Here is a 115,343-nt window from a genome sequence, read left to right as displayed (position 1 = left end):
GTCACATTGTTGGTTATCTAGAAAAATAATCATATTCCATTATGCATTAGGCCAAGCGCCTGCAACTGCTGACTAAGTTTTCCTTCCCAGTCGGTTAACGATCGGTACATAAATTCATGCACCACGAATTCAGGCTGAACATAATTGATGATATTCTTGACCGCAGGCGTAGTAAAAGGACGGTGTTCATCAATTTTTAATACATGATGCATAACTTCTTCCATATTATACGTTGCCTTGAGCTTGCCGGTATTGCTTTGACTATAGCGAATATATTTTCCTGCCAAGGATTTATGTAAATGTATACCTCTGATATAACGGGCATAACTTCCCAGGTTATCCAGCGTAGTCAGGACATACTCCACCCCTTCAGCCTCGGTTCTTAAATCTGGGTTGGTGTTCATAAGATGACCGGTATCAAGCATTATGCCGACATTACGGTGGGTGACACTATCCAGCAGCATGGCTGTCAGTTCTTTATCCCTAAGCGTTAATCCCGGCCACCATAAATTTTCAAATAACAGGGCGGTATCTGCCGGAATATCCGGTGCCAACGCATTGACCACTTCAATCGTGGCTTCTATTACTTCACGGCAGGCAGCATGAAACTGCCAGCTAAACAACTCGGCAACTCTGGCATTGCTGACATGAAACACCAGGTACTTGACCCCTGCCGCCGTAGCAGTCCGGATATTATCGCGATAGATATCCAGCCATGCTTCGCGGGTTGTCCCCCCATAGCAGGCGGCAATTTCCTCCTGGCTGGCAAACTCCCGGCACAGCGCCTGTTGATCGCCGCGCCAAAAATCCAGCCACCAGGGCCAGAAGCGCAAATGGCAGCCTTGCAGCCATTTGCGCTGGTGGAGTTCGGTATCCCAGGGAGCGCAGAACATCATTTCCAAACCGTCCAGCTTATACTGTGTCAAAAAAGCCTGCAGATACTCAGGGCTGTTGCCAATGAGCGCATTGTCGGTATGATAGTTCGATAAATTCACAAGTTGCAGCATGCCAAGCTCCTCACTTAAGTTTTCCCGATCAAAATTCAATACCCTTTTGCGCTTTTATTCCCTGTTTAAGGGGGTGTTTAATTTCTCTCATTTCTGTTACTAAATCAGCTTTATCAATAATTTCCTGCCGGGCACCACGTCCGGTAAGGACAAGGTGTAAAGAGCCCGTTTTTTTTGCTAATACATCCAGCACTTCGTCTGCCGAAATCAGCCCATAGCCGATGGCATAATTAATTTCATCCAGAATAATCATGTCCCACTTTCCTGACATGATTTCCTGTCTGGCATCTTCCAATGCCGCTTGGGCCGCTTTCTTATGGTCCTCCTTTTCATCGCCACTGCTATTTCCCACAAAGCCCTCGCCCAACTGGCGGATAACAAAATCTGCCCCCATTCTTTCAGCAGCTGTTAATTCGCCATACTTCCAATTCCCTTTGATGAATTGCAGCACAAGCACCCGCAGACCCTGTCCCCAGGCCCGCATGCCCAGCCCCAGGGCTGCCGTTGTTTTGCCTTTGCCATTTCCGGTATTCACAATAATTAATCCTTGGGATTCTGCCAAGCCAACAACACTCCTCTCTCCTTACAATCTGTCTTTAATGATCTGTTCGGTAAACTGGCTGGAACTCAAAACCGTCACCTGCGGCAGACTGAGTAACTTACGATAAAGTTCGCTTGCTTTGCCGCCGGTAAAATCACGGTCTTCGATGACGGTATCTTCAATGACAATAAGTTTCTTAGCGTCAAACGCCACCTCAAGATTAGCCAGATTTTGCTGGCTGTAGTACAGGTTGCATAATACCGTAATGTCTGCTGTCAGGATTTTCTCCCGATTTTCCCTTGCCTGTTCTTCGCTAACCGGACAAAAGGGTTGGCCGATGACAGCCTTAATGCCAAATGCCGCAGCAACCTCTGCATCGGTGTCACCTTGTTGAAAAACACCGCCACTCATAGTATATGCCCGTTCATGCAATAGGCGCATGATATGTCCGGCCGAACCCCCGCCACCGACAATATGAACTGCCGGACGGCCGCCCAAAGTACCGGCAGCCTCATAGGTATGAATATCCAGGTTACCTGTTACTTTATTGATAAAAACAGCCGAATGCAAGCCATATGCCTGTTCCAAATTCGCTGCAGTAATAACATCTTCGGGCGCTCCATCGGCAATGACTGAACCCCGGGCAAGCAAAACCAGCCGGGAACAAAATTTGGCAGCTAATTTGATATCATGAGCAATAATCAGCACGGTTTTTCCTGCTTGGCACACACTCTGGCAGTAGCGAAAAATTTCTTCCTGATACAAAAGATCCAGGCTGGCTGTCGGCTCATCGAGAAAAATCAGCGGTGTCTCCTGCGCCAGTACTTTTGCCAGCAATACGCGCTGACGTTCCCCGCCGGACATCTGCTGCACCGATTTTTCCGCTAACGCCTCAACCCCGGTAAATTCCATATACTTCCTGGCAATTTCGTAATCCTCAGCCTGTTCGTTCTGCCACCATTTCAGATGAGGATAGCGTCCGGCCATTACCACCTCCAGTGCGGTAAAGCCGAAGCCAAGATTTACTTCCTGCTGCATATAAGCAATCATGCGCGCCAACTGTTTGTCGCCCATCGTGCGTACAGGCTGGCCAAAAACCCGGACAGCTCCGGAAGTAATGGCTCCCATGCCGCGCAAGCCCCTGAGTAGCGTGCTTTTGCCTGCGCCATTAGGACCAATAATGCCGACAAATTCGCCTGGTTTAATGGTTAGAGAAATATCCTGTAAAATGACTTTATCACCGATAGTTACACCCACATTAACGGCAGCTAATGCTATCTGAGTGGCCGCATTCATGACAACCCTCCTCCTTTCTGCGCTTTACGCAGCAGATACAAAAAGTAGGGCGCCCCCAGCAGCGCCGTCATAATACCAACCCGAACCTCAGACGGTGGAATCAACAGCCGCCCCGCCGTATCACAGGCCACCAGAAACAAGCCCCCGGCCACTGCACAGGCAGGCAGCAAGGTGCGATGTTCCGGCCCCAGTAACAGGCGCATAATATGCGGCACGATTAAACCCACAAAGCCGATTGTGCCGCTGACACATACCGCAGTGGCAGTTGTCACAGCCGATACAGTGAGCAGCACCATCCGGAGAAACGCAACCGGAACACCTACCGAACGCGCTTCCTGTTCGCCTAAAGTCAGAATGTTAAGATGTCTGGCCAATAAAAACAAAATGAGAATACCGGCAATAACCGGACCGGCGGCAAGATACACATGCTCCCAACGACGGTAATCCAGCCCTCCCACAATCCAGAATAAAAATTCCCGCAACCGGTATTCATTGATAAAAGTCAATATTCCGGAAGTCATAGCTCCCAGCAGCATACTCACGGCAACACCGGCTAACAGCAGCACCATCACCGGGATTTTGCCGTTCCGCATAGCTAATGCAACTGTCAACCCCACTGCCAGCAGCGCACCGGTCAAAGCAAAAAACGGCATATAAAAGATTCCGTTAGCCGTCACCCCCAAAGCAATGGCAATAACAGCCCCTAACGCCGCCCCGCTTGATACCCCGATAATTCCCGGGTCGGCCAGTGAATTGCCAAATACGCCTTGCATAACAGCGCCTGACACCGCCAGTGCCGCTCCTACCAGCAGCCCGACCAAAGTACGCGGCATCCGGATATGCCAGATAACAGAGGTATGCTCCTGTGTAACCTCAATCCCCTCTGTGCCGGGCAGGTGCAATTGCTGGCCAATAACCGACAGTGTGGCATCAAGCGGCACCGCTACCTGCCCCCAGGCTAGCGAAACCATAATTACCACCACCAGCAGCACACCCATCCCGCTGAAAAAAATGGCTTTATTTTTAACCCTACCAGTCATAGTATCCAGTCCTTCTTGTCTTCTGTTACTTGTCCTTGCTGTAATTTCACAAGTCTATTCCTGTATTCCGCGGGGATTAAGATTCCACCTGCAGCCTGTCAGCTAAAATCTTCACTACCAGAGAAGACCATGCATAAATAGCAGGTGTCACTTCGGCTGAATGCATGACCGGCGGCGAAACATGATATTTGCCTGCCGTCAATGCCAGGAGTTCATTTCCTGCCTGGATTAGTTCATCACCGCTTACTAGTTCCCACTGAAATTGATCCAGCAAGTGGATATACAATGACGCACCGGTTACCAGAGGCGATTCTTTGTCCAGTTGCCGCAGTGACGTTAAAAACCGCTCTTTGTCAATCAAGCCAATATCCTGTACATATTGTTGATACAATGTTTCCTCGATAACACCGTAGCGATTCATGCGCCGCAGCACACTGTGCTGTTTTTGCGGCGATAAACCTGTCTGCTTTAGCAGCGCTTCCTTGACCGTTTGTTTGACGGTACGGCCGATCAATTCGCCTAGTTTGGAATGCTTGCCCGCATCTTCCAGATAGAGTGAAGAACTTGGATTGGCAATGATCATCGTCTGATCTGTCCCTGAACCGGTTGCCAGCCCGCTGGAAAACTTGCTGCCGGCCATCAGCTCCTGCAAAGCAGCAGTTTTGGCTTCGGTGCAGGTCACCAATGCCCTGGCCATTATCGCCGGCGGAATATCGGCATCAATCACCAGTATAATGTTAATGGTCCCCGGCTTATACAAAGCTCTCTTTTTCCCAGTCAGAAAATAATCTGCCTGATCACCGGCCCGTCCGCCATTTCCCTCCACACCGCCGGTGGCAATAGCAGTCACCGTAAGCGTCTGGTAGCTTGCCGAATTTATGGCGGTATTTTCCATGGATGCCGCTGTTCCCATACCGGTTACCCGTTTGGGATTAAGCTGCAAGTTTTTCGCCACATGCTTCAAATAATCCAGGTAATTATCAGCCGTTACGCCAACAGCCTGTTTCATATCATGGTTAAATACTGCAGAGAGATTATCCTGGTAGCCGCCATTGAACTTGGATGTACTTAGCACCGCCTTAGGGCTGTTAAAGGCAACTATCACACTGGTATCCTGCCGGTAAACAGTATCACCGGTAGATAGTATGTACAAATCGCTCCGCTCATTCGCCATACACTGAGCTGTACTGTAGTAGAAAATAACAGACAGTAGCAACACTAGGCGCAAAGACAGTTTTTTCATGGTTTCAGATTTCGCCTGCCAATACAATGTATTTCCACCTCTCCTCTATAAAGCTGCGCCTGGTGCCGCACCACCAAGCAAACGTTAGGTTTGCTCAATGACTTTGATACTTTTCCATTTCCCATTTACAAACCGGGTGGCCATCAACAACAGCATTGTAGCGCTATAGACAACCAAAAGCAGCCATAACCAGCTCAAAGGCAAGGGATACCAGACACAAAACACATAGGGCATAATCACATAAAAGAATAAAGGGACCACCGTATAAACCAGCATCATAAAACGCGTATCCCCTGTAGATTTTAATACGCTGCCTACCATTAAATGAATGGTATCAAACACCAGCCACAACGAGGTAAGCTGTAACAAGGGAGTAGCTATAGAAACCAAGTGATGCTGATCCGCATCGGTATCCGAATGAAAAATAGAAATCAACTGCTCCGGAAAGAAATTGCATGAAATTAGGATTAGAACATTAAAACTAAGCCCCAAGACCAACCCTTTTTTTAAAATCTCCGGGATATTGCCTAGCCTGCCAGCCCCTTTCTCCTGACCTGCAAGAATGCCCACCGCCGTTGTCATACCAATTACCGGTAAAATAAAAACGGCTTCCATGGCAAAAGCGGCATTCACCGCAGCCAGATTCATTGCACCCATTGAGCCAATTATCAGGAGAAAGATACTAAAGTATCCCATTTCCGCAAAAGACTGAATCCCGGCAAATAAGCCAAAGCGCAGCAGGCTGCAGAGCAAAGACTTGTTTGGCCGATAATGCTGCCAAGGCTGATATTGGCGCATTACAGCTTTATGTAAAAACAGCACATAACAAAACAGCCCTACCAGGCAACTGATAATAGCTGCCAACCCTGACCCCATCATTCCCAATTCCGGCAGACCGAACTTACCAAACACGAGCCCCCCGGCCAAAATGACATTGATTATATTCATAAGCACGGCTACCTGCATAGTCGTTTTCGTATCACCAATGCCGCAATAAAAACCAAAAAATGCGATAGAGAACATTTGGATGCACTCAGCTATGATAATAAGATAAAAATATTCTACTTCATATGCTAACAAACTTCCGGTATGTCCCATCAATTGAAAAACAGAGGCAACTATAGGCGAAATACCCAACAGAAGCAAAGCAAAAAGAATGCTCAAATAGATTCCCTGCCACATGGCCGCAGCACATTGAGGGTAGCGCCCTGCACCATAGTATTGTGCAGACAAAGTGGAAACATAGCCGACAATTCCCGTAAAAATGCTGGCAAGACCAATAGCCGTAAAACTAGCTGGCAGCATAGCGGCAAATTGGGTGAGATCATACCAGGATACATACAGCCGATCAACAAACACCAAAGCATTAAAGGAAAGCATGGAAAGGACAACAGGATATGTAATTTTTATAATCTGCCGAAAAGAAGTGTTACTTTCCTCTGAATATACCTTGTCCATGCTACCTTCTCCTCATCACTGGCAAGAAAATCAGATCGAAAGCATTGTAAATTTAGGTGACTGCACTTGCTCTTGTAGCATTATATTTTAGAAAGAATATTTGACTCCCATTACGAAATGGCGGGAGGTCATAGGGTAATTGCCCCGGTTGCTGCTGCCGCTGGAAGTAAGTTCATAGGCTTTATCACCCAAATTATAGACATTGAAGTAAACACTGGCATCAGGCGTCATCTTATAATTGGCAGCCAGGTTCCACACCCAGTAGTTGCTGTCAACAAAGTAATCCCGGTCAAGGCCACTCGCACTTTGCCCATTGACGTTCACATCCCACTTGGCATCTGTATAACCTACTTTTACCCGATAGCCGTTAGGCTGACTGTTTTTGGGGTCGACAAGGTAGCCGGCATTGTCTCTATTTTCTTTAATATTCACATAGGAATAGCCCAGTTCCGTATAGTAGCGGTCCGATAACTTGTGCTTAAGATCAAGTTCAAAGCCGCGTTTTTTTTGTTTGGCAATGTTGCATACCTGTGAATTCATAAAATCGTCATAATCCCAATCAATAGCATTGGTCAGCTCGCTGGTAAAGTAGTTAGCTGTCACCGATGTCTTTTCATTAAGTTTCTTATTCACCCCGGCACTGATTACATGGCCCTTTTCGGGTTTGAGATTAGGATCTCCTTTTGCAGTTGAACCATAAAACGGATAGTAAAGATCATAATACAGATCATCCAATGTTGGTGCCTTGAACACCCTGTTGTACGAGAAGTAAATATCGGTGGTGCTGTCGGCGCTGTAATTCACATTCACTTTGGGGGTCGTTTGGCCGCCAAACTTACTGTGATGATCATAGCGTATGCCTGGAGTCATTGTCCATTTGTCGTTTAACGCAAAGATATCCTGCAAATAAATTGCCGTGTTTGTAACCGATTTATTGCTATAGTTTCCAGCCTCTTGATATTCGTCCTGAAATCTATTTTCCAGGACTTCGCCCCTTTCCCAGTCAACGCCGGCAACCAATTTTTGTTTGTCATCAAGTTGCCAGCCTGTCTGGTAGGCAAACCCTTGCACCCTGCTCTTATAAGTACCGTAAAAACCCTGATTGGCATAGTTGGCATATATCCGGGCAAACCCCGGCACAGCTTTTTGTTTATTGAAATCATAGGTCAGTGCCCAATTGTTTGATAGACTTGTTAATTGATCGAAAGGTCCATCAGGCTTTAAAACCGAAATCGGCCGTCCGCCCTCATCATTCCAATGTTCAAAATTAAAAGTAAGAGAACGGTTGTCGTCAATGGTTTTATCCAGCCGCATAGTAAACCCTTCTCCCTCGTACCGGGAATTAGGCCAACGCCGGTTGTCCCCTTTGCTGCTGCCTGCTGTTAACGCAGGATTGAGCACATTGTATTCCGCATAATCCTGTTCTTTTTTATTGGCAGTAATATACCAGCTAAACCCATTTTCACTGCCCTGAGTACTCAACCCGTAATTGCGTATACCCCAGGAACCGGCGGAAAAGTCCACCGTGGTCTTGGCCTCGGTGCCTTTGCGGGTAATAATATTAATCACCCCGCCGACAGCGTCGGAACCGTATAACGCAGACGCGCCGCCTTTAACAATCTCAATGCGTTCAATATTATCCAGCGAAACAATCGAGTTGAGCTCAATGCTGGCCCGGCCACCACTTGCTGTGCCCTGCGGTCGGCTGAGCCTGCGCCCGTCAATCATCACCAGCACCCGGTCATCGCCGTTTAGATAAACAGTCTGACCGGCACCGGCAAAGCCTTTGGTCGTAACAGCAACGCCGTTAATATCTCTTAACACATCCCCCAAATTGGCATAAGGCCCATTTTCAATCTGCTCCTGAGAAACAACCGTGACATTGGCTGCCGTCTTTGCCGCCTCTGTCGGTACCCGGTTAGCGGTTATCACCATTGCATCAAGTGAAAATGTTTCCTGGTTGTCTGTCTCTTCTGCCAGCACAGCAGCCGGCATTTGCAATAACAACGCACTGGTTACCATCGCACACAGCCAGCTCTTGCTTGTACCGGTGCCACTTTTTCTTGTCATCCTTCTTCTCTCCTTCGTATTACGCTTTCAATTTAAATACATGGTAATTTGGCCGTAATTAACTGCCAGCCTCCTACCTGCCACCCAAATTATTACTTCTCCTTCCTTTCAGTAGCAATAGCCACCCGGTGCGCCCCGGCCAGCTTTAATTCATCAAGAACGGCTACCACCTTGCCATATTCGGCTGTTTTATCCGAACGCAGGATAAAAACCAGGTCGCCCTGCTTAGCCATCTCCAGCTTTACCCGCTTTTGCAGCAGTTCCAGCGGTATCTCTTCCTGCTCGAACATAATCCGGCCTTCTTTGGTAACGGCAATAGCCACACTGTGCGGCTTGTCACTCTGGGCCGAAGCGGCTTGCGGCAAGTTAACAGGTATTGTCTGCTGGTCAACCATATAGAGAGTGCTCATGATAAAAAATACCAGTAAAAAGAAAATGATATCAATCATGGGAATAATCATCAGCTTAGGCTGACGCTCTGAACGCAAATTACGCAATTTCATGACGCTTCTCCTGTTTGATATGCCCCATCACCAGCAGGCAGGTCTGCTCAATAGTCGTAAGCAGGTGATCTAACCGGTGATTAAAATAACTGTATACAATCATGGCCAGGGTGGCCACACACAAGCCGGAAGCCGTGGCAATGAGCGCTTCCCCGACACCGCCGGTAATGGCCTGAGGCTGACCGGCTTTGATATTCATGACACTAAAGGAGTCAATCATACCGATAACTGTGCCTAAGAGACCAAGCAGCGGCGCAATGGTTACAATAGTGTCCAAATGGTTTAAATATGCCCGGAGGCCGGCAACAGCTAAAGAAGCTTCTCCCTCCAGCACGCTTTCGATATTCGCGCAGCCCCGCTGCACATGGGCAATACCCTTGGCGGCAACCATAGCGGCAATCCCCTGGGTCTGCCGGCATAATTCATGAGCTGCCGCCCAGTCATCCCGCTCCAGTAAAGCGGTAAGCCGTCCGGTAAACTCGTGCATATCGGTGTCCATTTTTCTATAATACATGAACCGTTCCACCCCAATGGCGGCCACCAGTACGGAACAGGCCAGAATCAGATACATGACCGGGCCGCCCTGATGAAATATCTGAAAGCACTTGGCAATAAAACTCATTCTTCTCCCCCCGTTTGTATCTATCAATAACCTTAAAAAAGCTGAGGATAGGCGGCCCGGGCTACAGCCTGCACGCCGTAAACAATGTACTGTGAGGTGGAAGTCAGGTGTCTGTCAGGCACAACAATCATTTTTTTGTTTTGAATGGCTTTCACGATCTGCAAAGCCGGATCATTTTGCACATCCTCAGCAAACTTCTGAATGTCTGTTTTGCCGGTATAATCCCAGACCGGCAGCAGAATGATATCCGGATTAATACGGACAAGCTGTTCTTTGGACAATAGGTCATCATTGTTTAAACCGGCGGCTGCCACACCTTCAATTGCCCCCGCCTGGCGGCAAATATCTTCAAAAGTACTCCCTTTACCGCCACTATCGCCCATCAGGGAAAACCGGATAACTACCGGGCGCTTGTCGGCTGGAATCGTGCTGGTTTTTTCGTTAATTTGCGCCAACTGCGTTTCCATCTCAGCCACCAGCCGTTCACCGGCCTGTTCTTCACCGACAACCCGGGCAAGCGCGATAATAGATTGCTTAACCTCGTCAACGTTGGCGGCGGTTTTATAAACATAGACAGGAATACCTGTCTCCCTGAGTGTTTGGCTCAGCACCGGCGGCAGCCAATCCGGCATAAGCACAAGATCCGGCTGAAGCGCAATAATACTTTCGGCATGAATACGTATTCTCTTGGGAACAACTTTGGCCTCTTCCACAACATTGGAAACTCCGGCATCATCCACAAGATGCGTCAGGGCCGCAATACGCTCCGGGGTTACCAGTGCCAAAAGAATTTCGTCGGTACTGACGGAAAGCGGCACAATCTTTTGCGGTTTTTGCGGAAGCTGTAGTACATAGCCGGTACTATCCACTATTTCATAGCCGCCGGAACCGGCTATATTTCCATTGCCGCCTTGCGGCGAACCTGTATTATTTTTTCCCGTACAACCACCTGTAAAGAAGAGCAGCACTACTAAAACCACGAGCATACTCAGGCGACATGACGGTTTAGCCAGGGTTGCCAACATCATCGTTTCATCTCCTGTAGGTTGTCTCTTAAGTAAACATTATGCAGCAGCATTGCGGCCAAACAGAGCAAAAACAGCTGCAAACAGAAAAACTCCCGACCGTATAAAAAGTCGGGAGTAACAAACAGTAGGTTACTAGTTAGAATAAAAAACTTCTGGCGATAAAACCAGAAGTGAATTCAGCTACGCCGCAAAACGCCTACTGTAATCCCCTCCCCAAACCCTCGTGGGTAACAAACGGTGATTGTCAGACAGGCAGTTCTCCTGACTCCGGATCATAGCTCGCTTAAACCTTCCCAGAAACTCATCCCAGTGGCATATCTTAAGCTTACTCCCCGTTACAGTGGCGGGACCGCGCCGGCTTTTCACCGGTCTTCCCTATTAAGCCCAGTTGGGCACCTACCTCAAATATTCTGTTTATTGTTTCCAGTATATACTTCAGTCCAAATAGTGTCAAGTTGTTCTTATTTTGTATATCTCTGCTCAAGATGGCATATACATGCCATATCTGACTTCCATCTTCACGCGAGAGGAGCAGGTCACTTGGTAAGAATGGCACTGTCCTATTGGTTGTCGAAAGCTGCTCCCAAAGCCTGGATATTAACCCTGCTTCTCATCCTTTGCACCGGTTTGCTGGTACTGCTCCATATGCAGCTTAATAATTGGCAGGTAGGCTTCTACAATCACCTGCAGCAGCATAACCTCGCCGGTTTTTATCATTCCTTAGTTCAATTTGCTCTGATTTGTTCCATTCTCGTCGCAGCCTCAGGCTGGCAGACACATGTCAAAATGCTGCTGCAGCTGCGGTGGCGCCAGTGGTTAACGAATAAATATATCACACTGTGGCTGCACAAACAGAACTATTTTCATATGAAATTTCTTGTCAAGGCTATCGATAATCCGGACCAGCGTATCGGCGAGGACATTCAGCTGTTTGTTACCCATTCACTGGACTTGGCCGTGGGGCTGCTGCGTCATTTGATAACGCTTATCGTATTTTCAGTTGTCCTTTGGCGGTTATCAGGGGAAATCCGGGTCTCCTTATTGACAACCGAAGTTATAATTCCCGGCTACCTGGTCTGGTCCGCCCTCCTGTATTCCGCTTTCGGCACCTGGGTAACCATAAAGATAGGGCGTCCTCTTATGCTGCAAAATAACCTTCAGCAAAGCAATGAAGCCAACTTCCGCTACAGCTTAATCAGGCTGAAGGAATATGCCGAAGGTGTTGTATTATGCAAAGGAGATACCTGGGAAAAGCACAACTTATTAAAATGGTTTTCAAATATTGTAATTACCCAGCTTGCAATAATTAAAACCACCAGGGACATTACCTGGATATCCTCAGCCTATACACAGTTGTCTACCGTATTTGCCTTTTTGATCGCGTCTCCCAAATATTTCAATGACGAGCTGCAGCTTGGACAATTATTCGAAATATCGGGGGCTTATTGGTATGTTCATTCCGCGCTCGCCTATATTATTGAAAGCTTTGGGAAAATCGCTCAATGGCAGGCTGTAACTAACCGTCTGCGGGAGTTTTGCACCCAGCTCCGGCTTATCCAGTCACAGCACCTGGCATCAAACACTTTCTTTTACAATCCGGATACACTCATAACCAAAGAACTTTCCGTATTTTCTCCTGCCGGCCATATCCTGGTGAACAAGCTTACCTTAGCGCTCCCTAGCGGTGAAAGCCTGCTGATTACCGGTCCTTCGGGCTGTGGCAAAACCACATTATTACAAACATTAGCCGGAGTCTGGCCCTATTTCTCCGGGCAAATGTCCTGCCCGCCGGATAGCAGTGTCCTGTTTCTGCCGCAAAAACCTTATATCCCGATTGGCTCACTGCGCGCGGCGGTACTATACCCGTACAAACACGTCAGCGTAACGGACAATAAGGTGGAAGAGGCACTGCATATATGCAAATTAGCCGCGCTGCTCCCACGCCTGGATATCGAAACAGACTGGTCAAAAAACCTTTCACCGGGTGAACTCCAACGACTTTCCCTGGCCCGGGCCATCTTGCACCGGCCAAAGTGGATCTTCCTCGATGAGACAACCGCTTGTATTGACGCTGCCATGGAAGCAGAAATATACCAGATACTTAAAGAGAAGCTACCTGATGCCGCAGTAATCAGTATTGGCCACCGGGATACGCTAACGTCATACCACCGCAAGATATTAAAATTAAACGGCACCGGCGGCTGGAGCTATTCTGAACAACCGCAGCAGTAGAAAGTCAGCAGCCCGGCAGCCAGTTAAAATTCAATACCCTTTTGCGCCCTGATTCCCTGTTTATATGGGTGCTTAATTTCTCCCATTTCGGTTACCAAATCGGCTTTATCAATGATTTCCTTACACGCGCTGCGGCCGGTAAGCACCAGGTGCAGATAATCCGGCTTTGCAGCTATCAATTCCAGTACTTCATCCACCGGAAGCAGCCCATAGCCAAGAGCGTAGTTAATCTCATCCAGGATAATCATCCCCCACGCTCCGGACATGATTTCCTGTCTGGCATCCTCCAGGGCTTCTTTGGATGCCTGCATATGATCGGCTCTTTCATCATCGGCACTATTTCTTACAAATCCTTCACCCATTTGGCGGATAACAAAATCCGCGCCCATTCGTTCGGCAGCCTGCAATTCGCCATAGGTCCAATTGCCTTTAATAAATTGTAATACGAGCACCCGGAGCCCCTGGCCCCAGGCCCGCATACCCAGCCCCAAAGCCGCTGTTGTTTTTCCTTTGCCGTTTCCGGTATTTACAATAACTAAGCCTTTAGTGTCTGCCATACTGACAATACTCCTTTTTCTATGCATAAACATTCATTCTCCGTTGCCAAAAATCAATCATCTGCCTGGCTTTAAAACACCCGCTTGCGTATCTTGCCGCATCCGGTTGCTTGAAAACAACAAAATAAAGAACTGCTTTATCCTCGACTGCCCTATCCTCCTGCTCAGAGGGATGTGCATGATCATACGGCCAATTTTCAGGAATATATTGTAACATATTTTTTCCCCTCCTTGTACAGTTTATTTTTACTTACGCCGTTGACAAAAAGTAATATACTGATTCCAAAGCCGTTCCAGCATATAGCAGGCTCCCTGCAACCCCATAAATGGCCGGTCGCTTAAAATGACTTCATCATATACCGGCAGCGCAATATTCTGGCAAACCACATTAGGCACCAGCTTTTGCTGCAATATGGCCTTTTCATTGCTGCCGGCCAGCAATAATCCACCCTCCAGCTCTGCCAGCAGCTGCTCCGTGACCTGACTGTCGCCGCCGGCCTCTATAAGGGTATCAATGCAATCCGGCACAGTATAAGCCGGAATTTGACCATAGGCCATGACAGTCAGCCGGCCTGTATCCAGCCACTCGGTACGGACAGCCTCGGCCATGGCTACAGCCGCAGAACCCGGTGCGGCAAGGAGCGTTTTTTCAAACCACATATCGCCCCAGACCCGCTGCATTTCCAGAGTACTTGCCTGAATTTTCCGCTCCAGGCCGCTGATTTCCTGCCAAACCTTGCGCAAATCACCGGCACCGCCTGTCGCATAGTGCCGCAAGCTTTGCAGCCAGGCCAGCGACCCCTGCAAACCATAAGGCGGCGGCAAAGATACATAAGGCATACCATACTGCTCATTAAGCTGTTTGGCCAGGTCAAGACCCAATTCCTCATGGACAACAATGTTGAGCGACGCGCCGGTCATGCCGCTTATAACCTGGGTGCTGCTGCCTGCTCCCGGACAAGCCAGCACTTCATAGCCTGCCAGTTTAAGCATACGTTTCAATTCCTGAACATCATTATCGGCATTGTAGTAGCCAACCGTGCAGCCCAGCAGATTGACAGTACCGGGCCGTATCGCCCCCGGACGGCTTAGCGGCAGCTGCTCCAGATACGCTCCCGCAGCAGCGCGGTAGCCTGCGGCAAAGCCGCCGGCCAGTCCGCCGCTGTCCACACAGACCACCGGGCAAGATAAATCCGCCTGTCTGGCAATGCCCGCGATATCATCGCCAATCAAGCTGACAGAGCAGCTATTTTCTATCAATACAACCGACGGCCGGGCCTGCTGGCGAATGATAGCCAAGGTTTCCAGCAAACATTCCTCAGTACCATAGACAACCGCATGATTATCAGCCTGGGTGCAGTAAAATTGTGAACTGACCGCCGGACACTGCCTTTCCAGATAGCGCAGCGCATAAAAATAACACCACATGGGGCCATTGGCCACCAATACAGCATCAGGAATACCGGCAAAGAAAGCGGCTACGCCGGTGAGCGCGCAGGCTTCCACCAAAGTCCGCGCATCTGACCACTGACTATTACACATACATAATTCCTCCCCGTCGGTCATGACGCTGCGCCAGGCGCACCAGCTTAGTCATCAGGGCAGTAACGCCCCCTACCCCGGCCAGCGGCAGCAAGGGCAGAAAGAGCTGCTTTTTCCTGGCTGCTACAGTCAACTCATGCGTGGTCACAACAATATCTGCTGTTTCAACTATGCCTTTTCCCTCTGCCTGAGAAAAACAGGGTATGCCGGTTTGCTGCTTCAGTTCCTGATATAAATCAAGCTGCTGGTCCTTGCTCAACACATCATCCAGCACCACAATGCCTGCCAAATTCAGCTTATACAAAGAAAATAACTCCAGTACCCAGGCCGGATCAAAATACAGCAGCGGCCGTCCGAGATACAATACAATCCGCTTATCCTGCAACTGGCTGCTATACTCAGCGATATGCCGGTTTAACCGCTCCGCCTCCTGCTTAATGGCAGCTTCAGCCTGCTGCTGCCGGTTGAGAAACCGGCCTAAGTTCGTCAGCCATAAAACCGTCGCCTGCCAGCCTGCCGGATAATCCCCGTCAAAAGCAGGCACTCCCAGCATCTCCTCCAGTTCCTGCCCCAGCTTGCACATCCAGGGATTGGACTGTCTTGTTCCGCTAAGCGGTACTGTCAGTGCGGTAAACGGCACCCGTCTTATATCCTCCAGCGAAGCATATGCCGGAAAATGACAATACACTTTTAGGCTAAAATAGCCCAGCAAACGTTTAATTTCCTGCACATCCATGCCATTGGGGCCGCCGCGGTCACCCAAGAGAGTTACCGTATTAACCACCTTTGGCTGGGCAATCATAAAGCGCTCTGCCAGTGTTTTTCCGGCATGATAAAACCCGGCATAATAGTCGCCGTCCAGGTAACCATAACAGGGAACAGACATCACCGGTATGCCCAGAGCCGCCTCTGCCTCGCCTGCCACCGCAGCCGTATCATCACCAATTACGCCGGCCACACAGGAATTGGCAATCAAAATATAGGCCGGCTTGTACCTTTCGGCTGCATATTCAATACATTCCCTGAGTAAGCCGGCCCCACCGAAAATCGAATGCTCTTCCGTCAGCCCGCTGATGATCAGTGGTGCCGAGTACTGCTCCGGCATAAATTGCCGCTTTGCCAGTGAACGGAAATGCATTCCCAAATCCATTTCCCGGCCGATATGCCCGCAGGCTTTGGGACTATGGTAAATAACAAGCGCGCCTTCATTGTGGGAAACGGCGCGCCACACGCCCGGCATCGCACAGCTGTAACCCCGTTTGCGGGCTGTTTTCGCCCGTTTATTCATCACCATAGTCAAGCACCAGCTCCTCTAATTCTGCAAAGGACATGGGGGTCGGCACACTCAGCGCCGTATTCTCACAAATAAAACCGGCTAACTGACGGTAAATCGCCGCCTGTGGCGAGTCTGCCGCAAATTCGATGACTGTTTTACGATGAATTTCCGCTTTATTAACGGTACGATCCCTGGGAATATAGGCAACTAAAGAAGTATGCAGCCGTTTGGCAAATTCCTCAAGCAATGCCTGCTCATTAGCAATGCCGCGGCTATTGCCGATAATGCCGCCAAGCCGCACCGCCCCCCGGGCAGCATAGCGGGCCACCCCTTTGGCAATATTATTGGCCGCATAGAGTGACATGAGTTCACCGGAAGATACAATGTAAATATCGCTGGCATAGCCTTCCCGTATGGGTACGGCAAAGCCGCCGCACACCACATCTCCCAGTACATCGTACAGAATAATGGCATCTTCGGGCAAAGCCTGCAAGGCTTTTAGCTTTTCCAATGCCACAATTATGCCGCGTCCGGCGCAGCCTACTCCTGGCTCGGGCCCTCCGGCCTCGATACACTGTACGCCGCCAAAGCCGCTATGTACCAAGTCCTCGGTCCTGACTTCCTCCCCATATTGCTTAACCATATCCAATACCGTCTGTGAACAAACCTTCCCTAATAAAAGGCGGGTGGAATCATTTTTGGGATCACAGCCAATTTGGCAAACTCTGTGTCCCATTTCCGCCAGTGCGGCCGATACATTGGCGGCTGTCGTCGACTTGCCGATGCCGCCCTTGCCGTAAAAGGCAATCTTTTTTTGCATATGCCTTATCCGCTCCTTGTTTTATCAATTCATAAAGAAAACACGGTTTACACCAAGCTTTTGGCGGCGCGGAAGCCGCTGTTGCCTTTATCCTGCTTTTAAAAAAGTTATATACTTTCTGTTAGGAAAAAAAAGCGCGGGTCATAATAGACCCGCAAAAGCATGAAGGAGTTAGAAGAAATGGCAACTAAATAAGAAACTCCCGGTCGCCATGGCAGCCGGGAGAATTCTACAGCATAAATCCAAATAAAAACTCCTGGTCTATGACCAGGAGCAAATTCAGCAAGGCAACACAACTCACTTGGAATACATTCCAAATAAGCTAGTGCAACTGTAATCTCCTCCCCATCACTCGTGGGTAAAACGGCGATCTTTAGACAGGCAGTTCTCCTGGCTCTGGCTCATAGCTTGCCCAAACCTTCCCGAGACCTTCGTCCCAGTGGCATACCTTGGGTTCACTCCCCATTACAGTGGCGGGACCGCGCCGGCATTACACCGGTCTTCCCTATTAAGCCCTTGCGGGCACCTGGCTCATCAATATACAATTTTCAATAAACACAAATACATTATGCTACTACTATAGTATATTGCCTGGCAGGTTTTGTCAAGCGAATTCTACCGTGGGACAAAGACCTGGGACAAGGGGACAGGTCCCTTGTCCCAGGTCGCAGACTGCCCGGTGGTTCAAACAAACAATTCACCCGCTCCGGGTCAACCTTTTCCCAGACCTACTCACTATACCGGCTGTACAGCCACACACTCCAGGTAAAAAAGCAACCAGTCAGTACTATCAGCGTGCCTGCCGCCCATACGGCCCCGCTATTCCAGCCAGGTGCCCGCAACAGGGCATTAAGCGTACCAATGGGCGATAACTGGGCAACTGCAGCCAGCCAGGGCGGCAGATTGTGCAACGGAAAAAACGAACCGCCAAAAAATATCATCGGCGTAATAAAAAAATTATTAATCAGCGAAACATCGTCAGGATGCTTAACAAGCATGCCTACAACCACCCCCATGGCGGCAAAGCAGCAAGAACCCAGAATAAGGCCGGCAACAGCCAGGACATTTAACCCGCCTACCCCAAAAGCACCCCAGGCAATGACAAAAACCAGGCTGCCAAAAAATATTCCCCGCACCGAACCTGCTGCTATGATTCCCAAAACCACTTCCCAGGCAGCTACCGGACTTAAAACCACACTTTGAAAATTTCGGAAATACAGCCGTCCTGTACTCACAGAGGATGCGGTCTGTTGAAAAGAGTTTAACAACACAGTGACACCCATAATACCTTTGGCCAGAAACGGTAAATAGCCGCCATCCACATTCACTCTGCCGCCTAACCCCAGTCCAAAAGAAAACAGATAAATAAAGGGAAAAACAATAGTGGAAAATACGTAGCCCATTCTGCCGATTTTCTTCCACAGTATAATCATTTCCCGCCAATATACGGCATACCAGCCCATCAGCCATCGCCTTCCTTAGCCAGTTTGATAAACATGGTCTCAAGCGCTCCGCTTGCCTGGCCCTTGCCTGTCCGATGTTTAATGCCTGCCGGTGTATCCAGCAAAGCAAGACGGCCGGAACGCAGCATAGCCACCTGCTCACAGAGCTGCTCGGCTTCCTCCATATAGTGTGTTGTCAATATTATGCTTTTGCCTTCACTGGTTAAAAGGCGTACAATACTCCACAATTCCTGGCGGATGTCAGGATCAAGTCCCACTGTTGGCTCGTCCAGCAGCAGCAGCTCGGGCTCAGGCAGCAGAGCCCTGGCAATCAGTGTCCGTCGTGCGGTCCCCCCTGACAGCACCCCCACCTTTATATGCCGGCTTTGCTCTAAATTAAACTTTGTCAAAACCTCTTCCAGCCGGTGTTTAAGCCGCTCCACCCCAAAAAGCCTGCCGTAAACCAGCAAAACCTCTTCCACTGTCAAATCCCGTTCCAAGTTATTCTCCTGCGGCACCAAGCCGACTAGTTTTTTAGTAGCGAGCGGTTCCATCAGCCTATCAATCCCAAAAATCCGCACCGATCCGCTCGTAGCGCGCGTCAAACCGGCAATCATCTTCATTACCGTCGATTTACCCGCGCCATTAGGACCAAGCAGGCCGAATATCTTCCCTTGCGGTATTGTCAGCGACAAATTATCAACAATTTTTCGTCCGTCATATATCTTAGTCAGTCCTGTTAACTCCACAGCATAATCAAAACCTGATAACTTCTCCGACATTTTCATCAACTACTTTCCTTACTCTCGAATCTTCTCCAGGCAAATTTTTGAAACATGTATGCCAAGCAGAAAAAAAGCGCGGGTCATAATAGACCCGCTACGCGGGACAAGGGGACAGGTCCCTTGTCCCAGCAAAAAGAAAATCCAGACAAATTTTCCACCCTTGAGGGCAGGTTTCAGCTTGTTTTTTTATTCGCAACTATTTATTACTCACAAGGCTAAAAAGTATAGTTATAGCTCAGTGCCCAGTTAAAAGGCAGATCCAGATTCTCATATTTGTTCACAGAGTTATTACGGTCAAGGATATTGTACAAATTCAGAATCACCGACTGATTGCGTTCCGGCTGATATCTAATCATGGCGTTTAACTGTACACGATCCGGAATATCGCTGATGTTGCCGTTGATTTTGTAATAACTTTCTTCCCGGTCGCCCAGGAATAAGAAATTAACATTTGTCAGCCATTTTTCCTGATTGTAGGTTATACCCGCGGTTGTCTGTATTCTGCTGTTACACTGCTCCCAGGAGCCATTTTCATTATTTTCCGGATTGGAATAACTAAATCCCAAATTGTATTTCCAGTTATTGTTAAGAATTTTTACATATTCCAATTCCATACCGGTATTGCGGAAGTTCCCGGCATTAGCCATATAATCGGTTTTGTCGGGATTCTTTTTCCAGACAAACTGGTCCTTGATATCCATATGATAAAGAGCTGCTTTGAACGATTGATTATTGTCAATGATTTTTATCCCTGTTTCATAGTTCCAGCCTTGCTGCGGTTTTAGCCTGTTAAAATCAGTACTTTGTTTGGAAAAATACTGGTTTAGCGCCGGCATCTGAAAGGATTTGCCAATATTGGTATACCAGGACGTATTGTCATTGATCTTATATAATGTCTGGATTTGCGGTAAAAAGACGTTTTTGTCGGTAGCATAGTCTTTAATAACATTTTCCCGCAGGCCTAAGGTTGTACTGAATTCAGGGTTAATATTATAGGTATAAGCTCCATAGACAGCAAAACTGTTGCGCAGCGCATTATTATATTTGACTGCAGTATTGCCGGGCAGACCGTTATAATGCTCCCGTGCCAGGGTAACGCCGGCAATCAGTGTGTCACGGTCATCTCTCAGTTTCCAGGCCTTTTGATTGTCCCAGTTTATGCCGTACATATTGTATCGTTCGCTAATGCCCCAGTCGCCGGTATCATAGTCATATTTGTCGCCAAAGGCATGTCGTTTATTAAACGACAGAACCGACTTAAAATTATCGTCTTTGTTGTCATAACTGAGATTTAGATTATTGCGGACATCATCATATTTATATAACATATAGCGGGAACCGTCTGTATTATACCGTGGACGGTTAGATTGCAGGTCAGTATAGGACCAGTTAAAATTGAGTTCATCACTTAACTGAGTTGTAAAGTAAAAGCTATCCTTCGTGCCTTTATCCAGGCCATAAGGCTGGACTAGTGCATTGTCTTTTTTGGAGGTAAGATTATCTCTTGAAGTTCTGTCAACGGCGGCAATATACTCCCGTTTCAGATAAATTGCGCTATTGCCGAACTCTGAGCTTACCGACCAGTTTTGATTATAATTGCCGCCGGTAATACCAATGGTATTCTGCTGACTGCTTCCCGGTTTTTTAGTAATAATGTTGACAACCCCGGCCAAAGCCTCCGAGCCGTACAGCGTAGAGCCGGCGCCTCTGATAACTTCAACTTTTTCCACCGCTTCCAGGGGAATGCCGTTGGAGCCGTTATAATTCAATAAATTGATGGGCGAGCCGTTAACCAGAATCAAGGCCCCCCTTTCCAAGCCGCGAATAATGGTTCTGCCAGCAGACATTCCATAGTCCGTCCCTGCCGGTCCAAACGAAATACTGTTAAAACCAATTGTATGCTCCAGAGCATCAAACACACTAATAGCGCCGGTTTCTTTCAATTCTGCGGCAGTAATAACTGTTACTGCCGCCGGTGTATTCAGATCCCTGGTTTCACTTCTTTGGGCCGTAACCACCACTGAGTCTAAACTGAAAGTCTCCGCCTCACTTTTGGCTGCCGCCAAAGCACCGCTGCCCGAAAAACATAGATAGTTAGCAACTAACAGACCTAAACACATCTTTTTCCATATAGCCTGCTTGGTAAGGTATTGTTTTTTCAATGTAAATCCCCTCTCAACATATTGTTATTGATCTGCGCGGTCTTCCAATTCGCCTTCAATGGAAAGATACAGGTTTTCCAGTTCTTTTTTGGTTTCCGGCTTGGCCTCCCACATGCCGCGGCGTTCCGCCTCCAGCAGTTTTTCAGCAATTCGTTGCAGAGCCCAGGGGTTAACCGCTGTCATCCATTCCTGCATCTTGCCGTCAAGGGCGAATTTTTCAGCCAGGTTTTCGTACATCCAGTCGCGCATCACCTCACTGGTTGCGTCCCAGCCATAGCAATGTCCTACCAGTGCCGCTAAGTCGGCCGCGCCTTTATAGCCATGCTTTTTCATGCTTTCGATAAACTTAGGGTTTAGCGATTCCCCACGCAGTACGCGCCGGAACTCCTCATCAAGGCTTTTCGTCTGGGTGTGGCTTTGATCAGCACTGTCGCCGATATAGCACCGCGGTGCCTTGCCGCGAATACTGCGAACAGCGGCGTTCATTCCGCCGCAATAAGCATTGAAATCATCAGAGTTAAGCAAGTGCACTTCATGATTGTCAATATTCTTGATGGTGATAGCCAATCTTCCTAGGTTCTGCCGGAACAGCCGGGGCAAAAACTCGCCCTGCTGCCGGGAGCCATAGGCATGTGCCCCCCAGCGCACATAAACATCGGCAATATCATGAATACTACTCCAGTTCTTAGCCTCTATGAGCGCAGCCACACCGGCGCCGTAACCGCCGGGCGGACAGCCGAAGATGCGGCAGCTTGCCTGTTGCCAGGCTGTCTTTTCATCCATGCCCTGACCGGCAAGGGCTGCACTGTCGGCCATAATATGCTTTTTGACAAAATTCATATCCTCCGGTTCATCCAGTCCGGCCACCAGCGCTGTCGCCTGTTCCATTAACTGAATGGCACTAAATAAGGTATCGCGAAACAATCCGCTTACTCGGGCCATAACATCAATCCGCGGACGCTTCAGTTCCTCAAGCTCAATAACTTCCAGGCCAATAACCCGTCTGCTGCCCTTTTGCCAGACAGGTCTTACTCCCATGAGGCAGAGCAGCTCGGCAATACATTGCCCGTTTGTCCGCATATTGGAATCAGACCATAACACAATGCCAATACTTTCCGGATACTCCCCTTCTTCAGTTATATAGCGGGTGATGACCTGGTCGGCCAGAGTCTGCCCGAGTTGCCAGGCAGTGGGAGTTGGCAGGTTATTGGGATCGACACCATAGAAATTTCGCCCTGTCGGCAGGATATCCGCCCGGCCGTTACTGGGCGCCCCGCCCGGTCCGGGTTCGACATATTCTCCGTTTAGCGCCCTGAGTGTATTGGTAATCTCGTGCACCGTGGCGGCCAGTTTTACCGACAGTTCCTGACAGATATACGTTAAAACAGCCTTCAATTCCTCAACCACAGTACCGGCAAGCTCAAGTGCTTGCACCTCCGGCAGCATGAAAACGGCTGCAATACCCTGCTCAGAAAACCCATTGTCCTGTAAACAAACAACAGCAGCTTTGCAGGTCGCCCAAATTTCATCAATTACACTGGCATAACTGCGGCTGCCGTCAGACAATAACTCGCCGCTTTTTTCAAGCAGTTGATAATAATCATAGCCGTATGCCGCCTTGGCAATCACCTGCGGCAATGACGGGACAGCCCCGTTATCCACCCGGGTAAGCGCCAGAATGAATTCGGTTAAAACTTCGTCCTGCGGCGCTTTGCCTAAAACATGCAGCCCTGTCCGTATTTGCATATGCTTTAAAGTTTCGAGATAGGCATGCACACGCAAAATATAGTCAGCCAGCGGCTGCCCGGTCTGTCTGGGCAAATCTTCCTCAAGATGCAATGCGGCTATTTTGCTTGCAAGCTGCTCGCCAACTAACGCGGCATTAGCTGGCTGTGTATCCTTATAATGTGCGTATTCCTGAAGCAGTTCCTCCAATTCTGCCAGTTCTTCATAGGTATCGGCATGACTCATCGGCGGGCAAAGATGTCCGATAAGACAGGCCGCGCCGCGCCGTTTGGCCTGAATCCCCTCGCCGACAATAGTAACATAATAAGGATAAATATTCGGTAAATCCTGCAAGGCCAGCTCAGGATAGCAGCAGTGCGACAGACCGGCATTTTTCCCCGGCAGCCACTCCAGCGAACCATGTGTGCCCACATGAATAACGGCATCAGCCTGCCAGACCTCCCTGATCCAGGCATAAAAAGCCAAATAGTGATGCGGCGGCGGACAGGTCGGTGAATGAATGATTTTATTCGGATCTTCGCCAAACCCCCGCGGCGGCTGCAGAGTAATCAGGATATTACCGTTCAGCCTTCCTGGAACAATCAGACTGTCATTGGCAAAAAACACATCCCCCGGCGGCAGCCCCCATTCTGCGGTCAACTCTTCCCTAACACTGGGGTCCAGACTGTCGAACCAGATCTTATAGTCGCCTTTACCGACTTTGCCAACCGCCTGCCCGATTTGTTCATCGGTCAGAAACCGCCGGTCATTAGTAACACCGGTCAGCAAATCCTCTAACAGTTGCCTGCCATTTGCCGGAAGGCTGTCGATATGATACCCCTTTGCTGCCATTACTCTCAGCAAAGCAGCCACACTTTCCGGTGAATCCAGTCCCTGCGCACTGCCGATACTGGCATTTGTCGGTGGATAATTGTGGAAAATAATGGCTATTTTTTTCTCTGCATTGCCGGAATAATGCAAACTGGCCCACTTTTTAGCCTTATCAGCCAGCGCCACAACCCGCTCCGACACCGGCAAATATCGGCTGATCCCCTGGCTGTCGGCTTCCTTGCCGGAAACTACCCCGCCATGAATCACCCCGTCAAATTCCGGCTGTACCACATTAACCGAAAGCTCAACCGGATTCATGCCGGTAAACCCTTGCCGCCACTCGCACTCGGGACGCAGCAAATTATACGCCTGAATAACAGGTACATTCAGACGGGTAAAAAAACCTGGCCGGTTCTGCCGGCTCAGCGTGAGCCCTACTTTAAAAGTATTGATTACAGCGGAAACAACAACTTGCCCCTGATGATAAAAAAACCGTTCCACCGCCTGGCTGATACCTGCCGCATTGAGCGCCTGGTTGTCCTCCCACAGGCCAAATACGGGCAGTGCGCCAAATCCCCGGACATCCAGTTCCCTGATAAGGGCGTCAATATAAGCCGTATCCTGCCATATCCAGGACTCACGCGAAAACAACAGGCCCACCAGCGGCCGGTTTTGAGGGCACAACGCTGCCAGATAATCGTCTGTCGCAAGCAAAACGGCCGGGGCTGCGGGGTGATAAATCCCCTGCCAGACAAGCTCCTGCGGCGGCTGGCACGCCCAGATTCCTCTGCCGGTTTTGTTTGCCAGCCTCAATAAGAAATTTTGATAGTTACTGCTGCCGCTGCACAGGATATAGTCACGAATTTGCTGTACTTCCCCGTCAGCAAAGCCGCTGATCGTGTTTGCCGCACTATCGGCAGTGGACATAAAGGCATATGCCGTTTTACCCTCATTCTTTAGAAAGGATAATGCCTTATTTGCCAGTTCGCACGGATAAACCGGGCCTTGCCACAGGAAAATAACAATATCACTTGCCTTAAGCAGAGCACTAACCTGCTTTGACCAGGCGGTAGAATCATCAAAATAAATACTCCGGATCTCCGGCAAACCAAGCGTTTTGGCAGCAAGATACGCTCCGGCCTGCTGCAGCATTTTGCATTGTCTTTCCACATTAGTAAAAATAGTTAGCATTGCAAAAACTCCTTTATTACCGGCCTGCTGTTACTGCTGCCTGTTCATTTTCCTTAACAAATACAAAAAATAGGGGACCCCCAGCAGCGCCGTCATAATACCTACACGAATTTCGGACGGACAAAGCAGCAGCCGTCCCAGGGTATCGCAAATCAATAAAAACATGCCGCCGGCTAGAGCGCTGCACGGCAGCAAGATACGGTGATCAGGGCCGATAATCAACCGCATAATATGCGGTATTACCAGACCGACAAACCCGATATTGCCGCTGACGCATACAGCCGTTGCCGTCGTTAGGGAAGCGATAGCCAGCAGCAGCAGCCTGAGCTGTGCAAGAGGCATCCCGACTGCCCTGGCTTCGGTTTCACCCAGTACGAGGATGTTGAGATGGCGCGACAGTGTAATCAGGGCGGCAACACCCAGGCTAACCGGCCAAAAAGCCAGATATACGTGCTCCCAGCGTCTAAAATCCAGACCGCCAACCATCCAGAACAGATATTGCTGCATTTTCTGTTCATTAATATAGGTCAGGATACCGGAAGTAATAGCACCCAGAATCATACTTATAGCCACACCTGCCAATAACAGCGGCAGTACCGGTATCTTTCCGTGGCGCATTACCAGAAAAACCGTGACCGCCACCGTGACCAGCGCACCGATAAAGGCAAACAGCGGCAAATAAAAAATATGTAGAAAGCCAATACCGGAGGCAATGGCAATCACCGCGCCGGCAGCCGCACCACTGGAAACGCCAATAATACCGGGGTCTGCCAAAGAGTTGCCAAAAACCCCTTGCATAACAGCGCCGGAGACGGCCAGCGCCGCCCCTACCATGAGGCCGGTTAAGGTTCGCGGCATCCGGATATGCCAAAGAATAGCCTGCTCATCTGGCGTAAAATCAAAGCCGCTAAATACCGGCACATACCATTGATAACCGATAACGGCAACCGCACCGGCTAGTGAAATATCAACTTGTCCAAGGGTAAGCGAAAGAATTATTACAAGAAAAAAAGATACCACCAATACCAGAACTTTACTTTGATTCCGTTGATACAGATTTGGCATAATAACCTTCTTTACAAAACGTACTTGCTGGCAGGACTAAAAAAGCTCCGGATAGGCTGTTCTCGCAAAAACCTCAATACTTATAACAACATGCTGCGAAGTGACATAGCGATACCTATCGGAAACCAGTTTCACCTGATTATTGCGCACGGCGGCGACATGCCGGAAAGCCGGGTCATTCATTATCTGCTGCCGGTAGGCTTGAACCCCGCTGTATCCGTCATAATTCCAGGTAGGCAACAGAAATATGTCTGGATTTATAGCCACAATCTGCTCTTTGGAAAGGCGATTTTCCCCCTGGCCGATACCGCCTTCCCGGAGAGCACCGTTTTTTATGCGGGCATAATTGAATATATCTGCCAGAAGATTGTTCTTATTGCCGATAACTCCGCTAAAATCAAACGCCATACCGCATTTTCTCTTATCCGGTGTAACCGGGGCTAACTTTTCTTCAAGCCGCTGCAGCGCTTCCTCCATCCGGTTTATGATACGCTGCCCGTTGTTTTCCTCGCCCACCACCCGGGCTAAATTCCCGACTTTGTGCTTTACTTCTTCCAGATTTTTGGGGCTTTTCGATATATACACCGGAATGCCGACCTCCCTGAGTGTCTGCAGCGCTTCCGGCCGAAGGGTGGAAGCGGCCGCCACGATCAGATCCGGCCTAAGCGCGATGAGCGCCTCGGCGTAGGGTAACGCCCGCTTTTTTACCTGAGCCGCCTGCCCGGCGGTAATAAACGTGATTTCCGGGTCGTCGGCCCACCGGCTGAACGCAAGAATCCTGTCCATGGCAACAAGCTCAACCAGCATTTCATCCGTGCCATAGGACAGCGATGCAATCCGCTGCGGCTTAGCTGCCAGCGTCATAGTATACCCGCTGTCGTCGGTTACAGTATAGCTTCCCTGAGAGTTTTGCACTTTGCCGCCTGTCTGCCTGGCGGGACAACCGGCCAGCAGCAGGCAAATAAGGCAAAGAAATACCAGGCTGGCGAGCCGCTTTATTTTTATAATTTCTAATAGCTGCATGAACCAATCAAACCTCTTTCACCATTGGTTTCCAATGGTTTGCACCTGACTGCGGACTATCTGCTCTCTATGGCACCAATAAGAAACTCCCGGCCATAACAGCCGGGAGGATTCTACAGCGTACACCAAATAAAACTCCTGGTCTAAGACCAGGAGTGAATTCAGCAAATCTACGCAGCCTCACTTAGAACCGTTCCAAGTCAGGCAAGCGCATTGTAATCTCCTCCCCATCACTCGTGGGTAAAACGGCGATCTTCAGACAGGCAGTTCTCCTGGCTCTGGATCATAGCTCTCCCAAACCTTCCCAAGACTCTCGTCCCAGTGGTATATCTTCGGGTTTGCTCCCCATTACAGTGGCGGGACCGCGCCGGTATTACACCGGACTTCCCTATTAAGCCCTCTACAGGGCACCTGACTTAGCTATATTCAATTCTTATTGAAACAACTTAGTTTATTTATTCCAATCTATCACCTTTTGTCAAGTATTGTCAAGTAAATCCCTCCAATTCCGCCTGCCATTGAAAAAGGAAGTGCCGGTAACAGAAAAACTATATAAGTCCTATCTTCGCAGCAAACAGGCCGCTCCATAGGCGACCGTGAACTGAGGATGGGGAAGAACATACACATCCCGGAGAAGTTCATCTTCGATTGCTACCGCCAGCCCGCCATTATTGGCTGATCCGCCGTCAAGGTACAGTTCATCGGCAAAGTCCTGATTTCCCATCATGCCGGCTATGCGTCTGGCTATTGATTCATGCAGCCCGCGGATGATGTTTTCCTTCTTTGTTCCTTTAGCGATAAGGGATACGATCTCACTTTCCGCAAATACCGCACAGGTACTGTTGAGGCTGACGGAAGCATCGGCCTTATCCGCTAAAGCCGCAAAATCATAAATGGACGTGTCCAGAATACGCCCGGCCATTTCGAAAAACCGTCCGGTCCCGGCCGCACATTTATCATTCATTTTAAAATCACTCAATTTGCCATCCTCGGCCAGCCGGATAATTTTTATGTCCTGACCGCCGATATTGATGACTGTGCGCGCTTTCCGGCCGCTTAACAAGTAAACGCCCCAGGCATTGGCAGAAACCTCATCGATAACGGTATGCGCATCGGCAATCAGATTTTTGCCGTAACCGGTGACCGAGATACCTTCCATGTCCTGGTTACTGATGGCAAGCTCCGCCAGTCCCTCATCCAGCAAGTTACGGGCCAAGGCTTCCTGGCCGGGAGCGGTCGGCACCGCTTTTTTCCAGATCAGCTCGGTGTCTTTGACGATCACTGCCTTGATGGCGGTGCTGCCGAGATCAATACCAATCTTATAACTCATAGCGCTCACCTTTTTCTATAGAGTTTGTTTAAAAGCTTCCAAGCGGGTCAATATGTTCTGGCTGTCTTCTTTTACATAATCGGTTTCAATTTTGAGAAACTTTCGTCCACTGTTCTTCACTTTTTCTTCGATGGAGAAACTCTCAATATCATAGGGATGGCAGCCTTTCAACACATGAAAGACAATCCCTCTTGTCTGGCAGTCACCAGTTGTCTTTAAAATATTATTGACGCGCCGGTCGTTATCCGCAAAGGTTGGACAGATACAGCCCTGATGGTACCTTTCGGCCAACGCTCTTAACAGGCCGTGTTCCGACGGGTCGTCGTATACCGTCGCGCCGGGAAGTATTCTCTCGGAAGAACAGAGGTCGTCAGCGCAGACGGTCATCCCTGCCTGCTCAATAAGCTGCAGCAGCTTCAGATTCGGAAAGATCACCGGGGAGCCGGCGAGAAATACCCTGTAAGGATTCGGCCGCGGTACTTCCGCCTGGAACCGTTTTACTGCAAGCGCCAGATGCTTTGCCCAGCGTCCCAGGTCATCCAGCATAAACGTATTGGCAATACAGAAAAACCAGATTCCGGGAAAAATATTGCTTCTTTTTAGGTCAATCAACTCTTGAAACAGCTTCCAGACATTCATAAAAGCATTCATCGAATGCAGGAGGTCTTGCCGTTTTAATTTAGCTCCTGTTTTTTCTTCCAAAAACTGTTTTAAGGCATAGATTTCCTCAAGCCAGCGCTTTTGACCCTTTTCGTTCTGCTTGACATGAGGAAGCTCCAGATAATGCAGGTGCCCGATTTTTTCCTTGGCGATCTCCGGCATTTTCACAACCCAGTCACAGGTTGTCGGGACAATTGTGGCGTCATAACCGGCCGCTGAACCGGCAAAGTCCGTACTGCCAATATACGATTTGAGCATGGGGCACATCAGCACCGGCAGATAGGCTGCAGCAAGCCGCTGCGCCGTATAGGAGCCGCTGCACAGTTTCACCGGATGAACCCCGAAAGCGTGGAACAGCTCCCATGGTGCCTGGATACAAAACAGACCAATGAGAGGCCGCCCAACCTTTTCCCTGAGCTGGGAAGGCTGTAGCGGCCGCGCCAATAAATCCAGGAAATAGTCGAACTCGGCGACATAGTCGGCTCTTGCTTTTAATGCGGCAATTTCCTGATCGTATTCTTCACAGGTTTTTTCATATGCCTTGGCCCGCTGCCTCAGACGCCGCTCTTCCTCTTTAGATACCATGTTATCCATTTGCAGATTTCCCCTGTTGATAATTTTTTGCAACATACCTGCGTGACGATGAAAATATATTGTAATTGAAGAATTTTACAGTTAACGCACTATCTTCCGGACAAGATTCGATGCAGCGCAGGCAAAGCATACAGTCTTCACTCATTACGTTTTTTTCCCTCTTTTCCAGATGTACGTCCCGGATATCCACCGGACACATTCTTTGGCAGTTGCCGCAGCCTAAGCAGGTATGACCTTTTTTCTCAAAGCGGATAAAGCTGATTTTTTTCGACATTTGAATCAAAGGAAGCATCGGACAGAACAGGCAGAAAAACCGGTCTTTGAAAAAACTGCCGACCAGGGTGACGGCGGCAATAGTGAGGGATAAAACCGAGAAAGTCAGCGTAATCGTGTTCGTATAATCCAATGCAAGATTGCGGGTTTCCCCGACAAACAGCGGCATAATCGGCTTAGCCGGGCAAATTTGACAGAACAGCAGATAAAAATCCCGGTGCAAGCCCGCAAAAGTAATTAAAAGCGGTGTAGTGATCAGCAGGGCCAGCAATACATATTTAACCGGCTTCAAACGCTCCCGGGTTTTCCAGGAAAACTCCGTTTCCCGGATTCTCAGCCTTTTTCTCAGTTGGGCCAGCCAGTCCTGCAGGGTACCGAACGGACAGACCCAGCCGCACCAAAGTTTTGACAGCAGGATGGCCAACAGAACAAAGAGGAGAAAATACAGGACTACCTTAAAGCTCTTATAGGAAAGCAGCCCGGAAAATAAAAACGCCAGGCTCCATTGCCCCTGCAAGGCCATAAGATAACAATGCCCGGCGCAGCCAGAAACATAAGGACAGGAAAAGCAGGGAACAGAGTAGCCAAGGTTTACTCCGGCCCGGCCGCCATAGGTCCAGAAAACAAACATCAAAGTCTGGATTAGTGAACGTAAATTATCCACCATGATACCGGAAGCTCCTTCTGCGGAATAATACAATGGCGATACTGACTGTCACGGCTAAAAAGAAGAGAAGTAAACCCTGAGGAAGGTTGTTGTGAGCGGAGTATGAACGGCGCAGCAAAAGATTCATTGAGGTTTTGTACACTTCATTGCCGGCAGTTTCCTCGGCATAAACGATGAGCTCCTTATACTCGTTGTAACCGCCGTTATCCAGGCGTTCATCGTGGGCCGGGGTAAAGGAAAATATACCGGCGGCATCCGGCAGAAGATCTGCCGAAGTCTTATTGCGTACATCATTGATTTGCACTGCCCGAACCCCAGGCCCGGACGGCTGAACCGGCTTATACAAAAATCGGAGCGTTTGACCTGTCATCAGTGACCTGTATGGATTACCAGATCGGTCCAGCTCAATAGCGGGATTTCTTTTTTCACTTTCCAGCAGCACCGGCGTTTGTTGTCCGCGCTTGTCCAGCCCATCCGCATACAGGGGAAAGATCGTCTGGGCCGTAAAATGTTCTCCCTGGCGGCTGCCGGTGACAAACACCTGATAAAGAAATCGGGAAGAGCTGTTGATTCTCAGGAAATAGCGGCCATCTCTTTGCTCGACGGGAATCCGGTAATACTGTTTTTCATCTTTTTGCCGTCCGTCACGGTAAAAAGCGGTCAGATCGGCAAGTTCAGCAAGCTTCAGGGAGGCGCTGCTGCTGTTTATATAGATAAGCTGGGTTATCGAACCGTCCGTCTCCTCCTGTTTCGTACCATACTCCAGCCAGAGAAAAGTTCTATCTTCCAGACTGCCGCCTGCCGCAGCGGCGTGGAAAAACAGCAGGATGGCCAAAGCAATACATGCCGGTATAGCCCGTAGTATGAAATATATTGGGGTATTATACAAAGCTTAATCCTCCCTCCCCGCCCCAAAACGCCTGAAACATCTTTTTTCACAGATAAATGATATAACTTTACCGGTCACCTCTGGCCAAGTCCCGCAGCGTCATACGTCTCAGCTGTATGAAAAATTTGTTGGCAGCGTCAACATTTCGCAAATAATCCACAGCAACCGATAACCAGCATATGCGGTGATACAGCTTATAAAATAACAGTTTATGCCGGTCATAACTCTTCGGTTTGCTTATCCTCAAATAGTCATACATCATATCAAGGAGAGCATATTCAAATTCAATATCGAAAAATTTAATACCTTCGATATCAATAAAACCAATTGTGCCGTCTGCCAGCAGCCAGGCATGCGCCGGTGTTGCTTCGCCATGGATGAGCGCATAGCTGAACGGCTTGGCCTGACAGGCAAAAAAAACCATGAAATGGTTCAACTGCTGCAAAACCAGATTCTTAAGCCGGTTAGCGTCACCGTCCAGACTGCAGGCAATTTCCAGTTCCTCCACAGCATGCTCATAGCACAGCAGTTGACAGGTTTTTGAATATGGGGCAGTTAATAGCGGCGGTCCATAGTAATCCCGGCGGCAGGCGTAGAACTTATTTAGCTCGACAGCCAGCCGGGCGGTAATGTCTTTCACATTACCGTACTGCAGATATTCCTGCAGACTAACACCGTCAAAACATTCCACATACGCATAATCGAAGTTCCCATCTCCGGAAAAATGTCCTGTTTTTATTATCTTGGGAACCCGGATGCCCGCATCGCTCAACAACTGGGTGTTGTAGCAAAAATATTCAAAGCCTTCCGCATGCAAGTAATGCAAGCCTTCGGTGCGGGCTTCCGTTAATCCTAAAAAAGGCTTTTGCCAGATATAGAGGATCGTTTTATGTCCATCCTCCCCGGTCACTGCGTACACCTTTTTCGAAATGCCGCTACTAATACCTGTCAGGGCAAACCGGCTCAGATTCAAATCAGCCTGAATGATTGGATGCGGCAGTTCACACAGATTCATAATTACCTAACCCCCTGTTTTATGAGAGATACGGAAATAGTTGCCGTATCTCTCTCAGAAACAACGCCGGCCGGAACAGATTTCCCGGCTCAGGCTCATCCCCTGAATACTTTACAACTTAGAAATTATGGGTATAAGTCAGGCGGTAATTTAAAGGAGTCGACCAATATTCCGTATTACTGACGGGATTATCCTTGTCTAATAAGTTGTAGCCGCTTAACGTGATAACATCGCTATCCGTCGCTTTATAGCGGACGGTGGCATTCAAATCAATCCGGTTCCCAAGGCGGTGATCGTAATTCGGAGAGGAGGCTGTAGACCCGTTCATAGTATAGTAGGCAGGCTCTCTTTTCCCTGCATAAAAAAAGTTAAGGTTGGTCAACAGCTTTTTCTCCGTATAGGTAACGCCGGTGGACAACTGCAGCTTGGCCGCATCCTGGGCCCAGTCACCAGTGCCGGTTTTTGATTCCGGGTCGGAGAAAGAAGCGCCCAGATTGTATTGCCAGCTTTCGTTTAGTTTTTTGCTGTATTCCATTTCAATCCCTTTGTTGCGAAATTTGTCCCGGTTTATCTGAACGCTCAGATTTTTGTCCCCGCCGGGAATGACTGTGTTCTCTTTCACCCAAGCAAACTTGTTGTCGATGTTCATGGCAAACAGCGCGACCTTAAACGCTTCGTTGCCGTTAATACGCTTCAAGCCGGTTTCATAGGTCCAGCCTTCCTGCGGCTTTAACTTAATTGCCGTTGATACATTTTTGGTAAAGGGCGAGCTTGTGGCCGGCATCTCGAAGGATTTGCCGATATTGGTGTACCAGGAAGTATTGTCATTGATTTTGTATAAGGTCTGCAGCTGCGGCAGCATAATATTTTGCGAGGCGTCATATTCATTCGCTTTTACAATGTGCTCGCGCAAACCGAGGGTTACGGTGAATTTGTCGGTCATCTCGCGGCTGTAAGATCCGTATAGCGCATAACTGTCTCTGTCAAAATTTGCAGAAGAATAGTTTTTGCCGTTATGTTCCCGCTGCAGCGTCAGGCCGGCTATCAGCGAATCCTTGCCGTCCCGCAGCCACCAGGTTTTCTGATTGTCAAAATTGATGCTGTACATATCATAGTCTGTGGTCGCAGCGCCGCCGCCCTTAAGGTTAGTGGAATTATAGGCCAGGACAGACTTAAAGGCCGCCTCCTTATTGTCATACACTAAGTTAACATTGCTTCTTTTATCATAGTAAATAGATTTGCTGAGACTGTATGGCTTGGTAGCGGTCTTGCCGCTCCATCTGTTGTAAGTGCTCTCCGCATTGGAATAAGAGTAGTTGAGTGACAGCTTATCGTTCAAGTTGAGGTTCAAAAACATGGACTCGTTATTCCCTTTACCGAGGCTAATCTTGTCCGTCTTCGCGCCTGTCGTGCTATCTTTAGTAAATATGCGATTCTGTTCGTCCACTTCCGCCGAGAATTCTTTCTTGTAAAAAAACATAAAATCTTTGCCGTTTACCAACAGCGAATTACCCTTGTAATAATTTCCATAGGTGCTGCTAATCGAACCGGAGTTGTCGCCTGTCGCTTTTTTAGTAATGATATTGACTACGCCGCCCATGGCTTCCGCACCGTACAGAACGGCGTTAGAGCCCTTGACAATCTCAATCCGCTCTACGGCTTCCACGGGAATAACCCTCATGGTATTGTAGTTCATTAAGTTCACCGGCGCCCCGTTCACCAATACCAGCGTCCCTTTGTCCAGACCGCGAACTATCACCCGCGACATCATCGCGCCGTATTCCCCGCCGCCGGTGCCATAGGAAAAACTGTTAACGCCAATGGTATGATCCAGGGCGTCAAACACGTTAATAGCCCCGGTATCCTTCAACTCCTGGGCCGTGATAACTATCGTAGAGGCCGGAGTGTCCAGTTCTTTTGTTTCCATCCGTTGCGCCGTTACTACAATTTTGTCAAAAGAGAAGTCCTCATCTTTGCTATTTTCCGCACTAACATTAGTCGCCGCATTTAGCAGCAACACCATGGCCAGCAATTGAGTAAGTTGTTTCTTATTGTGTATCATCTGTTCGCATACTCCCCTCATAATCTGATCCATAACGCTGACTCCATTAGTACCGCAAAAACTCTCAATGCTTATCCATGAAATCCCCCCCGCGTATCGTTTTTATAAGTCGGAACTATTCACTGTACCGGCTGTATAACCAGGCGCTCCAGAAAAAAAGCGCGGGTCATAATTGACCCGCTAATCAAAGGAGTGAAAAAGATGGCTTATAAGAAACTCCCGGCTGCTATGGCAGGCAGCCGGGAGGATTTCTACAGCGTGAAACCAACTAAAAACTCCTGGTCTATGCCAGGAGTAAATTCAGCAAAGCAACATCACTTACTTGGAATACATTCCAAATAAGCAAGCGCACTGTAATCTCCTCCCCATCACTCGTGGGTAAAACGGCGATCTTCAGACAGGCAGTTCTCCTGGCTCTGGATCATAGCTCGCCCAAACCTTCCCAAGACTCTCGTCCCAGTGGTATATCTTCGGGTTTGCTCCCCATTACAGTGGCGGGACCGCGCCGGTATTGCACCGGACTTCCCTATTAAGCCCTCTACAGGGCACCTGACTTAACTATATTCAATTCTATTGAAACTAATTATAATCTATCACCCTTTGTCAAGGATTGTCAAGTAAATTCTGCCGATTCCGCCTGCCATCACCATATAAGGGATGAAGTTAAATGCTAAGGCAGCCAACCTGGGAGTTTTCCCGTCAGGTTGGTTCGATTATATCCGCATAGCAAATAGCCGACATATGCCGGCTATTTGCTTTTAAATTTAATATTTATGTTTAAAAGTTAGTAAGAAATTTAATGGGGTTGCATAATAATTCGTTCCCGTGTGGTTTACAATATCGTTTCTATCCAACAGATTGTCTACAGTCAAAGAAGCTTCATTGTTTTCATCCATTTTGTAAGTGGTGCTCAAGCTAGTCAGTAAATATGGCTTCATTTTTTGAGAATGCGCAGTAGCTGTTGCGGCAACACGTTCTGTTAAATAAGTTCCATTCAAGCTTGTACTCCATTTATCCTTTTGATAAGTTACTCCTCCTGTCAATTGCAGACGTCCATATTGTCTGTCCCAGTATTTTTTCACTCTCGGATCATTGCCTTTAGCTTTTGTTTGAGGATTGCCATAATTAATCCCCCAGCTATATGACCAGCTATTTTCCCCGCTTATATCACAGGTTAACTCAACGCCGGTGTTCTTAAAATCTTCATTCGTATATTTTGATATTCCTGTTGTCGAGTCCCAGGTCGCAGTAATATTATCGGTAATATCAATATGATACACCGCCGCCTTCCACCTATGACCACCATCTATCTTCTTCCAGCCGAGCTCATAATTAACACCGGTTTGCGGCTTTAATTCCGGTGCCGGCAACAGATTGTAGGCGCTGCCGTATATTTGCTTAAAGGTAGGCAAAATAAACGACTGGCCAATACTGGCGTATATATTATCCTTTTCACCTAATTTGTGAATAAATTGTCCGGATGTGCTGAAATTGTTGTAATTTGCATCTTGGGCAGCACCGGCAGTCCAGGTTTCACGGGCACTTAAGATGAAAGAGTTCGCATCACTGAGTTTTTGTTCCCATTGTCCGTAAATACCATAAACCTTTCTTTCCTGCTCTGTTTTAGTCCCAACGATGTGTTTAATCTGATTAAAATATTCATTTTTATATGTAAATCCAAAAATAGTATTGACCCTGTCATTTATCTGCCAATGTTTCTGGGCGTCAATCCCGTAAGTTCTATCCTTTTGATCGACTTTATCAGGCGCGGGACTCAGTTTTCCAGAACTATTATAATTAGCAAACCCTCTTGAAGTAGGCTTATTGTGATTATAATACAAACTGGCTTTTAGATTTTCATCACTATATCTAAGCTGTGCTATATTATACTTGTTTGTATAGGTTTTATCATTTTGTAAATCGCCTGCTTGCGCATCCAATAATTTCTTCCAGTTATCGCCAAACCAGGTCTGATATCCATTTTCATTGTCCATATAGTTATACGAAAGCGATAACTTATCATTAAAATTATATTCTACTGATACACTGTCTTTATCAGAACCCCTAAAGGTAGTCGTTCTGTCCCCTGCAGCACTGTTAGTAATTTGAATTTTATCCAAACTGCCCCATCTTGTCTTACTGTAGCTCAGATTCAATTTTCCCATATTAAAGGTTGCATTGTGATTTTGCTGGCCATAATTGCCAAAACCTGTCGATATCGTATTATCAAATTGCTTTTTCATAATAATATTGATAACGCCGCCCATGGCTTCACTGCCATATAAAACCGCGCCACCACCTTTTACAATTTCCACCCGTTCAACATTTTCCACCGGAATGGAATCCAGATAGTAGCTGCCGGACATATTAATCGGGACTCCATTTACTAAGACCAATGTGCCATTACTTACGCCGCGGATAATAATTGGATTGGACATAGTAGAATAAGGATTTCCGTTAGGTCCATAAGTACTGTAGGAAAAACCGGAAATTTTTTGCAAAGCCATTTGTATATTCTCAGCACCGGTATTTTTTAAATCTTGATTCGTCAAAATGGTAGTAGAAGCCGGAACCTCAACATCAGGTTTTTCAGAACGGGTAGCCGTTACAATTATCGAATCAAGGGTAAAATCCTCCACTGCACCGGCAGCCAAAGCTGCCGGCCCTCCCCCACAGCATAAGCCGGTAATGATGGCCGTGACTAACATACGCTTTTTCAGAACGCTTTTCTTTTTCATCCTCATTCTTCCTTTCATAATAAAATAAAAAACTCCCGGCCATGACAGCCGGGAGGATTCTACAGCAACAGCCAAATAAAAACTCCTGGTCTAGAACCAGGAGCAAATTCAGCAAAACAACAAAACTCACCTGGAATATATTCCAAATAAGCTAGTGTAACTGTAATCTCCTCCCCATCACTCGTGGGTAAAACGGCGATCTTTAGACAGGCAGTTCTCCTGGCTCTGGATCATAGCTCTCCCAAACCTTCCCAGGACTCTCATCCCAGTGGTATTTTGGTTTGCTCCCCATTACAGTGGCGGGACCGCGCCGGTCTTGCACCGGACTTCCCTATTAAGCCCTTTACAGGGCACCTGTCTAGCAATATTCAATTCACATCAGAGAAGAACACTTAACTCAATATACAACTTCACTTCACCATTTTAGCAAACATTATCAAAAATCGTCGTTTTTAGAAGATATATGTCAAAATTTACTCTGGATTATAAGGGTAAACTATATACCGGTCATATAGTCAAGTCTTTTTTCCCAGGCCTGACCACTTTTGTTATCCCGACATAAGAGGAGCTAGCTTTTATCCTAAATAAAAACTAACCTTTCTTGACACAAACCCAATTCATCATTAATAATGGGGATAAAAGAAGGTTTTAGGTTCAACCATTGTTTTATGCACCTGGATTCCTATATGTAATAAGCGTAGGAGAATACAACATATGACAATTAACAAAGAAAACTATATTACCGCCGGTGAATTGGCCTCTCTCTATGCTATTCCCAAGCAAACCTTGCTTTATTACGACAAACACGGACTATTAGTTCCAGCCTATGTCAGCGAAAACGGCTATCGCTATTACTCGGTTTCTCAATATCTCTTGCTGGAAATTATTCTAAATATGAGGAAATTAAATATTTCCATTCAGGGCATAAAGAATTATCTGCAAGATCGCAATGTTGATAATTTCGAACAGATATTACTGGCGAAAGAAAAAGAATGTGATAAAATTATAGAAGATACGCTAAACATTAAAAAGAGCTTACATTTGTCTTTACAAACAATAGAAAAAATACGCAAAACCCGGTTCAATCAAATTCAAGTAAACTTTCAAAAAGAAAAAATTCTATTTGTCAGTGAACCTTTAACCGAAACCATGTCTTTGCGGGAACGGTTCAGGCTTCTGTCCAAACATAATCAAACCGCCTTCTCCAAAAAACACTTCAAGGAATTTACTACCGGCTGGATCATAGATAAAGATGATTTTTTTGCAGAAAAATTTAATAAAACAATACAATATTTTACGCCTGTTTCTCATTCCATTCCTAAGAAGCACTGCTTTATCCGTCCGGAGGGATTATATCTCACCATACGCTTCCAAGGAACTTATTACCAACAAGTAGCTTCCGTATATAAGGAAATCCTCGATTTTGTGCAACGCAATGCCTTGCAGATTGTCAGTAATGTATATGTTTTCCCGCTGAAAAACCACTGGCTTACTACTGATACAAAAACATATATCAATCAAATCTCTTTTCAGGTGGAGTACACCACCTGCTAAAACAAAAGGCGGAATTGGGCTCAGTTTCTTTAACTAAGCTCAATTCCGCCTTTTCCATCATTTAGGGTATACTCAGGCATTTCATGCTCCTTGAACTGGATCATCATTGCCTAAACCTTCCCGGACTCATAGCTTTCATAGCCTGGCATAAGCTTACCACCAGTTAATCAACTTTGTGATGACATTTTCCTGCCGTATTTCCCGAGAGAATATTCCGGTAAATTTCATGAGCTTCTTCAGGATTTTTGCCATTTTCTAACGCCTTCCGGGCATGAATCACTGCGGTGCGGTATTTTTTGTGTGCCTCATCTTGAGAAATGTTTTCGATATTTTTAGAGTCGAAATTCATTACTTTGCGAAAAATCTCATGAATTTCTTCCGAATTTTTCCCGGCTTCTCGCGCCAGTTGAACATGCTTTAGTGCACTTTCATAACGATGCTTGGCATGCGGTTCATTAGGAATTTGATACTTAGGATGCTTTCTTTCCGTATTCATTATTTTCACCCCTTAAAATATAGCTTTTCTGTCTACTTTACTCTATATAGCGGTCATATAGTCAAGCTATTCTTTAAAAGTCGTTGTTTCACAACAAATACATAAACACAGTCTCCATATCTCACATGATATAGTTGAAGTGGGACAAGGGACCTGTCCCTTGTCCCACTAATTGTTTTATCTTACTTTACCGGCTGCTGGCAGGCGTTTATACAGCCAATGACACAGAACACCTCCGGCAAGACCGGTAACCAACTGCGGCCAGCTCATTGCAGTCTTGAGAAAAAAGGCCTGTCCGGCCGGCAGGGAAATAAAACTGAAAATCCAGGTGGCAGAAAAATATAAAGCAGCCATCCGCCCCACAGACGCCAGCAGTACTGCCAGCCACAAATGGTGTTTCCGGCCGGCTTCATATAGCAGAATATAAACAATATTAGTGACAGCCACCGGCAAAATAAAGACCGGCAGAGGCAAGGCCTGCTGAAAATAGGCGACAACCGGCGCCAGACAGGCGATAATGAATCCGGCTCTCAGCCCGGCGGTCTCGGCAGCTAGCAATAGGCAGGCATTAACCGCACTGCCGATGACAAACATGGATACAAAGGGCGGCACCGGCACCAGCAGCCGCAGCGACTGCAGCAGGATCATAAGCGCCAGCAGCAAAGACCCCCTGGCAATCATATGTCGCTCCTTTCCTCGCCAGCCGGTCACAGGGTAAACCTGACATTCATATGGACAAAGGTACCCGGCAGTGAAAGCTCCTCATCCTGATGATTGAAAAGGTTCTCCACCCCCACCGCTATCGTTTGGTTCTCGTTAATTTTTTTTGTAACATTCATATTCCAAACAGCAAACGATTTATTCACCCCGCTGCCCGAGCTTTGCTGAAACAAATAATCCCGGTAAGCATCTACCCAGATGCTGGCACTTAAATCCGGCGCCGGCCGGTAGGAAAAACGGGAGGATACCTTGTGGCGCGCCCGGTTGAACAACCGGGTGCCGGTCAGATCATTGCCGGCGTCCAGATAAGTATAGTTTCCCGACCAGCTCAGCCTGTCAGTGAGCGGACAAGTGATTTCGCCTTCCAGCCCGCGCAGGCTGGCCCTGCCGATATTCTGATACTCAATATGGGCGGCGCTGACCCACGCCTCGTCAATCATATCCCTGACCTTGCTGGAAAAGAAGGTCAGCTTGCCGGTTGCCTGGCCCCAGTCCCGTTCAACAGCCAAATCGTAAAAAGTAGAGCTTTCCGGCTTCAGGTCGCTGTTACCGGCAAGCTTGACCAGCGCGCCGTTGCGGACTACATTTAAATCCAGAAACAATTGATTCGGGGAAGGGACACGGTAGCCTTTGCCGGTATTTGCTTTGACGCGCCAGCCAGGCTCCGGCCTGTAGGTTAAGCCCAGCTTGGGGCTCACCTTATCCGCGAACCGGTCGCTGCCGTCATAGCGGGCGGCTGTCGTCACAGACAGCTTGGGAGCCATATCCCACTCATCCTGCACATACAGCGCCGAATAATCGGTTTTTACCTCCGAGCCCTGATAGGTTTTGCCATGAAAGGTTTTGGTGAAAGTACCCCGGCCTGTCCGGATACCGGTCCCGCGGTACAGTTCCGGCCGGAACTCACCGCCGATAGTCAGGCGGTGGTCAGGCCCCGCCGTTTTACTGACCCTGGCCTCGATTCCCGATATCCGGTAATAGCCGTAAACCGAATTCACATACAGGCCGTTGCTGCGGTTGACGGTATCGTTGTACTTGTCCCAGATGGTCTGATAGGCATTGACAAACAACTCACCGCCTGTCAGTGTTTTTTTGTAGCTGACGCCGTAATATGTGCGGTTGTTGTCGTCCCGGACTGCTGTGGCCAAAGTCCCCACCATCGACAGCATCGAAGCATATTCCTCCTGTTTTTCCTCCATGTACGAGGCACTCAGGGAAATCAACTCCCCGTCACGGGGAAAATAATCCACCCGGCCGGAAATATTCCTGCGTTTGCCAAAGGGCAAAAAGGTAGTTCCGTCACTTTTAAGCGACTCAGCGGTATCTGTATAATTGCCGGCAAGAAAAACACTCAGCTTATTCTGCCGGCCTGAATCGTAGGAAAACGCATAGCGTCCCTGCCGGTCGCCCTTATCTGTCCACAATCCCTGATCCAGATCCAAATGCCAAGCTTTCTGCGTCGATGCTTTGGTTATGATGTTGACAACGCCCCCGAGGGCGTCGGCGCCATAGAGCGATGTAACCGGCCCTCTGACAATTTCAATTCGCTCCACATTATCCAGTGAAATCCGGTCCAGTTCATAATTGGCATCCGGCTCGGCCGGAATTCTCCTGCCGTCCATCAGGATCATAGAATAGCGGGAATCAAAGCCGCGAATGGACAACGCCGCCCGTCCATTCGCCCGCATAATGCCCACACCGGCTGCCGAACCGATGATATCCCGCAGCGTGCGGGCGTTTTGAGCCTTAATCTCTTCTTGGGTGATAACGGCAACATCAGCCGAAACCTCCCGCACCGCTACCGGTGTCTTAGTGGCCGTAACCACCATTTCCTCCAGGACAAAAGCCGGCGCTGCCCCGATCTCTTCGCCGGTGGCGGCAAAAGCCTGCGCCGCAATCAGCCACGTTGCCAGCAGTGCCGGAATAACCTTGCGTTCCTTAAACAATACAATCCCTCCAAACCTGTCTTGTGTCATTACCCGTCATTTAGGCAAAATGATACAGCTCGCCGACCAACCCGGAGATCACACCCGCCTGCGCTTGCTGGCTCATTTTTGTCAGACCGGCGGCAGCCAGCGCGGCGTCAATACTCTGCCGGCTCTGCAGCAGATTCAGCCCGTCCAGATGGCTTGACAGCCAATTGACAATCGACTCCTTGGGCGTAAGGAAATCCGCGCTGACCTGGTGGCTGACCAGATACAAATAACCATGAGGCTTTAGCGCCCGCGCAATCCGGGCGGCCATTCCCGGCAAATCGGCGCTGGCAAAATCCAGAACGCCGGAAGCAATAATCAGGTCATAGCCTGTCCCGATGTCATCTGTCGTAAAATCCCCGCGCCAAACCGCTAAGCGGTCCGCCAGCCCCCGCTCCTTGACAAACTGTTCCGGGATGTCGGCAACCAGGGGATGCTCAAAAATTACCCCCGATGCCTGCGGGAAATACGCGGCGCATTCTATCGCCATCATGCCGGAACCACCGCCCAGATCCAGCAGCCGCAAGGCGCTATCCGGCAAAAATACGCCCCGGATGGCCTGCAAAAACGATTGCACCCGTCCGGTATATATTTCTGTGGCCGATAACCGGGCCAGCTCCCGGAAATTATAAACCCTGCCGCCCTGATTATGCTGCTGAGTACCGGCGTCAGGCCCCATACGCACCTGCTCTGCCACCCGGTGCAGGCTGGTCATCTCATTCCAAAAAACCAGATATTCGCCCAGGTAAAAGGAACTGTTCCTGTTTAGAAACGCCTCGGCCACCGGGGTATTCTGAAAATACTCCCCGTTCTTTTTGAGCAGGTCGATTGCCGCCAGACTGTTTAAAAACAAAGCGAGATTGCGGGCATCATATCCGGTCTGCGCGGCGACCACACCGGCTTCCGCTTCTTCCTGCAAATACGAAAAGACGTCAAGTTCTATACCGGCAAATAACAACTGGGCCTCCTTGAACTGCTGCGTCATCCGGTAGAGCATCCCCGGATTCTGGCCTGGATTTTTCATACATATAACCTCCTTATAATATATAAAAATCTCCCGGCAAATTGCCGGGAGAAGATCTGCTGCAACCAGGCGGCATTGTTCCTTGGAACGGAAAGCCCCTGCTTGCTAATCTCCTCCCCATCGCTCGCGGGTCAAACGGTGATTGTAAAACAGGCAGTTCTCCTGGCTCCGGCTCATCATGCACCCAGACCTTCCCGGAATTTTCCTTCCAGTGGCATATCCTGGGTTTACTCCCCGTTACAGTGGCGGGACCGCGCCGGCTTTCAACCGGACTTCCCTATTAAGCCCCAAAGGGCACCTGTTCCTATTATGCAGTTAACGATTACGATATAGTTTAGCATCTAAACTATATCGGCAAAAAAAATCCATATTAGCGGCGACACTCCTGCCTAGCCCGACGTGCCAACCGCACTGAACCGAATTCACTTTTTTAGTACTTCACAAAACGTATCAATGCATTTTTCAAAAATGGCTATTTCCTGAGCCGTCAATTGGGCACTGAGCTTATCATAAAATTGCCGGTTTAACTGCTCATGCGCCAGATACGCCTGTCGGCCCTTTGCGGTCAGTGAAACCAGCGTCGCCCGGTTGTCGGTGGTGTGCGGCGTGCGCTGAACACAATCTTTAGCCTCCAGCCGGCTGATAAGCTGAGTCACCGCCCCCTTAGTAACGCCTAGGTGTGCCGCCAGTTCACTCATCAAAATCCGACCGTTAATCCCTATCGCATCAACGGTATGAATTTCGCTGGGCGTTAAACAGCCTGCGGCACCGAACTGGTGCGGGTGCCGCTCCAGACGCTTGAGCTGCATAATAAGCCGCCCGATACGAGCACTTCCCTGTTTGGGATCACAGCTTTCCGATGATGAGCACATATTTCCGACCTCCCGCAAATAGTTTAGCATATAAACTATTTATTGTAAAGATATACCAAGGAAATCCCTTAACTGCTAAGCGAAAAATCTATTAGCCGGCGTACAAAGCATTATCACAACAAGGCAATTAACTAAGATGACTGGAGTATCTACAAGTAGAATAGATAGATCAAGTGGGACAAGGAACCTGTCCCCTTGTCCCAGGAAAAATCCCCTTGTCTTGGGGCTCCGGGGCGAACGGATAGCCAAGACAAGGGGATTGTGGCAGTACTTTTTCGGTTAAAAGTCATAGCTAATTTAATTTGGAGTATAATGTAGATGATGAATTACATGTTTTGTGATTAGTTGAAGCTCAGGATTCTTTGGCCGTTTACGGTTTTCAGACCGGTCTTGGCTTCTTCAGCTGCTTTGCGGGCTTGTTGTGCCAGGACAGACTGGGAAGCGAAGGATTTAGCCACGCCGGAAGCGCTCTTGGCAGCAAAACCGGAGGGTTGATCCGGAGCAAGGATAATCGCGGAGTTCAGGTTACCGCCGGTGTAGCCCAGATCGCCAGGAGTGAAGGTTTTGGTAGATGTATCAGAGGTGCTGGCAGGCAGGCCGGGATAGATGTCGATCTGATTGCCTTTGACAAACCAGAAACGGTTGCTGTCAGCATAAATGCCCCAGAGATAGCCGCCCGAGTTTACGTTACTAACCTTAGTCCAGGCGGAAGGGGTGGCAAGGTTGGCGACACTGGTGCGGTACACGCCGCCGACCATATTGGTAAAATAGGTATCATAGTTGCCGAGGAAAACATAGGCAGTATTGGCGTCAACGATGGTAATATCACGGAAATCACCGGTCATGGAAGTAGTCTTGTTAACGGTAGTCTTAGTGAAGGTAGACAGGTCAATGATGTCCAGACGGGTGTCGGCGTTAGAGCTACCGGCGTTCTGCATGCCGCCCAGGGCGCAAACATAGAGCTTGTTGTTATAATGGTCGAGGGTGAAAGCGTTTTTGCCAACAGCGATGTGACCCATGTAATACAAATCGCCAGTTGAACTGTCAATGTATAATTTTACAACGATACTGTCGGAATACACCGAATAACCGCCGCTCGGATTTACGGTAAACAGCGCATACAAATAGTCACCAACCACAGTTAAACCTTCACCGTGAACCGAAGCTCCGGTCGGCAAAGAAATAGCTGACCAGTCAGTCGGGAACTGATAGCTTTTTATTTGCGTATAACCGCTACTCATATTGACAACCGAAATTTTTCCCAGATCATAGCCAGTAGCGTAGAGGAAATTACCCTTGGTGGCTGCCGCATGCAGGTTGCGCACAGCATCCCATTTCTTTTCGGCAAGTGAAGGCGTCCAGGAAGAAGCAAACGGATCAATGATTTTGTTATCGATCAAAGTTGCCGGAGAGTACACATTATACTGACGCAACACCAGCTGGCTCTCCGTACCCCGGAAGAAGTTGAACAGCGCCGGATCGCTGTTTAAGCCGGTGACCTTGGTGCTGGATGTAAAAGTGGTGGGGGCAGCGGTCCGGTCGCCATTGATGGCGCCGGCCAGACCTTGTGAATAGCTGGAATTAACCACCGTGTAGCCGAATAAGTTTTCCGTGGCGGCCAGCGCGGCTGAGCTGCCAAGCACGGACAGCGTCAGGGCTGCTACGACAGCCCGTTTGAGAAAACCAAATTTCATCTTCATCATTCATAACCTCACTTTTTTAAAAATTTTCCTATGTGAAAAATCCCGAGGTACCCAGCTTACTTTCCCGCCATCACTCCCTTCCTGCCAGATTGATCTTGCCTGCCTGAAATGCGGGCATCACCTCCTTTACTGCCACAGGCTGCTTTCTAATACTTGTACTGCAGCGTTACATAATAGGTACGGCCCTGCAAAGGATATTCGATGAGTTTGTCCTGCTTTTCCCCCGGTATATAGGTTATACTGGTAAATGTCTGCTCCGGCCCTTTGTTAAAGAGATCGTTGACACCGGCAATAATTTGGCAATCTTTATCAATTTTATACTTAGCTCCTAGGCCGACGGTGGTCAGGGAGCTTTGTACATGCTCCGGTTGCTGCTGCCAGCAATACATCTCGTCAATATATTTTAGTTCGCCGAAAATCGCCAGCCGGTTGTCGGGGCGGTAGGTCAGACGCATTGAGCCTTCCCATTCCGGAGCGTAGAGGTGCGGCATACCGAAATAAGTATCGCCGGTATGCGAATCAGGTTTATTAAATTTGTCATGTTGCTTGGTATGCAGATAGGTACCTGCCAGATTCATATCCCATTTGTCCCAGTGGAAATCGCCTTGCAGTTCTACACCATTGGCCCGTCCCTTGGTCGCATTGGTATAAGACCAGAAATTCAAACCGAAACGGTAAAGTTGAAGTATATTCTTCGAATCGCGGCCGAAATAGGTTAACTGCACCCTGGAGGAGTCGGCACCCAGCAGCTTGCCGTCCCAAATGGCCGACAAATCCCACTGGGTTCCCTCCTCGGGTACCGGAAATATACTTTGTCCAGGGTATCTGGCAGGATCATTAGGACGAGGTATAATACCAGCGCCATCGCCGGCAATCTCATACAGGTTGAGCAGCCGGTAGTAGGTGCCATAAGTAGAGCGCAGGGTCAGATGGTCATCCACCTGTTTTTTCACTGCCAACTGCCAGGTGACCTTATCACTGACCTGAGAATCCTCCGGTTTCATCCAGCTCAAATTAGATTGTCTGATCGCCTTGCCCATGACCTTAGAATAATTGTAGCGAATGCTGGGGGTTAGCCAGAAGTCGGCGGTCTGGTTAAGGGTAATGGTATCCTGCAATTGGAGATTAAACAGCGTATGCTCATAATATGTCCGAAACCGTTCACCATTGGTAATACCATCTTCAAAGTCCTTTTTGTCCATCCGGTTGCCGTCAATATCCATTTTCTCCTTAGACCAGTTAGCCAGGAACTCAAGCATATGGTTGTCACCAGCCTTATAGGTGCCGTCAATGGCCCCGCCAAACCGCCGGGAATCATAAGAACTCCATTTGCCAAGTGCCCTTTCCCCTCCGTTCTCCAGTGCATGATCCGGATTGCTGTAGCGCTTATCCTGATCAAGATAGTTGAACTGCCAGCCCCATTCCAGACTGCCGTCCATATCGCGCCGGCCTACCAGCAAATCCTTACTGGTCAGTTCCTGCCGCTTCCGCTCGAACAAGCCTGGCATATCAACACCTGAGTAACCAGATTCCGAGATATCCCCGGTAAGGTACATGGGTGTTGGTAGCCCCCGGTCAATTTTTTTCCAACTACCCTTGACCAGCCAGTGGTCGTCCTGCCATTTGATAATGGCGTCAGTATTTTTATAGTCGTTATTGCGGCGCCAGCGGGTGGCATTCTCAGAAAGCTCGTTCTTCTGTTTTATCGAAGCTGCGGTTGAATGAAGAAACGAGTTTTTAGAACCATTTAACGCTGCTTTCGCCGCGGCATTATATGCGTCTTCATTCCCCCCCCAACCAAAAGGAGGAGGTTTCATTATCGCATCCGCCTTACTAGTAAAGCCAAAAAATGGAGGAAATATTTTCCAATAATTGTCTGTATATGTGGTTTGAAGCGTATCATATACAGCAGGATTGTTAAATGCCGCAATGGCTTCCTCCGCCGTAGAAAAATCAATACCCGCTCTGTGTAAATCAGAGTTTAAGTTATTAATGTGATTTGCCAAATCCGCCTGTACCCCCGGCATAAATCTTGCATAGGCCGCATCCGATCCGGGATTCTTATACCGGAAATCCCCGTCGCTCTCATCGCGGTTGATGCCGATCATCAGGCTGCCCTTCCCCAGCGGCTGGGTGATCTCCAGGCCGGCGGTAGTGCCGCCCCAGGAGCTTTTGCCGATTTGGGCCGAGATATTAGCTTTGTCGGGCTTCTTGGTGACGATATTGATAACCCCGCCCATATAGGTGCCGCCAAACCGGGCCGGGATATAGCCGCGGTAGACCTCGATCCGCTCGACATTGCTGATGGGAATTGTCGAAATATCGACAGCCGCATCCCCGCCGAGGTTGGACAATACACCATCCACGAATACCCCCACCTGGGCCGCCGTACTGCCCCGAACGGTAACGGTGGTATACTGCCCTTTGCCGGACACATAACGGACATGGACGCCAGGCACATCTTTCAGCAGTTCGGGCAGTGTCTTCTGTTCGCCCTTGTAATCATCAGGCCGGATGATGGTCACCGTGCCTGGCGACAGCTTGGATTCCCAGTCAGGGCGTTTTGCTTCAACGGTGATGGCTTCCAGGGCATATTCCTGCGCCTGCCCGGGGTCTGCCGCCACAGTGTCCTGTGTTTCCTGTGACGGCTCGCCGCCGGCCTCGGCCGCATGAACGATGCCGCTGGAACCAGGGGTCGGAAGCCCCGGAGCCATGCCCAGGGCCAGCGTACAGCAGACGCCAAGCGCCAGGGCTTTTTTGCTTAATTTGCCTTGTTTCAACGAACACTCTCTCCTTTTTACCAATAGTGCTCTTGCCAAAATTTCCGGAAATATTGGCTTGTTTACAGTGTTGTTGTGTCCTCTGTCTCCTTTCTCTAGTGATTTTCCCTATCTTCTCCCTGTCGCTCGCAGGTCAAACGAAGACTTTCCGTACAGGCAGGTCTCCTGGCTCCAGTTCATCATCCGCCCAGCCTTCCCGAAAGTGTTTCCAGTGGCATGGTAAGGGCTGACTCCGTGTTACAGTGGCGGGACCGCGCCGGTTTTGCACCGGACTTCCCTATTAAGCCCCGCAGGGCACCTGTACTCATTTTTTGTGATGCTTCCTCGTACCAAATTCCATTTTTACAATAAAAAATGGATTTCTCATAAGGCCAACCGCTCCGGGTTCACAGAGTGTTGACTATATGAGAAATCCATTATCCACAGTGTTATTACAGCAAGCTGCCATAACCAGCCTATGAAACAGACTGCCCAGATAATCCCCTACCCATCGCTCGCAGGTCAACGGTGATTGTTGTACAGGCAGTTCTCCTGACTCTGGCTCATCGCTCGCCCAAACCTTCCCAGGACTCCTCGTCCCAGTGGCATATCCTTGGGTTCACTCCCCATTACAGTGGCGGGACCGCGCCGGCTTTGCACCGGACTTCCCTATTAAGCCCCGAAGGGCACCTGTACCGCTATATAGTTTTGTTGTTTAACCGCTTGGCAAAATAATAATTTATTTGCTGCCTGTACCGGCTTGATACGGATGGTTCAGGTAGTTGCAGGCTTTGACAGGCTGGCCGGTAAAATACAGGGTCAGCTCACCGGGATTCAGCAGCCAGTTAAGCCGGCGATACTCCCAGGCCCAGGGGGCTGAAACCCTAACCGCATTAAAGCTGTCGAAATAACCCCAGCGGGAGAAAACACGGCCTTGTCCAATATCCTGGCGGCGCTCCCACAAGACTGTCAGGGGCAGCAGAACATAGTCCGTATGTCCCGACCCGGCTTGGTGGTCGCTGCCCAGCCGACTGCCGGCCGGACTCAACACCTGCATATTCTTTTTCCGCAGCAACCGGCTGTTTTTGCCGGCGGCGGCAATGGCGTGAGTTCCGGCGCGAAGCTGCAATACCGGGTGCCCGTCTGCCAGGAACACTCGCCCACCATCCCGGGTTTTCCATTTACCGTTACTGTAGGTCACCAGCAAATCAAGAGCGCAGGTGTTATCCGACAGTTTCCTTACGGCAAGCAGCACACCGGTCATGGCATGTTCATGGCCGCGGCCATGGCGCGGATAGTATTGATAATAGCCAAGATAATAATGGGTATCGCTTTCCACCACAGAATAGTACATGGCATGCGCCAGCGGGTAAAAGTACAGGTTGTACCAATTATTATTGAGCCGCCAGTCAAGGTCATAATTCACTAAGGTAAATACATTTTGCTTTGCTGCCAGGCCATCGCTGTGATCAGACTGGCAGACGACCGGCGCCCACTGCCTGACAATATCCGGCGCAGCTATCGCCGCAACCGGCTGTGCGAATAGCAAGGCAAGCAAAAGCATGATCCAGCATACGCTTTGTTTCATCGGTTCTCCTTGAAAAAACTATTGTGGCAAGTCGGTTACAAAGTTTTGTTATATAATGTGATTTCGTCAATGGCGTATACCTCCATATTCCAGGTACCGCCGCGGGGAGGTGACGCAATCATAACGTTTTGCCCGACAAAGGAGATCAGCTTGCCTGTCGCCAGAGCGGTTTCCAGCAGGCTTTGCAGCTTTTGCTCGGACGTTCTGACCACAATGGCTTTTCCGGGCGGCTCGCGAAGTTCAATAACCGCATAACAGCTATTGGAGGGCGCATAACAATTTATGAGCGTGACATGACCGGATAACTGAACCATTGGCGGCATCAAAGCAACGCCGGAAACAGGCTGATTCACCGTGGCGGCAGAATGAGTCTGGGTTAACGGCAGGTTCAACAACAGGATTAACAGGCCCAGGCTAATCGCCTTCAGCAGTATACGCATAACAGATATCACTCCCAAAGCTACAGGCTGTTTGCCGTATGCGAGAAACAGTGCCAACCGGAGGTACACCGGCAGCCTATTCCTGAACGTTGGCGGCCAAGAGGTCGTCACCGATAATTTTCGGGGTCAGCATAATCACCAGTTCGGTCTCAGTAACTTGCTTTTCGGTTGAGTGGAAAAGCTTTCCCACCAGCGGCAGCTGCCCTAGCACCGGAACCTTGAAGGTACTGCTGGTTTCCTGGCGTTGAATTAAGCCGCCCAGTACAATGGTTGCCCCGCTTTTAACCCTTAGGGTGGCGTCGGCCTGACGGGTGCGGATATTGGGGTTGCCGTTCTTGGTGGTATCGGTCTTGTTGCTCACTTCCGGCTGAATATGAGTAGTGATGAACCCATTTTTGTTCACCGTTGGGGTAACGCTTAATTTAATCCCCACCTCGACATAGATGACAGAAATAATGGGCATGCTGCCGGTGGTAGGCTGCGAACTTTCGACAGCCAGCTTGTCCCCGATAAGGATTTGCGCCCTTACCCCGTCTAAAGTAGCGATTCGCGGGCTTGCCAGCAGCCGGCCTTTTTTCTTTTCGACTAAATGGTTGATGATCCCCTGAAGATTTGTGCCATACCTGCCGGTAGTAATCCAGAATTTTGAATGGTCGTAAAGCCGTTCGGAAGGCAGCAGGGTCTTAGCCCCCCAGTCAACTCCGAGGTTGGATAAATCATCGCGGTTAATCTCCAGTACCTGCACTTCAAACATAACCTGCTGCGGCGGTGTATCAATTTTTGCCAACAGCTGCTCCACTTGTCTGTATATGTCGGGAGTGCTCATAATCACCAGGGTATTTCGCAGCGGATCGGTTTTAATGTCTTCTTCCGGAACCAGGACACTCAGCAGCGGTCTGGCCTGATCGACCTTTAGATAGTTGAGCTGTACCACCAGCGGTCCCTGAAGATCAGGTTCAGGTTCGGGCGCAGGCTGCAGGCCGGCTTCCGGCGCAGCGCCCGGTTCCAGACCGGAGGCGGTGGCAAGCCCTGCCTGGCCGGTAATCCCGGGGGTTGTTCCGGATTCATTTTCCGGCGAACCGCCAATGCTTACCGCAGCCTGCCGGTCAACAGCCATATCCGGCAGGACTGCCGGCGGTGCCGGGGAGGCCTGAGCAAGCCAGGGCAGCAGGAAGAGCAGCAGCAGGAAGGTGAAGAAGGTAGTACGATACCGGCGGCAATGGTACACTCGATTCACCGACTTTCAGTTAGTAGGAGTATGAGTTAATAAAAAGAAAGAAGCCTCCTGCGAATAACCGACAGGGGCTTCTTAGATTCCGGCAAACAGCCGGAACTACATGCAAAAAAAACATGCAGCCAAATCCCCTTCCCATCTCTCGCAGGTCAACGGTGATTGTTGTACAGGCAGTTCTCCTGGCTTAGGATCATCACTCCTCCAAACCTTCCCAAGACCATCGTCTCAGTGGCATATCATGGATTCGCTCCCCATTACAGTGGCGGGACCGCACCGGCTTTTAACCGGTTTCTCTATTATGTCCTTGCGGACACCTGTACCTGGAAATATTTATTTTTTATTTAGTTGTCTGTTTTCTAAATTTTATCATAAATGGATAACTTTGTCGAAAGTTTTTATCCTACTAAATTCGACAAAGTTCTTATGGAAACTTTGAGCAATACTGTGCCAGGTATTACTGCCGGCAAGTGGTGTCAGTTCTAATTATTCCGCACATAATTTTTGACAATTTCGTACATAGAGTCGGCGAAAGTCTTTACGGGAACAGGGGCGAACTTTGCGGTTTGCTGACGTTCTTCCAACACGGTTCCCTGTTCGCTGACCACTTTTATCCCGGTAACTGCATAGGTTTTATCCCTGGTCTTAAAGGCCATCCAGATTTCGCTGTAGGCAACTTTGTCCGCTGCTGTCAATTTTTCCTGATATTTGTCGTTTAAGCTGCCAATAAGTTTCGGATCGGTAAAGATGGTTTTGGTCAGGACATGAACCAGGTTGTTATCGGCTTCATCAACCTTAAGGGATTTATGGTCAAAGACAAACGTACCAATGTCATTGCTAAATACGTGCAGCCAACGCTGCCGCTCGATCTCCTCTTCACTGGGTTTAGGCCGGACGCTGATCTCCCAGTCCAGCGGCGGATTGGCAGGCGGTTCCTCCGCCTGCACGGAAACGGCCGCAAGCAGGAGCAGGCACACAGCAAGCAATATTCGTTTTTTCATATAAGGCTCCTTTCATCTGCCCTCAATATGACAACTATCCGTGTGGGCGATAACATTTACTTTTACATCATAAAAAGTACTTCCCTTCGCCTTATCTGTAAGTCTTTGGGATGTCAGCACATTGACCGAACGGTCGCCTACGGCATGCTCAAGCCACCACACGCCTTCGGTCACAACAACAGCTGCCGGTACTTTCGCGCTGGTTTTCAGCGTAAAAACCGCTTTGCCGCGTTCGTTCCAAGCGACAACAAGCTGACCGTCTTTTAAGCCTTTTTGAGCGGCATCTCCCGGGTTCATTTGCAAAATCATGGTATTGTTTTTCGTCAAGTCCTCCCGCTCATTAAAGGAGGAATCCAGTATCCGGGCATCGGGCGAATTAACCAGCCAAAATTCGGCTTTGTCGCCATAGGGCTCGAAGTATTTGGGCAAAGGGTCTTCTTCCCGGGGATTTATTATTTCAATCTTCCCTGACGGTGTTTGAAATTGCAGCTTATACTCATCAGGCAGCGGCAAATCCACCGGATATCCTTGCCGCAGTTTTTCCATTTCGGTTTGCTGCAGCCAGGAAGTGGGCTTGGCCAGAATACTGTCAATCAGGGCATCCTCGGTCTGCTGAAAGAACGGCTCATCGATTCCCATCGCCGCAGCCAGGAGACAGAATACCTCCCAATTGGATTTTGACTGCCCTACCGCGTTAATTACCTTGAAAGCGCGCTGCACGACATAATGCCCGTAAGCACGGTATAGATCACTATGCTCAAGGGAAGTGGTCGCCGGTAATACAACATCCGCGTAGTTAGCCGTATCTGTCAGGAACCGTTCATGTACCACGGTAAAGAGTTCTTCCCGGGCCAAGCCCTGCAGGACCCGGTTTTGATCAGGAGCTGTTATCGCCGGATTGGAGCTGTACACATACAGCCCCATTACCGGCGGCGCTTTTACTTCATTCAGGGCATGTCCCAATTCATTCATGTTGATCAGCCGCGTTGCACTTTTCTGCAAATCTTCACGGGTGATTAACTTGCTGTCAAAGGCACCTGCCGTAGTGGTTCCGGTCAATACGCCGCCACCGTTTTTTTTCCACGCACCACACACTGCAGGCAAACAGGTGAGAATCCGTACAGTCATTGCTCCATTGCCATAGCGGGATAAACCGCTCCCCATTCTGATAAACGGAGCCTCTGCCGCAGCGTACTGTCTTGCCAGCTCCTCGATTGTACCGGCAGCAATTCCGGTTATTTTACTGACTGCTGCCGGTGTATACTGAGGCAGCACCGTTGCTGCCAGTTCCTCATACCCCTGGACGTATTGCCTGATAAAATGCTGATCTGCCAGCTTGTCGCGCGCAATGACATGCAGCATGCCCAGTGCCAAAGCCCCATCGCTACCCGGACGAACCAGTATGACCTGATCGGAAATTTTCGCAGTAGGCGTTTCATAAGTATCAATCAGCCATACTTTAGCGCCCTTGGCTTTGGCGATATTGATATCATGCACAATATGAATATCTGTCGCCAGAGCGCTGATACCCCACAAAATGATCAAATCACTGGCCTGCAGTTCGCCGGGGTGTGGCGCTATGGTTTGCCCCATTACCGCTTTCCAGCCATAGTCTTTGGCCGGCGAACAGATAGTCCGCTCCAGCCGGGATGCGCCCAGGCTATAGAAAAAGGGATGACCGGCATTACGCTGAACCAGTCCCATGGTTCCGGCGTAAGAGTAGGGTAATATTGCCTCCGCCCCATATTGGGCAATAATGCCCTTCCATTTATCAGCAATGAGGCCAATGGCTTCCTCCCAGGAAACCGGCGTGAAGGCACCGCTGCCCTTGGGACCGGACCGCAGCAATGGCGTTAAAAGCCGCCGCTTTGAATAGACGGTTCTTTCATAATGGGCCATTTTAGGACAAAGTGTCCCGCGTGTAAACGAATGTTCCGGATCACCCTGAACTTTGACAACCGTTTCACCCTCTTTATAGATAAGCAAGCCACAGGTGTCAGGGCAATCATATGGACAAACGGACCGCAAGATTTCCATGAAATCCTCTCCCTTGTTGTTTTAGATGGTATTAATTCTGGTTGATTTTCTATGGCTATTATACCATAAAAATACAAATTATTACGGTTGCAGCCAACAACAAGCGATTACTGAAACCAAGTCCGCACAGGATGGCGGTCAAAAAACAGGAAAACTATCGGGATAACAAATAAGGTAAATACGGTGGATGAGAGCAAGCCGCCAATAAGCACCCAGGCCATACTCACCCTGGTTTCGGCGCCTTCACTCAGGGCCAGGGCAGTGGGCAGCATACCGACCACCATGGTCAGAGTAGTCATACAGATGGGCCTTAAACGGGTTTTGCCTGCTTCCACCAATGCTTCATAGGCGCTCATGCCCCGCCCCATCAGTGTCAGTGTGTAATCCAGCAGCAAAGTGCCGTTCTTGGCCACCAGTCCGTCCATGACTAAAAAGCCGACAAGGGAATAGACATTAATGGTATTATTGGTAAAAAGCAAAAACAGCAGGCTTCCGATTAGGCCCAACGGCAGTGATAACATCCGGATAACCGGCGTAAAGGCCGATTCATAGAGCACAGCCAGCAGCATATACACCAGCAGGAGAGACAAAACCAATGCCTGGATAATTTCTCCGTAGCTGCTGTCCATCTCGGCCGCCTGTCCGCCAAAGCGGTAGGTCACGCCTTCCGGCAAGGCTTCCTGTTTAAGCAGGCTGTCCAGTTCCTGCAGCACCTCGTTTAAGGGGCGGTCAGTTATATTGGCCTGCACAATAAGGGAGCGCTGCTTATTCAGCCGGGTAATGCCAACAGGGCCTACCCCCTCTTCAATCCGGGCCACATCGCCCAGAAATACCATTTTGCCATCGGCTTTAACCGGAATATTGGTCAGATCAGAGGGTTTAAAGTATTCGCTGCCCTTTAGCCGGACGACAATATCGGTGTCACGCCCGTTGTTGCTGCTGTCATTGGGCAGCACTCCGGCCTTTTTGCCGTTAATCGCGCCAGCAAAAGCCTCCTTAACGTCCTGTACCGAGGTAGTAAAGAATTTCAGTTTTTCCCGGTCAACTGTCAGCTTAAATTCGGGAACCCCTACCCGGTAGTTGCTGCGGATCTCTTTGGTGCCCTCGATGTTAGCCAGAGTGGCCTGCAGCTGATTGGAGGCCCTGACTAAGTCGTCCATATCTGACCCTAAAAGATAAATTAAGACCGGGGAGTGTATCTCGGCACCGCCTGTCGAAATACCGGCCACCGACGACTCGGTTTCATAAACCCGCACCGAAGCGTGAGCAAGCTGACGGCGGGCAAAGTTTCTGACATCATCGGTAATTTCCCAAATACTGCGGTCCCGTTCCCTTTTCCCTACAAGCTGTACGGTCATCCTGCCCCAGTTGCTGCTGCTGCCGCCGACATTGCTCAGGCAGTAGGTCACTTCCGGAATTGTCAGGATATACTGCTCCAATTGACTGATCACCGCATCGGTCATTTCCAGGTTCTGTCCCACAGGCAATTCGACACTGACCCGGAAGTTGCTTTCATCTGTTCGCGGCATATATTCGGCTCCGATTACCCCGAGAGGAATCAGGGCAACAGTACTAACCAGCAAAATAAGTACACCGGCAATCACTTGCCTGCCATGAGCCAGGCTCCGGCGCAGCAGCTTTTCATACTTGTCAACAGCGGTTTTTTCCAGGCTGTCCATAAAAGTCCAGATCCTTCCGCTAACCGGGGCTGCCCCGGTGGAAAACAGCCGTGCAGCCAGCATCGGGGTTAAAGTAAAGGAAATGAACAGTGAAAACAATGTGGCAAATACAATGGTTAACCCAAATTGGCGAAAATACTGCCCGGTCATGTCGGTCATAAAGGCGATGGGTAAGAATACCACCACATCACACAGGGTAATGGCGATGGCCGCTGTGCCGATTTCGTTGCGCCCCTCTTCGGCAGCGACGGCCGGCGGTTTGCCCAGCTGCAGGTGTCTATGGATGTTCTCCAGGACAACAATGGCATCATCCACTAATATCCCGATGCACAATGCCATGCCCATCAGGGACATCATGTTAAAGGTAAAGCCTGCCGCATACATAACCAAAAAGGTGGAAATCAGCGATGTCGGGATGGCAATCATGACGGCAACCGTTGACCGCCAGCCGCGAAGAAATAAAAATAATACCAGTCCGGTAGTCATTATGCCCTCAAACAGGGCAATAAGGGTATTATGCAAGGCGTTGTCAATATAATTGGCGTCATTGGTTACTACAATAAACTGATACTCCGGATATTCGTCCTGCAGTGCCGCCAGTTCATGCTGCACCTGCTTAACGGTATTGACAATATTGGCATCACTGTTTTTGTATACCTGCAGGGTAATGGCATCATCGCCATTTACCCTGCCATAGCGGGTGGCGCGGCTGTCCTGCCCGCTCACCTCGGCAATCTCGGTTAAGGGTACGGCACCCCCACCGGTATTGGCAAGATATACCCGCTTGATTTCTTCGGCAGACTGGTAGCGGGCGGCCAAACGCACATCACTTTCCTGTGTTTCCGAATATACGGAACCGGCAGGCAAAAGCAGGTTATCGCCTTTAATGCGCTCGGCAATCTGGTTTAGCGACAAATTATATAAGGCTAGTTTATCGCGGTCAACCAGTACGGCGATTTCCCGGTCGCGACCGCCGCCGACAGCCACATCGGATACACCGCCGGCCCGTTGGAGCCGCTCTTTGAAAATGTGATCGGCTTTGCCATAGATATCAGACAATGGATATTTTGCCTTTACCGCAATTTCCATAACCGGCACAGCGTTGGCATCCCGCCGGCTTATCACCGGTTCCTCTACATCCTCCGGCAGTTTTTTCCGCACCCGGTTGATGGCCTTGGAAGCGTCGATAGAGGCAATATCGCCATTGGCCATATAGTCAAATTCCAGGACGATCGTAGCCCGTTCCGGCTTGGCAATGGCGAGAATCCGCTTTAAATGCGATAAGGAAACCAATTCCTGTTCCAGTGGTTTGACCACCATTTCCTCAACCTCTTCCACGCTGGCGCCGGGATATTCAACAGCTATGGAAAAATAGGGACTGTTCAGGGCCGGCAGCAGCTCCACACCGATACGAAAAAAGCTGTATAGCCCCAGCACAACAAACAGCATGACAATCATGGTTATGCCGACAGGACGTTGAATAGAAAAACGGGTGATATTCATATGTGCGTATCCACCTCAACAGCCATCCCCGGTTTAAGCCGGGATACATTACTGACGGCCACCCGCTCCCCTGCGTGAATGCCTGTAAGCAGTTCTACAGTTTCATCATTGCGTTGTCCGGTTGTTACCAGGCGCTGTTCGGCCTGATTTTTGTCATCAATGACAAATACATACTGCTTGCCGTTTTTTTCTGTAACCGCGGTTTTTGCCACAAACAAAGTCTGCTCTCTAAGCAGCCCGGCAATACCGGCATGGGCGAACATACCGCTTTTGACGGCAACATCTGCCAGGGTTAACGCCAGCCTGACAGTAAAGAGCCGGGTTTGGGCATCTGCTGCCGGACTGATATAAATAATGCTGCCAGGATACTCCTGCCCCAGTGAATCAATGGCAACCATTACCTGCATGCCGCTCCGGATTTGCGCTGCATTCTGCTCGGAAACAAGGCAATCAACATAGCTGCTGCTATTATCAACAACCGTCAGCAGCTTTTGCCCGGCCTGCACAAAGGCTCCTGCTTCCACCTGCCGGTAGCCGATAATACCGTCCCGCGGTGCCCGCAGCAGCCGGTCTTCCCGCTGTTTCTCCAAGGCTTCCAGGCCGTATTTGGCTTTAGCCAGCGCTGCCTGTTTGCTTTCTAAAACCGCCGGAACGCCACTTGGCATCGACTGTTCCTTTAGTACGTCCAGAGCTGCTTTTGCATTGACTATTTGCTGTTTGGCCGTATCCAGCGTTTCCCGGGAAATGGCCCCCATATTGTACAAGGCTTCATACCGCCGGTAATTAGCAAGATTCCGCTCATAATCGGCCTCGGCTTTTTGATAATCGGCAGCAAATGCGGCTTTGATTTCGATACTGTCCGCTCCGGCCTGCCGGATAGCGGCTGTTGTCTGGGCGATCGCCAGATCGATATCCTCCAAATCCTGCGCAACAAGTATTTGTCCGGCTGTTACTTGCTGGCCTAACTCTACGGCAACCCGGGTAATATGCCCCGCGTACTTGGGCGCAATATCGACCTGCGCCGCCGCCACCGTTTGCCCGCTTAAGATAATCCTTGAAAACATATCCTGCCGCCGGATTGTCTCTACCGCTACCAGCGGCTTGACTGCGCCGGCTTTTGCCGTATTTCCCTGACTGCTATGGCTTTTCCAGAAGAACAGGGCACCGGCCAAAACTGCTGCCACCACCACAATCCCCAGCATCTGCCGGCACTTTTTGCTATGTATAACTTTCTTCATCAGTAATGTGTGTTCACTCCATTCCTTACATCTGCCGGTTATCGCGGTAACAGCCGGAAGCGGTTAATCACCTTGCGGAAGAATCTCCTGATGTGCCAATAACCGTCAACTCCTTGTTGACGGTTATTGGCGCAAGCTGTTTAAGACCAGCCCAGAATTCCGGCCTGCCGGTTAGTACTCAATGATAAACTGATTTTACAACTTATGATTCCAGGCCAGGATCCGGTTAAAGGGCAAATCCCAATAATTAAAGCAGCTATAACATGCAAAAGCCCCTTCCTGAAATTCAGGAAGGGGCAACAAAATACAATAGCATCGTTCCTAATCTACCCCGGCGTTTTTATAGCAGCCGGGAAAATTATACGCTCTAAATCCCCTCCTCATCGCTCGTGAGTAAAACGGTGATTGTCAGACAGGCAGTTCTCCTGGCTCTGGATCATGGCTCACCCAAACCTTCCCAAGACGGTTTCGTCTCAGTGGTATATCTTGGGTTTGCTCCCCATTACAGTGGCGGGACCGCGCCGGTTTTTCACCGGTCTTCCCTATTAAGCCTTTTCAGGCACCTGGCCAAATACTATGAAATTTTTACAATTATCACTCAAATATTACCATGCCGTATAAGGTCTGTCAAGCTTATCCTGTCGATGCTGCTTACAAGCAACAGTATCCTGTTACTACTCCGCAGCCTTCACGGTTTCTTCGTTATTTACCTGTTCTTCCGGCACATATTTCTCCACATTAACCTGAAGGGGAAAAAGAATGGAACAGGCTACCGCCTGATTATCACTGGTGTAAGCCGGGCTGAACACGGACTGCTTCATTGAATCAATGACGGCCTGATCAAATAATGCATCGCCGGAGCTTGTGATTATTTTTATATCACTGTCTATGATTCCGATTGCCGATACGGTTGCCTTTACCTTCACCATTATGGTTTGTTCCGAATATTTTTCCCGTAAATCATCCGAAAGTGAAACCGGAGCCAAACTAATAATTTTAGGAGGAGTCACCGGCGAATTGTTATTTGCCATAACCGGAACAGCCAGGCTGATAAGAATTACTAAAAAGCCGGCAATAAGTAATTGCATTTTGGGGAAATATTTCATAAAACCACCCTCTCTTTTCTTGCCGCAATGCCTGGTGACAGCTTAGCCATTCAAGCGAAAGGATACGGGAATTGTGGTGACGCACGCGACTGCCCGCCCGGTATCCCGGTTGCGGGCCGGTACAAACCGCCATTGCCGTACGGCTTCTATCGCCGCCTGATCCAGGGAAGCATGCCCGGATGTCCGTAACAGAACTACATTTGCCGGATTCCCGTTCTCCAGAACCTGCACTTTCACCACCACAGTTCCATTTATTCCGGTTTGCCTGGCGGCCTGCGGATAAACAGGCTCTACCCTGCTCAGTACGCCGGGCGGGGCTATCCCGCCGCCGGTGCTGCCGGTTGAAGCACTGCCGCCGGTCGCCGGCACCGCCGCAGCCGGCTGTGCCTCAGCTTCGTCAACAGCCGGTCCGGATGACGGCGCAGCCGCCGGAGCAGGATTAACGGCCAACGGCTGCGGGCTAACCGGGGCTCGGGGGGCCGGAGCCTGAGGGGCGACTGCCGGCTGCGGATTGGGTTGCTGCACGGCAGGTGCCGGTATATTTGGTGCGGCAGCAGCCGCCACCTGCGGTTCATTTTGAAAATCCAGCTCGATAAATTGTTCATTGATAACAACCTTAGGAAATAAACCGGCGAACAAATGCCCGGAACCTGCCAGCAATAAAAAGTGAACAAAAACAGATACCGTTATCGCCCGCCGCCAGCTCATACTGCCCACCATACCCATTACCTCGCTTTCGTTTCGGCTGCTACCGCCACCCGGCGGGCGCCCGCCATCTTCAGTTCATCCAGAACGTTAATAACCTGACCATATTCCACTTGCTTATCAGCCCGGAGGACAAATACTTTGTCAGGCTGACCGGCTATCTCCATCCCTACCCGCTTTTTTAGCAGCGTCAGGGGTAATTCTTCCTGTTCAAACAATATCCGCCCATCCTTGGTGACGGTTACAGTAATATTGCGCTGTGTATCCTGCTGCACGGCTGCCGCCTGGGGCAGGCTGACCGGCATAGTATGCTGCTCCACCATGTACAATGTGCTCATCATGAAAAAGACCAGCAAAAAAAATATGATATCAATCATCGGAATAATCATCAGCTGCGGCTGTTCTGCCACCCTTAGGCTACGCAATCTCATGATCTTGCCTCCGCACCGGCCATTTCCGCAGCGAAGCGATAACTACGGCACTGGTTTGTTCCATATCGGTAACCAGACGATCCAGAAGCTGGGCAAAGATAATATTGGCGACAAACGCCAGCACTGCGACGCACAGGCCGGCAGCAGTCGCCACCAGCGCCTCGCCGACCCCGCCGGTAATGGCCATCGGCTGTCCGGACTGGATATTAAGTACACTAAAAGACTGAATCATCCCAATAACGGTCCCCAGCAAACCAAGTAAAGGAGCCAGTGTCACGATACCGCTCAGATAATTAAGATAGGCTCTGAGCCGTGCTGCAGTAATCGTAGCCGCATCCTCCAGGGCTCTATGTACATCATCCCCCTGCTGATAAGCCTGCAGCCCCTGCAAGGTTATCTGGGATATTGCCGCCGGCATTTGCTGGCAAAAATGTATAGCCTCGTTCAGATTCCGCTCGGCCAGCAGCGGCTTAAGTCTTTCCAAAAACTCCACCCCGTTGGTGGACAACCTCCTATAATACCAGTATCGTTCCACACTAATGGTTACAACCACCAGCGAACAAAGCGCCAAGAGATACATTACCGGTCCGCCTTTGTGAAACAGGGCTAAACTTTGGGTCAAAAAATCCATTGTGACATCTTCCCCCTTGCCATTCCCACAGCAGTGCAACCTGCTTTCAGGTATTTAGAAATAGATTATAACGGCAAACGTTGCAACCGTTTACATTCGAAATGATAATCATTGTATATATAAAGATTATCATTCTCATTAGTAGTATAACGTATGGCACTGAAAATTTCAAACCTATTTCTTTAATTTAACATATCTTTTCTCCTGTACCATTCATCCCATTTCCAATATATATTCTGCGTAAAGAATAGGAAAGGGGCCGGGGGGAGCGTATTGCGGCGGTATTGCCGGTATCCTAAGCAACAGGCCCCTTTCCTGATTAAGGAAGAGACCTGTTGCGATACAAAATACTATGGATACTTTTTTCCGGCCTTAGTCTTTATGACCATGTCCATTACCATGGCAGTGGCCTTTATGGCCGTGACCGTGGGCATGCGTATGGCAACGTCCCTTGTGGTGGTGTCCATGGCCATGCGCACAGACATGTCCGTGCGGCGGGTGAGCAATAGCTGACCGGAGATGGGCTACATAGATATCCTGAATGGCTGTATTTTCACCCAGGCCATGGAAATATACATCAACCGCAAAGCCTGCCGCCACCAGCTGTGATTTAGCGGAATCCTCCTCCTCACCGGCCATATCATTTGTAGCATGATCGCCAGCCACTAATAAGAACGGCATCAGGGTAACCTGCTTCACCTGCTTTTGCTTGAGCTTACCAATAATCGATGTCAAAGACGGAAAGCCTTCCACCGTGTAGATAAAAACATTATTGAGCCCGGCCTCTTCCAGTTTTAGCTGCAGCGCCGCATAGGCCGCATTGCCGGGATGTATCCCGCCATGCCCCATAAGGACGACAGCCTTGTCCGGAGCAGCAGCAGGCAGCTGATGCACCAGGGCTCTTATGGCAATTTCGTAATCATCAGGATGGTCGTCCACTCCCATGCTATAGAGCAGCGGGCGGCCTAACCGGATTACGGCAAAGGCTTTTTCTTTGGCATGCGCATAGTGGCTGACCAGTCTTTTAACTTTGTCATATTCAGCACCTGGCACAATATGCAGGGGCTGGAGATATACCTCCTGATAACCTTCTGTGTGGAGCCGTTCCAAGGCCTGCCGTTCATTGTCAATTTGAACTCCATCCCGCTCAGCTATCCGTTTAATGACAGTACGGGAAGTAAAAGCCCGACGCACTTCATAGCCCGGAAAGGCCTCACGAATACGATTCTCGACACTTTCAATATTCAACTTTAAGGTTTCCGGATACGAAGTGCCAAAACTTACAACCAGGATGGCTTTCTTGTTTGTGGTTTGTTCTTGTGACATAGAATATTTCCTCCTCATTATCTGCATTAGTATATTAATAAACCCCTTTTCTTCCATCTATGAATTAAAAATTAAATTCATAACCAACCATAACGTTTCTGCCTAAGTTATAGAAGGTAGAAGTAGAGGTAGAAACAATATCTCTCCGATCAAAAATATTTTCCAAATTCAAATAAACTTTTTCATTTTTTGTTGGTTTGTAGACAATATTAAGATCAGTAAACAATTGTGGCTTCATGCTCGCCTGCGCGTCGTTATCTCTTGTGCGTTCGCCTAAATAATTGGCATTAATAGCTCCGCTCCACTTACCTTTGTTATAGTTTAATCCCCCATTGAGTTGCAGTTTTCCATAGTAATTTCTCCAGCTACCTTCAGTAATAGTGCCAGCATCGTTTATTGTAACCAGTTTTTTAGGATTACTATAAGATGCTCCCCAATTTGCTTTCCAACCTTGACCCATATCAATTGCACACGTCAATTCTATACCCGTGTTTTTAATATCCTCATTAGTATATTCAACTTCTGTATAATTGTCCTTCCATTTAGACTCTATACTATCATTAATCTTATAATTGAATACTGCCAATCTCCACATGTGAGTATTGGTATTCTTTTTCAAGCCAATTTCAAAATGATTGCCATGCTGAGGTTCTAAAGTAGCGTTTCCAATAATATTGCCGGAACCATATATTTGGCTAAAAGTTGGCATCATAAAAGATTGTCCGGCTTTAGCATAAGCACTGGTGTCATCATCGAGTTTATGTATATATTCTATTTCAGGTGTAAACTTGTTATAATTTTGTCCGGCAGTGGTGCTTCCGGTCCAGGTTTCACGAGCACTTACAATCAAATTAGATAATTTATTTAATTCATAGTTGTATTGCCCATAGAAAGAATACATATTCCGTTCGTAATCGCGATTTTGAGCCATATTTGTTTTGTCTACTTCTTTGTAATCACAGGTATCCCTTTGAAAATTAAATCCTAACAAACCAATATTTTTCCCAAGCTCCCATTTCTTCTGAATATCCATACCTAAAGACTTATCGTCGTAGCCTTTGCTGTCAGATGTAGTAACCCCGGGAATATAATTTCCTGATTTTTTAGTTGCGGTCTTGCTACGCGTTTCCTGTTCCCGACGAACATAAGATAAAACCGCTTTCCAGTCATCTTTATCGTAATGTAATTGAGCATTATTATTTTTGGTTGTATGGATTGCATTCTTATAGTCTATATCTTTTCCATTAGCATCTTGTTGTTTACTATAACGATACACATAATGAGCATTATTTTCTCCATATGTATAAGATAAGTACATAGCATCATTAAAATCATATCTTAAATTAGCGGTGTTATGCTCACCCCGTATTATATTATAATACATTCCTTCCGGACGTCCACCAGATGGATCTGATATATTATCCACGGCCCCAGTTTTATCATAAGAATAACTAATACCCAGCTTACCGGCTTGAGTATTAAAAGCATGACTTTGCATACCATAATTGCCAAAGGCTGTTCTTACACTATTTGTCCTCTTACCTTTAGTGATAATATTGATAACACCACCGGTAGCTTCGGATCCGTATAAAACAGAACCACCGCCACGAATAATCTCCACCCTTTCAACTGTCTCAACCGGAATATCATCAAGGTTATAGCGTCCACTTTGATTTAGTGGAACACCATCAATAAGCACAAGCGTTCCCTTTTCCACTCCCCGAATTACAATCTTACTCGTCATAGTCCCTTGTGACGTACCACGTGGGCCTTGCGCATGGTAAATCAACCCAGTTCCGAATTTCAATGCTTCTTGCAAATTTGTCCCACCGGTGGCAACCAACTGTTCCTGTGTAAATACCTCAACAGCTGCCGGAGTATCTAACTCTTCTGTTGCATATCTTTGCGCAGTTACAACTATCGAATCAAGCGTATAGCTTTCAACATCCTTTTCTGCAGCCAATGCACTGGCACTCCCTGCAAATACTGTTCCTGTGATTAACATGGTCATGAGAATATTTTTACCAAAATTCCCTTGTTTGGCTTTCCTTTTCAAACTATACCACTCCCCTTTAGAACCAGATCTATAAATAGCAGAGATACATCCGCCACATGGCCCCGCTATTCCAGGCAGAACTATTCCCGCACCTTCTCCATGGTCCAGACACTAATGGCCAGCAGCACCACAATATACCCCAGCATAACCAGCCAGGACACAGCCGCCGGTTCGCCGCCGCTGCCGATGGCCCTGAGGGCATGGCTGGCATGGGTCAGCGGCAAAAGCTCCAGTACCCACTGGACAAAAGCCGGTAATTTATCAATGCGGAAAAAGGTGGCACACAAAAATGACATGGGCAGCAATACATAGGTGCTGAAGTTGCCCATATCTTCATGGGAATTGATAAGCATTGCGGCCACAAAACCCAAGGCCGAAAAAACAAGGCAATTTAGTAGAATAACAAGCCAAAACAGCAGGTTAAGCTGGAATTTTGCCCCAAATAAATAAGCCAGTACAACAATAATCAGAGAAGAAATAATGCCACGCAAGGTTCCTGACAGCACCTTGCCAAGAATAAAAGCCAGGGAGCTAATCGGGGCAACCAGATATTCTTCCAGCGTTTTATGATATAAGCGGCTCATGTTGAGCGGTGAAGCAACTGAGTTAAAGCTGATATTCATAGAGTTAAGGGCCAGAATGCCCGGCACAATAAAATCCAGGTAGTTTCCCTGACTGACCTGCACACTCCGGCCTACACCCCAGCCAAAAGCCACCAGGTACAATACCGGCGTAATCATCCGGGAAAAGATAAAGGTTCCCAGGCGCCGCTGCAGGACAATCCAGTCCCGCCAAAATACGGTTGCAATATCTGTCAGCATTAGTCCACCACCTTCCTGCCGGTCAGCTCCACGAAAACATCTTCCAGGTTGGAACGCCGGATGGTGGTCGTCATGGTCAAAGTGCCGGCAAAGGCGGCGGCTTCTTCCCGGCTGTGAAAAAACTTAGTTTGGCGGCCTTCATCCATACTCCACTCAACAACATAAACACCAAGACGCTCACACAACGCGGCCGGACTGTCCAGGGCAATCATGCTGCCTTTTTCCAAAATGGCTACCCGCCCGCACAAAAACTCGGCTTCTTCAATATAGTGGGTTGTCAGCATAACTGTCAGCTTGTCATGCGCCATGCGTCTGATTAAGTCCCACAACCGCCGCCGCACCTGCGGGTCAAGGCCTACTGTCGGTTCATCAAGAAATAAGACCTTGGGCTCGTGCAACAGGGCCCTGGCAATCATCAGCCGCCGTTTCATGCCGCCGGAAAGGGCTTGCACTTTATCATTGGCGCGTTCGGTCAGTTCCACATACTCTAAGAGCTCAGGAATTCTCCGGGCGCGCTGCGGCAACGGAATATGCTGCAGTCTGCCATGCAGTTCCAGGTTTTCCCGAACGGTCAAATCAGCGTCAAGATTGAAATGCTGCGACACAATGCCAATGACCGGCTTAACCTTTTGCTCATCCTGCGGCAGCTGCCAGCCCTGGATGCTCAGCGTACCGGCTGTAGGGCGGGTTAACATGGTCAGCATCCTGATCATTGTCGTTTTTCCTGCCCCATTTGGCCCCAGCAAGCCGAAAATCTCTCCCTGGCTAATGTCCAGCGATACTCCGTCAACGGCCGTCCGGCTGCCGAAGCGTTTGACCAAATTTGCTATATGAATCATTTTTGCAACCTCTTTACACGCTTCTTACTCTATATACGCGCTAAGTGTTTAACAACTATCCATTAATGACCTGGCGGATTCCGGGATTATGTTCTTAGCCGAAACACCACCGGCATAGTGGTTTGGCAGACAATAGTCTGGCCGGTTTCCCGCAGCTTGGCCGGAACAAAGCGCCAGCGCCGCACCGCGTCGGCAGCTGCATTATCCAGCAGTTCCGAACCGCTGGACCGGAAAACATATACCTGCCCGGCCTGTCCGTTGGCCAGAATTTCAATCTTAAGCACTACCGTCCCTTCAATTCCTGCCCGGCGGGCTTGTTCCGGATAGTTCGGCTCCCGCTGTGACAATATTCCTGGCGGAATGACCCCGCCGGCCTTGCCGCTGCCACTGCCGCCTCTACCGCCGCCTTGACCGCTGCCGGCAGCAGCACTTCCATCCGAACTTCCCCCGCCGCTGCCTCCTGCCGGGGCACTGGCGGCGACCGCGCTCGCATCAACTGCAACAACCGCCATGTCACTGGCAGCTACTACCGGCTCCGGCAGCACCGGATCAGCTGCTGCCGGCTGAACAGCCGCAGGCCGCACCACCGGCACAGGCTGCGGCAGAGCCGGCAAGACTTGCTGGCTGGCGGGAGCTGCCGCCGGTTCGGTATCTGCCAGCAGCGGTCCTTCCGCCCAATCGGTTAATTCCAGTTCGATAACTGTCTCCGGTATAGGTTCAGGCAGTACAACCCGGCCGGCCAGCCAGCCGACGCCGATTAACACAATACTGTGCAAAACCAAAGAGATGAGCATCGCTTTTCGCCAACGCAAATCCGCCGCCCAATCCATTACTTATCCTTCCTTTCAGTAGCGATAGCCACCCGGTGGGCTCCCGCCAGTTTCAACTCGTCAAGAACCGCTACCACTTTGCCATATTCGGCTGTTTTATCCGAACGCAGGATAAAAACCAGATCCTGTTGCTTGGCCATCTCCAGCTTTACCCGCTTTTGCAGCAGTTCCAGCGGTATATCTTCCTGTTCAAACATAATCCGCCCCTCTTTGGTAACCGCAATGGCCACACTTTGGGGCTTGTCGCTCTGTGCCGAAGCGGCCTGCGGTAGGTTAACAGGTATTGTCTGCTGATCAACCATATAGAGAGTGCTCATGATAAAAAACACCAGCAAGAAGAAAATAATATCAATCATAGGTATAATCATTAGTTTAGGCTGATGCCCTGAGCGCAAATTACGCAATTTCATGACATTTCTCCTGTTTCGCATACCCAAGCAACAGCAGGCAGGTCTTTTCGATATTGGTGATGAGATCATCCAGCCGATGATTAAAATAGCTATACAGCAGCATAGCCACAGTAGCCACACACAAGCCGGTAGCGGTGGCAATGAGCGCTTCCCCCACACCGCCGGTAATGGCCTGCGGCTGACCTGCTTTGATATTCATAACACTAAAGGAGCTGATCATGCCGATAACCGTACCCAACAGGCCAAGCAGCGGTGCAATGGTTACCACTGTGTCCAAATGATTCAGGTTAGCCCGTAAACCGGCGACAGCCAGGGAAGCCTCGCCTTCCAGCACACTTTCTATATTCGCGCAGCCGCGCTGAATGTGGCCAATGCCTTTAGCGGCAACCATAGCGGCAATGCCTTGGGTCTGCCGGCATAATTCACCTGCTGCCGTCCAGTCGGCACGTTCCAGTAAGGGAGTAATTCTCTCAGTAAAATCGTGCATATCGGCTTTCATTTTTCTATAATACAAAAAACGTTCCACGCCAATGGTTGCCGCCAGCAGCGAACAGGCCAACAGCAGATACATGACCGGACCGCCTTGCTGAAATATATGGAAACACTCTGCAATAAAACTCATGTTTACGCCTCCGTTAGGTCAATAAAGTTCTCATTCTTACATCGCTTTTTATGACAAATTTTTGACAATGTGCATAATGTTGTGCTCTGACAGTTCCCGCAGGCTGTAATAGGCGGAGCCCATCTCCCGGGCTACCGTCCGTGCCAGACCGAGCTTGACAAAATCACTCTCGGTATCAATAACCACACTGTGCACACCTGTCTTATGTATTTTTCCGGCTACTTTGAGGGCATCGGCCATGCCATCACCGCCGGTGGCGGTGGTATTGGCCCGCCCGTCGGTAACAAGCACCAGCACCGGCTTCATTTCCCGGTCTTTTTGCCGGCGGAAGGCCAGCACCTTTAATGCCGCTGTCAGTCCTTCAGCCAGCGGTGTTTTACCTCCTGTCGGCAAATGACGCAGGCACTTTTGCGCCAAATCCACGCTGCGGGTGATGGGCAGCAGCACCTCTGCGGTTTGCCGCCGGAAGGCAATCAGACCAACCTGGTCCCGTTGCTGATAGGCGTCCTGCAGCATGGCACACACGGCGCCCTTGACGGCTCGCATCCGTTCCCGTGCGCCCATAGAGCCACTGGCATCGACAACAAACAGAAAGGTGCTGCCAATACGCTTCTCCCGGATTTTTTGCCGCAAATCTTCGCGTTCAATAGCAATGGCGCATTGGGCTGTGTTCCGGAACTTTTGATAAGGAGCCGCCGCCCGCAAGGTGGCGTCAAAAGCCAAATCAGTCACTTGTCCGTGCGGAATGCCTGAGCGCACATAGCGTCCCTGTTTGGTATCGGTGCGCGTCAGGCTGCGTTTGCCGCTGCCCCGGCGCTCCTGACGGTCCTGGGGCAAAGCCAGCGCCATCCGGATAAAAGGAAAAGTTGTATCAATATCGGCTACCTTCTCCTGGTCACTGCCCTGACTCTCCGGCTGCCCGGCAGGCGGAACAGGCTGTTCTGCCGGCTGTTCCCGCTCCTGTTGGCTGGCGGGCGGTTCCGGCGGCGGCTGGTTATCCGGTTGTTCAGGCGGTTCTTCCCCAGGCGGCTCCGGTTCATTTTGCTCAGGCGGTTCGGGGGGAAGCGGCTGCTCCTCCTGCCGCATGCGCTGCGGCAATACATAGCAGGCGGCTTCCTCCAGGTCGGCAGGCAGCAGGTAGGTACGTCCGGCAAGCGCGGCAATGGCCCGGGCGGCCTCTAATAAAAACAGTTCGGCCCGATGGCCTGGCGAATGCGCCTTGGCACACATCTGTGCTGCCAGCAAGATCATAGCTTCAGGTACAACAATGGCTTGCAGCAGGCTCCTGGCGATTGCTACCTGCTGTTTGACGGCTTCATTGGCTGCCGCATACTGCCGGCAAAATTCTGCCGGCCGGGCTTCATAAGCCAAAATCCGCCGCATAATTTCCATCCGGTCGGTCTCATTTTTTTCCCGGCTGACGGCAGCGTACAGGCCAAACCTGTCAATCATCTGGGGTGATAAGGTTCCTTCCTCCGGATTCATGGTGCCAATCAGGGTACAGGCCGCTGCCTGCAGACAGGAAATTCCTTCTCTTTCCACCCGGTACACGCCGGTAGCAGCCGCATCCAGCAGAGATCCCAGAAACTCCTGGCGCAGCAGGTTAATTTCATCAATATAAAGCAGCTGATTATTGGCTCTGGCAAGTATGCCCGGCAAAAAGCGGCGTTTGCCCTGTTCCAGGGCATATTGCATATCCAGTCCGCCAAACACCATATCTTCGGTAGCATTGAGCGGCAGCTCAATTAACCTGGCTTCACCGGTAATTTCCGCCAGAGAACGCACCAGGGTCGATTTGGCCGTGCCTTTTTCCCCAACCACCAAAACCCCACCGGCTTTGGGATTGACGACGGCAATGAGAAGCGCCCGCTTGACGGTTTCCTGGCCGACAATGGCTGCAAAAGGAAATATCATGCGCTGCATATCAGCATTCCTCCCTCCCGGCTTACGGCTGTGCCAATACAGCTTCTACTTTATCCCAATCCAGCGTACCGTCCTCAAACGGCCGCCGCCGCATCCGGTGCGGCAGTGCCAGCCGGGCGGCTTTTTTTACGTCTTCAGGTTCTACCGCTTCCCGCCCGTCAAAAGCAGCCAGGGTCATGGCCGTCTTAATAACGGTGATATCGGCCCGGTGCCCATCAACATCAAGGGCAATAGCCAGCTTAGCGACAAGCAGCAGCAGCTCATCCTTAATGGTCACGTGTGGCAACAGGCGGCTTGCTTGCATAATGTCCGCGGCCAGCTTTGCCTGTTCCTCCTGGTGCTGCCGGCCGAAGGCGGCGGGGTCCTGTTCATAGCCCAAACGCCGTTTAATAACCTCCACCCGGCACTCGGGCCGGTTTTCCCCGGCTACGGCCACCGACAGCCCGAAGCGGTCCAATAGCTGCGGCCGGATATCGCCTTCTTCCGGGTTCATAGTGCCAACCAGAACAAAACGGGCCGGATGGGAATAAGACACACCCTCGCGTTCCACAGTATTTACCCCCATGGCGGCGGCGTCCAGCAGTACATCAACAACATGATCATCTAAGAGGTTAATCTCATCCACATACAATATATTGCGATTGGCCTGGGCTAAAATGCCGGGATCAAACTTCTTTTCCCCCTGTTTGATGGCATGTTCAATATCCAGAGTGCCGACAACCCGGTCCTCGGTAGCACTGACAGGCAGCTCTACCACCCGCATTTTAACTGATTGCACGGGCAGCGTTTGTTCTTCACTTCTGCCCCGGCAACTGTCACACAGCCGGCTAACGTCTGCCGGATCACAATGAAAGGGACAGCCTGTACTCACTTCCATAGCAGGCAGCAGGTCAGCCAGCGCCCTGACTGCGGTGGATTTGGCTGTACCTTTTTCTCCTTTGATCAATACCCCGCCCAGCAGGGGATTGATTACATTTAAGATAAGGGCCAGTTTCATATCCTCTTGCCCGACAATGGCAGTAAACGGGTATACCGCGTTATGTTGCAACGTCAATTCATCTCCTTATTAGTTCACAAGCCTTAGGTGAGAGGTAGTATTACGCTTTCTGCCAGAATAGAAAGAGACCTCCCTTATACGAGTAAGGAAGGTCTCTGGCAAACTTGTTATCGACAACCGGTAAATAATCCCCTCCCCATACCTCGTGGGTAAACGGTGACTGTTAATCAGGCAGTTCTCCTGGCTCCGGATCATGGCTTGCTTAAACCTTCCCAGGACGCTTCATCCCAGTGGCATATCTTAAGCTTGCTCCCCATTACAGTGGCGGGACCGCGCCGGCATTACACCGGTCTTCCCTATTATGCCCTTCCGGGCACCTGATTCTGTCTGTATGCTGTTGTCACACAATCCTGAGCTTCGTACTGCCGGCATGCCTGGCAGTACAGAATAAAAAACTCCTGGTATTAATACCAGGAGTGAATCAGCCGTTTCGCTAACTTCCCGGGGATGTCCGGGAAGCCACACTTAACTGTAATCCCCTCCCCATACCACGTGGGTGAAAAACGGTGATTGTCAGCTAGGCAGTTCTCCTGGCTCCGGATCATAGCTTGCTTAAACCTTCCCAGGATGCTTCATCCCAGTGGCATATCTTAAGCTTGCTCCCCATTACAGTGGCGGGACCGCGCCGGTATTGCACCGGTCTTCCCTATTAAGCCTTTACGGCACCTAACTCAAAACATGAAATTATCTGTCACTTTCATATTTATACTAGCGAAAAGCAACTGGTTTGTCAACACTTTAAATAATACACCGGACAGGTCGCCAGCCGCCGGCTCACCAAAATTAAGTAATGCTGTCCAGCCGGTTAAGGGCCGGCAAGTCAATGATACGGGAAGCAATCTTCTCTGCCAGCGGCTGATTGTGGGTGATGGCAATTAAGCCCATTTTCCGTTCTTCCACCACTTTGAGCACCAAATGCCAAATTTGCGCCTGTGTAATAACGTCAAGCATTGTGCTCATTTCATCGGCAATGAGCAAACGGGTCTCAGGACTCAAGGCCCGCACTACACAAAACCGTTGCAATTCGCCCCCGGATAGTTCGTTGGGCCAGCGGCCCAACCATTCCGGCTTAATGCCCATGGCGTCAAGCATGGACTGCTCCGGCGTCCAGCCTTCATGTAGAGAGTCGGCCATTTTCCAGCGGGGATTTATGGCTTTTTCCGGATGCTGATACACCAGTTGAACCGGACAGTAGCCGGTTTCCGGCAGCGGCTTGCCCTGCCAGAGAATCTCCCCTGCCGTTGGCTGCAAATAACCGGCAATAATTTTAGATAAGGTGCTCTTTCCATAACCACTGGGGCCTACCAAGGCGACCCGCTCGCCTTCGTCTACGCAAAAGCTGACATTTTTAAGAATCCAGGGGCCGTTTCTGTAGCGAAAACTAATATTTTTTACTTCAAGCGCCACGATTGCACCTCACACTGCCGCCACGCACTTCCCGCATAAAGACTTTTTCCTCACATTGCAGCCCTTTGTGGGGGCAGCGCGGCCCAAACAGGCAGCCTGGCGGAAGGTTTTTCGGATACGGCTGGAATCCCTCAATTGGGTGAAAACCGTTTTGGGGCAAAGCGTGAAACAGAGCCTTGGTATAAGGATGCCGCAAAGCTTCACCCTGACCGCTAAAGTCGGAAGCGTTAGCTACCTCAACGGTGGTCCCGGCATAAAAAACCGCGATTCTGTCGGCAATATTAAAGGCCAGATCAATATCATGGGTAATCAAAACAACCCCTTTGCCCTGGTCGGCAAACTCCCGGAAATGTTTCAGTGTTTCCAGCGCAATCCCCAGATCAAGGCCGGGGGTCGGCTCGTCGGCAATAATCAGTTGTGCATCAGCGACCACTGCCGTAGAAACCAAGACTCTCCGGGCCATGCCGCCGGAAAGCTGGAAAGGATACAGCTTGTCCACTGCCGGACCGAGACCATAGCGTTCAAAGGCTGCCCGCTGGGCTGAGGCCTTGCCGTGAGGGCCCCGGACCTGTTCGCCCACCCGCATAAGCGGGTCAAGATAAGCCACCGACTGGGGCACTAAGGCAATTTGACTGCCTCGCAGCTGTTCCTGCCTTTCCAGGGTCAGAAGTTCTCCGTCATAAGCCATTCGCCCTGTCACAATGGCATTTTCCGGCAGTAAGCCCAGTACCGCATGAGCCAGCAGACTTTTACCGGAACCACTGGAACCGGCAATAGCCAAAATTTCTCCCCGCCGCACTTGAATACTCAGATCTGAAATTACTTGTAATTCCTGCTGTTCGAAGGCGGCATCATACATCCGGAAAGCAACGGAAAGCTCTTCCACCTCAAGCAGCAAATCATTGTTTTTCTGGTTTGTCAATCTTTCCGCCTCCTTATTCGTGAGCTTCAAAAGGATCGATCAGCATTTTCAGGTAATCACCAATGGTGTCAAACAGGATAACCACCAGCAGCAGGGCAAGCCCGGGGAAGAAAGCCAGCCACCACATGCCTGTCGCCAGATGTTTCATCGATTCTGAGAGAATAATGCCAATGGCCGGCATATCCAGCGGCAGGCCATAGCCGAGAAAGGTGATGCCTGCTTCATGCAAAATGGCGTGGGGAAAGAGAAGAATCAACCCAACTATATACTGAGGAAACACATGAGGTATAATATGATCTTTGGCAATGGCCCATCTGCTCTTGCCAAATTTCCGGGCAACCTGCACATAGTGAGCCGAGCGGATCTGCATGACTTCCGCCCGCACCACCCTGGTCAGATTAGGCCAGTGTGTCACCGCGACACCAATAACCACCCCCTGGACGCCGCCACCCAGCATAATCGAAATTAGGATTAACAGAATCAGGTGAGGTACGCCCATGCACAAGTCGACAAGCCAATTAATAAACTGATCGGTCTTACCGCCAAAGGTGGCTGAAAGTATGCCAAGCACCAGCGCGATAATGGAGCTGATAAAGGCTGCTAAGAGACCAATCAAAACACTGGTTGAAAGCCCCTTAACCGTTCGGTAAAACATATCCCGTCCCAGGTAATCGGTGCCAAAAAGATGCTCTGACGAAGGTGCCAAACGCTTGGCGGAATAATCAGCACCATAAGCAAGGGGATCCATGAAAATTCCCGCAAGCGTGACCACAGCCAGGAAAAACAGGGCTATCCCGACGACAATCACCATTTGGGTTCTTTTATTCAACCGGATTTTCCGGGACTGCATAAGTGCTGTGGAAGCCTTATCCATGCTTGCCTCCTTCCCGGATTTGCGGATCTACAATTCCATAAATCACATTAGCCATAAAATTTCCGGTAAAAACAAATACCGCACTGAACAGGGCCACTCCCAACAACAGCGGCATATCTCCTTTGAGACCGGCGGTAGTTGCCGCATTGCCCAGACCCGGATAGGAAAAGACCTTTTCCGCCAGCACCGAGCCGCCAAAAAGCTCGCTGAAAGAAGCAAACTGCAGCGTAATGGCCGGCAGCAGAATATTGCGGATACCGTGACGCCTGACAGCGGTCCAGCGTTTTTCACCTCTGGCTCTGGCAAACAGCACATATTCGCTTTTCATCACATCAATAATCTTTTGTCTGGTATGCAGGGCAATCGGAGCCACGCCGGTAATGCTCAGCGTGAAGGCCGGCAATATCAGGTGATACAGCCTTTCTGCCAGCGTCGCCTCCCCGGCAACTTTGCCGATGGGCGCCGCCAGCCCCAGCGGAAACCACTGGAGTTCAACGGCAAATACCATTAATATCAGCAATCCCATCCAGAAAATAGGAGTTGCCGTCAAGGTCAGACAAAAAGTTTTGATTGCCTTATCCAGCCCACTGCCCCGGCGCACACCTGAGACTACACCGAGAAGAAAGCCGATAATCCCGGAAAATACCCAGGCAAGCCCCATTAGCGCCAGCGAGGTTTTAAACCGTTCGCCGATTACCTCGGTCACCGGCTGACGATAGGTAATCGAGGTCCCCATATCCCCCTCGAAAAGGTGTCCGGCCCAGATGAGATAACGCTCCATTGGCGATTTATCCAGCCCCCAGTAAGCAATGATATTGTTTCGCTGCTCCTCCGAGACACTTAAATCACCGACATAAGCATCAACAGGATCTATGGGAGATGAAGCAATAAGGATAAAGCTAACCATGCTAATGGCAATCAGTAAGGTCGTCATCCTGACAAGAGTCATCCCCCAATATTTCAAGGTGCCTGTACTCATTGAATTCTCCTTTACGCCATTGATTTAGCGTGACCAGCTATTGCCATGACCACTCAGCCAGGTTCTCGACAACAGGAATCCCCTGACTTCTGACATGAACTCTTTGCTTGCCGATATCCAGCCCATCTTTAATAAAGTAGGTAAGACGGGTATTAGCGATCCAGAGATAAGGATAATCTTCTTTCATGCCGGTAGTTCCATCCCATTGAGCCAGGCGCCAGTATTCGTCAACTTTATCACTGCTGGTAGCCGCCAAGGCCTGGTCGATATACATATCAACCTTGGGATTGGCATAAGAGGAAGGATTGCCGATGACACCTTTGCCCATCTGTGAAGAATGGTAGTAACGATATACATCCATTGGGTTATGGCTGCCAAAAACCCAGCAGGTGGGTGTTGCCTGCGCTAGCCGGCATTCGTTCCAGGGAGCTGCTTTGGGAATAATATTAATCCCAAGTTTTTTGGCATCTGCCGCAACGGCGACAACGGTATTATACCGTTGCAGATCATTACTCCGTCCGGTAACTACAAACTCGGCCTTAAGACCGTTTTTCTCCCGGATGCCGTCGCCATCGGTATCAATCCAGCCGGCATCTGTAAGAATTTTTTTGGCTTCTTCAACCTGATTGTCGGCAAAGGCCGCCTGAGCATTGCCCCAAGGCAGGGCGGCCGACCAGCCATAGGCCGGGTCCCCGATTCCATTAAATGCATTTTGAACAATCAGCTTGCGGTCAATGCCAATATTCAATGCCTTGCGAATAGCCCAATCGCTGGTAACATTATTGCCAATTACTTTGCCATCAGCGGTTGTTGCTTCTTTCACCATCGGCAGGTTAATCACCAGACCGGTAACAGTCTCAAGCTCTGCCAAATGCATGCCTGCCACTTTTGTTTTGGCAAATTCCGTTTCAACCAGGACCAGATCGAGTTGGCCTGATTTTGCCGCAGCCAGCGCGGCTTCTTCATCCAGCTTCAAGATAGTTACTTTTTTCAACTTCGGCTTTTGGCCGTAATAATGTTCATTGGGCACCAATATCAGCTGCTGATCTTTTTGAAATTGAGCCACTTTCCACGGACCGGATGCCAGCGGATTGTCCCCGTATTTCTCATTGTAGGCAGCCTGAGAGATAATCCCTATGGTGGCAGTGGTTGAGGTAAATACCGACCAGGGTTTATTAAGAGTAAAAACAACCGTATAGTCGTCCACCGCTTTGACGCCGGCCAGCATGGTCAGATCAGCGGCAGAACCACTGTCTTTTGCTTTTGTATAGGTGAAAACCACATCCTTGGCAGTCAACGGCGTACCGTCAGCAAATTTGGCGTCCTGGCGCAAATGATAGGTATACATCAGACCGTCTTTACTGATCTCATATGCGGTTGCCAAATCTGTTTCCAGTTCGCTCTTTACATTATATTTCAGCAGTTTACTGTGAAAAATATCCGGTCCCCAAACACCATAGCCGGCAATAGGGTCATAGCCTCCTGCCGTCATATTCACGCCAACTGAAATTACAACCTCATCCTTTTTGGCCGGTCCTGCCGTTTTTTCAGACGAACAGCCTGTCATCATAAAGACAAACATAAGCAACAGCCCAACAATTTTTTTCATGCCGACTCCCCTTTTTCCTATTCATTGTCTACTTTGAGCAACGGTTGTAAACATGCAAAAAGGCTCTTCCTGAAATTCAGGAAGAGCCGCACGCAAGAACTAATCCACAAATGGTAAAAACCAGCACAGATCGATTAATTGCTCTACATAATCCCCTCCCCATACCACGTGGGTGAAAAACGGTGATTGTCAGCTAGGCAGTTCTCCTGGCTCCGGATCATAGCTTGCTTAAACCTTCCCAGGATACTTCATCCCAGTGGCATATCTTAAGCCTGCTCCCCATTACAGTGGCGGGACCGCGCCGGTATTGCACCGGACTTCCCTATTAAGCCCTTGCGGGCACCTAACTCAACATTATGAAATTGCCATACTTATATGATTCATACTACAAAAAAGCAGCTATTTTGTCAATACTAGACAAAGTACAACTCTTAGGGATTGAGCAAAGGCAACAATCACTTAGCGCGTTTCAGCATATTAATATCAGCTTCCTGCTCAAACACACGCTCGTTTAAGACGTCCATTTTAGCTTCAATGCGCGGTATGGCCTCCATTTTTTTGCCCAGGAGATGAACCATGCCGGTAAGCCCCTCGAAGCCGCTATTAACTTGGGTTTCCAGACCGTTTACTTTGGCGTCCAGACTATTTAGTTTTGCCTCCAGGCTATTTACCTTTGCGTCCAGACTATTTACTTTTGCCTCCAGGCTATTTACTTTCGCCTCCAGGCTGTCCATCCTGGTTTCCAGATTATCTACCTTGGTTTCCAAACGGTCCATCCGTTGACACAGCTCTTCAGTAATTGCATTGTTGTGCCCTACCATGTGAATAAGCTGCGCCAGCATTTTTTCCAGATGATCAAACCTGTCTGCGCTCATCCTGTCACCTCGCCGTACAAATCCCTTTTGGATCTATTTGCTCATTAACTGTATTATAAGCCATTATTATAAGACAAACAATAAACGAGACTTACCTTTTCTGGATTTTCTTTAATACATCATTAGTGATATCTTTGCCGCCATAGATAGTCGCCTCCTGGTCTACTACGGCACTTAATCCCTGGGCATCGGCTATCTCCTTGATGACAGCATCAATTTGGACAGCAATAGCGTTCAATAGCTCTTGCTGCTTTAATTCCAGCCTTTGCCGCAGCTGCCGGTCCAGGTCCTGTTTTTCTTTATCACTCAAGCCGGACGATTTGCTTTCAAATTCCTGTTGAGCCTGCTCATTTTCCCGTTTAAGTTCTTCAATGGCTTTAGCCATATCCGGGTGCTGGTCTAATAAAACATTATAATTTACAATCCCGACGGGAGCTGCCGCTTTTTTCTTGGCCGCCTCACCTGTACCGGATTGCAACAGACAAAAGGCACCTGTCAAAAACAAAACCAAGGTAAATAGTATCAGTGACTTTTTTTGCATCTTCAATAGGCTGGTGTTTTCCGCCAAAACAATCTCCCCCTGCTTACATTTATTATTGTCATTTGTGCCATTTCCTTTTGCTGAAGCCTGGCATAATGCGACAACAAAAATCCCGGCCGCCACCCCGATCATGGAAAATAAAACCGCCCCGACCAGAAACCCGTTCCAAAACGGACTAAACATACTACTTCCTCCTTACTATGCTGAAGAGTATAGTCTAATGGGCAACATCTAAACCTGTCGCAGCTACCACCAAAGCTGTCCAGGCCTCCAGACAGGCACAGGTATCGTTCCCCTCAACTACCGGTGCCGTAACGTCAAGCTTACCCGCAAGGGCAGCCAGCAGTTCATTGGCAGCCTGACAAACCTCCTCGCCTGACAGTAGCTGCCAGGATAATTGATCCAGGAGATGCACATATAAAGCAGCATAGGTCACCAGCTGATTGTCGCCGTCCAGTTGGTATAGTGCAGCCAAAAACTTGGCCTTCATTACCGGTTTTTCGTTAGCAGCCGCATAGGCCTGCCACAGGCTTTCCTCTTTAATGCCATAGCGTTTGAACCGGGCCAGCATACTATGTTGCAGGCTTGGCGACAGCCCGGTCTGCTTATATAAGGCTTCTTTGACTGCCGGCAATACGGTCCTGCCGATCAATTCCCCCAGTTTGGAATGCTTGCCGGCGCTTTCCAGGTATAGTGGTGAAACAGGGTTGGCAATAACAATGGTCTGGTCGGTGCCGGAACCGGTAGCCAGGCCTGTCGAGTAATTGCTGCCGGCCATGAGTTCCTGGAGGGCAGCCGTCTTGGCCTCCGTACAAGTAACCATAGCCCTGTTTAACATGCCTGGCGGCAAATCGGCGTCAATGACCAAAATAATGTTAATGGTACCGGGTTTTTCCACCATACTTTTGGCCAACGGCTGAAAATAATCTGCCGGATCACCGACCCGGCCGCCATTGACCTCAACCCCGCCGGTAACAATGGCAGTCACCGTCAGATTTTCATAGCATTCTGTCTTTATCGCTGCATTTTCCATGGAAGCCGCTGTCCCCATCCCGGCGGTGGTAAGCGGATCAAGGCCGATTTCCTCAGTAATGATCCGCATATGCTCCTGGTAGGTGGGGGCACGCATGGTGCAGGCCATCCCGGCACCCGGATTCACATCATTGTTGAAAACAGCCGTCAAATCCTCCCGGTAACCACCATTGACAATGGCGGTGCTTGCCACCTTGCGCGGCCCTTCAAAGGGTATCACTATACTTTTATAGTACCGGTAAACCTGGTCACCGGTAGCTAATGTATAAAGTCTCATGGCTGCTCCTTCCCTTCCGCTAAGCCAAAATGTCATCCTATCCTCCCTCACAGCGGCACCACGGTAAATGCCTCGCTGGCAGCGCACTGTCTGGCAAAATCCCATTCAAATAATAATACCGCCGGCTTGCCGCTATAAACCATTTGCATCTCGCCCTCGGTGATAACCGTACTTTGGGCCTCGCTAAAGTCCAAACGCGGCTGCTTCCCGGTCTGGTTGCATACCCACAATGCCCGTCCACTGGCAGCCGAGGCTTTTTTCCAGGCATTTTCCGGCGGGCCGCCGCAGCTGTTGGGGGGCCAGGCGGCCGGCACAATAATCACTTCCGCGCCTTTTTCGGCCAAAGTTACGGCATTGCTTTCATACCAGGAATCAGAACAAACTAATATTCCTGTCTGAATATCACCGCAAGCCACCGGCTCCAGGTGCTTCCCTTTGGTGGCCCAGCCTTCAGACACCCCGCTATGAGCGTGTTTTTTCCGGTGACGGCCCAGCACCCGGCCGTCAGCGCCAATGACCAGACAGCTATTATAATACCTGCTGGTTTTTTCATCCTTTTCGGCGCAGCCGAGAAACAGCGTAATTTCTTTTTCGGCTGCCAGCTGTTGCAGCGGTTTCACTGCCGGCGACGGCTGAATGGGCACCACAATGGGTTTGATTTCCCGTTCGCAGGCAAAGAAATAGCCTTGTACAGCCATCTCCGGTGTAACGATCCATTTCGCTCCGGCTTCTGCCGCCAGACGGATACTTTCTGCCAGCAGTTCCAGGTTGCGGCGCTCCGGTCCGCCGCTAACATCTACATGCAGTAACGCAACTTTCATGACCATTTTTCCCCTTTCCCTGATGTTCCAGATACCACTAACCCCTGCCTGCCTTAATCACCGGATATTATCCTGAGTTGAAAAAAGGCGGGTCTTAACAGACCCGCAAACAAAAAGGAGTTAGAAATGGCACTAATAAGAAACTCCCGACCACCCAACAGCCGGGAGAATTTTACAGCATAGATCCAAATAAAAACTCCTGGTCTATGACCAGGAGTAAATTCAGTAAATCCACAGCCTCACTTAGAACTGTTCCAAGTTAAGCAAGCGCAACTGTAATCTCCTCCCCATCACTCGTGGGTAAAACGGCGATCTTCAGACAGGCAGTTCTCCTGGCTCTGGATCATAGCTCTCCCAAACCTTCCCAAGACTCTCATCCCAGTGGCATATTTTTGGGTTTACTCCCCATTACAGTGGCGGGACCGCGCCGGTATTGCACCGGTCTTCCCTATTAAGCCCTTACGGGCACCTGACTTACAATGTTCAATTTTCGTGGAAGCAAGCTAACAGGATATGAATATTATACGCTATTACTTTATCATTTTTTGGCAAGTATTGTCAAGTATATTCTGTCAGTTTGAACCTGCCGTCCCACCGTAGTACGGCTCCTGCCAAAACAGAATTCGGTAATCACGGGTGGACATTATCTTTTTTCTGCACAAACGTATTTCCGTTAGTTACAAATGGTTGACATTATGTTTGGTTCGAACTATAATGAATCCCATAGATGTATAGTTACCGCTATTATCTATCATTCAAATAGAATTTTGGCAAAGACGCCTGCTCTCTTTCAAGAGACAGGTGTTTTCTTTTTAGCCATTTAAGAGAGGAGGGGAAAACTTGATTGTATTGGAAGGAGTACAAAAACATTTTGGAGTTAATCATGTCCTTAAAGACATTGATTTAACAGTGGCTGCAGGTGAAAAAGTGGTAGTAATTGGTCCAAGCGGTTCCGGCAAAAGTACACTGATTCGCTCTATGAACCTTCTTGAAACACCATCGGGTGGCAAAATTATTGTAGATGGAGTAGACCTGACATCACCAGACGCAGAGGTTGAAAAAGTCAGAGAGTCAGTGGCAATGGTTTTTCAGCAATTCAACCTTTATCCCCATAAGACAGTCCTGGAAAACCTGACGCTGGCGCCAATCCTAATAAAAAAAGTACCTAAAGCTGAGGCAGAGGAAACAGGCCTGGCATTCTTAGAGCGGGTTGGTCTTAAGGATAAAGCCAATGCTTATCCGGCTCAACTGTCAGGCGGACAGCAGCAACGGGTGGCCATCGCCCGGGCACTGAGCATGAAGCCCCGGGTTATGCTCTTTGACGAACCGACCTCGGCACTTGATCCTGAGATGATCCAGGAAGTATTGGACGTCATGGTAGATCTGGCCAAAGAGGGTATTACCATGGTAGTAGTAACCCACGAAATGGGATTTGCCAGACAAGTAGCCGACCGTGTGATATTCATGGACGGAGGCCGGATTATTGAAGAAGGTACGCCTGAACACTTCTTTGTTAATCCTGAAAGTGACAGGACCAAATTGTTTTTAAGCAAGATCCTTCGTTCTCATTGAGTTAATAAATAATTTTAGAAAAGGAATGATGACTGTGAAACGGTTTAATACTTTCCTATTGTGTGTTGTGATCATGTTAGGACTTTTAGCAGTTGGATGCGGCGCCAATAAGCCGGCACAAAGCCCACAGGCGGCTGATACAGCAGCTGAGATTAAAACTATTAAGGATCGCGGTGTTCTTAAAGTCGGAGTCAAAGTTGACGTACCAAAGTTTGGGTTTAAAGACCCGCAGACCAATAAAATTGACGGTTTGGAAATTGACATTGCCCGGGCAGTTGCCCAGAAAATTCTGGGTGATCCCAGCAAGATCGAGGTACAGGGCGTAACTGCCAAAACCCGTGGGCCTTTGCTTGATAATGGTGAAGTTGACTTGGTTATTGCTACATTCACTATTACCCCGGAACGCAAACAAAGCTATAATTTTTCCGAACCATATTTTAAAGATGGTGTTTCCATGATGGTAAAGAAAAACTCCGGTTTGCAATCAGTTAAAGATATGAATGGCAAAAAAATTGGTGTGGCACAAAGTGCCACCAGTCGTAAAGCACTGCAGGAAGAAGCCGATAAAGCCGGCGTAAAAGTACAATTTCTTGAGTTTGGCACATATCCGGAAATTAAAACAGCCCTTGACTCCGGCCGCATTGATGTTTTCTCCGTTGACGGCTCCATCCTGGCCGGTTATCTTGATGACAGCACCATCATTTTAAATGAACGGTTTGCACCGCAGGAATATGGTGTAGCTTCTAAGAAATCCAATACCGCTTTGGCCAAAGCGGTAGATGAAGTAATTGCAGACATGGAAAAAAGCGGTGAATTAGCTAAACTAGTTCAGAAATGGGGTATTAAGTAGTGAATGGACCTTTTGCGGACTATAAGTGGGCCGCTTTAGCCCGCGATTGGGCCGTATTTGGGGAAGGCTTTGCCCATACCATACTGGTATCCGCTTTCGCCCTGTTGTTAGCATTGGCACTTGGTGTCGTGTTTGGTGTACTGGGCAGTTCAAAGTACAAGCCATTCCAGGCTATTACCAGGGTGTATGTGGAGATCATTCAGAATACCCCGTTAGTCATCCAGGTTTTCTTTCTTTATCACGGGTTGCCACATGCCGGGATTATGCTGCCGGTCTTTGCAGTGGGTGTCCTGGGGGTCGGCATTTACCATGGCGCCTACATAGCCGAAGTAGTGCGTGCCGGTATCCTGGCCGTCCCTCGCGGACAGTTGGAAGCCGCTTACTCGCAGGGTTTTTCTTTTTGGGGTGCCATGCGGTATATTATTCTTCCCCAGGCAAAACGGCTGACCTTTCCGCCACTGACCAATCAAGCCGTAAGTCTTATCAAAAACACCTCCGTACTGGCCATGGTGGCTGGTGGAGAGCTCATGTACCAGGCTGATTCCTGGTCCTCTACCAACCTGTACTACGGTCCTGCGTATGTGGCAACAGGCCTGTTGTATATTAGCCTTTGCCTGCCCTTGGCCGCCTATGCCCGAAAATTGGAACGCCAGACGGAGGTGAGCCGCGCATGATCAGTGATCTCTTTGCACCGGAAATACTCTTGTTCCTGGCTGACGGCCTGCTAATCACGCTGGAGATTGCGCTTTTTTCCATCGTACTCAGCCTACTGTTGGGCATCGTTCTGGGGGTAGCCCGCTTTTCCGGTCACCGCATCTTTGCTCCGGTTGCGGCTGTATATGTTGAAACCGTGCGGAATACACCGACACTGCTCTTTATTCTCGGCTTCAGATTTATGACCAACTTGCCGCCGGTACAGGCAGGAATAGCAGCGATGACGGTATTTACCTCAGCCATTGTTGCCGAAATAGTCCGCGGCGGTTTGAACTCCATCCCGCAGGGACAGTGGGAGGCCGGCAAGTCTCAGGGCTTTAGCTATGTGCAGATACTCCGGCATATCGTGCTGCCGCAGGCGCTGAAAAATGTCATTCCGCCCCTTGTCTCTCAGGGAACAACGGTTATTAAGGATACTTCCTTTGTCTGGGCGGTAGGTATTGAAGAATTGACCGGCAAGGGCATGATTATTATGGGCAAATATGGTACAACCGCTCAGGTATTTACGCTGTTTGCCATGATCGCTGCCACATATTTCATACTCAACTTTGCCTTGTCGTCCTATGCACGCTCCCTGCAGCGCCGGCTGATGCTGAGCAATTCTTAAATAAGGACAACTGCCTGTCAAAAGGCCGGTTGCTCGTTACTGAGTAACCGGCCTTTATTATTGAGAGGTATCTCAACCCATTTCGCTCCGGCTTCTGCGGCCGCCGCTAACATCTACATGCAGTAACGCAACTTTCATGACCACTTTGCCCCTTTCCCTGATGTGCCAGATACCACTCGATAGCCACCTGTTTTAACGCACACTCGGCGGCATACCCCTGATTGCCGCAGCCTGCCCCGTACCAGCGGGCAAAGCACGCACCGCCGCACAAGGAAAATGAGGGGCAGTGCCGGCAAAAACTCATTCCTTCCTGAATCAAAGACGCAACTTTTTTCTGTCTGGCCTTATCCAATCCTGTTGTTACATGTCCCAGACAGAAATCTGGATTGCCGGCCAGCGATGCGCAGGCATACAAATTTCCCTGTGCATCGACAAAAGCTGCTTCGCCGTTCATGGCATGACAGTGACCAAACCCCGGCATCTGTTTCCTGGACAGCGTGTCCACCCGTTCAACCTGAGAAAAGAGCAGGGATATGCCGGTCTGTTTAGCCATACGTTCCGCTGTCTCCAGGGCTTCTTTTACTCCCTGCCATACGGCAGCCGACGAAGGCGGGGTAACCGCACCGCCCTTACCCTGGGAACGTAAGAGATCAAAGCCAATCCGCCGTACATTTCCCAGGTAATAAGCCATTTCTACAATACCGGCCAAATTTTTCACGTTTTCATTGGTAACAACACAGGTTATACCTGCAGCCATCCCCTGGGCAGCTAACTGGCCGGCACCTTGTAAAATCTGGCGGCAGGTTCCCTGACCGTCAGGCAGGCAGCGCTGCCTGTCGTTGACATCCGGCCGCCCGTCAAGGCTGATGCCGATACCTACCTGACCGGCTTTCAGCACAGCCGCCATTTCCCGGGTCAGCAACGAGGCATTTGTCTGCAGCTGCAGGATGGCAGGCAGGCCATTTTCCCGTACATGACGGATAATCTCTTGCATTACCGGAAAGTTTAGCAACGGCTCGCCGCCGGTGAATTGCAGGATAAAGGCCTGGCCGTCCGCTGCCGCCATTTCCACGGCAGCAATCCCGGTGGCGGCATCCATTAGTTCCGGCGGATGTTCGTGGGCATAACAATACTTGCAGGCAAAATTACATGCACCTGTCAGGCTCAATATTAGCATTCTCACCATAGCAGTTACCTGTCACTCCGTTCTTCGAGCTCACTGTCAATATCCAGATAGATTTGCTGCAATTCCTGCCTGGTCTTATCATCAACCTGCCATAGGCCGCGTATCCCGGCCTCCAGCAGCTTTTCGGCAATCCGCTGCAGCGCCCAGGGATTAACGTCTTTCATCCATTCCTGCATCTTCTGATCAAGAGCATATTTCTCCGCCAGGCCGTTGTACATCCAATCCTCCATCACCGCGCTGGTGGCATCCCATTCGTAGCAGTGAGCCACCACCGAGGCTAAGTCAGCCGCGCCTTTATACCCATGCTGTTTCATGCCTTCAATATATTTGGGGTTCATGACTTCACCGCGAAACAGGCGTTTAAATTCTTCGTCCAGACTCCGGAGCTTGACCTGCCGGCGGTTGGAGCTATCGCCACAATAGGAGCGGGGGGCCTCCCCTTTCAGACTGCGGACAGCGGCAATCATACCGCCATGGTAGGAATTAAAATCATCCGAATTGAGCATATGCACTTCCCGGTTATCTTCGTTTTTCACAGTAACATCCAGGCTTGCCAACCGGCGGCTGAAGAGCTCCGGCACAAAGGCACCGCTGCTCTTGGCGCCATAAGCATGGGCCCCCCAGCGTACATATACTTTGGCCAAATCGTCAATGGTTTCCCAGTTCTTTTCCTCCAGCAGGTGGCCAACACCGGCACCATAAGTGCCTGGCGGGCAGCCGAACACCCGGTAGCAGGCCTGTTCCCAGGCAGCCGCTTGCTCAATACCCTGTCCGGCCAGCTGTGCCGAATCTGCCAGGACATGCTTGCGGATATAGTTAACCTCACTGCTTTCTTCCAGATTGGCGACAAGGCTGACAGCTTTGTCCATCCATTTTACCGCCATCGGCAGGGTGTCGCGAAACAAGCCGCCAATACGGGCGGTTACGTCAATCCGCGGCCGTTTGAGCTCTGCCAGCGGAATAACCTCTACATCAACAACCCGTTGGCTGCCCCGCTGCCATACCGGGCGCACGCCCAGAAAATAGAGAAATTCGGCAATACACTGTCCGTGGCTGCGCATATTGGCACCACTCCAGAAAATCATACCAATATTTTCCGGATAATGGCCTTCGTCGGCAATGTAACGTTCAATCACACCGTCTCCCAAAGTCTGACCCAGTTCCCAGGCAGCCGGAGTCGGCAAGGTCCGCGGATCAACCCCATAGAAATTGCGGCCTGTCGGCAATATATCGGCCATGCCGCTGGTGGGTGCACCTGCCGGTCCGGGTTCGACAAACCGGCCTTCTAATGCGCCCAGCAAATTGGTGATTTCCTGTTCGGTCTTACTGAGATTAGGGGCAAGTGTCTGACAGATATACCGTACCGTTTGCCTGAGCTGTTCTTGGCGTTCAGGACCGGCTCCGGCAGCCCACGGCAGTTGTGCCGCTTGTTCAGCCGCTTGCAGGTCAAAATCATGGTCGCACAGCCAGACAATAACCTCCCGGCACTGCTGTCCGATTTCATCCAGCAAGACGCCGCAGGTTTTGCTGCCATCCGGCAGCAGCTTACCGCTCCCGGCCAACAGTTCATAGTAGTCATACCCATGCATGGCTGCGATGGTTTCGGGAAGTGACGGCGTATCCCCGTTTGCCAGCCGGGTCAGGGCCAGCAAATATTCGATCAAAGTGTCCCCTTGCGGCGGACAGCCAAGGACATGCAGCCCTACCCGGATCTGCATGTTTTTAATATCGCTGATATAGCCGTGCAGCCGCTGCACGTAATCGTCAAAGGTTTCGCCTGCCGCCTGTCCCATATCCTCTTCAAGCTTGGCTTCCACCACCTTTTCGGTGATCAGGCTGGCGACAACCTGGATATTGTCCGGCTGGTTTTGGGCAAAATGGCAGTATTCATCCAGCAGTTTTTCCAGCTCTGCCAGTTGATCATAGGTACCGGACTGACTCATGGGCGCCGGCAAATGCCCAATCAGGCAGGCTGCCCCGCGCCGCTTGGCCTGAGTACCCTCACCGACAATGCTGATAAGATAAGGATATATATTCGGCAAGTCACCGATGGCTAAATCCGGGTAGCAGGTGGCCGACAGGCCTGTGCCTTTGCCTGGCAGCCATTCCAGTGTGCCGTGGGTGCCCACATGCACAACGGCATCAGCCTGCCAGATATCCCGGATCCAGTGATAGTAAGCCAGGTAATGGTGGGTGGGAGCACAGTCCGGCGAATGATACAGCTTGCCGGGGTCCTCGCCAAAACCGCGCGGCGGCTGTACGGTAATAAAAATATTGCCGTTCAGCATACCAGGCACCAACAGTTTTTCGTCATAGTTAAATACATCACCCGGCGGCTCGCCCCAGTCCCCGCTAAGTTGTTCCTGCGTCCGGGGCGCAAGTAAATCAAACCACTGGCGGTACTCAGCAGCCGATACCTTGCCTGGTGCTTGCGCTACCACCGCCTCGGACAAAAAACGGCGATCGTTGGTAGCGGCAGCCAGCAGACTATCCATAAGCGCCCGGCTGTCAGGCGGGATGGCGTCAACTGTATACCCCCGCCCGGCCATACGTTCTAAGAGCAGCCGGATGCTGGCCGGCGAATCCATTCCCTGGGCACTGCCAATATTGGAATTGGTAGCCGGATAATTATGAAATATAATAGCAATTTTCTTTTGGCTATTGGCTTTGCGCCGCAAATTGGACCATTTGGCGGCTTTGGCGGCCACCCGCTCAATTCGTTCCGGCAGTATCTGGTATTTTGTCGTACCGTCAGGCATTTGTTCTTTGCCGGCGATGGGAACAGCATGCAAACAGCCGTCAAATTCGGGCATGGCAATACTGCAGGAAATTTCCATCGGGGTGAGTCCTTCTATGCTTTCCTGCCATACCTCCCGCGGCCGGAGTAAGGTATAGGCCTGCAATACCGGCACGCCCAGCTTATGTAAAAATTCCTGATCAACAGGCTTGCCTACCGTCAGGGAAAATTTAAAGGTATTAATCAGCACATCAATTGCCGGCAGATTCTTATAATAAAAAAAGGCATTCACAGCATCATCGACTCCCGGGGCGTTAAGCTCGGCGTTACGCGCCCAATGGCTAAAGACGGCAATAACATTAAGCCCCCGCGCTTCGATAGCCTCAATCAGCCGGCTCTGATAGGTCAAATCAGACCATATCCATTCATCCCGGGGAAAGACGATGCCGACAGTCCCTTGCCCGGGCTTGCAAAACAGCTGCCGGTATTGCTCGGCATCGGTAAAAAATGCAGCGGCCCGCGGGTGAAAAATGCCATTCCAGGCCAGCTCGCACGGCGGCTGACATTCATAGGCCTGCTGACAATAGCGGTTATTGAGCCATAACCAAAGGTTACGGTAATTGTCCAGACCGCTATAGGATAAATACCGGCGCATGGTGTTCCTGTCCTCCGGCGTTACGCCGCCAAGCGCATCTTCCGGCTGTATTTCACTTGCCAGCATAACATGCCTGATTTTATTTTTCCTTAAAAACTCAACCGCTTCCTTGAGAAAACGCGTATCCCGTCCCATTCCCATCCAGGAAAACACCACCAGGTCACTGGCAAGAAAGCTATTTTGCCACTCGGTTCCCCATGCCAGAGTGTCATGCAGGAAAATGACATCACCTTCCTCAGACAGATATTTCTCTTCGATTAGTTGCTCTCTGGCCTTTTCCATCATGACAAATTGACGGTCAATATTGCACATAAACAATATGCGTCCCATACCACTCACTCCTCTCCCAACTTGCTCCAGCCAAGCGCACTCTTGCACGATCACCAGCCGGTATCTAAAAATACTGCGGGTAGGCCGCCTGCGCGATATCCTGCACCGCCTGTACAATATACTGGGAGGTGCTGTTAAAATGCCTGTCAGGCACAGCAATCAGCTGCCGGTCCTGAATGGCTTTGACCGATTGCAGCGCAGGATCATTTTGGATATCGTCGGCGAATTTTTTCATATCTGTTGTGCCGGTATAATCCCAGACAGGCAGAATAATGATATCCGGATTAATGGCAACCAGCTGCTCTTTGGACAATAATGCCCCCCTCTCCAGTCCCGCTGCCGCCGCACCATTGATTACCCCTGCCTGCCGGCAAATATCTTCAAAGGTACTGTGCTTACCGTTGGTGCCGCCCATGAGGCTGTAATAGATAACCACCTTTTGCTCACCGGCGGCAATGTGCTTCACTCTGTCGCTAGTCTGCGTCAGTTGCCGGTCCATGTCGGCCACCACCTGTTCGCCGGCCTCTTCCTCCCCGACTACGCGGGCAATTTGCCTAACCGATTGTTTCACTTCTTCAATGGTGTCAGGTGTTTTGTAAACATAGACCGTGAGACCTGCGTCCCTGAGAGTTTGCATAAATTCCGCCGGATACCAGTCAGGCATCAGCACCAGATCGGGTTGCGTCGGGATAACGCTCTCGGCATTACCCCGTACTTTACCGGGAATGGCTTTGGCTTGTTCTACTATATTGGAGATACCCCCGTCATCTGCCAGGTAAGTCAGGGCGGCAATCCGCCGGGGTGCTACCAGTGCCATCAAAATCTCATCCCCGCTGATAGAAAGTGATACTATTCTCTGCGGTTTTTGCGGCAACCGGACTACATAACCGGTACTGTCTGCCAGCTCATAACTGCCGGAACCGCTGTCAGTTCCCGGCGGATTTATACTGTTTGAACCGGTGCAGCCGCCGGTCAGCAACAGCAGCAAGCCTACAACCGCAAGGATAACAGTGTGCAGAAAATACGGCTTCCATTGGCTGTTTAGTCCCATAACCTCATCTCCCTACAGTTGATTTCAGTAAAGAAACTCACTGTCTTGCCAGCAGGGTTAACTTATATTCCCCGATTACCCGGCCATCGTCAAGCTGGATAGGGGCTTCTATTGCGGCTGCATAGCGTTCGTCAGGACTTACCGCCGCAGCAATACACGGGCCGCCGCTGGTGGCTGCGTAATCAACCAGCCGGGTTTCCGGGATGGTAACAATATACAAGCCATGCATTGACGGATCCTTGGAACGGACATTCCGGCCTACGGCCAACACGGCCAGCTTGCTGCCTGCAGCCATTTCCTCAATCGTGCCGTCAAGTTTATAGCTATTGATCAGCTTGCCCTGCATGTCAAACACAAACAGGCTGTTGGAGTTAGGGTGCTCCACCGGGGTTGGCAGCTGCCAATTGGCCTTATTGTAGGTATTGCCTGTTGTGTATACGGCATATTCCCCTATGATCAAACTATTGCTGCCGGTGGCATTAATTGTGACACCGCCAATCTTCTGCGGGTAGCTGATACTGCGCTGCCATAATTTCTGCCCTTCCCGGCTGTCAAATAAAAAACAGCGCCCGTCGCTGGCAATAGCAGACGCATACTTTCCGTCAGGGCTAAGCTCAGGGCTTGTACGCATGGTAACATTCTGATAAGGCGGGACCAACTCTGCGTAATTGCTCCACAATACAGCCTTGAGCCCACCGTCCAGACAATAGATATTCTTGTCATACCGATAGGTTGCCACATCAAAATTAGCGGTGGCAAACGCAGCCTGTTCACCTGCCTTATCCACACTAATCCAGCTTACCCAGCAATCCAGATTGTGATCAGTGGGGAACATACCGATCCTTTCCCCGTCAGGTGTAAATTTATAGATACGCCCGGCATACTGGTTGCGCCCGTCGGCGTGCTTGATATACCGCTGGGCCACGGCATAAACCATACCGGCGGCATCTGTCCGGATGGCGGCTATACCGGGATAGGTTTTTTCCTTAATATTGACACCCAGTTCCTGTACACTGGCCTGCCGCCACAGCTCACTGCCATCTTTGACGCGCAGGCACACCAGCCATCCCTGCTGACTGCTTTCGCCGACAAGCACCGAACGGCCGTCCGGCGAAAATTCCAGTGCGGTCAGCTTACCCAGCCCCATGTTTTTACGCCAGATAAGGCTGCCCTTGGTATTATAAAGCAGCACTTCCCCTGTTTCCGAACCGACGGCCAAAAAGCTGCTATCAGGGGAAAATCGGATAAAGCCCCGGTTAAAGCCCATTCGCTGATAATTATATACTTCCGTTTGGCCTAAAACCACTTCCATTACTTTGCCATAAGCGCCTGTCTGTGTACCGTTTTGTTTGCCAGTCAGGCTCACATGGGTGCTCATGCCAAAAATATGGGCGGCTAATGCTCCTAACGTACCGAGAAATAAGAGAGTAATTCCTGCTGTGATGACTTTTTTCATAGTTTTACAGCCACACCTTCATCAAATCATATACCCCCCGCAAGGATGACACATATAAGAAACCGTTAAATTGCAGTGAATCCATTATCTTAAGAAGTATCAGACCCACCACTGTCAGCAGCAGGCTATGGCAAACCAGGCGTTCCTTGCAGGACCATACCGGCAAAGGCACCTGCGGTGTTTCCCGGCCAAAGCCGCGGCTTTCGACAGAAGATGCCAAAGTCGCCGCCCGGCGCAAAGTCCGTGCCAGAATGGGAAACAAGGTTTGAAAGGCTGTTTGAATGAGCCGCCGGGGCGATATTGTCCGGAACGGGTTAAAGCCTCTGAGACGCTGTGCCGTCAGAACAACACCGGTCTCCTGAAAAATGACCGGCAGAAACCTGAGACCGGTTATCAGCATAAAGCCCAGTTCGTAAGGCAGCTTCCAGGCCAGCAGGCTGCGCAATAACTGCCGGGGATCGGAGGTCCAGTTAATCAGGAGGCCCAAAGCCAGCATAGTTCCTGAACGCAAGGCCTGCACGGCGCCATATTCCAAGCCTTCCCGGTAAACATACACCCCTCCTGTCAATGCGCCGATTCCCGGTGCGGCCGGCGACACCAGACAAGCGATAATGGTTCGCGGCTCACTGCTGTAAAACAGCGCCTGGCTGGTCATGGAACCCCAAATACCCAGTAGAATAAAGACCATAAGGATACGCCACCTGCCCATAGAGGAGCGCGCCAGCAGGTGCAGGCTCAGCACCAGACAAAACAGCAGAAATAGTGAACGCGGGCTGTCCACCAGCAGCACCATAGCTGCCAGCAGGAGCAATAACACCAGTTTTGTCCGGACATCAATCTTATGAAGCAGGGTGTTCCCCGGTGTAGCTTCCCAGACATGCCTGTCGTACATATCCTACCACCTCCTCCACAGTAAGCGCGGTGCCGCCATACAGGGCCTGAGCGGCAAGCAGGATCGCAGGCGGTTTAAGTCCGCTGGCCTTAAGCATGGCCTGATCCTGAAAAACCGCAGCCGGTGTGCCGTCGGCCACAATTTGCCCCTGCCGCATAACAATGATTCGATCGGCAAACCGTGCTGCCACCTCGGTATCATGGGTGCAAAATATAATACTGCCACCCTGCCGGGTATATTCCCTGAGCAAGAGCGCGATATCCTCAATATGGCCAATATCCTGGCCTGTTGTTGGCTCATCCAGCAGCAGGACCTGCGGCTCATTGGCCAAAACGGCGGCAATAGCCACCCGCAAGCGTTGACCGCGGCTCAAAGCCAGCGGGAAATCCTCCCTCAAGCCGCCTAAACCTAGCCTGTCTGTCAATAGTTCGCAGTACTCTGTCCAGCCGTCGGTATTGTCTTTGCTTTGCTGGCGCAGGCTAAAACCGATTTCCTCCTGCACAGTACTGTTAAACAGCATAAAATCCGGATTTTGCAGCACCATTCCCACAGCCGGCGATACTGCCCTAACCCTTTGTCCCAGTATCTGCATTTCACCGGCTGCCGGTTTAAGCAACCCGCCCAGCAAGTGCAGCAAGGTAGACTTGCCGGCCCCGTTACTGCCCATAAGGGCAATAAATTGGCCTGCGGCAACTGTCAAATCAACCCCGTTCAGCACCATTTGCGCCGGGTTATCATAATGAAAAAATACTTGTTTGGCCTGGATTGCCGGTATTGGCAACAGGTGTTGTCCTACAGGCAGCGATGCCGCCGCTGCGGGAACCGGACTGATAGCGGGAACCGGAATGGCATAATGCTGCCGGATGGCTGCCACGGCATCGTCAACCTGAGCCGAACGCGCCGCAACCCCCAGATGATGACAAAGGGTAACAGGCTGGGGGAGCCTGAGACCGTAAGCAGCAAACATTTCCTGGCAGTTGTAAGCCTCTTCACGCCTGCCCTGCCAGATGAGCCGTCCGGCATCCATAATGGCTGCCTTGTGACATAAAGGCAGTACTTCATGCAGGCGGTGCTCAACAATAATAATGGTAATTCCCAGATTGGCATTCAGTTGCTGCAATACGGACAGCAATTCCGCGGCTCCCTGCGGATCAAGCTGGCTGATAGGTTCATCCAGTGCCAGTACCTGTGGTTTGGCTGCCAGTACGGCGGCTACCGCCAGGCGCTGTTTTTGTCCTCCTGACAGTGCATGCACACTGGCTTTTGCCTTATCGGCAAGACCTACCAAGGCTAACGCTTCTTTGACCTGAGGTTCGAGCTGAACTGCCGTCATTCCCATATTTTCCAGGACAAAAGCCACTTCATCAAACACGGTTGTGGAAAAAATCTGATCATCCGGATTCTGAAATACCATGCCCACGGTACGGCTCATCTCCGCCACACTCAAGCCACTCACCGAACGTCCGCCGACAACCACGTCTCCCTCAAGCTTGCCGCCGCTTTCATGGGGAATCAGTCCGTTAAGCATTTTTAACAAAGTGCTTTTGCCACAACCGGTCGCACCTGTCAGCAGCAGGAAATCGCCTGGGGAAACCCGGAAACTGACGCTACTGATACTGGGACTGCTGCGATGCCGATAGGTAAAGGAAACATTATTAAAGCATACTATACTGTCCATTGGTCAATCTCCCCCTACTCTGGCCAGTCGTTTGCCTAAGGCTGTGCCACAGGCGGCGCCGATTATGGTATAGATAAAGCCGTTAAACAGTAAGACCAATGCAATATACCAGGCAGCATAATACATGCGGTACAAAAACGCCATCGCCTGCAAGCTCACATAGGCTGCGATGGTATCAGCCACCGCACAGCTGACAGCCAACAGCGCGATCTTGTCCCAGGGTATGGGGTTGTCTTCCCGTTGCTGCAGCCAGCCATACATGCCACTGCCATAAATCAGCAGCTCCAGCAGCAGCGCATGCAGACCATAGGATAACAGGCCAATGGGTGAGATTTGACCAAATGCCAGCATCCCGAGCAGCATGCGAACAACGGTCATCAGCGCCACCACCCCGGGCTGGGGAATGAGTATGACCAGCGCCACCACCATCATATAGAGAAATATGCTGCTAAACAGGCCGGTAATTAAAAATCCGAATGGGCCCAGCAAAATATGAAAAAAATCATTTAATAAAGTGGACGGTACATTGACCACCGCAAAAGCTGCCGCACCAAACAAGGCAATGGTTACCAGCCAGCGTGTTTTCAGCACCGCCAATACTCGCCGCAGGCGCTTGAGGGAAAGCAGCAAGCCTGTCAATACCGCCAGGGCGGCACTACTGACTACTATCAGGGCTTTGTTGTCTTTTTTGATAATAGTAAGCGGCACTTCGTACAGCAACGGCGCCTTGACCCCGTCGCTCAGTTCTGCCCGGAGGATATAATCCCCGCCGGTCAAATTGCGTTCATCCGCATATACAGGCAGCTGCAGGCGCTGCCGGGAGTCACCGTTCAAAGCCGTAAACATCTCTAAATATTCCTTGTGACCATCCAGCGCGCCGCCATCGACATCTTCATTGGTCGCACCGGGAGTAAACAAGCCGCTCACCGGCTGACGACCCGCATCTAAGAGATGAACGGTAACAATAACCAGTTTTTGCACCCCGGCTGGATTGACAATATCCACGCCCAGGTGAGTTACCGGGTGAATGGCCTCAATTTCTTGATTCGAAGCGCCTTTGCCAATAAATAAATTTTTGTAGTAATCCCATTGTCTGTCCCGCAGCACCAAGACATTGCGCCCTACACGGTCATCGGTTTTGCCGTCCTTATCCAACGGCAGAACCATACCTGCCAGTGTGACCGGCACGGCGGCGTCACCGGTACCGGCCCCTACGGTAACCGGTATCTGCTGTGTATTGTCTCCTGCCGTCACGGCAGCGGTATACCTGCCGGGCGGCAAATCTGCCGCCACCTGCAGGGACAGCAAATCATACCACTGACTATACCCTCCCGACAGCAGCATATCTCTGGTTAAGGAATACCGGTCTGCTTGCCTGGTTACCTCCCAGTTTTCCTGAGAACCGGCCGGGCTAAAGCCAGGCGGCAGACTGATGGTCACTGTCACCGTTGTGTCGCTTAGACCACGATGTTCAATACTAAACAGCGCTGCCGTCTGCCCGCCGGGAATCACAGAATCCCTGACCTTTCCCAGATAATACGGAAATTGACAGGAAAAAGATACTCCCTCCTGGGCCTGTCCGGTAATTGTCAACATTACCAACAGCACTGCCACGACGCCGGTCAGTGCTTTTTTGATGGTCAAATCCTTGCCCCCTTAGATAAAAAAAATACATTCCCGCGCTTACGCGTGGGAATGTATTTTCAGTTTTGATATATTTTGCAGCATCCGGCACCCCAGGGCCCGTGAGTCTTCAGCATACATACCATCTACTGTAATCCCCTCCCCATGCCTCGTGGGTAAAACGGCGACTGTCAGCTAGGCAGTTCTCCTGACTCTGGTTCACGGCTCATCCAAACCTTCCCAGGACTTTTCATCCCAGTGGCATATTCTTGGATTTGCTCCCCATTACAGTGGCGGGACCGCGCCGGCTTTTCACCGGACTTCCCTATTAAGCCCCGTAGGGCACCTAACTCTTTTGTTATTTGGTTTTGCTTTTAGTGCTTTTTAGCTTCCGGGTTATTCAGTTCATCAATGGCATCTTTAACATGTTGGACATAAATATCTTGAAAACCTGCATTTTCACCCAAGCCATGCACATAAGTGTCTACTTTAAAGCCGGCGGCAATAAGCTGGCTTTTTGCTGAATCCTCTTCATCACCGGCCATATCGTTGGTAGCATGGTCACCGGCTACCAGCATGAACGGCATAAGAGTAACTTTTTTTACTTTGTTGGCTTTTAATTTAGCCAGCATATTGTCGAAGGACGGATACCCTTCCACGGTGAACAGATATACGTTTTTATAGCCTTCATCCTGTAATTTAAGCTGCATGGCGGCATAAGCCGAATTTCCGGGATGGCTGCCACCATGTCCCATCAGTACAATGGCTTCGTCTTTTTTCTGTTTGGGGAACTGGTTTTCTAATGCTTTAGCAGCAGCTAAATAGTCATCAGGTTTCTCTTCTTGTCCCATAAAATACATAATAGGTCTGCCTAACGCAATTTTGTCAAAGGTTTTAGCGGCTTCATGATGTTTTACAACACCCTTCACCAAATCAAACTCTTCACCGGCAGCAATATGCAGCGGCTGAACAATAACTTCATTAAAGCCTTCGGCTTTTAAACGGTCAAGCGCTTCTTTTTCGGTATCGATTTTCACGCCGTCACGTTCAGCAATTCTTTTAATGATAATCCGGGAAGTAAAAGCCCGGCGAACTTCGTACTCGGGAAATTCTGCTTTTATTTTGGTTTCAACAGCTTCAATGGTTGTCTTTAAGGTTTCAGGATACGTAGTACCAAAGCTTACAACTAAAATAGCCTTTTTGCCTGCCTGAGCCGGTGCAGCCGCTGCCAGTGACGGAACCAGACTTACGCAGCCAAATACAGCCAGCATGCACAGGGTGGTGATAATCGAATAGATGTTTTTCATTGGCCAAAAACAACTCCTTCATATTTTTTGAGTACCGGACACGCCTTCGTTACCAGGATGATGGGAGCAGCCTGTGATTAAAACAGCAAACCTCTCAACCGTAGCGGTGAGAGGTTTGAACAGTAGCCCGAACAGAAAGCTCCTGGTGTGTAAACCAGGAGCGAATTAGCCAGTTACGCCATAAAAGCGCCTACTATAATCCCCTCCCCATACCTCGTGGGTAACAAACGGCGATTGTCAGATAGGCAGTTCTCCTGACTCCGGATCATAGCCTGCTTAAACCTTCCCAGAAAATACATCCCAGTGGTATATCTTAAGCCTGCTCCCCGTTACAGTGGCGGGACCGCGCCGGCATTTAACCGGTCTTCCCTATTAAGCCTGTAAGGCACCTATCTCTAACATATGTAGTTTTCTTATGAAATTAGCATAACACTGCAGGAAGTGATTGTCAATCCATATTAAGCTGAATCGTATCTACTATATCACGATAAATCAGCTGAATATTGTAATCACCGATACCATAATGCGGATATTTCTCGTTTATTTCTTTTATTACAAACGGTTTATCTTTGTTTTCTTTAACCATTTTTGTTATGGCTAACCGAATATCACTATTAGCGGAAATATAGTTTGTGTACAAGTTAATTCCTGCGTTTAATTCTGCAAAAACCGGATACTTTTCTCTTGCTGGCCATCTTTGCAAGAGAACCTCCCGGTATATCTCGTAATATCCCGCAGGGTTAATTTGATAGGATATAAGTATTATGTCCTGCAAACTATCATATTGCCAAAAATCGTGCCGGATAATATGCAAATGCACTTCCCCCTGATAGTTGCTGGCATCCAGATAGGCGCACAAGGTTAAAATATTCATCTGACAAAACATATCGGCATCAAACCATAATATAATCTCCGAATACGAGTGACTTAATAATGCCTCTAGTTCTGTCACCGTCAATTCGTTATAGCGCTCATAATCAACCTGTAAGGTTTCTGCCCGTAATTGAAAGAATTCCTCACTAAAAATTGTCTCCGCGCATTTCCCGGTAATCATGGATTCATTAAACGCAATAATCTTCTGGCCTGAAATGCCTTTAGTCTCTAAATAGGATTTCAGTATTGAGCCGTTAGCAATATGTAAAATCATACTACACATCCCTCTTATATTATCTGATATCAACCGGTTTATGCGAAATTAGCAACCGCTTTTAGTGTTTCTACTTTCCTTATATAACTGACAAATTGCCGGCACAGCCACGGATCAAACCGTGTCCCGGCGCAGGTTTCCACTGCTTGCAACGCCTGGCGGCCGCTTAGATTATTCGTTCCTTGCCTGTTTGTCATCTCATCGAAAGCATCGCAGATAGAAAGCATTCTGCTTAAAAAGGGAATTTCGGCTTCTTTCAGGCCTTCCGGATATCCTGTTCCATCATACCGTTCATGGTGATAACGAACAATAGGACTTATTTCCTTCAGCCCCACACTATTAAGGATGACCCAGCCATATACCGTATGAAGTTTGTGCATATCCTGTTCGTCGTCTGATAATGGTTCAAGTTTATTAAATACATTGCCAGGCAGGCACAATCTGCCGATATCATGCATTAAGCCACAATAATATGCTATTTGTATTTTTTTATCGGAAAACCCCATACAATCCGCCCATTCCAGCATGTGCATACCAACACTTTGACAATGCCTCAATGTAGCGGGGTCATAGTTGTGAAAAAGTTCCATTAACTTTTCAATTCTCCTCATTGGTATCCTCCTTGTTTATAAACCGTCTTAGTCAGTCAAAACCGTTAAAGCGAAGGGCAGGACCCACGACAGTGATGGGAGCATTACGCTATTATCTCCCGCTGCAATATTGCGGCATCCCCTGGAAAGCTGCGAGCCATAACACAAAAGTCTCCCTGCTGAAAGGCAGGGAGACAGACAAAACAGTAGCTATACCGATAAAATTCCGGCGTATAACATACGCCGGGACAAAATAAGCACAAGCCAAACTGCTGCGCTAATCCCCTCCCCATCGCTCGTGGATAAAACGGTGATTATCATATAGGCAGTTCTCCTGGCTCTGGATCATCGCTGGCTCAGGCCTTCCCAAGAGTGACATTTTTTGAGTTTGCTCCCCATTACAGTGGCGGGACCGCGCCGGTATTGCACCGGCTTATCTATTAAGCCTCGCAGGCACCTATACTGTCATATTAAGTTTTCCCGGTGTATTCAACTGCTCTTGCCACGCTATTGGTTGTTGAATACAATTTTTATGTTAAAGTATAATTGTAAAAAATTAGGGCCAAATTGGCCCGCGCGCCAGCGGCGCAAAAGTTCGAAAGGAGCGTTTTGAGAAGAATGTCCTGAAGAAATATTAAAACTCCCAACCGTTGAAAAGCTGGGAGTAATAATCAGTAGACTAATAGAAAGCTCCTGGTTTATATACCAGGAGCGAATTAATCAGCTACGCCATAGAAGCGTCTACTGTAATCCCCTCCCCATACCTCGTGGGTGAAAAACGGTGATTGTCAGACAGGCAGTTCTCCTGACTCCGGATCATGGCTTGCTTAAACCTTCCCAGGAAATACATCCCAGTGGTATAACTTAAGCTTACTCCCCGTTACAGTGGCGGGACCGCGCCGGCTTCTAACCGGACTTCCCTATTAAGCCCCTAAGGGCACCTATCTCGAAATATTTAGTTTATCCTTGCTATGCATATGACTATACCATATCCGGAAATACCTGTCAATACCGCCCTGACAAACAGTCATTTAAGAATTCATTTATATTAAATCAACCAGGGGTACTCTTGACGGCAATCAACCACATAATCAAGATATACCGTATTGTCTTTAATCTTGTAAATAAAGAGGTAACGTTTGTCCACAAGCAGTTTCCTATAGACATTTGCGATCAATAAGTCATGCCCCATGTTCGGGAAACTTTTGCAAGAATTTTGCAGATTCAATTATACCTAGTCTTAGCTTATCCGCTGCCTGGGAACTAACTTGAGCGACAAAACGGACATGCTGCACAAGCATTTCCCCCGTTCGCTCCGAGAAAATGACCCGATAGCGCTTAGAGACGCTGCACATTGACAGACTCTTTAATAGCTTTTGTCATCATTTCATTCATTTCATCAATGGAAAAGCCTCTTTTGCCCATCAAACGGTCTTCCTCAACTGCCACAAGCTGTTCCCTCAGCTTGAGCATACTTTCCCGACGGGAAAAAGTATCTATATCCATGACTACCAGATCGCCCTCACCATTTTTCGTGAGAAAAACCGGTTCCTTAGTAGTTTTACAAAGTGCAGATATTTCGTTATAATTCTTGCGTATTGCGGCCGAAGGTTTTATATTCACTGCAAGCACCTCCTGTAGTAAAATAGTATTCTTATTATATGCTTATTTTACCACTGAAACTTCTTGAGGGTCAAAGGCAGTCTTCTCTGTAATAATACTTCAGGACAATCCCCTTCTGCCAAAACCAGCTCTTTAATCCCTTCTAACAAAATTTGTAGACACCTCACTTGTCAGACTGGTATAATATGACCATTATATTGAACTTTCCCATAACAGGATAAAATGTTTGCAAATGCATAAAGCGTAAAGGAGAGGCCGCTAAGGTTGCTCCTTTTTTAAGTTCAATTGCAATAAAATATAGATAATCATGGTAAAGACATAGTGCCGGACTATAACGCGAAAGCAATGGGATGAAAGTTTGCCGTATCAACAAATCAGTGTTGGAAAAGTCAAACCAGAGGATGAAATCATATATCATGACAGAATACAGGAGGATGATACAATGAACCAATGGACGATTTGCGGATACAGTGTGGCCCGGGGAGAAAAGAAACAGGTTTTGATCGAGCCAGGTGTAGCGGGATATGAAATGCCGGCTACTTTGATTTATGGTAATGAGGACGGCCCTACCATTGTTGTTACGGCAGGCATCCACAGCGGGGAATACCCCGGAGTCGCCGCGGCCATCCGCGTGGCAGCGGAAATTAATCCGATCAGGGTCAAGGGGCGAATATTATTGCTGCATTGCGTTAACACCAGTGGGTTCTGGGCGAAATCACCAGACCGTGTACCGGAAGATGGCGCGAATTTAAACGCCAATTACCCGGGCAGCCCGGATGGTGGTACCGGCGACCGTATCGCCGACTACTTTGTCCGCGAGATATTTCCCCAGGCCGGATTCATCATTGACTTGCACAGCGGCGGCCAAATGGAGCCTCTCACCCCCTGCCTGTTCTTCCCTGCAGCGGCAGGCGAAGAGGTTCGCAACATTGCGGAAGCGGCCGCGCGGGCGACCGATATTCCCTACCTGATTGCCTCAACTGCAGCTACGGGACAATATAGTTATGCCGCCAAACTGGGTATACCGGGTCTCCTGCTGGAACGGGGATACTGCGGTTATTGCAAGGAAGCATGGGTGCAGGCATATCAAAAGGATATCTGTTTACTATTTAATCACCTGGGTGTATATGTGTTTAATCCGGCAGAACCTGTATGTGATAAAAAGGTATATAATAAAACTATTTACCTGGCGGCCGCAGAGGCAGGCCTTTGGTATCCCGCTATAGAGGAAAATGGGATAGTGAAAAAAGGCGATCTGTTAGGTCATACAGAGAACTTTTTTGGGAAATGCATCCGGGAATACTATGCGGAAGAGGATGGCACCGTGTTTTATTATACAAGCGGTTTGGCGGTGAACTCCGGCGACCCGCTGGTAGCATACGGGCTTGAAAAGTTCGCACAGAAATAACAGAATAGAAAAAATCCCCCAGTTCACTGAACAGAGGGGATTTTTTCTATGTTACTTCTACCTGTTTTCTCTGCTGCCGCCATACTATTCGGTCACCCCTGCAAGTCGGCAGTGGCAATCTGCCGCTCCCTCGGAAAAATCCAGCACCGAATGCAATAACTTGCGGGAATAAGCAGCTTTCACCCGGCCCAATTCCATGATGCGCGGAACTTCTTCGACAATCTCCCCCTCGGCGAAAAACAGCGCCCGGTCGCAAAGATAAGCAACTGCCGCCAGGTCATGGCTGATAAAGAGATAAGATAAATTGAATTCTTCCTTTAGGCTAGCCAACAGATCCATCACCTGCACCTGAACCGACACATCCAGTGAGCTTACCGGCTCATCCAGCAAAATGAACGCAGGATTAGTTGCAATGGCCCGGGCAATGCAGACCCGTTGAAGCTGGCCGCCGCTGAGTTCGTGCGGATATCGGTTTACATGGCCCCCATGTAAACCGACTTTCTCCAGTAGATAGGCAATGCGCTCCATCGTCCCGGCAGATGCGGCCCTCCGCCGGGTATGCATCGGCTCGCCAATAATCTGCCATACCTGAAAACGCGGATTGACGGAAGATGTGTAATCCTGAAAAACGGCACTGATTTTCTGACGCCAGTCAGCCCTTTTGCCCCACCCGGCAGATTTGTATATATTCTGACCGTCAAACAGCACTTCGCCCCGGTCTGGCGGCTCAATACCAATCATCATCCTGCCTAACGTGCTTTTCCCACTGCCGCTTTCACCAATCAGCCCCAGGCACTCTCCCTGGGCCAGCTGCAGCGAAACTCCTTTAAGAACAGGCTTTTTTGAAGCTAAAAAAAAGCTGCCTTCCTGAGAAAAATCCTTATACACCTCGTTAACCGTCAGTAGCACACGCCTTCAACTCCTTTGCATCCTCGCCCCGAAGAGCCAGATGATACTTTCGCATCAATGCCGCTCTGGTACCAACCAAATAGCGGGTATACTCCTGCTCCGCATGACAAAAGATCTTTTCCTTCGGGCCTTCTTCCACCGCCTGCCCCTGATTCATCACCAAAATCCGGTCTGCAATCCGGCTGATAACCCCAAAATCATGGGAAATAAAAATCATGCTGGTTTGCAGCCGCTCCCGGATCCGGGCAAATTCCTCCATCACTTCGTATTGGGTTACCGAATCCAGGGCAGTAGTCGGCTCGTCGGCAATAATCAGGTCAGGCTCCAACGCCAGAGCAATCCCGATCATCACCCGCTGCAGCATCCCGCCGCTAAGCTGATGAGGGTATTTTTTGACCACTTCCCCGGGCTCCCGGATCTGCATCCGCTGCAAAACCGCCAAAGACAGCTCGCGGGCCTCTTTGTCCGTCATCGTCCGGTGAGTATGAAATGTCTCTGTCATCTGGCTGCCTATCCGGCTGAGAGGATCGAAAGCCGTCATCGGATTTTGCAAAATCATGCAGCTCTCCCGGCCCCGCATTGCCCGCAGCTCCTGCGGGCTTGCCTGCAAAAGCTCACGTCCTTTAAAATTCACCTGCCCGGTTATAACAAAACGCTGATCTAAAAGCCCCAAAATAGCCCGGCAAAGCATGGTCTTCCCGCTGCCGCTTTCCCCTAAAATGCCCAGACAGGCGTTTTGAGGCAAATCAAAAGAAACTCCGCGCACAAGCGGCACTTCCGGCCTGTCAACCAGGCTTACAGTCAAATCACGCACACTCAGTATCATATTCATCTGCACCCTTCCTTTGGGTCCAGTGCGTCCCGCAAACTGTCTCCCAATAAATTAAAGGCTGCCACCAGCGCCAAAATTGCCAGTCCCGGTGCCAGCATCTGCTCAGGATGAATGGTCATCACCTTCTGCGCTTCACTCAGCATAGCCCCCCACTCAGCGGTTGGGGCCTGGACACCCAAACCAAGAAAAGACAGCGCCGACAGATTCAAAATCACCCAGCCTGTATCCAGAGTTGCCAAAACGATAATTTCCGGTGCAACATTGGGCAATAGGTGCTTAAAAAGAATAAAGCTCTTGCCGCTGCCGGTAGCCCGCGAAAAAAGAATATAATTTTTTTGACTATATTTAAGAACCGTGCTGCGAACCATCCGGGTATACCAAGCCCATTTCACAATAATATTCGCCAGAATCACATTGCCGATCCCCACGCCGAGCATGCCGACAATGGCCAGGATCATCACCTGGCTGGGAAAAGACAGCATTACATCGGCAAAGCGCATTAGTCCTTCATCGACCCAGCCTCGGAAACTGCCGGCCAGCAAACCGAAAAAAACGCCCACAGTAATCGTCGCCGCCATGGTAAGTAAAGATAAAAAAACCGTTGTCCTGATGCCATAAAGCAGCCGTGAATAGATACAACGCCCTAGTTGGTCTGCTCCCAGAGGATATTGAGAGGAGACGCCCGCATATTTATGAAGCACATCCACTTGATTCGGATCGTGCAAGGCCAGCCATGGGGCAAACAAGCCGGCCAACAGGGTAAGCCCAATCACCCCCAGGCTGCCCATTGCCAGATAATCGCGAAACAGACGGTTACACAACTCTCTCATCGGCTTATCTTCCCTCCCTTAACCGCGGGTCCAGACTGTGATGAATAATATCGACAATCAGATTGCAAAGTATAAAAAGCACTGCCATCAACAGGATATACAGCTGAATAACCGGATAATCCCGGTTAAAGATTGCGGAAATACAAAGCCGGCCGATGCCCGGCCAGGCAAAAATATTTTCAATAATGACTGTCCCGGCCAACAGCTGGGGAATACTCATGCCAATAGCGGTGATACTGGTCTGAAGAGAGTTTTTCAAGACATGAGCCAAAAGAATCCGTTTTTCGCTAAGGCCCCGTACCCGTCCATAAAGAACATAGTTTTCTCGCATGTTTTCCAGCATATTGCTGCGAATCAGCCGGACATAGGTAGAAATATATGTCAGTGAAAGAGCCGCCGCCGGCAGAATCAGGTGACTAAAACTACCGCTGCCGCTGGTCGGCAGAAGATTCAGCTTGATTGAAAAAAACCAGATCAATAACAGCCCCACCCAATACCCCGGCATGGCCGTACCAATAAAAACCAATACCCGCAAGATCCGGTCAAAAGCCCGGTTGGCAAACAGAGCTCCCAAAATACCTACCGGCAGACTAACCGCGACCACTAACACCAGTGCGGCTGCCGCTAATTCCAGCGTCGCCGGCAAACACCGCAAAATCTCATCAAGCACCAGACGGTCATTGATATAAGACTTGCCAAAATCCAGATGCAAGGCTTTCCACAGCCAGTCGCCATACCGGATTAAGAATGGCTTATTAAGACCTAACTCTTCCCGTAGCGCCTCTACTGCTTCCGGGGTAGGCACTATTTCGTTGACCCGCAGCGCCACCTCGGCCGGGTCTGCCGGCACCATGGCAATCAGGGCAAAAGATAAAAACGACACAGCCAACAGCAGCGGAATCAGCGCCAGACATCTTTTTATCAGGTAATTGCGCAACGCACGCTCACCTCCCGTAAAGTTTCATGGTTAATAACTAAAATGAGGAGGCTGGGGTCTGTCCAGCCTCCTCTTGCCAGCAACTAAGCGCCTGCTTTGCAGCAGCTATTACTGGCCGAAATACATTTTTTCAAAGGGGATATCATACTGGGAGGGGTTGAAGGTGACGCCTTTGAGATTTTTAGTGTAAACCGCCCGGTTGCGCTCATATGTCAGCGGTATATAGACGGCTTCATCATGTAAAGTTGTAAGGATATAAGTATACAGATTCTGGCGTTTCGTCTCATCTGTTGAAATAAGTACATCGGTAATGGCCTGATCCAGAGCCTTTTTATCCTTAAGCCCCTGCTGCGCATAATAATCGCCATACACCGGCAGTTTCATGCCTGCCAGCGACGATTGGGGATCATAAGGCGTACCCCAGGAAATATTGAAGATGATGTCAAAATTACCAGCCTTTTGCCGGTCCCGGTAAGCTTGCTCCTCTTCCCCGACAATCTCCAGATTAACACCAACCTTTGCCAGTTCACTTTGGATATACTCGGAAATGGTTTTTTCCAGGGCGCTGTTGCTGTTGTAATGGGTCTTAATCAGCAAGGCCTGACCGTCTTTTTGGCGATATTTCTGTCCTGCGGTCTTTTGCCAGCCGGCTTCTTCCAGCAAGTGCTCGGCTTGACTTACATCATAGGCAAAGGGTTTTAAATCAATATTGCAATAAGGCACCGTTTTAGCCAGCAGCGTATCGGCAACACTTTCACTGCCGTTAAAAATATTTGCGGAAATTCCTTGCTTATTGATACTGTGCTCCAGAGCCTGACGAACCCGCAGGTCTTGCAACGGACCGCTGGTGGTATTCATCAGCAGCATCCGGGTGGAAGACGGCTGGGACATCACCGCTTCAAACTTGTTATCTTTACCTAACTGGGTAAACGAGTCGGCATCAATCATATTTTTCCCGAAAATCAAATCGATTTCACCCTTTTGCAGCGCCAATACCCTGGTTTGATTGTCAGGAATAACTTTCATAGTGACTTTTTCAATTTTTGGTTTTGCGCCCCAGTACCGGGGATTCACCGTAAAGACTGCATATTGATCTGTTTTATGCTCGGTCAGCACCCACGGGCCTGTTCCCACATAAGCGGTGACACCATTTTTCGTCTGCCCGTCTTTCATTGATTTCGGCGAAATAAACCGGAAAGGCCGTGTTACCGCTAATTCAGTCAGCATAGGGTAGTAAGGGCTTTTCAGCACAAACCGCAATGTGTATTCATCCACCACTTCCACCCGGTCAATTAGCCGGACCATCTCCAGCCAGGTGTGGCGGTCCCGGTTGTCCAGAATGGCATCAATATTCAGTTTGGCAGCCTGGGCATTAAACTTTTCTCCATCAGAAAAGCTGACATCTTTACGCAAATGAAAGTCGTAAACCTTTCCATCGGCAGAAATATCCCATTTCTCCGCCAGCCAGGGAGCCACTCCTGTCTCGGTATTCATCACCAGCGATTCATACAGCATATTCTGCGCCCACATTTCCCCGCTATACAAGTGAGGATTCAAGTCCCGGATGTCCCGGAAGTTGGCAAAGACCAGTTCTTTTTTTTCTCCGGCAGCTTTGTCACCGGCGGAACAACCTCCGAGCAGTGTCATCATCAAGAATGTCATTATCAGTCCTAAAAGCTTCCACGTTTTTTGCGACATAATAAAGCAATCACATCTCCCTAAAATCAATTTGATAATGATTATCATTATTGAAGTTGATTCTAATATAATTTTTTCTGGATGTCAATACCAGGTTATGAATTAAGTTGCCTTCCTGGAAAAATAAACCCTCCCGCAGTCAGTCTGACGGGAGGGGTTATCCATATCTTCCATATGAAAGATATGTCAATGATTAGCGGACACTTGCATGATTCTTCTAAACCTGTAGAGCAAAAAGACGGAACGAAGGGCATAATCGACAGCATTGACCAGCCATACTCCCGCAATGCCCATATCCAGATACAAACATAGCACATAAATGCCAGCAACGCGAATTACCCATATACCTATGATGGTGCTGTACATCGGACTTTTCGTGTCACCGGCACCTTGCAGCGCACCGGCAATAACCAAACTGACTGCTATAAAAGGTTGGGCAAACGCATCAATCCGAAGTCCAATAGCCACCATTTCAATTACATTTTTATCTGCTGTAAACCAGGAACCGGCGATAGATGAAAAAGCAAAATACAACACGCCGATAAAACCCATGAAAATAACGGCAATCCACATGATTACCTTCCCATAATGGTAAGCATCCTTTTTGCGGTTTGCTCCTACGTGATTGCCCACAAGCGTTGTGGCGGCGACCGCCAAGCCATAACCTGGCATAAATGAAAAGTATGAAATATTTCCTGCCAGCAAAAAGGAGGTATAAACATCTGTGCCAATCCGCACAATCAAGCCTGCATAAAACAATTGCCCCAGACGCATGATTAGACGCTCAATAACCGCCGGGCCGGAAAGCTTCAGCAAAGGAAGGGTAAATTCACTGGATGCTCCTTGGAACAAGGGAAAGGATACCGCTGATTTTTGGAGATAGACGTATAACGCCGCCGCTCCGATTACCCGAACAATGGTTGTTGCCCAGGCAGCTCCGGTAATTCCCCAGCCGTCCCAGCCTCCCAGGCCAAAAATCAATATATAGTCCAGGCCAATATGAATCAGGTTTACCCATACACCCACCTTCATGGGAGTTTTAGTATCACCGGCACTTCGCAGGATATTTCCGAAAACCGTCATGAGCGAAAGGAAAACAGACGGAATGGCTACGATCTGAAAATAAACGACCCCTGCAGCTAAAACATCAGGCTCAGTGCCCATGTAACGCAGCAAAGGTTCAGCAAAAAGGAAGGTAATTAACCCAAAAACAAGTCCGATAGCCACGGCAATCCAGGTTGACTGCCGTGCTATTGCCTTGGCTTTATCTACTTCCCCAGCCCCCATGCACCTGGCAATCAGCGAAGACGTGCCAATTCCCATTGCCAGAAATACAGCAATATAAATTGCTACAATAGCATTAGTCATGCCGACGGCCGCAACTTCATGCAAACCGATTTGCGCTACAAAAAAGGTATCGACAAAGCCGACAATGGTCAGCAAAAAGTTTTCGATGACAGTAGGCACGGCAAGCGCCAATACAACTTTTACTTTTTGCTTTCGATTTGTGCCAGAAACGCCGTCATGCATTATCGGGCCTCTGGTCTGAACTTAGTCACGCTTTTTCATGAAAATCGCCCTGATTTTTTTCACCAGTTCAACTACCGGCCGTGAAAAAACAGAAGCTAACGCTAAAGCCAGCGGAATATAGTTGACAACGGCCTTAAACACAGTACCTGAGTGCGCATAGGTTACCGATGGAATAGCCAGCAAAACCACAACCAGTGGTGCTACCTTAAACAAACTCATAAATCCTCCTCCCGTCACCGGATGTAACGATCCAGTGCTTCCTGTAAATCGGCCAGGAATTTTTCCTGTTCGCCCTCATTAACGGCATGGATCAGGCAATCCTCCAGATGATCTTTTAAAATAATTTTAGCCGTATTATCAAGCGCTTTTCTGACAGCAGCAATTTGTAATAATACTTCAGGACAATCCCGTTCTGCCAGAACCATTTCTTTAATCCCTCTAATATGCCCCTCAATTCTAGCCAGCCGGTTCACAACCTGTTTTTGATGAGAATGTGTATGTTTTTCCATAATATCCTCCCCTTTATATTTTATCCCCCCGGGGGGGATAAAATCAATACCTTTTTCATAAAGAAAATACGACTTGCTCCAAGCCTTTGGCGACGGTGAAAGCAGGTGCCGCCTTTGGCGACGGTGAAAGCAGGTGCCGCCTTTAGCCTGCTCTTAAGAAATGTATCCTTTCTGTTAGTATAACAAAAAACGCCCGTATAAACGGACGTTTAAGAATCAAATTATCCGATGACTTAGCTTCAGATGGGGTTAAAACCCCACCTGAAGCTAAGTCTACTTTATAGTAGATCAACCAGAAATATCATTCCTGCTGGCTCCGAGAAAATGACCCATCAACGGTTGTTCTGATTTTGTTTACATACTGCCCTTATTGAGTAATTGTCTGATGATTATCTTCGATATTTTTATGGACAGTTTCCGGCCCCATAGCCAAAGCCACTAAAGTAATTACACCTAACACGCACATGTACACTACAATGGGCCACCAGTGCCCGCTCCAGCTGTATAGTGCCGTGCAAATAAACGGTGCCAGTCCGCCGGCCAGTATGGAGCCTAATTCACGGGAAAAGGCAAAGCCGGACAAGCGGAAATCTGTGTCAAATAATTCGGCATACCAGGAAGCCTGCGGCGACATCATTGCCGGATATGCTATTCCCAGCCCGACAACAAATCCCAGGATAATTGCCCAGAAGGAGCCTGTTCCGCAAATCAGGAAAAACGGGATAAGCCAAAGCATGGACAGGATCGTTCCGCCAATATAAACCGGCTTGCGCCCGATTTTATCGGAAAGCATGCCAAAAGCAGGCATAGCTATTAGTTGCAGCATACAGGCAGCAATAACTCCCCATAATGCTGTAGATTTCGGGAACCCCAGTCCGGTTGTCAGATACGCCATAATGAAAACCGGATAGAAGTATGCAAACCCATTTTCCCCCATACGTGTGCCAATAACGATAAGAACTTCACGCGGATGACGTTTAATCGCTGAAAAAATGCCAATACGTTTACTGCTCTGTTCCCGGGCAGCCTTTGCTTTTTCGAAAGCCGGCGGTTCAACAATATGACGGCGGATAAAATAACCAACTAATACGCAAACGGCACCGAGAATAAAAGGAATTCGCCAGCCCCAATCCACGAAAACCTGTTCTCCCATGATTGACAGGCAGGAAAAGAACACTACATTGGCCAGCAGGGTAGCCGCTGAAAAGCCCATAGGCGCCCAGGAGCCGGCGAGCCCTCTTTTTCCCGGCTTGGCATGTTCAACAGATAGCACTACCGCACCGGCATATTCGCCGCCTGCGCCAAATCCCTGGATTAATCGCAAGATGACAAGTGCAATCGGTGCCATTATCCCGATCTGGTCATATGTTGGCAAAAGACCGATGGCCGTTGTTGCCCCACCCATTAAAAAGAGGGTAAGAATCAAAACTTCTTTACGTCCGACCCTATCGCCCAGGTGGCCAAGAATTAAACCGCCTAAGGGTCGGGAAAGAAAGCCAACCGCATAGGTGCCAAAAGCAGCAAGAGTACCCATCAACGGATCAATAGAAGGGAAAAAGACCTTGTTTAATACCATCGCCGCGGCTGCTCCATAAATTAAGAAATCATACCACTCCAAGACCGTCCCAATCAAGGCAGCTAAACCGGCTTGTTTTGTTTGATAGCGTACCGCCTGTTCCGACATTTTTTTCTCCTCCCGTATGAGCTAATAAAATCTGCGTTAAAAGACTTGTCAGCTCATATTTTTTTATAATCCAGGTATATCCTTTTTTAAACCCGGTTTTCCTGAAATTCATTCAGATCCGCTTACCTGTAACTAGCTGGCCTGCATACCGTCTGCCGGCTTACTTCATCAAGCCGGCACGGTATGCATCAATGTACTCCGAACAATATTCATCCTGGCCGTTCAAAGCCTGAATAGCTAACAGCAGTGATATCATGCGGTGATCCAGCGGATCAATGAAGAAGGTATCTAAGCCGTAAGCCGCCAAGGCGACGGCAAACGCCTGATTTAATACCTGGCGCTTCGGCAGGCCGAAAGAAACATTGCTGAGACCGCAGGTAAGATGAATTCCCGGAAATTCTGCGGTAAGTAAACGGACAGCCTGCAGCACCTCCTTGCCTGACAACCAGTCCGTACCTAACGGCTGCACCATGACATCCAGGTAGATATCGGCGAAAGCTACCCCATCGGTGATCAACCTGTCAACAAGCCGGCAGGCTACAGCCGCCCGCTGTTCGGCGGTCTTAGGGATACCGGTGTCATCCATGCATAGACCGATGATACCGGCGGCGCCGCCCCGGATTAACGGAAGCACGCCATTATAACGGTCTTTCTCCAGCGAAATGGAGTTAATCAGCGGTTTGCCTTGATGACAGGCCATAGCTGCCGCTAATGCAGCCGGATCAGGACTGTCAAGGCAGAGCGGTACGGCAGTCACAGCCTGAACAACCTTGACCAGCCAGGGCAGCAACTCTTTTTCCGCGTCAACAAACGCCCCGGCATTCACATCAATAAAATGGGTTCCATTTTGTGCTTGTGCCACCGCTGTTTTTTGAATATAAGCCTCATCCCGCCGGCTAATGGCTTCGGCCATTGACGGAATGCTGCTGTTGATTTTTTCGCCAATAATGATCATGTGCCACCTCTTATATCCAGATGGGCAGCTTACCGTATTTTTCGATCAAATCAACCACCCTGCCGATACGGTTGATATCACCGTCAAAGGGAAGATTGTCAGCCATTCCGAGAATAAAGCGCTGGCCGGGGGCCATTTCCTTAATCAGCCTGATGACAAAGTCGTCAAATTCCTGGTCACTGTAGGCAGGCTCAAACATGACTGAGGAAATCCCTCCCCACAGCGTCACTTTGTCCCCGTACCCTTGCTTAAACTCACTCATCGTCATACTGGACTGCGGCGCCGGGGTAACGGCTTCCGCCACATCAATCTCCGTTTCGCCAAACAGCGGCAATAGACGGCGCATTTCACCATCTGCGTGAGCCATCGACAGTTTGCCGGCAGCATGGATAATTTCATTAGCCTGTTTAAAATATGGAGTAAAGAACTGCCTGAATACCGGGGTATGGATGTCGTCGCTCCAGTTGGCACAGAGATTAATTAACTCAAGTTTTGAGTCGGCGGCGATTTTTAGTTTTTTAAGCTCCAGTTCACTCATAACCTCAATAAGCTCGGCCACTTCCTCCGGGTTATCCATCATTTCTTCAAAGAACTGCTCATAGCCCATAATTTCCCGCATAATTCGCTGGGCAGGAGACCATAAGCCTGTTCCTGTCATTACAATGCCCCGTTCTCCCATGACTTCCCGTTCTTTATCATAATCCGTATTATAGTAGGGTTCAGTATGTTCCAGAATATATTTGATTACCGGATAGTCTTTGGCTGTTTTAAAAAGCTTTTCATGTTCATACGCCAACCAGGGACCTTCATTGGTTGACCATAAAAGCTTGATCGAACAGGTGCCGATGGAAGTAATATATTCTCTGGTTTCCCAATTGCCCTCCCAGTTGGTGATGACTTCCATATCACGGAAGCTTTCCTTGCAAACACTGAAAAACCGTTTTTGCGCCCCGGCCCCCTGATCGGCAATAATATCTGTTTCCGACCAGCCTTGATATTTTTCCGGTAATGTTCCATGCGCACTATGATAGTTATACCAGGTATCAATACGGGCTCCGAATGGAAGTTTGTCAACCATCTCCCCGCGTGCGGCTGCCAAAATTCGTTGTGTGTGTGTCATTGCCATCAAAATCCCTCCTTTGGTCTGTTATTTACCGACAAGCTGCTTGGCAATACGGACAGCTTCGCCGCCTTCTTTGGCATAGGCATCTGCCCCCATTTGGAAGGCAAACCGTTCTGTCACCGGAGCGCCGCCGGCAATAATTTTGACCGATGACCGAAGCCCTTCACTCTCCAGCTTTTTTATTACAGTGCCAATCTCATACATGGTAGTGGTCAACAGGGCTGACAGCCCCAGAATATCAGGTTTCTCTGTGCGCACAACCTCGACAAATTTATCTTCAGAAACATCAATCCCCAGATCAATTACGTCAAAGCCAACCCCTTTCATGAAGGACGCCACAATATTTTTACCGATGTCATGCATATCATTTTTTACAGTGCCGATAACAAATTTGCCAAGCTTGGTCAACTCGATGTCTTCCAAAACCGGTTTAAGCGTTTCCATGGCGGCATTCATCGCCCGGGATGCCCGCATCATGTCAGGCAAAAAGAATTCGCCGGCAGAATATTTTTCACCCACCATACTCATACCGTTTTGCAGGCCAAGGGCAATAATATCTTCAGGACTGGCCCCGGCGGTGAGCAGTTCGTTGGTTAATTCCGGCGTCTTTTTCCATTCGCCGGAAGTAACCGCATTGGTCAGTTTGCTAAAATCAAACATGTGTTACAACTCCTTTACTTTGCTGTCGGCCGCTTCACTAATTCAAATTACTGGATTGAGTTAACTCTTTGCGCAACCATACTATTGCAAAAGGTGTGCCAACCCAATAAGCCCGCAGCAGCAGGGAGTTTATGTCCTTCCGTTTTAATCTTCTGATTATTTTTGTAATCGCCTTGCGACTTTTAGCTGTTGCTCAACAGGCTGAAACCTTCTATTTAGAAAGGCCTACTGTCCTAATTACAAAAGTAATCGCTGATTCAAAAACGAATCAGCGTTCGTACATATAAAAAGACACCGGCGATTCGCCGGCATCTTGAAGAGCAGGTCATTTGCTTATACCATATTTTTTCAGCTTTTTCACCACACTGGATTGGCTAATTCCCAGCGCTTCCGCCGCCTTGCGTGTGCTGCCTGTCTTCTTGTATATCGCCAGCAAAATTTTCCGTTCCTCATTTTCTACGGCAGCCTGCAATAACCCGACATCTTGGTAAGCGTCAGATAGATTCTCCATTGAATTCATATTAGGAAACAATTTATGAATCAATTCCAGCCCCAGACAGTCTTCCCGGCTGGTAACAACCAGGCGTTCAATACTATTCTGCAATTCCCGGACATTACCGGGCCAGTTGTAATTCAGAAAAGCCCGCACCA

The 115,343-nt window shown here is 49.4% G+C and carries 95 protein-coding genes, 1 pseudogene and 18 riboswitches (1 of these 114 cut by a window edge); of the genes and pseudogenes, 8 read left to right on the top strand and 88 right to left on the bottom strand.

Annotation, left to right across the window (positions count from 1 at the left end):
* Positions 1 to 29 precede the first annotated feature (29 nt).
* The 10 genes and pseudogenes from SPSPH_RS03555 to SPSPH_RS03510 all read right to left on the bottom strand — a co-directional run bounded on the left by SPSPH_RS03555 (position 30) and on the right by SPSPH_RS03510 (position 10,808).
* Positions 30 to 1,007, bottom strand: coding sequence for a TIM barrel protein (locus tag SPSPH_RS03555; protein WP_075753307.1), 978 nt, complete (start codon positions 1,005 to 1,007; stop codon positions 30 to 32).
* 28 nt (positions 1,008 to 1,035) lie between these two features.
* The gene (gene cobO, locus SPSPH_RS03550; protein WP_075753305.1) at positions 1,036 to 1,569 is read right to left on the bottom strand and encodes a cob(I)yrinic acid a,c-diamide adenosyltransferase; all 534 of its coding nucleotides are present in this window, start codon (positions 1,567 to 1,569) and stop codon (positions 1,036 to 1,038) included.
* Positions 1,570 to 1,590: 21 nt separating this feature from the next.
* Positions 1,591 to 2,763 (bottom strand): annotated as a pseudogene (locus tag SPSPH_RS03545) (ABC transporter ATP-binding protein); the annotation flags it as partial.
* Between the two features lie 77 nt (positions 2,764 to 2,840).
* On the bottom strand, positions 2,841 to 3,884 hold the full coding sequence (locus SPSPH_RS03540; RefSeq protein ID WP_075753301.1) for a FecCD family ABC transporter permease: 1,044 nt from the start codon (positions 3,882 to 3,884) through the stop codon (positions 2,841 to 2,843).
* A gap of 76 nt (positions 3,885 to 3,960) precedes the next feature.
* The gene (locus tag SPSPH_RS03535; RefSeq protein ID WP_198930881.1) at positions 3,961 to 5,154 is read right to left on the bottom strand and encodes an adenosylcobinamide amidohydrolase; all 1,194 of its coding nucleotides are present in this window, start codon (positions 5,152 to 5,154) and stop codon (positions 3,961 to 3,963) included.
* A 57-nt stretch (positions 5,155 to 5,211) separates the two neighbouring features.
* A complete protein-coding gene (locus SPSPH_RS03530; RefSeq protein WP_075753299.1) occupies positions 5,212 to 6,585 on the bottom strand; it encodes an MATE family efflux transporter in 1,374 nt (457 codons plus the stop codon).
* 87 nt (positions 6,586 to 6,672) lie between these two features.
* Positions 6,673 to 8,655, bottom strand: a complete 1,983-nt coding sequence (locus SPSPH_RS03525) for a TonB-dependent receptor plug domain-containing protein (protein ID WP_075753297.1) — start codon at positions 8,653 to 8,655, stop codon at positions 6,673 to 6,675.
* A gap of 92 nt (positions 8,656 to 8,747) precedes the next feature.
* Positions 8,748 to 9,158, bottom strand: coding sequence for an ExbD/TolR family protein (locus tag SPSPH_RS03520; RefSeq protein ID WP_075753295.1), 411 nt, complete (start codon positions 9,156 to 9,158; stop codon positions 8,748 to 8,750).
* Positions 9,145 to 9,780 (bottom strand): MotA/TolQ/ExbB proton channel family protein, encoded by a 636-nt coding sequence (locus SPSPH_RS03515; RefSeq protein ID WP_075753293.1) that lies wholly within the window; start codon positions 9,778 to 9,780, stop codon positions 9,145 to 9,147. The genes SPSPH_RS03520 and SPSPH_RS03515 overlap by 14 nt, the downstream gene beginning before the upstream one ends.
* Positions 9,781 to 9,812: 32 nt before the next feature.
* On the bottom strand, positions 9,813 to 10,808 hold the full coding sequence (locus SPSPH_RS03510; protein ID WP_083945377.1) for an ABC transporter substrate-binding protein: 996 nt from the start codon (positions 10,806 to 10,808) through the stop codon (positions 9,813 to 9,815).
* Between the two features lie 234 nt (positions 10,809 to 11,042).
* Positions 11,043 to 11,223, bottom strand: a riboswitch (cobalamin riboswitch).
* A gap of 134 nt (positions 11,224 to 11,357) precedes the next feature.
* Between SPSPH_RS03510 and SPSPH_RS03505 the strand changes: the two genes are divergently transcribed.
* On the top strand, positions 11,358 to 13,040 hold the full coding sequence (locus SPSPH_RS03505) for an ABC transporter ATP-binding protein/permease (RefSeq protein ID WP_075755927.1): 1,683 nt from the start codon (positions 11,358 to 11,360) through the stop codon (positions 13,038 to 13,040).
* Positions 13,041 to 13,063: 23 nt separating this feature from the next.
* Here the strand turns inward: SPSPH_RS03505 and cobO (SPSPH_RS03500) are convergent, their stop codons facing one another.
* The 17 genes from cobO (SPSPH_RS03500) to SPSPH_RS03420 all read right to left on the bottom strand — a co-directional run bounded on the left by cobO (SPSPH_RS03500) (position 13,064) and on the right by SPSPH_RS03420 (position 34,982).
* Positions 13,064 to 13,624 (bottom strand): cob(I)yrinic acid a,c-diamide adenosyltransferase, encoded by a 561-nt coding sequence (gene cobO / locus SPSPH_RS03500; protein ID WP_075753291.1) that lies wholly within the window; start codon positions 13,622 to 13,624, stop codon positions 13,064 to 13,066.
* Positions 13,617 to 13,814, bottom strand: a complete 198-nt coding sequence (locus SPSPH_RS03495) for a hypothetical protein (RefSeq protein ID WP_075753289.1) — start codon at positions 13,812 to 13,814, stop codon at positions 13,617 to 13,619. Before SPSPH_RS03495 ends, cobO (SPSPH_RS03500) begins: the two co-directional genes overlap by 8 nt.
* 29 nt (positions 13,815 to 13,843) lie before the next feature.
* Positions 13,844 to 15,139, bottom strand: coding sequence for a nitrogenase component 1 (locus tag SPSPH_RS03490; protein ID WP_075753287.1), 1,296 nt, complete (start codon positions 15,137 to 15,139; stop codon positions 13,844 to 13,846).
* Positions 15,132 to 16,433, bottom strand: coding sequence for a nitrogenase component 1 (locus SPSPH_RS03485; RefSeq protein ID WP_083945375.1), 1,302 nt, complete (start codon positions 16,431 to 16,433; stop codon positions 15,132 to 15,134). The genes SPSPH_RS03490 and SPSPH_RS03485 overlap by 8 nt, the downstream gene beginning before the upstream one ends.
* Positions 16,420 to 17,235, bottom strand: a complete 816-nt coding sequence (locus SPSPH_RS03480; protein ID WP_075753285.1) for an AAA family ATPase — start codon at positions 17,233 to 17,235, stop codon at positions 16,420 to 16,422. Before SPSPH_RS03480 ends, SPSPH_RS03485 begins: the two co-directional genes overlap by 14 nt.
* 363 nt (positions 17,236 to 17,598) lie before the next feature.
* Positions 17,599 to 17,780, bottom strand: a riboswitch (cobalamin riboswitch).
* Positions 17,781 to 17,963: 183 nt separating this feature from the next.
* Entirely contained in the window at positions 17,964 to 18,698 is a 735-nt protein-coding gene (locus tag SPSPH_RS03475) for an ABC transporter permease (RefSeq protein ID WP_075753283.1), read from the bottom strand.
* Entirely contained in the window at positions 18,698 to 19,465 is a 768-nt protein-coding gene (locus tag SPSPH_RS03470) for an ABC transporter ATP-binding protein (RefSeq protein ID WP_233138642.1), read from the bottom strand. The genes SPSPH_RS03475 and SPSPH_RS03470 overlap by 1 nt, the downstream gene beginning before the upstream one ends.
* Positions 19,466 to 19,677: 212 nt before the next feature.
* Positions 19,678 to 21,624: a TonB-dependent receptor plug domain-containing protein gene (locus SPSPH_RS03465; RefSeq protein WP_075753281.1), complete on the bottom strand. Its 1,947-nt coding sequence runs from the start codon at positions 21,622 to 21,624 to the stop codon at positions 19,678 to 19,680.
* 24 nt (positions 21,625 to 21,648) lie between these two features.
* Positions 21,649 to 25,371 (bottom strand): cobaltochelatase subunit CobN, encoded by a 3,723-nt coding sequence (cobN, locus tag SPSPH_RS03460; RefSeq protein ID WP_075753279.1) that lies wholly within the window; start codon positions 25,369 to 25,371, stop codon positions 21,649 to 21,651.
* Positions 25,372 to 25,401: 30 nt separating this feature from the next.
* Positions 25,402 to 26,436, bottom strand: a complete 1,035-nt coding sequence (locus tag SPSPH_RS03455) for a FecCD family ABC transporter permease (protein WP_075753277.1) — start codon at positions 26,434 to 26,436, stop codon at positions 25,402 to 25,404.
* Between the two features lie 36 nt (positions 26,437 to 26,472).
* Complete coding sequence (locus tag SPSPH_RS03450) at positions 26,473 to 27,459, bottom strand: ABC transporter substrate-binding protein (protein WP_083945374.1); 987 nt, start codon at positions 27,457 to 27,459, stop codon at positions 26,473 to 26,475.
* A 245-nt stretch (positions 27,460 to 27,704) separates the two neighbouring features.
* Positions 27,705 to 27,889, bottom strand: a riboswitch (cobalamin riboswitch).
* A 129-nt stretch (positions 27,890 to 28,018) separates the two neighbouring features.
* Positions 28,019 to 28,789 (bottom strand): acyl-CoA dehydratase activase, encoded by a 771-nt coding sequence (locus tag SPSPH_RS03445; RefSeq protein WP_075753275.1) that lies wholly within the window; start codon positions 28,787 to 28,789, stop codon positions 28,019 to 28,021.
* Positions 28,790 to 28,804: 15 nt separating this feature from the next.
* Complete coding sequence (locus tag SPSPH_RS03440; RefSeq protein ID WP_075753273.1) at positions 28,805 to 30,043, bottom strand: 2-hydroxyacyl-CoA dehydratase subunit D; 1,239 nt, start codon at positions 30,041 to 30,043, stop codon at positions 28,805 to 28,807.
* Complete coding sequence (locus SPSPH_RS03435; protein WP_075753271.1) at positions 30,036 to 30,983, bottom strand: 4Fe-4S binding protein; 948 nt, start codon at positions 30,981 to 30,983, stop codon at positions 30,036 to 30,038. The genes SPSPH_RS03440 and SPSPH_RS03435 overlap by 8 nt, the downstream gene beginning before the upstream one ends.
* Positions 30,973 to 31,872: a hypothetical protein gene (locus tag SPSPH_RS03430; protein WP_075753269.1), complete on the bottom strand. Its 900-nt coding sequence runs from the start codon at positions 31,870 to 31,872 to the stop codon at positions 30,973 to 30,975. Before SPSPH_RS03430 ends, SPSPH_RS03435 begins: the two co-directional genes overlap by 11 nt.
* A gap of 67 nt (positions 31,873 to 31,939) precedes the next feature.
* Positions 31,940 to 32,887 carry a hypothetical protein gene (locus SPSPH_RS03425; protein WP_075753267.1) on the bottom strand — a complete coding sequence of 316 codons (948 nt, stop codon included), beginning with the start codon at positions 32,885 to 32,887 and terminating at the stop codon, positions 31,940 to 31,942.
* Positions 32,888 to 33,005: 118 nt separating this feature from the next.
* Positions 33,006 to 34,982: a TonB-dependent receptor plug domain-containing protein gene (locus tag SPSPH_RS03420; protein WP_083945372.1), complete on the bottom strand. Its 1,977-nt coding sequence runs from the start codon at positions 34,980 to 34,982 to the stop codon at positions 33,006 to 33,008.
* Between the two features lie 168 nt (positions 34,983 to 35,150).
* On the opposite strand from SPSPH_RS03420, the gene SPSPH_RS03415 reads away from it, so the two are divergent.
* Positions 35,151 to 35,291 (top strand): hypothetical protein, encoded by a 141-nt coding sequence (locus tag SPSPH_RS03415; protein WP_158027041.1) that lies wholly within the window; start codon positions 35,151 to 35,153, stop codon positions 35,289 to 35,291.
* A gap of 41 nt (positions 35,292 to 35,332) precedes the next feature.
* Positions 35,333 to 35,517: riboswitch (cobalamin riboswitch) on the bottom strand.
* Between the two features lie 196 nt (positions 35,518 to 35,713).
* On the opposite strand, the gene SPSPH_RS03410 is transcribed toward SPSPH_RS03415, so the two are convergent.
* Positions 35,714 to 37,762, bottom strand: coding sequence for a TonB-dependent receptor plug domain-containing protein (locus SPSPH_RS03410; RefSeq protein WP_109298147.1), 2,049 nt, complete (start codon positions 37,760 to 37,762; stop codon positions 35,714 to 35,716).
* Positions 37,763 to 37,879: 117 nt separating this feature from the next.
* Positions 37,880 to 38,060: riboswitch (cobalamin riboswitch) on the bottom strand.
* A gap of 341 nt (positions 38,061 to 38,401) precedes the next feature.
* On the opposite strand from SPSPH_RS03410, the gene SPSPH_RS03405 reads away from it, so the two are divergent.
* Positions 38,402 to 39,241 carry a MerR family transcriptional regulator gene (locus SPSPH_RS03405; RefSeq protein WP_075753265.1) on the top strand — a complete coding sequence of 280 codons (840 nt, stop codon included), beginning with the start codon at positions 38,402 to 38,404 and terminating at the stop codon, positions 39,239 to 39,241.
* A gap of 163 nt (positions 39,242 to 39,404) precedes the next feature.
* On the opposite strand, the gene SPSPH_RS03400 is transcribed toward SPSPH_RS03405, so the two are convergent.
* From SPSPH_RS03400 to SPSPH_RS03225, 36 genes are all read right to left on the bottom strand, one after another.
* Positions 39,405 to 39,737, bottom strand: coding sequence for a hypothetical protein (locus SPSPH_RS03400; RefSeq protein ID WP_075753263.1), 333 nt, complete (start codon positions 39,735 to 39,737; stop codon positions 39,405 to 39,407).
* Between the two features lie 177 nt (positions 39,738 to 39,914).
* Positions 39,915 to 40,418, bottom strand: coding sequence for an ECF transporter S component (locus SPSPH_RS03395; protein ID WP_075753260.1), 504 nt, complete (start codon positions 40,416 to 40,418; stop codon positions 39,915 to 39,917).
* Positions 40,419 to 40,444: 26 nt separating this feature from the next.
* A complete protein-coding gene (locus SPSPH_RS03390) occupies positions 40,445 to 42,403 on the bottom strand; it encodes a TonB-dependent receptor plug domain-containing protein (RefSeq protein WP_233138641.1) in 1,959 nt (652 codons plus the stop codon).
* 40 nt (positions 42,404 to 42,443) lie between these two features.
* The gene (locus tag SPSPH_RS03385; RefSeq protein ID WP_075753256.1) at positions 42,444 to 43,454 is read right to left on the bottom strand and encodes a methyltransferase; all 1,011 of its coding nucleotides are present in this window, start codon (positions 43,452 to 43,454) and stop codon (positions 42,444 to 42,446) included.
* 135 nt (positions 43,455 to 43,589) lie between these two features.
* Positions 43,590 to 43,771: riboswitch (cobalamin riboswitch) on the bottom strand.
* A 105-nt stretch (positions 43,772 to 43,876) separates the two neighbouring features.
* Positions 43,877 to 44,326, bottom strand: coding sequence for a MarR family winged helix-turn-helix transcriptional regulator (locus SPSPH_RS03380; protein WP_075753254.1), 450 nt, complete (start codon positions 44,324 to 44,326; stop codon positions 43,877 to 43,879).
* Positions 44,327 to 44,667: 341 nt separating this feature from the next.
* The gene (locus tag SPSPH_RS03375; protein ID WP_233138639.1) at positions 44,668 to 46,029 is read right to left on the bottom strand and encodes a hypothetical protein; all 1,362 of its coding nucleotides are present in this window, start codon (positions 46,027 to 46,029) and stop codon (positions 44,668 to 44,670) included.
* 146 nt (positions 46,030 to 46,175) lie between these two features.
* Positions 46,176 to 48,743 carry a TonB-dependent receptor gene (locus tag SPSPH_RS03370; protein WP_083945508.1) on the bottom strand — a complete coding sequence of 856 codons (2,568 nt, stop codon included), beginning with the start codon at positions 48,741 to 48,743 and terminating at the stop codon, positions 46,176 to 46,178.
* Between the two features lie 204 nt (positions 48,744 to 48,947).
* Positions 48,948 to 49,126: riboswitch (cobalamin riboswitch) on the bottom strand.
* A 187-nt stretch (positions 49,127 to 49,313) separates the two neighbouring features.
* Positions 49,314 to 49,497, bottom strand: a riboswitch (cobalamin riboswitch).
* 30 nt (positions 49,498 to 49,527) lie between these two features.
* Entirely contained in the window at positions 49,528 to 50,376 is an 849-nt protein-coding gene (locus SPSPH_RS03365; RefSeq protein ID WP_075753250.1) for a hypothetical protein, read from the bottom strand.
* Positions 50,377 to 50,411: 35 nt separating this feature from the next.
* A complete protein-coding gene (locus SPSPH_RS03360) occupies positions 50,412 to 50,816 on the bottom strand; it encodes a hypothetical protein (protein WP_075753248.1) in 405 nt (134 codons plus the stop codon).
* Positions 50,817 to 50,892: 76 nt separating this feature from the next.
* Positions 50,893 to 52,044, bottom strand: a complete 1,152-nt coding sequence (locus tag SPSPH_RS03355) for a type II secretion system protein GspD (RefSeq protein WP_075753246.1) — start codon at positions 52,042 to 52,044, stop codon at positions 50,893 to 50,895.
* 158 nt (positions 52,045 to 52,202) lie between these two features.
* Positions 52,203 to 52,383, bottom strand: a riboswitch (cobalamin riboswitch).
* Between the two features lie 146 nt (positions 52,384 to 52,529).
* Positions 52,530 to 53,048 carry a hypothetical protein gene (locus SPSPH_RS03350; protein ID WP_075753244.1) on the bottom strand — a complete coding sequence of 173 codons (519 nt, stop codon included), beginning with the start codon at positions 53,046 to 53,048 and terminating at the stop codon, positions 52,530 to 52,532.
* A gap of 12 nt (positions 53,049 to 53,060) precedes the next feature.
* Positions 53,061 to 55,085: a molybdopterin-dependent oxidoreductase gene (locus SPSPH_RS03345; RefSeq protein ID WP_075753242.1), complete on the bottom strand. Its 2,025-nt coding sequence runs from the start codon at positions 55,083 to 55,085 to the stop codon at positions 53,061 to 53,063.
* 107 nt (positions 55,086 to 55,192) lie between these two features.
* Positions 55,193 to 58,267 (bottom strand): efflux RND transporter permease subunit, encoded by a 3,075-nt coding sequence (locus SPSPH_RS03340; protein ID WP_075753240.1) that lies wholly within the window; start codon positions 58,265 to 58,267, stop codon positions 55,193 to 55,195.
* Positions 58,264 to 59,505 (bottom strand): efflux RND transporter periplasmic adaptor subunit, encoded by a 1,242-nt coding sequence (locus SPSPH_RS03335; protein ID WP_083945371.1) that lies wholly within the window; start codon positions 59,503 to 59,505, stop codon positions 58,264 to 58,266. Before SPSPH_RS03335 ends, SPSPH_RS03340 begins: the two co-directional genes overlap by 4 nt.
* A gap of 398 nt (positions 59,506 to 59,903) precedes the next feature.
* Positions 59,904 to 60,087: riboswitch (cobalamin riboswitch) on the bottom strand.
* Positions 60,088 to 60,179: 92 nt separating this feature from the next.
* Positions 60,180 to 60,611, bottom strand: a complete 432-nt coding sequence (locus SPSPH_RS03330; RefSeq protein ID WP_075753236.1) for an energy transducer TonB — start codon at positions 60,609 to 60,611, stop codon at positions 60,180 to 60,182.
* A gap of 42 nt (positions 60,612 to 60,653) precedes the next feature.
* Entirely contained in the window at positions 60,654 to 61,331 is a 678-nt protein-coding gene (locus SPSPH_RS03325; protein WP_158027040.1) for an energy transducer TonB, read from the bottom strand.
* Positions 61,332 to 61,336: 5 nt separating this feature from the next.
* The gene (locus SPSPH_RS03320; RefSeq protein WP_075753232.1) at positions 61,337 to 61,747 is read right to left on the bottom strand and encodes an ExbD/TolR family protein; all 411 of its coding nucleotides are present in this window, start codon (positions 61,745 to 61,747) and stop codon (positions 61,337 to 61,339) included.
* Complete coding sequence (locus SPSPH_RS03315; protein ID WP_075753230.1) at positions 61,734 to 62,378, bottom strand: MotA/TolQ/ExbB proton channel family protein; 645 nt, start codon at positions 62,376 to 62,378, stop codon at positions 61,734 to 61,736. Before SPSPH_RS03315 ends, SPSPH_RS03320 begins: the two co-directional genes overlap by 14 nt.
* Positions 62,379 to 62,750: 372 nt before the next feature.
* On the bottom strand, positions 62,751 to 63,704 hold the full coding sequence (locus SPSPH_RS03310; RefSeq protein WP_075753228.1) for a sirohydrochlorin cobaltochelatase: 954 nt from the start codon (positions 63,702 to 63,704) through the stop codon (positions 62,751 to 62,753).
* A gap of 64 nt (positions 63,705 to 63,768) precedes the next feature.
* On the bottom strand, positions 63,769 to 65,760 hold the full coding sequence (locus SPSPH_RS03305; RefSeq protein ID WP_083945370.1) for a TonB-dependent receptor plug domain-containing protein: 1,992 nt from the start codon (positions 65,758 to 65,760) through the stop codon (positions 63,769 to 63,771).
* Between the two features lie 80 nt (positions 65,761 to 65,840).
* The gene (locus SPSPH_RS03300; protein ID WP_075753226.1) at positions 65,841 to 66,581 is read right to left on the bottom strand and encodes an ABC transporter permease; all 741 of its coding nucleotides are present in this window, start codon (positions 66,579 to 66,581) and stop codon (positions 65,841 to 65,843) included.
* On the bottom strand, positions 66,581 to 67,420 hold the full coding sequence (locus SPSPH_RS03295) for an ABC transporter ATP-binding protein (protein ID WP_075753224.1): 840 nt from the start codon (positions 67,418 to 67,420) through the stop codon (positions 66,581 to 66,583). The genes SPSPH_RS03300 and SPSPH_RS03295 overlap by 1 nt, the downstream gene beginning before the upstream one ends.
* Positions 67,421 to 67,506: 86 nt before the next feature.
* The gene (locus SPSPH_RS03290) at positions 67,507 to 68,250 is read right to left on the bottom strand and encodes an energy transducer TonB (RefSeq protein WP_075753222.1); all 744 of its coding nucleotides are present in this window, start codon (positions 68,248 to 68,250) and stop codon (positions 67,507 to 67,509) included.
* Positions 68,250 to 68,660, bottom strand: coding sequence for an ExbD/TolR family protein (locus SPSPH_RS03285; protein WP_075753220.1), 411 nt, complete (start codon positions 68,658 to 68,660; stop codon positions 68,250 to 68,252). The genes SPSPH_RS03290 and SPSPH_RS03285 overlap by 1 nt, the downstream gene beginning before the upstream one ends.
* A complete protein-coding gene (locus SPSPH_RS03280; protein ID WP_075753218.1) occupies positions 68,647 to 69,282 on the bottom strand; it encodes a MotA/TolQ/ExbB proton channel family protein in 636 nt (211 codons plus the stop codon). The genes SPSPH_RS03285 and SPSPH_RS03280 overlap by 14 nt, the downstream gene beginning before the upstream one ends.
* A gap of 48 nt (positions 69,283 to 69,330) precedes the next feature.
* On the bottom strand, positions 69,331 to 71,205 hold the full coding sequence (locus SPSPH_RS03275) for a VWA domain-containing protein (protein ID WP_075753216.1): 1,875 nt from the start codon (positions 71,203 to 71,205) through the stop codon (positions 69,331 to 69,333).
* 22 nt (positions 71,206 to 71,227) lie between these two features.
* Positions 71,228 to 72,253, bottom strand: coding sequence for an ATP-binding protein (locus tag SPSPH_RS03270; protein WP_075753214.1), 1,026 nt, complete (start codon positions 72,251 to 72,253; stop codon positions 71,228 to 71,230).
* 162 nt (positions 72,254 to 72,415) lie between these two features.
* A riboswitch (cobalamin riboswitch) is annotated at positions 72,416 to 72,598 on the bottom strand.
* Between the two features lie 167 nt (positions 72,599 to 72,765).
* Positions 72,766 to 72,947: riboswitch (cobalamin riboswitch) on the bottom strand.
* Between the two features lie 98 nt (positions 72,948 to 73,045).
* Complete coding sequence (locus tag SPSPH_RS03265; RefSeq protein ID WP_075753212.1) at positions 73,046 to 73,669, bottom strand: ABC transporter ATP-binding protein; 624 nt, start codon at positions 73,667 to 73,669, stop codon at positions 73,046 to 73,048.
* Positions 73,659 to 74,528: an ABC transporter ATP-binding protein gene (locus SPSPH_RS03260; protein WP_083945507.1), complete on the bottom strand. Its 870-nt coding sequence runs from the start codon at positions 74,526 to 74,528 to the stop codon at positions 73,659 to 73,661. The genes SPSPH_RS03265 and SPSPH_RS03260 overlap by 11 nt, the downstream gene beginning before the upstream one ends.
* Positions 74,529 to 74,604: 76 nt before the next feature.
* On the bottom strand, positions 74,605 to 75,465 hold the full coding sequence (locus tag SPSPH_RS03255; protein WP_075753208.1) for an ABC transporter permease: 861 nt from the start codon (positions 75,463 to 75,465) through the stop codon (positions 74,605 to 74,607).
* Positions 75,458 to 76,444 carry an ABC transporter permease gene (locus tag SPSPH_RS03250; protein ID WP_075753206.1) on the bottom strand — a complete coding sequence of 329 codons (987 nt, stop codon included), beginning with the start codon at positions 76,442 to 76,444 and terminating at the stop codon, positions 75,458 to 75,460. The genes SPSPH_RS03255 and SPSPH_RS03250 overlap by 8 nt, the downstream gene beginning before the upstream one ends.
* 37 nt (positions 76,445 to 76,481) lie before the next feature.
* Complete coding sequence (locus tag SPSPH_RS03245) at positions 76,482 to 78,053, bottom strand: ABC transporter substrate-binding protein (RefSeq protein WP_075753204.1); 1,572 nt, start codon at positions 78,051 to 78,053, stop codon at positions 76,482 to 76,484.
* A gap of 179 nt (positions 78,054 to 78,232) precedes the next feature.
* A riboswitch (cobalamin riboswitch) is annotated at positions 78,233 to 78,415 on the bottom strand.
* 93 nt (positions 78,416 to 78,508) lie between these two features.
* A complete protein-coding gene (locus SPSPH_RS03240; protein ID WP_075753202.1) occupies positions 78,509 to 78,928 on the bottom strand; it encodes a coiled-coil domain-containing protein in 420 nt (139 codons plus the stop codon).
* Between the two features lie 91 nt (positions 78,929 to 79,019).
* Positions 79,020 to 79,652: an OmpH family outer membrane protein gene (locus SPSPH_RS03235; protein ID WP_233138637.1), complete on the bottom strand. Its 633-nt coding sequence runs from the start codon at positions 79,650 to 79,652 to the stop codon at positions 79,020 to 79,022.
* 34 nt (positions 79,653 to 79,686) lie between these two features.
* Complete coding sequence (locus tag SPSPH_RS03230; RefSeq protein WP_075755918.1) at positions 79,687 to 80,778, bottom strand: adenosylcobinamide amidohydrolase; 1,092 nt, start codon at positions 80,776 to 80,778, stop codon at positions 79,687 to 79,689.
* Between the two features lie 47 nt (positions 80,779 to 80,825).
* Positions 80,826 to 81,599, bottom strand: a complete 774-nt coding sequence (locus SPSPH_RS03225) for a carbon-nitrogen hydrolase family protein (RefSeq protein WP_075753200.1) — start codon at positions 81,597 to 81,599, stop codon at positions 80,826 to 80,828.
* Between the two features lie 305 nt (positions 81,600 to 81,904).
* Positions 81,905 to 82,087: riboswitch (cobalamin riboswitch) on the bottom strand.
* A 352-nt stretch (positions 82,088 to 82,439) separates the two neighbouring features.
* Between SPSPH_RS03225 and SPSPH_RS03220 the strand changes: the two genes are divergently transcribed.
* The 4 genes from SPSPH_RS03220 to SPSPH_RS03205 are packed head-to-tail and all read left to right on the top strand — an operon-like array spanning position 82,440 to position 85,342.
* The gene (locus SPSPH_RS03220; RefSeq protein ID WP_075753198.1) at positions 82,440 to 83,171 is read left to right on the top strand and encodes an amino acid ABC transporter ATP-binding protein; all 732 of its coding nucleotides are present in this window, start codon (positions 82,440 to 82,442) and stop codon (positions 83,169 to 83,171) included.
* 34 nt (positions 83,172 to 83,205) lie between these two features.
* Positions 83,206 to 84,021 (top strand): transporter substrate-binding domain-containing protein, encoded by an 816-nt coding sequence (locus SPSPH_RS03215; protein ID WP_075753196.1) that lies wholly within the window; start codon positions 83,206 to 83,208, stop codon positions 84,019 to 84,021.
* Positions 84,021 to 84,695 (top strand): amino acid ABC transporter permease, encoded by a 675-nt coding sequence (locus SPSPH_RS03210; RefSeq protein ID WP_075753194.1) that lies wholly within the window; start codon positions 84,021 to 84,023, stop codon positions 84,693 to 84,695. Before SPSPH_RS03215 ends, SPSPH_RS03210 begins: the two co-directional genes overlap by 1 nt.
* Positions 84,692 to 85,342 (top strand): amino acid ABC transporter permease, encoded by a 651-nt coding sequence (locus SPSPH_RS03205; protein ID WP_075753192.1) that lies wholly within the window; start codon positions 84,692 to 84,694, stop codon positions 85,340 to 85,342. The genes SPSPH_RS03210 and SPSPH_RS03205 overlap by 4 nt, the downstream gene beginning before the upstream one ends.
* Positions 85,343 to 85,448: 106 nt before the next feature.
* On the opposite strand, the gene SPSPH_RS03200 is transcribed toward SPSPH_RS03205, so the two are convergent.
* The 11 genes from SPSPH_RS03200 to SPSPH_RS03150 form a co-directional block, all read right to left on the bottom strand.
* A complete protein-coding gene (locus SPSPH_RS03200; RefSeq protein WP_075753190.1) occupies positions 85,449 to 86,528 on the bottom strand; it encodes a radical SAM/SPASM domain-containing protein in 1,080 nt (359 codons plus the stop codon).
* A 5-nt stretch (positions 86,529 to 86,533) separates the two neighbouring features.
* Positions 86,534 to 90,250 carry a cobaltochelatase subunit CobN gene (gene cobN, locus SPSPH_RS03195; RefSeq protein ID WP_075753188.1) on the bottom strand — a complete coding sequence of 1,239 codons (3,717 nt, stop codon included), beginning with the start codon at positions 90,248 to 90,250 and terminating at the stop codon, positions 86,534 to 86,536.
* A gap of 64 nt (positions 90,251 to 90,314) precedes the next feature.
* Positions 90,315 to 91,301, bottom strand: a complete 987-nt coding sequence (locus SPSPH_RS03190) for an ABC transporter substrate-binding protein (RefSeq protein WP_075753186.1) — start codon at positions 91,299 to 91,301, stop codon at positions 90,315 to 90,317.
* A gap of 37 nt (positions 91,302 to 91,338) precedes the next feature.
* Positions 91,339 to 92,757: a PQQ-binding-like beta-propeller repeat protein gene (locus tag SPSPH_RS03185; RefSeq protein ID WP_075753184.1), complete on the bottom strand. Its 1,419-nt coding sequence runs from the start codon at positions 92,755 to 92,757 to the stop codon at positions 91,339 to 91,341.
* 4 nt (positions 92,758 to 92,761) lie between these two features.
* Positions 92,762 to 93,649 carry an energy-coupling factor transporter transmembrane component T family protein gene (locus SPSPH_RS03180; protein ID WP_075753182.1) on the bottom strand — a complete coding sequence of 296 codons (888 nt, stop codon included), beginning with the start codon at positions 93,647 to 93,649 and terminating at the stop codon, positions 92,762 to 92,764.
* Positions 93,597 to 95,327 carry an ABC transporter ATP-binding protein gene (locus tag SPSPH_RS03175; protein WP_075753180.1) on the bottom strand — a complete coding sequence of 577 codons (1,731 nt, stop codon included), beginning with the start codon at positions 95,325 to 95,327 and terminating at the stop codon, positions 93,597 to 93,599. The genes SPSPH_RS03180 and SPSPH_RS03175 overlap by 53 nt, the downstream gene beginning before the upstream one ends.
* A 3-nt stretch (positions 95,328 to 95,330) precedes the next feature.
* On the bottom strand, positions 95,331 to 96,971 hold the full coding sequence (locus SPSPH_RS03170; protein ID WP_075753178.1) for a hypothetical protein: 1,641 nt from the start codon (positions 96,969 to 96,971) through the stop codon (positions 95,331 to 95,333).
* 160 nt (positions 96,972 to 97,131) lie between these two features.
* Positions 97,132 to 97,315: riboswitch (cobalamin riboswitch) on the bottom strand.
* Positions 97,316 to 97,324: 9 nt separating this feature from the next.
* Positions 97,325 to 98,257 carry a sirohydrochlorin cobaltochelatase gene (locus SPSPH_RS03165; RefSeq protein ID WP_233138635.1) on the bottom strand — a complete coding sequence of 311 codons (933 nt, stop codon included), beginning with the start codon at positions 98,255 to 98,257 and terminating at the stop codon, positions 97,325 to 97,327.
* Positions 98,258 to 98,484: 227 nt separating this feature from the next.
* Positions 98,485 to 98,665, bottom strand: a riboswitch (cobalamin riboswitch).
* A gap of 40 nt (positions 98,666 to 98,705) precedes the next feature.
* A complete protein-coding gene (locus SPSPH_RS03160; RefSeq protein ID WP_075753176.1) occupies positions 98,706 to 99,404 on the bottom strand; it encodes a hypothetical protein in 699 nt (232 codons plus the stop codon).
* A 38-nt stretch (positions 99,405 to 99,442) separates the two neighbouring features.
* Positions 99,443 to 100,015: an HD-GYP domain-containing protein gene (locus tag SPSPH_RS03155; protein WP_075753174.1), complete on the bottom strand. Its 573-nt coding sequence runs from the start codon at positions 100,013 to 100,015 to the stop codon at positions 99,443 to 99,445.
* 286 nt (positions 100,016 to 100,301) lie between these two features.
* A riboswitch (cobalamin riboswitch) is annotated at positions 100,302 to 100,470 on the bottom strand.
* Positions 100,471 to 100,772: 302 nt separating this feature from the next.
* A riboswitch (cobalamin riboswitch) is annotated at positions 100,773 to 100,954 on the bottom strand.
* A 378-nt stretch (positions 100,955 to 101,332) separates the two neighbouring features.
* Positions 101,333 to 101,617 (bottom strand): type II toxin-antitoxin system Phd/YefM family antitoxin, encoded by a 285-nt coding sequence (locus SPSPH_RS03150; protein WP_075753172.1) that lies wholly within the window; start codon positions 101,615 to 101,617, stop codon positions 101,333 to 101,335.
* 442 nt (positions 101,618 to 102,059) lie between these two features.
* Here SPSPH_RS03150 and SPSPH_RS03145 point away from each other — a divergent pair, with 442 nt between their 5' ends.
* A complete protein-coding gene (locus SPSPH_RS03145) occupies positions 102,060 to 103,025 on the top strand; it encodes a M14 family metallopeptidase (RefSeq protein ID WP_075753170.1) in 966 nt (321 codons plus the stop codon).
* Between the two features lie 84 nt (positions 103,026 to 103,109).
* On the opposite strand, the gene SPSPH_RS03140 is transcribed toward SPSPH_RS03145, so the two are convergent.
* The 13 genes from SPSPH_RS03140 to SPSPH_RS03080 all read right to left on the bottom strand — a co-directional run.
* Complete coding sequence (locus SPSPH_RS03140) at positions 103,110 to 103,934, bottom strand: ABC transporter ATP-binding protein (protein WP_075755916.1); 825 nt, start codon at positions 103,932 to 103,934, stop codon at positions 103,110 to 103,112.
* Positions 103,918 to 104,766 (bottom strand): ABC transporter ATP-binding protein, encoded by an 849-nt coding sequence (locus SPSPH_RS03135; RefSeq protein WP_075753168.1) that lies wholly within the window; start codon positions 104,764 to 104,766, stop codon positions 103,918 to 103,920. The genes SPSPH_RS03140 and SPSPH_RS03135 overlap by 17 nt, the downstream gene beginning before the upstream one ends.
* The gene (opp1C, locus tag SPSPH_RS03130) at positions 104,763 to 105,596 is read right to left on the bottom strand and encodes a nickel/cobalt ABC transporter permease (protein ID WP_075753166.1); all 834 of its coding nucleotides are present in this window, start codon (positions 105,594 to 105,596) and stop codon (positions 104,763 to 104,765) included. Before opp1C ends, SPSPH_RS03135 begins: the two co-directional genes overlap by 4 nt.
* Before the next feature lie 4 nt (positions 105,597 to 105,600).
* Entirely contained in the window at positions 105,601 to 106,533 is a 933-nt protein-coding gene (gene opp1B / locus SPSPH_RS03125; RefSeq protein ID WP_075753164.1) for a nickel/cobalt ABC transporter permease, read from the bottom strand.
* A gap of 108 nt (positions 106,534 to 106,641) precedes the next feature.
* Positions 106,642 to 108,231 carry a nickel ABC transporter substrate-binding protein gene (gene nikA / locus SPSPH_RS03120; RefSeq protein ID WP_075753162.1) on the bottom strand — a complete coding sequence of 530 codons (1,590 nt, stop codon included), beginning with the start codon at positions 108,229 to 108,231 and terminating at the stop codon, positions 106,642 to 106,644.
* A 186-nt stretch (positions 108,232 to 108,417) separates the two neighbouring features.
* The gene (locus SPSPH_RS03115) at positions 108,418 to 109,761 is read right to left on the bottom strand and encodes an MATE family efflux transporter (protein WP_075753160.1); all 1,344 of its coding nucleotides are present in this window, start codon (positions 109,759 to 109,761) and stop codon (positions 108,418 to 108,420) included.
* 21 nt (positions 109,762 to 109,782) lie between these two features.
* On the bottom strand, positions 109,783 to 109,980 hold the full coding sequence (locus SPSPH_RS03110; protein WP_075753158.1) for a hypothetical protein: 198 nt from the start codon (positions 109,978 to 109,980) through the stop codon (positions 109,783 to 109,785).
* Between the two features lie 14 nt (positions 109,981 to 109,994).
* Positions 109,995 to 110,270 (bottom strand): metal-sensing transcriptional repressor, encoded by a 276-nt coding sequence (locus SPSPH_RS03105; protein WP_075753156.1) that lies wholly within the window; start codon positions 110,268 to 110,270, stop codon positions 109,995 to 109,997.
* A 367-nt stretch (positions 110,271 to 110,637) separates the two neighbouring features.
* Complete coding sequence (locus SPSPH_RS03100) at positions 110,638 to 111,954, bottom strand: MFS transporter (protein WP_075753154.1); 1,317 nt, start codon at positions 111,952 to 111,954, stop codon at positions 110,638 to 110,640.
* A gap of 160 nt (positions 111,955 to 112,114) precedes the next feature.
* Entirely contained in the window at positions 112,115 to 112,909 is a 795-nt protein-coding gene (locus SPSPH_RS03095) for a dihydropteroate synthase (protein ID WP_075753152.1), read from the bottom strand.
* Positions 112,910 to 112,919: 10 nt separating this feature from the next.
* Positions 112,920 to 114,035: a uroporphyrinogen decarboxylase family protein gene (locus SPSPH_RS03090; protein ID WP_075753150.1), complete on the bottom strand. Its 1,116-nt coding sequence runs from the start codon at positions 114,033 to 114,035 to the stop codon at positions 112,920 to 112,922.
* A gap of 21 nt (positions 114,036 to 114,056) precedes the next feature.
* Positions 114,057 to 114,692 carry a cobalamin B12-binding domain-containing protein gene (locus SPSPH_RS03085; RefSeq protein WP_075753148.1) on the bottom strand — a complete coding sequence of 212 codons (636 nt, stop codon included), beginning with the start codon at positions 114,690 to 114,692 and terminating at the stop codon, positions 114,057 to 114,059.
* 325 nt (positions 114,693 to 115,017) lie between these two features.
* On the bottom strand, positions 115,018 to 115,343 hold the 3' end of the coding sequence (locus SPSPH_RS03080) for a sigma-54 interaction domain-containing protein (RefSeq protein ID WP_075753146.1). The gene runs 1,396 nt beyond the window's last position; the window shows 326 of its 1,722 coding nt (coding positions 1,397-1,722); its start codon lies beyond the right edge, outside the window; the stop codon is at positions 115,018 to 115,020.

This window comes from Sporomusa sphaeroides DSM 2875, assembly GCF_001941975.2.
Classification (GTDB): domain Bacteria; phylum Bacillota; class Negativicutes; order Sporomusales; family Sporomusaceae; genus Sporomusa; species Sporomusa sphaeroides.
Note: the sequence above shows the minus strand (reverse complement) of the source record. Positions and strands in the feature narration are given on the sequence as shown.

What these genes read in the sequence shown, in the direction of transcription:
- SPSPH_RS03555 (WP_075753307.1), bottom strand. Translation starts at nt 1,007, where the DNA reads ATGCTGCAACTTGTGAATTTATCGAACTATCATACCGACAATGCGCTC.
- SPSPH_RS03540 (WP_075753301.1), bottom strand. Translation starts at nt 3,884, where the DNA reads ATGACTGGTAGGGTTAAAAATAAAGCCATTTTTTTCAGCGGGATGGGT.
- SPSPH_RS03530 (WP_075753299.1), bottom strand. Translation starts at nt 6,585, where the DNA reads ATGGACAAGGTATATTCAGAGGAAAGTAACACTTCTTTTCGGCAGATT.
- SPSPH_RS03525 (WP_075753297.1), bottom strand. Translation starts at nt 8,655, where the DNA reads ATGACAAGAAAAAGTGGCACCGGTACAAGCAAGAGCTGGCTGTGTGCG.
- SPSPH_RS03520 (WP_075753295.1), bottom strand. Translation starts at nt 9,158, where the DNA reads ATGAAATTGCGTAATTTGCGTTCAGAGCGTCAGCCTAAGCTGATGATT.
- SPSPH_RS03515 (WP_075753293.1), bottom strand. Translation starts at nt 9,780, where the DNA reads ATGAGTTTTATTGCCAAGTGCTTTCAGATATTTCATCAGGGCGGCCCG.
- SPSPH_RS03510 (WP_083945377.1), bottom strand. Translation starts at nt 10,808, where the DNA reads ATGATGTTGGCAACCCTGGCTAAACCGTCATGTCGCCTGAGTATGCTC.
- SPSPH_RS03505 (WP_075755927.1), top strand. Translation starts at nt 11,358, where the DNA reads ATGGCACTGTCCTATTGGTTGTCGAAAGCTGCTCCCAAAGCCTGGATA.
- cobO (WP_075753291.1), bottom strand. Translation starts at nt 13,624, where the DNA reads ATGCATAGAAAAAGGAGTATTGTCAGTATGGCAGACACTAAAGGCTTA.
- SPSPH_RS03495 (WP_075753289.1), bottom strand. Translation starts at nt 13,814, where the DNA reads ATGTTACAATATATTCCTGAAAATTGGCCGTATGATCATGCACATCCC.
- SPSPH_RS03490 (WP_075753287.1), bottom strand. Translation starts at nt 15,139, where the DNA reads ATGTGTAATAGTCAGTGGTCAGATGCGCGGACTTTGGTGGAAGCCTGC.
- SPSPH_RS03485 (WP_083945375.1), bottom strand. Translation starts at nt 16,433, where the DNA reads ATGGTGATGAATAAACGGGCGAAAACAGCCCGCAAACGGGGTTACAGC.
- SPSPH_RS03480 (WP_075753285.1), bottom strand. Translation starts at nt 17,235, where the DNA reads ATGCAAAAAAAGATTGCCTTTTACGGCAAGGGCGGCATCGGCAAGTCG.
- SPSPH_RS03475 (WP_075753283.1), bottom strand. Translation starts at nt 18,698, where the DNA reads ATGGGCTGGTATGCCGTATATTGGCGGGAAATGATTATACTGTGGAAG.
- SPSPH_RS03470 (WP_233138642.1), bottom strand. Translation starts at nt 19,465, where the DNA reads ATGAAAATGTCGGAGAAGTTATCAGGTTTTGATTATGCTGTGGAGTTA.
- cobN (WP_075753279.1), bottom strand. Translation starts at nt 25,371, where the DNA reads ATGCTAACTATTTTTACTAATGTGGAAAGACAATGCAAAATGCTGCAG.
- SPSPH_RS03455 (WP_075753277.1), bottom strand. Translation starts at nt 26,436, where the DNA reads ATGCCAAATCTGTATCAACGGAATCAAAGTAAAGTTCTGGTATTGGTG.
- SPSPH_RS03450 (WP_083945374.1), bottom strand. Translation starts at nt 27,459, where the DNA reads ATGCAGCTATTAGAAATTATAAAAATAAAGCGGCTCGCCAGCCTGGTA.
- SPSPH_RS03445 (WP_075753275.1), bottom strand. Translation starts at nt 28,789, where the DNA reads ATGAGTTATAAGATTGGTATTGATCTCGGCAGCACCGCCATCAAGGCA.
- SPSPH_RS03440 (WP_075753273.1), bottom strand. Translation starts at nt 30,043, where the DNA reads ATGGATAACATGGTATCTAAAGAGGAAGAGCGGCGTCTGAGGCAGCGG.
- SPSPH_RS03435 (WP_075753271.1), bottom strand. Translation starts at nt 30,983, where the DNA reads ATGGTGGATAATTTACGTTCACTAATCCAGACTTTGATGTTTGTTTTC.
- SPSPH_RS03425 (WP_075753267.1), bottom strand. Translation starts at nt 32,887, where the DNA reads ATGAATCTGTGTGAACTGCCGCATCCAATCATTCAGGCTGATTTGAAT.
- SPSPH_RS03420 (WP_083945372.1), bottom strand. Translation starts at nt 34,982, where the DNA reads ATGGATCAGATTATGAGGGGAGTATGCGAACAGATGATACACAATAAG.
- SPSPH_RS03415 (WP_158027041.1), top strand. Translation starts at nt 35,151, where the DNA reads ATGGCTTATAAGAAACTCCCGGCTGCTATGGCAGGCAGCCGGGAGGAT.
- SPSPH_RS03405 (WP_075753265.1), top strand. Translation starts at nt 38,402, where the DNA reads ATGACAATTAACAAAGAAAACTATATTACCGCCGGTGAATTGGCCTCT.
- SPSPH_RS03400 (WP_075753263.1), bottom strand. Translation starts at nt 39,737, where the DNA reads ATGAATACGGAAAGAAAGCATCCTAAGTATCAAATTCCTAATGAACCG.
- SPSPH_RS03395 (WP_075753260.1), bottom strand. Translation starts at nt 40,418, where the DNA reads ATGATTGCCAGGGGGTCTTTGCTGCTGGCGCTTATGATCCTGCTGCAG.
- SPSPH_RS03385 (WP_075753256.1), bottom strand. Translation starts at nt 43,454, where the DNA reads ATGAAAAATCCAGGCCAGAATCCGGGGATGCTCTACCGGATGACGCAG.
- SPSPH_RS03380 (WP_075753254.1), bottom strand. Translation starts at nt 44,326, where the DNA reads ATGTGCTCATCATCGGAAAGCTGTGATCCCAAACAGGGAAGTGCTCGT.
- SPSPH_RS03375 (WP_233138639.1), bottom strand. Translation starts at nt 46,029, where the DNA reads ATGATGAAGATGAAATTTGGTTTTCTCAAACGGGCTGTCGTAGCAGCC.
- SPSPH_RS03370 (WP_083945508.1), bottom strand. Translation starts at nt 48,743, where the DNA reads ATGGCTCCGGGGCTTCCGACCCCTGGTTCCAGCGGCATCGTTCATGCG.
- SPSPH_RS03365 (WP_075753250.1), bottom strand. Translation starts at nt 50,376, where the DNA reads ATGAAACAAAGCGTATGCTGGATCATGCTTTTGCTTGCCTTGCTATTC.
- SPSPH_RS03360 (WP_075753248.1), bottom strand. Translation starts at nt 50,816, where the DNA reads ATGCGTATACTGCTGAAGGCGATTAGCCTGGGCCTGTTAATCCTGTTG.
- SPSPH_RS03350 (WP_075753244.1), bottom strand. Translation starts at nt 53,048, where the DNA reads ATGAAAAAACGAATATTGCTTGCTGTGTGCCTGCTCCTGCTTGCGGCC.
- SPSPH_RS03345 (WP_075753242.1), bottom strand. Translation starts at nt 55,085, where the DNA reads ATGGAAATCTTGCGGTCCGTTTGTCCATATGATTGCCCTGACACCTGT.
- SPSPH_RS03340 (WP_075753240.1), bottom strand. Translation starts at nt 58,267, where the DNA reads ATGAATATCACCCGTTTTTCTATTCAACGTCCTGTCGGCATAACCATG.
- SPSPH_RS03335 (WP_083945371.1), bottom strand. Translation starts at nt 59,505, where the DNA reads ATGAAGAAAGTTATACATAGCAAAAAGTGCCGGCAGATGCTGGGGATT.
- SPSPH_RS03330 (WP_075753236.1), bottom strand. Translation starts at nt 60,611, where the DNA reads ATGAAATATTTCCCCAAAATGCAATTACTTATTGCCGGCTTTTTAGTA.
- SPSPH_RS03325 (WP_158027040.1), bottom strand. Translation starts at nt 61,331, where the DNA reads ATGGTGGGCAGTATGAGCTGGCGGCGGGCGATAACGGTATCTGTTTTT.
- SPSPH_RS03320 (WP_075753232.1), bottom strand. Translation starts at nt 61,747, where the DNA reads ATGAGATTGCGTAGCCTAAGGGTGGCAGAACAGCCGCAGCTGATGATT.
- SPSPH_RS03315 (WP_075753230.1), bottom strand. Translation starts at nt 62,378, where the DNA reads ATGGATTTTTTGACCCAAAGTTTAGCCCTGTTTCACAAAGGCGGACCG.
- SPSPH_RS03310 (WP_075753228.1), bottom strand. Translation starts at nt 63,704, where the DNA reads ATGTCACAAGAACAAACCACAAACAAGAAAGCCATCCTGGTTGTAAGT.
- SPSPH_RS03300 (WP_075753226.1), bottom strand. Translation starts at nt 66,581, where the DNA reads ATGCTGACAGATATTGCAACCGTATTTTGGCGGGACTGGATTGTCCTG.
- SPSPH_RS03295 (WP_075753224.1), bottom strand. Translation starts at nt 67,420, where the DNA reads ATGATTCATATAGCAAATTTGGTCAAACGCTTCGGCAGCCGGACGGCC.
- SPSPH_RS03290 (WP_075753222.1), bottom strand. Translation starts at nt 68,250, where the DNA reads ATGGATTGGGCGGCGGATTTGCGTTGGCGAAAAGCGATGCTCATCTCT.
- SPSPH_RS03285 (WP_075753220.1), bottom strand. Translation starts at nt 68,660, where the DNA reads ATGAAATTGCGTAATTTGCGCTCAGGGCATCAGCCTAAACTAATGATT.
- SPSPH_RS03280 (WP_075753218.1), bottom strand. Translation starts at nt 69,282, where the DNA reads ATGAGTTTTATTGCAGAGTGTTTCCATATATTTCAGCAAGGCGGTCCG.
- SPSPH_RS03275 (WP_075753216.1), bottom strand. Translation starts at nt 71,205, where the DNA reads ATGCAGCGCATGATATTTCCTTTTGCAGCCATTGTCGGCCAGGAAACC.
- SPSPH_RS03260 (WP_083945507.1), bottom strand. Translation starts at nt 74,528, where the DNA reads ATGTATGATGCCGCCTTCGAACAGCAGGAATTACAAGTAATTTCAGAT.
- SPSPH_RS03255 (WP_075753208.1), bottom strand. Translation starts at nt 75,465, where the DNA reads ATGGATAAGGCTTCCACAGCACTTATGCAGTCCCGGAAAATCCGGTTG.
- SPSPH_RS03250 (WP_075753206.1), bottom strand. Translation starts at nt 76,444, where the DNA reads ATGAGTACAGGCACCTTGAAATATTGGGGGATGACTCTTGTCAGGATG.
- SPSPH_RS03245 (WP_075753204.1), bottom strand. Translation starts at nt 78,053, where the DNA reads ATGAAAAAAATTGTTGGGCTGTTGCTTATGTTTGTCTTTATGATGACA.
- SPSPH_RS03240 (WP_075753202.1), bottom strand. Translation starts at nt 78,928, where the DNA reads ATGAGCGCAGACAGGTTTGATCATCTGGAAAAAATGCTGGCGCAGCTT.
- SPSPH_RS03235 (WP_233138637.1), bottom strand. Translation starts at nt 79,652, where the DNA reads ATGTTTAGTCCGTTTTGGAACGGGTTTCTGGTCGGGGCGGTTTTATTT.
- SPSPH_RS03230 (WP_075755918.1), bottom strand. Translation starts at nt 80,778, where the DNA reads ATGAGACTTTATACATTAGCTACCGGTGACCAGGTTTACCGGTACTAT.
- SPSPH_RS03225 (WP_075753200.1), bottom strand. Translation starts at nt 81,599, where the DNA reads ATGAAAGTTGCGTTACTGCATGTAGATGTTAGCGGCGGACCGGAGCGC.
- SPSPH_RS03205 (WP_075753192.1), top strand. Translation starts at nt 84,692, where the DNA reads ATGATCAGTGATCTCTTTGCACCGGAAATACTCTTGTTCCTGGCTGAC.
- SPSPH_RS03200 (WP_075753190.1), bottom strand. Translation starts at nt 86,528, where the DNA reads ATGGTGAGAATGCTAATATTGAGCCTGACAGGTGCATGTAATTTTGCC.
- cobN (WP_075753188.1), bottom strand. Translation starts at nt 90,250, where the DNA reads ATGGGACGCATATTGTTTATGTGCAATATTGACCGTCAATTTGTCATG.
- SPSPH_RS03190 (WP_075753186.1), bottom strand. Translation starts at nt 91,301, where the DNA reads ATGGGACTAAACAGCCAATGGAAGCCGTATTTTCTGCACACTGTTATC.
- SPSPH_RS03185 (WP_075753184.1), bottom strand. Translation starts at nt 92,757, where the DNA reads ATGAAAAAAGTCATCACAGCAGGAATTACTCTCTTATTTCTCGGTACG.
- SPSPH_RS03180 (WP_075753182.1), bottom strand. Translation starts at nt 93,649, where the DNA reads ATGTACGACAGGCATGTCTGGGAAGCTACACCGGGGAACACCCTGCTT.
- SPSPH_RS03175 (WP_075753180.1), bottom strand. Translation starts at nt 95,327, where the DNA reads ATGGACAGTATAGTATGCTTTAATAATGTTTCCTTTACCTATCGGCAT.
- SPSPH_RS03165 (WP_233138635.1), bottom strand. Translation starts at nt 98,257, where the DNA reads ATGAAAAACATCTATTCGATTATCACCACCCTGTGCATGCTGGCTGTA.
- SPSPH_RS03160 (WP_075753176.1), bottom strand. Translation starts at nt 99,404, where the DNA reads ATGATTTTACATATTGCTAACGGCTCAATACTGAAATCCTATTTAGAG.
- SPSPH_RS03155 (WP_075753174.1), bottom strand. Translation starts at nt 100,015, where the DNA reads ATGAGGAGAATTGAAAAGTTAATGGAACTTTTTCACAACTATGACCCC.
- SPSPH_RS03145 (WP_075753170.1), top strand. Translation starts at nt 102,060, where the DNA reads ATGAACCAATGGACGATTTGCGGATACAGTGTGGCCCGGGGAGAAAAG.
- SPSPH_RS03135 (WP_075753168.1), bottom strand. Translation starts at nt 104,766, where the DNA reads ATGAATATGATACTGAGTGTGCGTGATTTGACTGTAAGCCTGGTTGAC.
- opp1C (WP_075753166.1), bottom strand. Translation starts at nt 105,596, where the DNA reads ATGAGAGAGTTGTGTAACCGTCTGTTTCGCGATTATCTGGCAATGGGC.
- nikA (WP_075753162.1), bottom strand. Translation starts at nt 108,231, where the DNA reads ATGTCGCAAAAAACGTGGAAGCTTTTAGGACTGATAATGACATTCTTG.
- SPSPH_RS03115 (WP_075753160.1), bottom strand. Translation starts at nt 109,761, where the DNA reads ATGCATGACGGCGTTTCTGGCACAAATCGAAAGCAAAAAGTAAAAGTT.
- SPSPH_RS03110 (WP_075753158.1), bottom strand. Translation starts at nt 109,980, where the DNA reads ATGAGTTTGTTTAAGGTAGCACCACTGGTTGTGGTTTTGCTGGCTATT.
- SPSPH_RS03105 (WP_075753156.1), bottom strand. Translation starts at nt 110,270, where the DNA reads ATGGAAAAACATACACATTCTCATCAAAAACAGGTTGTGAACCGGCTG.
- SPSPH_RS03100 (WP_075753154.1), bottom strand. Translation starts at nt 111,954, where the DNA reads ATGTCGGAACAGGCGGTACGCTATCAAACAAAACAAGCCGGTTTAGCT.
- SPSPH_RS03095 (WP_075753152.1), bottom strand. Translation starts at nt 112,909, where the DNA reads ATGATCATTATTGGCGAAAAAATCAACAGCAGCATTCCGTCAATGGCC.
- SPSPH_RS03090 (WP_075753150.1), bottom strand. Translation starts at nt 114,035, where the DNA reads ATGGCAATGACACACACACAACGAATTTTGGCAGCCGCACGCGGGGAG.
- SPSPH_RS03085 (WP_075753148.1), bottom strand. Translation starts at nt 114,692, where the DNA reads ATGTTTGATTTTAGCAAACTGACCAATGCGGTTACTTCCGGCGAATGG.